At 66.8% G+C, this 113,826-nt stretch carries 95 protein-coding genes and 1 pseudogene (2 of these 96 only partly in view); 34 read left to right on the forward strand and 62 right to left on the reverse strand.

Annotated elements, in window-relative coordinates:
* A protein-coding gene (locus tag BLS66_RS12950; protein WP_074726026.1) for a hypothetical protein crosses the window boundary here: on the reverse strand, positions 1-538 show its 5' portion. The gene continues 197 nt to the left of window position 1, outside the view; only the first 538 of its 735 coding nucleotides appear in the window; the start codon lies at positions 536-538; its stop codon lies beyond the left edge, outside the window.
* Positions 539-1,225: 687 nt separating this feature from the next.
* On the opposite strand from BLS66_RS12950, the gene BLS66_RS12955 reads away from it, so the two are divergent.
* Complete coding sequence (locus tag BLS66_RS12955) at positions 1,226-1,801, forward strand: 5' nucleotidase, NT5C type (protein WP_074726027.1); 576 nt, start codon at positions 1,226-1,228, stop codon at positions 1,799-1,801.
* Between the two features lie 82 nt (positions 1,802-1,883).
* On the opposite strand, the gene BLS66_RS12960 is transcribed toward BLS66_RS12955, so the two are convergent.
* Positions 1,884-2,723 (reverse strand): type 1 glutamine amidotransferase domain-containing protein, encoded by an 840-nt coding sequence (locus tag BLS66_RS12960; protein WP_074726028.1) that lies wholly within the window; start codon positions 2,721-2,723, stop codon positions 1,884-1,886.
* Positions 2,724-2,821: 98 nt separating this feature from the next.
* Between BLS66_RS12960 and BLS66_RS12965 the strand changes: the two genes are divergently transcribed.
* Complete coding sequence (locus BLS66_RS12965; RefSeq protein ID WP_074726029.1) at positions 2,822-3,739, forward strand: LysR family transcriptional regulator; 918 nt, start codon at positions 2,822-2,824, stop codon at positions 3,737-3,739.
* A gap of 554 nt (positions 3,740-4,293) precedes the next feature.
* Positions 4,294-4,650 (forward strand): hypothetical protein, encoded by a 357-nt coding sequence (locus BLS66_RS12970; protein WP_074726030.1) that lies wholly within the window; start codon positions 4,294-4,296, stop codon positions 4,648-4,650.
* A 173-nt stretch (positions 4,651-4,823) separates the two neighbouring features.
* Here BLS66_RS12970 and BLS66_RS20585 read toward each other — a convergent pair whose 3' ends face one another.
* Together BLS66_RS20585 and BLS66_RS12975 are read right to left on the reverse strand one after the other, a co-directional pair.
* Entirely contained in the window at positions 4,824-5,723 is a 900-nt protein-coding gene (locus BLS66_RS20585) for a hypothetical protein (RefSeq protein ID WP_143025161.1), read from the reverse strand.
* Between the two features lie 69 nt (positions 5,724-5,792).
* On the reverse strand, positions 5,793-6,569 hold the full coding sequence (locus BLS66_RS12975) for a hypothetical protein (protein ID WP_143025162.1): 777 nt from the start codon (positions 6,567-6,569) through the stop codon (positions 5,793-5,795).
* 363 nt (positions 6,570-6,932) lie between these two features.
* Here BLS66_RS12975 and BLS66_RS12980 point away from each other — a divergent pair, with 363 nt between their 5' ends.
* Both BLS66_RS12980 and BLS66_RS20590 read left to right on the forward strand, forming a co-directional pair.
* On the forward strand, positions 6,933-7,847 hold the full coding sequence (locus BLS66_RS12980; RefSeq protein ID WP_074726032.1) for an SMEK domain-containing protein: 915 nt from the start codon (positions 6,933-6,935) through the stop codon (positions 7,845-7,847).
* A gap of 116 nt (positions 7,848-7,963) precedes the next feature.
* Positions 7,964-8,476 carry a hypothetical protein gene (locus tag BLS66_RS20590; protein WP_208596522.1) on the forward strand — a complete coding sequence of 171 codons (513 nt, stop codon included), beginning with the start codon at positions 7,964-7,966 and terminating at the stop codon, positions 8,474-8,476.
* 419 nt (positions 8,477-8,895) lie between these two features.
* Here BLS66_RS20590 and BLS66_RS12995 read toward each other — a convergent pair whose 3' ends face one another.
* The 13 genes from BLS66_RS12995 to ndk all read right to left on the reverse strand — a co-directional run bounded on the left by BLS66_RS12995 (position 8,896) and on the right by ndk (position 24,685).
* Positions 8,896-9,441, reverse strand: coding sequence for a restriction endonuclease (locus BLS66_RS12995; RefSeq protein WP_074726034.1), 546 nt, complete (start codon positions 9,439-9,441; stop codon positions 8,896-8,898).
* Between the two features lie 555 nt (positions 9,442-9,996).
* The gene (gene guaA / locus BLS66_RS13000) at positions 9,997-11,562 is read right to left on the reverse strand and encodes a glutamine-hydrolyzing GMP synthase (RefSeq protein ID WP_074726035.1); all 1,566 of its coding nucleotides are present in this window, start codon (positions 11,560-11,562) and stop codon (positions 9,997-9,999) included.
* A gap of 103 nt (positions 11,563-11,665) precedes the next feature.
* Positions 11,666-13,123 (reverse strand): IMP dehydrogenase, encoded by a 1,458-nt coding sequence (guaB, locus tag BLS66_RS13005; RefSeq protein WP_074726109.1) that lies wholly within the window; start codon positions 13,121-13,123, stop codon positions 11,666-11,668.
* 243 nt (positions 13,124-13,366) lie between these two features.
* Positions 13,367-14,245, reverse strand: a complete 879-nt coding sequence (gene folD, locus BLS66_RS13010; protein ID WP_074726036.1) for a bifunctional methylenetetrahydrofolate dehydrogenase/methenyltetrahydrofolate cyclohydrolase FolD — start codon at positions 14,243-14,245, stop codon at positions 13,367-13,369.
* Positions 14,246-14,725: 480 nt separating this feature from the next.
* Positions 14,726-16,558: a monovalent cation:proton antiporter-2 (CPA2) family protein gene (locus BLS66_RS13015; protein WP_074726037.1), complete on the reverse strand. Its 1,833-nt coding sequence runs from the start codon at positions 16,556-16,558 to the stop codon at positions 14,726-14,728.
* 187 nt (positions 16,559-16,745) lie between these two features.
* Entirely contained in the window at positions 16,746-17,882 is a 1,137-nt protein-coding gene (gene moeB / locus BLS66_RS13020; RefSeq protein ID WP_074726038.1) for a molybdopterin-synthase adenylyltransferase MoeB, read from the reverse strand.
* 174 nt (positions 17,883-18,056) lie between these two features.
* A complete protein-coding gene (der, locus tag BLS66_RS13025; protein WP_057494082.1) occupies positions 18,057-19,454 on the reverse strand; it encodes a ribosome biogenesis GTPase Der in 1,398 nt (465 codons plus the stop codon).
* A gap of 15 nt (positions 19,455-19,469) precedes the next feature.
* The gene (gene bamB, locus BLS66_RS13030; RefSeq protein WP_049464719.1) at positions 19,470-20,678 is read right to left on the reverse strand and encodes an outer membrane protein assembly factor BamB; all 1,209 of its coding nucleotides are present in this window, start codon (positions 20,676-20,678) and stop codon (positions 19,470-19,472) included.
* Positions 20,678-21,316, reverse strand: coding sequence for a YfgM family protein (locus BLS66_RS13035; RefSeq protein ID WP_014646859.1), 639 nt, complete (start codon positions 21,314-21,316; stop codon positions 20,678-20,680). The genes bamB and BLS66_RS13035 overlap by 1 nt, the downstream gene beginning before the upstream one ends.
* A gap of 64 nt (positions 21,317-21,380) precedes the next feature.
* Positions 21,381-22,253, reverse strand: coding sequence for a helix-turn-helix domain-containing protein (locus tag BLS66_RS13040; protein ID WP_049464717.1), 873 nt, complete (start codon positions 22,251-22,253; stop codon positions 21,381-21,383).
* A gap of 18 nt (positions 22,254-22,271) precedes the next feature.
* Complete coding sequence (pilW, locus tag BLS66_RS13045) at positions 22,272-23,057, reverse strand: type IV pilus biogenesis/stability protein PilW (RefSeq protein ID WP_074726039.1); 786 nt, start codon at positions 23,055-23,057, stop codon at positions 22,272-22,274.
* Entirely contained in the window at positions 23,044-24,249 is a 1,206-nt protein-coding gene (gene rlmN / locus BLS66_RS13050; protein WP_049464712.1) for a dual-specificity RNA methyltransferase RlmN, read from the reverse strand. Before rlmN ends, pilW begins: the two co-directional genes overlap by 14 nt.
* A gap of 10 nt (positions 24,250-24,259) precedes the next feature.
* Positions 24,260-24,685 (reverse strand): nucleoside-diphosphate kinase, encoded by a 426-nt coding sequence (gene ndk, locus BLS66_RS13055; protein ID WP_005409295.1) that lies wholly within the window; start codon positions 24,683-24,685, stop codon positions 24,260-24,262.
* Between the two features lie 314 nt (positions 24,686-24,999).
* Here ndk and BLS66_RS13060 point away from each other — a divergent pair, with 314 nt between their 5' ends.
* The 3 genes from BLS66_RS13060 (at position 25,000) to BLS66_RS13070 (ending at position 29,342) form a co-directional block, all read left to right on the forward strand.
* Positions 25,000-25,665 (forward strand): TetR/AcrR family transcriptional regulator, encoded by a 666-nt coding sequence (locus BLS66_RS13060; RefSeq protein WP_053463242.1) that lies wholly within the window; start codon positions 25,000-25,002, stop codon positions 25,663-25,665.
* Between the two features lie 26 nt (positions 25,666-25,691).
* Positions 25,692-28,064, forward strand: coding sequence for a 3-hydroxyacyl-CoA dehydrogenase/enoyl-CoA hydratase family protein (locus BLS66_RS13065; protein WP_049464708.1), 2,373 nt, complete (start codon positions 25,692-25,694; stop codon positions 28,062-28,064).
* A 69-nt stretch (positions 28,065-28,133) separates the two neighbouring features.
* The gene (locus BLS66_RS13070) at positions 28,134-29,342 is read left to right on the forward strand and encodes an acetyl-CoA C-acyltransferase (RefSeq protein WP_019661304.1); all 1,209 of its coding nucleotides are present in this window, start codon (positions 28,134-28,136) and stop codon (positions 29,340-29,342) included.
* A 475-nt stretch (positions 29,343-29,817) separates the two neighbouring features.
* On the opposite strand, the gene galU is transcribed toward BLS66_RS13070, so the two are convergent.
* The 8 genes from galU to cmk form a co-directional block, all read right to left on the reverse strand.
* Positions 29,818-30,696: a UTP--glucose-1-phosphate uridylyltransferase GalU gene (gene galU / locus BLS66_RS13075; RefSeq protein ID WP_074726040.1), complete on the reverse strand. Its 879-nt coding sequence runs from the start codon at positions 30,694-30,696 to the stop codon at positions 29,818-29,820.
* Entirely contained in the window at positions 30,693-32,606 is a 1,914-nt protein-coding gene (locus BLS66_RS13080) for a polysaccharide biosynthesis protein (RefSeq protein WP_049464485.1), read from the reverse strand. Before BLS66_RS13080 ends, galU begins: the two co-directional genes overlap by 4 nt.
* Before the next feature lie 3 nt (positions 32,607-32,609).
* Positions 32,610-33,599, reverse strand: coding sequence for an MraY family glycosyltransferase (locus tag BLS66_RS13085; RefSeq protein ID WP_049464484.1), 990 nt, complete (start codon positions 33,597-33,599; stop codon positions 32,610-32,612).
* A gap of 3 nt (positions 33,600-33,602) precedes the next feature.
* Positions 33,603-34,781: a lipopolysaccharide assembly protein LapB gene (lapB, locus tag BLS66_RS13090; protein WP_005416232.1), complete on the reverse strand. Its 1,179-nt coding sequence runs from the start codon at positions 34,779-34,781 to the stop codon at positions 33,603-33,605.
* Between the two features lie 6 nt (positions 34,782-34,787).
* The gene (locus BLS66_RS13095; protein ID WP_049464482.1) at positions 34,788-35,072 is read right to left on the reverse strand and encodes a lipopolysaccharide assembly protein LapA domain-containing protein; all 285 of its coding nucleotides are present in this window, start codon (positions 35,070-35,072) and stop codon (positions 34,788-34,790) included.
* Between the two features lie 77 nt (positions 35,073-35,149).
* Positions 35,150-35,455 (reverse strand): integration host factor subunit beta, encoded by a 306-nt coding sequence (locus tag BLS66_RS13100; protein WP_005409286.1) that lies wholly within the window; start codon positions 35,453-35,455, stop codon positions 35,150-35,152.
* An 88-nt stretch (positions 35,456-35,543) separates the two neighbouring features.
* A complete protein-coding gene (gene rpsA / locus BLS66_RS13105) occupies positions 35,544-37,229 on the reverse strand; it encodes a 30S ribosomal protein S1 (RefSeq protein ID WP_005409285.1) in 1,686 nt (561 codons plus the stop codon).
* 198 nt (positions 37,230-37,427) lie between these two features.
* Positions 37,428-38,105, reverse strand: coding sequence for a (d)CMP kinase (cmk, locus tag BLS66_RS13110; RefSeq protein WP_014036894.1), 678 nt, complete (start codon positions 38,103-38,105; stop codon positions 37,428-37,430).
* Between the two features lie 197 nt (positions 38,106-38,302).
* Between cmk and ykgO the strand changes: the two genes are divergently transcribed.
* The 6 genes from ykgO to BLS66_RS13140 all read left to right on the forward strand — a co-directional run bounded on the left by ykgO (position 38,303) and on the right by BLS66_RS13140 (position 42,800).
* On the forward strand, positions 38,303-38,428 hold the full coding sequence (ykgO, locus tag BLS66_RS13115; RefSeq protein WP_005409283.1) for a type B 50S ribosomal protein L36: 126 nt from the start codon (positions 38,303-38,305) through the stop codon (positions 38,426-38,428).
* Positions 38,429-38,603: 175 nt separating this feature from the next.
* The gene (locus BLS66_RS13120) at positions 38,604-38,903 is read left to right on the forward strand and encodes a hypothetical protein (protein WP_227837998.1); all 300 of its coding nucleotides are present in this window, start codon (positions 38,604-38,606) and stop codon (positions 38,901-38,903) included.
* Between the two features lie 39 nt (positions 38,904-38,942).
* Positions 38,943-39,980, forward strand: a complete 1,038-nt coding sequence (locus BLS66_RS13125; protein ID WP_049464476.1) for an agmatine deiminase family protein — start codon at positions 38,943-38,945, stop codon at positions 39,978-39,980.
* A gap of 162 nt (positions 39,981-40,142) precedes the next feature.
* Entirely contained in the window at positions 40,143-41,030 is an 888-nt protein-coding gene (locus BLS66_RS13130) for a carbon-nitrogen hydrolase (protein WP_014646847.1), read from the forward strand.
* A gap of 14 nt (positions 41,031-41,044) precedes the next feature.
* Positions 41,045-41,575, forward strand: coding sequence for a GNAT family N-acetyltransferase (locus tag BLS66_RS13135; protein WP_049464474.1), 531 nt, complete (start codon positions 41,045-41,047; stop codon positions 41,573-41,575).
* Positions 41,576-41,579: 4 nt separating this feature from the next.
* On the forward strand, positions 41,580-42,800 hold the full coding sequence (locus tag BLS66_RS13140; protein ID WP_088475994.1) for a TraB/GumN family protein: 1,221 nt from the start codon (positions 41,580-41,582) through the stop codon (positions 42,798-42,800).
* Between the two features lie 220 nt (positions 42,801-43,020).
* Here BLS66_RS13140 and BLS66_RS13145 read toward each other — a convergent pair whose 3' ends face one another.
* From BLS66_RS13145 to BLS66_RS13155, 3 genes are read right to left on the reverse strand one after another with little or no spacing between them, the layout of a single operon-like run.
* Positions 43,021-46,107 (reverse strand): efflux RND transporter permease subunit, encoded by a 3,087-nt coding sequence (locus BLS66_RS13145; protein ID WP_074726041.1) that lies wholly within the window; start codon positions 46,105-46,107, stop codon positions 43,021-43,023.
* The gene (locus BLS66_RS13150; protein ID WP_074726042.1) at positions 46,104-49,625 is read right to left on the reverse strand and encodes an efflux RND transporter permease subunit; all 3,522 of its coding nucleotides are present in this window, start codon (positions 49,623-49,625) and stop codon (positions 46,104-46,106) included. Before BLS66_RS13150 ends, BLS66_RS13145 begins: the two co-directional genes overlap by 4 nt.
* The gene (locus tag BLS66_RS13155) at positions 49,622-50,767 is read right to left on the reverse strand and encodes an efflux RND transporter periplasmic adaptor subunit (RefSeq protein WP_074726043.1); all 1,146 of its coding nucleotides are present in this window, start codon (positions 50,765-50,767) and stop codon (positions 49,622-49,624) included. The genes BLS66_RS13150 and BLS66_RS13155 overlap by 4 nt, the downstream gene beginning before the upstream one ends.
* Positions 50,768-50,972: 205 nt before the next feature.
* On the opposite strand from BLS66_RS13155, the gene BLS66_RS13160 reads away from it, so the two are divergent.
* Complete coding sequence (locus tag BLS66_RS13160; RefSeq protein ID WP_005413034.1) at positions 50,973-51,362, forward strand: c-type cytochrome; 390 nt, start codon at positions 50,973-50,975, stop codon at positions 51,360-51,362.
* A gap of 9 nt (positions 51,363-51,371) precedes the next feature.
* Positions 51,372-51,833, forward strand: a complete 462-nt coding sequence (locus BLS66_RS13165) for a c-type cytochrome (protein WP_049464462.1) — start codon at positions 51,372-51,374, stop codon at positions 51,831-51,833.
* Between the two features lie 158 nt (positions 51,834-51,991).
* Here the strand turns inward: BLS66_RS13165 and BLS66_RS13170 are convergent, their stop codons facing one another.
* On the reverse strand, positions 51,992-53,863 hold the full coding sequence (locus BLS66_RS13170) for an ATP-binding cassette domain-containing protein (RefSeq protein ID WP_074726044.1): 1,872 nt from the start codon (positions 53,861-53,863) through the stop codon (positions 51,992-51,994).
* A gap of 193 nt (positions 53,864-54,056) precedes the next feature.
* Entirely contained in the window at positions 54,057-54,932 is an 876-nt protein-coding gene (locus tag BLS66_RS13175; protein WP_049464458.1) for a LysR family transcriptional regulator, read from the reverse strand.
* Positions 54,933-55,033: 101 nt separating this feature from the next.
* Between BLS66_RS13175 and BLS66_RS13180 the strand changes: the two genes are divergently transcribed.
* Positions 55,034-56,113: a YeiH family protein gene (locus BLS66_RS13180; protein WP_074726045.1), complete on the forward strand. Its 1,080-nt coding sequence runs from the start codon at positions 55,034-55,036 to the stop codon at positions 56,111-56,113.
* Between the two features lie 111 nt (positions 56,114-56,224).
* Positions 56,225-57,601 carry an ATP-dependent RNA helicase DbpA gene (gene dbpA, locus BLS66_RS13185; protein WP_074726046.1) on the forward strand — a complete coding sequence of 459 codons (1,377 nt, stop codon included), beginning with the start codon at positions 56,225-56,227 and terminating at the stop codon, positions 57,599-57,601.
* Between the two features lie 92 nt (positions 57,602-57,693).
* Here dbpA and BLS66_RS13190 read toward each other — a convergent pair whose 3' ends face one another.
* The gene (locus tag BLS66_RS13190; RefSeq protein ID WP_049464452.1) at positions 57,694-58,233 is read right to left on the reverse strand and encodes an adenine phosphoribosyltransferase; all 540 of its coding nucleotides are present in this window, start codon (positions 58,231-58,233) and stop codon (positions 57,694-57,696) included.
* A 299-nt stretch (positions 58,234-58,532) separates the two neighbouring features.
* Here BLS66_RS13190 and BLS66_RS13195 point away from each other — a divergent pair, with 299 nt between their 5' ends.
* Together BLS66_RS13195 and BLS66_RS13200 are read left to right on the forward strand one after the other, a co-directional pair.
* The gene (locus BLS66_RS13195) at positions 58,533-60,944 is read left to right on the forward strand and encodes a membrane-bound PQQ-dependent dehydrogenase, glucose/quinate/shikimate family (protein ID WP_074726047.1); all 2,412 of its coding nucleotides are present in this window, start codon (positions 58,533-58,535) and stop codon (positions 60,942-60,944) included.
* A gap of 101 nt (positions 60,945-61,045) precedes the next feature.
* Positions 61,046-61,900 carry an IclR family transcriptional regulator domain-containing protein gene (locus tag BLS66_RS13200; protein WP_049464448.1) on the forward strand — a complete coding sequence of 285 codons (855 nt, stop codon included), beginning with the start codon at positions 61,046-61,048 and terminating at the stop codon, positions 61,898-61,900.
* 76 nt (positions 61,901-61,976) lie between these two features.
* Here BLS66_RS13200 and pcaC read toward each other — a convergent pair whose 3' ends face one another.
* The 15 genes from pcaC to BLS66_RS13275 form a co-directional block, all read right to left on the reverse strand.
* Positions 61,977-62,363, reverse strand: coding sequence for a 4-carboxymuconolactone decarboxylase (gene pcaC, locus BLS66_RS13205; protein WP_049464447.1), 387 nt, complete (start codon positions 62,361-62,363; stop codon positions 61,977-61,979).
* A gap of 24 nt (positions 62,364-62,387) precedes the next feature.
* On the reverse strand, positions 62,388-63,173 hold the full coding sequence (pcaD, locus tag BLS66_RS13210) for a 3-oxoadipate enol-lactonase (RefSeq protein ID WP_053463258.1): 786 nt from the start codon (positions 63,171-63,173) through the stop codon (positions 62,388-62,390).
* A gap of 26 nt (positions 63,174-63,199) precedes the next feature.
* Positions 63,200-64,543: a 3-carboxy-cis,cis-muconate cycloisomerase gene (locus tag BLS66_RS13215; RefSeq protein WP_074726048.1), complete on the reverse strand. Its 1,344-nt coding sequence runs from the start codon at positions 64,541-64,543 to the stop codon at positions 63,200-63,202.
* 90 nt (positions 64,544-64,633) lie between these two features.
* Positions 64,634-65,197 carry a protocatechuate 3,4-dioxygenase subunit alpha gene (gene pcaG, locus BLS66_RS13220; RefSeq protein WP_074726049.1) on the reverse strand — a complete coding sequence of 188 codons (564 nt, stop codon included), beginning with the start codon at positions 65,195-65,197 and terminating at the stop codon, positions 64,634-64,636.
* Positions 65,198-65,201: 4 nt separating this feature from the next.
* Positions 65,202-65,912 carry a protocatechuate 3,4-dioxygenase subunit beta gene (gene pcaH / locus BLS66_RS13225; protein WP_049464439.1) on the reverse strand — a complete coding sequence of 237 codons (711 nt, stop codon included), beginning with the start codon at positions 65,910-65,912 and terminating at the stop codon, positions 65,202-65,204.
* A gap of 69 nt (positions 65,913-65,981) precedes the next feature.
* On the reverse strand, positions 65,982-67,196 hold the full coding sequence (gene pcaF / locus BLS66_RS13230) for a 3-oxoadipyl-CoA thiolase (RefSeq protein ID WP_414608186.1): 1,215 nt from the start codon (positions 67,194-67,196) through the stop codon (positions 65,982-65,984).
* Between the two features lies 1 nt (position 67,197).
* The gene (locus BLS66_RS13235) at positions 67,198-67,845 is read right to left on the reverse strand and encodes a 3-oxoacid CoA-transferase subunit B (RefSeq protein ID WP_074726050.1); all 648 of its coding nucleotides are present in this window, start codon (positions 67,843-67,845) and stop codon (positions 67,198-67,200) included.
* On the reverse strand, positions 67,842-68,522 hold the full coding sequence (locus BLS66_RS13240; RefSeq protein ID WP_074726051.1) for a 3-oxoacid CoA-transferase subunit A: 681 nt from the start codon (positions 68,520-68,522) through the stop codon (positions 67,842-67,844). The genes BLS66_RS13235 and BLS66_RS13240 overlap by 4 nt, the downstream gene beginning before the upstream one ends.
* Before the next feature lie 172 nt (positions 68,523-68,694).
* Positions 68,695-70,014, reverse strand: coding sequence for an MFS transporter (locus BLS66_RS13245; RefSeq protein ID WP_074726052.1), 1,320 nt, complete (start codon positions 70,012-70,014; stop codon positions 68,695-68,697).
* Between the two features lie 53 nt (positions 70,015-70,067).
* The gene (aroD, locus tag BLS66_RS13250) at positions 70,068-70,919 is read right to left on the reverse strand and encodes a type I 3-dehydroquinate dehydratase (RefSeq protein ID WP_231353059.1); all 852 of its coding nucleotides are present in this window, start codon (positions 70,917-70,919) and stop codon (positions 70,068-70,070) included.
* 35 nt (positions 70,920-70,954) lie between these two features.
* A complete protein-coding gene (locus tag BLS66_RS13255; RefSeq protein WP_074726054.1) occupies positions 70,955-72,244 on the reverse strand; it encodes a carbohydrate porin in 1,290 nt (429 codons plus the stop codon).
* A 21-nt stretch (positions 72,245-72,265) separates the two neighbouring features.
* On the reverse strand, positions 72,266-73,777 hold the full coding sequence (locus BLS66_RS13260) for a right-handed parallel beta-helix repeat-containing protein (RefSeq protein WP_074726055.1): 1,512 nt from the start codon (positions 73,775-73,777) through the stop codon (positions 72,266-72,268).
* Between the two features lie 370 nt (positions 73,778-74,147).
* Positions 74,148-75,713 carry a protein adenylyltransferase SelO gene (locus BLS66_RS13265; protein WP_074726056.1) on the reverse strand — a complete coding sequence of 522 codons (1,566 nt, stop codon included), beginning with the start codon at positions 75,711-75,713 and terminating at the stop codon, positions 74,148-74,150.
* Positions 75,714-75,745: 32 nt separating this feature from the next.
* Complete coding sequence (locus tag BLS66_RS13270; protein ID WP_053463268.1) at positions 75,746-76,435, reverse strand: glutathione S-transferase family protein; 690 nt, start codon at positions 76,433-76,435, stop codon at positions 75,746-75,748.
* A gap of 185 nt (positions 76,436-76,620) precedes the next feature.
* Positions 76,621-76,830 carry a cold-shock protein gene (locus tag BLS66_RS13275; RefSeq protein ID WP_005416210.1) on the reverse strand — a complete coding sequence of 70 codons (210 nt, stop codon included), beginning with the start codon at positions 76,828-76,830 and terminating at the stop codon, positions 76,621-76,623.
* Between the two features lie 303 nt (positions 76,831-77,133).
* Between BLS66_RS13275 and BLS66_RS20935 the strand changes: the two genes are divergently transcribed.
* The gene (locus BLS66_RS20935) at positions 77,134-77,622 is read left to right on the forward strand and encodes a YaiI/YqxD family protein (RefSeq protein ID WP_074726057.1); all 489 of its coding nucleotides are present in this window, start codon (positions 77,134-77,136) and stop codon (positions 77,620-77,622) included.
* Positions 77,623-77,629: 7 nt separating this feature from the next.
* Here the strand turns inward: BLS66_RS20935 and BLS66_RS13285 are convergent.
* Positions 77,630-78,505: pseudogene (locus BLS66_RS13285) on the reverse strand (pseudouridine synthase); the annotation flags it as partial.
* A gap of 125 nt (positions 78,506-78,630) precedes the next feature.
* Here BLS66_RS13285 and BLS66_RS13290 point away from each other — a divergent pair.
* From BLS66_RS13290 to BLS66_RS13300, 3 genes are all read left to right on the forward strand, one after another.
* Entirely contained in the window at positions 78,631-79,179 is a 549-nt protein-coding gene (locus BLS66_RS13290) for a YaeQ family protein (RefSeq protein WP_049464421.1), read from the forward strand.
* Entirely contained in the window at positions 79,176-80,360 is a 1,185-nt protein-coding gene (locus tag BLS66_RS13295) for a BaiN/RdsA family NAD(P)/FAD-dependent oxidoreductase (RefSeq protein ID WP_049464420.1), read from the forward strand. Before BLS66_RS13290 ends, BLS66_RS13295 begins: the two co-directional genes overlap by 4 nt.
* Positions 80,361-80,451: 91 nt before the next feature.
* Entirely contained in the window at positions 80,452-82,521 is a 2,070-nt protein-coding gene (locus tag BLS66_RS13300) for an EAL domain-containing response regulator (protein WP_053463571.1), read from the forward strand.
* Positions 82,522-82,628: 107 nt separating this feature from the next.
* Here BLS66_RS13300 and fabV read toward each other — a convergent pair whose 3' ends face one another.
* From fabV to queA, 6 genes are all read right to left on the reverse strand, one after another.
* Positions 82,629-83,888 carry an enoyl-ACP reductase FabV gene (gene fabV, locus BLS66_RS13305; protein WP_074726058.1) on the reverse strand — a complete coding sequence of 420 codons (1,260 nt, stop codon included), beginning with the start codon at positions 83,886-83,888 and terminating at the stop codon, positions 82,629-82,631.
* Between the two features lie 210 nt (positions 83,889-84,098).
* The gene (secF, locus tag BLS66_RS13310) at positions 84,099-85,079 is read right to left on the reverse strand and encodes a protein translocase subunit SecF (protein ID WP_014646828.1); all 981 of its coding nucleotides are present in this window, start codon (positions 85,077-85,079) and stop codon (positions 84,099-84,101) included.
* A gap of 16 nt (positions 85,080-85,095) precedes the next feature.
* Positions 85,096-86,952: a protein translocase subunit SecD gene (secD, locus tag BLS66_RS13315; protein ID WP_014646827.1), complete on the reverse strand. Its 1,857-nt coding sequence runs from the start codon at positions 86,950-86,952 to the stop codon at positions 85,096-85,098.
* A gap of 61 nt (positions 86,953-87,013) precedes the next feature.
* Positions 87,014-87,358, reverse strand: a complete 345-nt coding sequence (gene yajC, locus BLS66_RS13320) for a preprotein translocase subunit YajC (RefSeq protein WP_005416201.1) — start codon at positions 87,356-87,358, stop codon at positions 87,014-87,016.
* Between the two features lie 133 nt (positions 87,359-87,491).
* On the reverse strand, positions 87,492-88,622 hold the full coding sequence (gene tgt / locus BLS66_RS13325) for a tRNA guanosine(34) transglycosylase Tgt (RefSeq protein WP_074726059.1): 1,131 nt from the start codon (positions 88,620-88,622) through the stop codon (positions 87,492-87,494).
* Positions 88,623-88,794: 172 nt separating this feature from the next.
* Positions 88,795-89,862, reverse strand: coding sequence for a tRNA preQ1(34) S-adenosylmethionine ribosyltransferase-isomerase QueA (queA, locus tag BLS66_RS13330; RefSeq protein WP_053506538.1), 1,068 nt, complete (start codon positions 89,860-89,862; stop codon positions 88,795-88,797).
* A 211-nt stretch (positions 89,863-90,073) separates the two neighbouring features.
* On the opposite strand from queA, the gene BLS66_RS13335 reads away from it, so the two are divergent.
* Both BLS66_RS13335 and BLS66_RS13340 read left to right on the forward strand, forming a co-directional pair.
* Positions 90,074-91,570, forward strand: a complete 1,497-nt coding sequence (locus BLS66_RS13335) for an aminotransferase class III-fold pyridoxal phosphate-dependent enzyme (RefSeq protein ID WP_074726060.1) — start codon at positions 90,074-90,076, stop codon at positions 91,568-91,570.
* Between the two features lie 253 nt (positions 91,571-91,823).
* Positions 91,824-92,417, forward strand: coding sequence for an LOG family protein (locus BLS66_RS13340; protein ID WP_049464410.1), 594 nt, complete (start codon positions 91,824-91,826; stop codon positions 92,415-92,417).
* A gap of 19 nt (positions 92,418-92,436) precedes the next feature.
* On the opposite strand, the gene BLS66_RS13345 is transcribed toward BLS66_RS13340, so the two are convergent.
* A complete protein-coding gene (locus tag BLS66_RS13345; RefSeq protein WP_074726061.1) occupies positions 92,437-95,277 on the reverse strand; it encodes a bifunctional diguanylate cyclase/phosphodiesterase in 2,841 nt (946 codons plus the stop codon).
* Between the two features lie 247 nt (positions 95,278-95,524).
* Here BLS66_RS13345 and BLS66_RS13350 point away from each other — a divergent pair, with 247 nt between their 5' ends.
* The 5 genes from BLS66_RS13350 (at position 95,525) to BLS66_RS13370 (ending at position 99,732) form a co-directional block, all read left to right on the forward strand.
* Positions 95,525-96,043 carry an RNA polymerase sigma factor gene (locus BLS66_RS13350; protein ID WP_231353173.1) on the forward strand — a complete coding sequence of 173 codons (519 nt, stop codon included), beginning with the start codon at positions 95,525-95,527 and terminating at the stop codon, positions 96,041-96,043.
* Positions 96,040-97,065 carry a hypothetical protein gene (locus BLS66_RS13355; RefSeq protein WP_074726062.1) on the forward strand — a complete coding sequence of 342 codons (1,026 nt, stop codon included), beginning with the start codon at positions 96,040-96,042 and terminating at the stop codon, positions 97,063-97,065. The genes BLS66_RS13350 and BLS66_RS13355 overlap by 4 nt, the downstream gene beginning before the upstream one ends.
* A gap of 40 nt (positions 97,066-97,105) precedes the next feature.
* Positions 97,106-97,702, forward strand: coding sequence for an IMPACT family protein (locus BLS66_RS13360; protein ID WP_057493792.1), 597 nt, complete (start codon positions 97,106-97,108; stop codon positions 97,700-97,702).
* Positions 97,695-99,467 (forward strand): ABC transporter transmembrane domain-containing protein, encoded by a 1,773-nt coding sequence (locus tag BLS66_RS13365; protein WP_057493793.1) that lies wholly within the window; start codon positions 97,695-97,697, stop codon positions 99,465-99,467. Before BLS66_RS13360 ends, BLS66_RS13365 begins: the two co-directional genes overlap by 8 nt.
* 70 nt (positions 99,468-99,537) lie before the next feature.
* Positions 99,538-99,732, forward strand: coding sequence for a hypothetical protein (locus tag BLS66_RS13370; RefSeq protein WP_049466425.1), 195 nt, complete (start codon positions 99,538-99,540; stop codon positions 99,730-99,732).
* Positions 99,733-99,974: 242 nt separating this feature from the next.
* Here the strand turns inward: BLS66_RS13370 and BLS66_RS13375 are convergent, their stop codons facing one another.
* From BLS66_RS13375 to BLS66_RS13385, 3 genes are all read right to left on the reverse strand, one after another.
* Positions 99,975-101,099, reverse strand: coding sequence for a prephenate dehydrogenase (locus BLS66_RS13375; protein WP_074726063.1), 1,125 nt, complete (start codon positions 101,097-101,099; stop codon positions 99,975-99,977).
* Positions 101,096-102,004 (reverse strand): pyridoxal kinase, encoded by a 909-nt coding sequence (pdxY, locus tag BLS66_RS13380; RefSeq protein ID WP_074726064.1) that lies wholly within the window; start codon positions 102,002-102,004, stop codon positions 101,096-101,098. Before pdxY ends, BLS66_RS13375 begins: the two co-directional genes overlap by 4 nt.
* A gap of 541 nt (positions 102,005-102,545) precedes the next feature.
* Positions 102,546-103,745, reverse strand: coding sequence for an MFS transporter (locus BLS66_RS13385; RefSeq protein WP_074726065.1), 1,200 nt, complete (start codon positions 103,743-103,745; stop codon positions 102,546-102,548).
* A gap of 72 nt (positions 103,746-103,817) precedes the next feature.
* On the opposite strand from BLS66_RS13385, the gene BLS66_RS13390 reads away from it, so the two are divergent.
* Complete coding sequence (locus tag BLS66_RS13390; protein ID WP_074726066.1) at positions 103,818-104,615, forward strand: AraC family transcriptional regulator; 798 nt, start codon at positions 103,818-103,820, stop codon at positions 104,613-104,615.
* A gap of 60 nt (positions 104,616-104,675) precedes the next feature.
* Here BLS66_RS13390 and dnaJ read toward each other — a convergent pair whose 3' ends face one another.
* From dnaJ to hrcA, 4 genes are all read right to left on the reverse strand, one after another.
* Positions 104,676-105,800, reverse strand: coding sequence for a molecular chaperone DnaJ (gene dnaJ, locus BLS66_RS13395; RefSeq protein WP_049470284.1), 1,125 nt, complete (start codon positions 105,798-105,800; stop codon positions 104,676-104,678).
* A gap of 154 nt (positions 105,801-105,954) precedes the next feature.
* Positions 105,955-107,877, reverse strand: a complete 1,923-nt coding sequence (dnaK, locus tag BLS66_RS13400; protein ID WP_049470287.1) for a molecular chaperone DnaK — start codon at positions 107,875-107,877, stop codon at positions 105,955-105,957.
* Between the two features lie 181 nt (positions 107,878-108,058).
* On the reverse strand, positions 108,059-108,574 hold the full coding sequence (gene grpE / locus BLS66_RS13405) for a nucleotide exchange factor GrpE (RefSeq protein WP_074726067.1): 516 nt from the start codon (positions 108,572-108,574) through the stop codon (positions 108,059-108,061).
* Positions 108,575-108,637: 63 nt separating this feature from the next.
* Positions 108,638-109,702, reverse strand: a complete 1,065-nt coding sequence (hrcA, locus tag BLS66_RS13410) for a heat-inducible transcriptional repressor HrcA (RefSeq protein WP_053463285.1) — start codon at positions 109,700-109,702, stop codon at positions 108,638-108,640.
* 115 nt (positions 109,703-109,817) lie between these two features.
* On the opposite strand from hrcA, the gene recN reads away from it, so the two are divergent.
* On the forward strand, positions 109,818-111,479 hold the full coding sequence (recN, locus tag BLS66_RS13415; protein ID WP_074726068.1) for a DNA repair protein RecN: 1,662 nt from the start codon (positions 109,818-109,820) through the stop codon (positions 111,477-111,479).
* 108 nt (positions 111,480-111,587) lie between these two features.
* On the opposite strand, the gene BLS66_RS13420 is transcribed toward recN, so the two are convergent.
* Positions 111,588-112,505 carry a LysR family transcriptional regulator gene (locus BLS66_RS13420; RefSeq protein ID WP_074726069.1) on the reverse strand — a complete coding sequence of 306 codons (918 nt, stop codon included), beginning with the start codon at positions 112,503-112,505 and terminating at the stop codon, positions 111,588-111,590.
* 97 nt (positions 112,506-112,602) lie between these two features.
* Between BLS66_RS13420 and BLS66_RS13425 the strand changes: the two genes are divergently transcribed.
* Positions 112,603-113,826: the 5' portion of an SGNH/GDSL hydrolase family protein gene (locus tag BLS66_RS13425; RefSeq protein WP_074726070.1), read on the forward strand. The gene runs 57 nt beyond the window's last position; the window shows 1,224 of its 1,281 coding nt (coding positions 1-1,224); the start codon lies at positions 112,603-112,605; the stop codon falls past the right edge of the window.

Genomic DNA, 113,826 nt, shown 5'->3' on the forward strand with positions numbered 1-113,826 from the left:
CGGGCAACTTCACCCGCTCGCCGTCGCCCTCGAACAGCGCGCTGTAGTAGCTGCCGCCCTTCCTTGAAAGATTGCAGGCGCGGTCAAACGCCAGCGCGTAGCGGGTCCGGTCCATCGGCAGGTAGTAGCGCGACCGCTCCTCCACTGCCTTGGCCTCACGCGGGGGGACCTCAATCCGCTCCAGCTTGAACCGCGCGGCCTGCTCTGCCGTTACCTGCTCCGGCCGCAGCAGCAGCGCATAGCTGCCATGCACCTTGGCCTTATTGGCCGGGTCGCGCCAATCCTCATGGAAGTACATCTGCGCGCAGGCCACGGCCTCGCGCAGCGGACTGTCCATCAGCGCCCGGTACTCGCGAAACGGCGCGACATTGAAGCGCATCGGCTCGTCATAGCGCGGCAGCAGGTACAGCTGGTCGTCGTCGGCGACGAACGCGCTGGTGATCTCGCGGGTAGAAGCGTGCTCCTCCGGGCCACTGGCACAGCCAGACAGCAGGCCAAGGCACAGGGCGGAGAAGGTGAAGAGGATGGACGTTCGCATGTCGTGTTGGTGGGCTTCCCTGGAAAAACGGCCCCGCCCGGAAGGACGAGGCCAGCCCATCATGGTGCCATGCCGGCCTTGCCCTGCCCAATCAAACGGCTGGAGATCGAGCGGGTTCAAGCCGCTGGCGCTGGTCAGCGTGATATATTGAGTGCGCCTGGACATCCATGTTCAGTGACGTTCCTGGATCAGCCTGGAACGAGCGCCACAGGCATATCCCCGTTCGGCCTTTCCGTAGCGCTTTGGGATTATCCAATCACCAGCGCGCCAGATTACTTGTTGGTTGGCGAAATGAGCCAGTTGCTGGGGCCATGCCTCTTGGCCAACGGCCAGAGCAGCCACTCGGCATGCCTTTGAAGAATCGCCGCGATGTATACCGCATTTCAAGCGTGCCGATTACGGCATCTGCCGTGAGGCGATGTCCATCTCAGTTTCAATTCTGGTTGGTGGTGCCCATATTGTGTTGTTACGGCGCGGTACACCGCCCCGCTGCAGCTGCGCCTGATGGACTCAGAAGGCACTCTGGCGTTCCGCATTGGCGGGGTTGCAGGCCATCACTCTTTCGCCCCGGACCGACGCCAGCGGCATCGCGATTGCTGCCATATCTGTCGCAATCACCAAGCACTTTGCCCCGCTACTGGGGAACCGATGAAGAAGAAAGCCCACTCTTGAAAGGAGAACGCGCAAATGAACGCTGATGATGTGAAGACCATGCCGGTGATGGCCCCGCTCGCCAACCAGCACATAGGTGGATCGAGTGCATCCAGACGCACCATCTACGTAGACCTTGATGGTGTCATGGCCGACTTCGACGCGGCATTTCCCGCCCTGTTTGGCCTCGACCACCGCGTGCTTGCCGACGATGAAATGTGGGGGCACATCAACAACCACCCGTCATTCTTCCGCGACCTTCCGCCGATGCAAGGTGCAGTGGAGTTTTTCCACAGCATCCACCACTTGAACCCGGTGATTCTCACAGCCTGCCCGAAATCGAACTATCCGCTCGCCGCGATGCAGAAGCGACAGTGGGTTCGCGAACACTTGTCAGCAACCTGCCTGGTGTTGCCTGTGCTCGGCGGCAGGCACAAGCCTCTTTTCATGCACCAGCCGGGCGATGTTCTGATCGATGACTTCAAAGAGAACTGTGATGCCTGGACAGCCGCCGGAGGCGTGGCGATCAGGCACGCCGGCGATTGGACCGCGACGCGTCACGCGCTTTCCCAGATTGAAGATCTGTCAGGAATAGCGCTCGCGAAGGGCTGATTCCCTCTCTGCCGCCCACAGACAGGCCGAGGCGCTGGCCCCTCGGCCCACAAGGCTGGCAGCCTGCGGTGCAGGCCCCGCCCTACTTCAACCGCTCCACCAACCGCTGCCCCACCTCCAGCGCCGACGCCGGGTTCTGCCCGGTAATCAGCTCGCGGTCCACCACCACATGCCCGGTCCACGGCGTGGTGTTGCTGCTGAACGTCGCACCCGCCCGCTGCAATGCAGTCTGCGGGTAGAACTTCATCTCACCGCCGCCCAGCAGCGGCTTGGCCTGCTCTTCTTCCTGGTTGCTGATCACCGTCATCTGGTAGCCGCTGTAGATCCACTTCGGCGTGGCCGGCATCGCACCCACCTCCAGCTTTGCCACGAAACCCGCCGCATCCGGCAACGCGGACAGCAGCGCGATCGGCCCGTGGCAGACCAGCGCGGTGGTCTTATTGCGCTGGTGGAAGTCGGCCAGCAGCCGGCCCAGCGCCGGGCTCTTCAGCAGGTCCTGCATCGGCGCGTGGCCACCGGGAATGTAGACCGCATCGAAACGCGCGTAGCCCTGCTGCTCGATGCGCGCCAGGCTGACCACCGGCGAGGCCGTCGGCGAGGTCAGCGCCAGTTTCTCCAGCAGATCCTTGTGCAGCGTCAGCTGCGCGGCATCGTTGCCGAAGTAGGCCGGCGTCACCGAGGACGCATCCACCGTGGGCGCCCGCCCCTGCGGCGTGGCGAAGGTCACCTCGTGGCCCGCGTCCAGCAACAGCTTGACCGGCTGCATCAGCTCGTTGAGATAGAAGCCGGTGGACAGCACCTTGCCGTCCTTCAGGTCCAGGTGGTTTTCATCGGACAGCACCACCAGCACGTTGGCGGCCTGCGTGCCGCTGGCGGCCAGGGTCAGGGCCAGCGCTGCGGCCAGCCGGGTCATCAGGTTCATGGGGGAGCTCCTAATCGGGGAATGGCGGCCACTTTATTCATCGCCCCAGCGGCGATAAATTGGCCCCATCGCAAAACATCTGTTCCCCGGAGAGCCAAATGAGCCGCAAGTTCGACTACCTGGGCGATGTGGAGGTGTTCCTGGCGGTGGTCGAGCACGGCTCGTTCACCGCCGGCGCGGTGGCGCTGTCCACCACGCCCTCGGTGCTGAGCCGCGCGGTCACCCGTCTGGAAGCGCGGTTGGGTCGGCAGCTGCTGCAGCGGACCACCCGCCGCGTGGGCCTGACCGATGCTGGGCGGCTCTATCTGGAACAGGTGCGCACCGCCTTTGGCCTGCTGGACGACGCCGAGCGCGACGTACTGGCCCAGGACGGTGCGCTGGCCGGCCGCGTGCGCCTGAGCGTGCCCACCACCTATGGCCACTACCGGCTGCCGCCCGTGCTGGCGCGCTTTGCGCAGCAGTACCCGCAGGTGCAGGTGGAACTGAACATCACCAACCGCAACGTGGACCTGGTGGCCGAAGGCTTCGACCTGGCCATCCGCCTGGGCCAGCTGCCGGACAGCGGGCTGGTAGGGCGGAAGCTGGAAGATGCCCCGCTGCTGCTGGTGGCCGCGCCGGACTACCTGCAGCGCCGCGGCACACCACAGACGCTGGACGATCTGCAGCAACACCTGTGCCTGCCCTTCGTGATGCCGCGCACCGGGCGGCTGGCGCCGTGGATCTTCCGCGACGGCGGGCGCGACGTGGACTGGCTGCCGCGTTCGTCCATCGAGACCTCCGACGATGTGCTGGGCGTGGTGTCGCTGGCCGAACAGGGCATCGGTATCTGCCAGAGCTATGAATTCATCGTGCGCGAGCGCTTGCAGCGTGGGCAGCTGGTGGAGGTGCTGCCGCAGTTGCGGGGAAGATCGCGGCCGTTTTCGGTGATCTATGCGCCGCATCGGCGGCAATCTGCGGCGGCGCGGGCGATGATTGAGTTGTTGGTGGGGAATGCGGCTGAGAATGGCGCCGGTTGAAGCCGGGGGCCTGTTAACGGTGTCGGGTTTGAACCGCTTTTCGGGATGTGCGGTCGGTCGCGCGCCGCTGCCTGCCGAAGCGGACTAAGAACTGTTGTAAAGAAGGCTGTCGCGCTATTTGCTTGTGGCGTGGGCGATTGCGCCACTTGATTTCGCTATAAGCAGAGCGGCTGCGCGAATGCGTCTGCTGGCGTCGCGTGCTGCACGAATGGTGCGTGCAACAATAGTTCTTCGCTTTCGGATTCAGCGATTCCTTCGCGAATTTCTATTGGCATTCGAAGCGCCCGCGTAAACACCATGGCTCGCCACCGAAAAAGGGTGGCAGCGGGCCTGCAAACCCGTGATGAGAGATGCACCTGTAGTTTGCGCTTGCCCGTCGGCACCGTCCTTAACCGGTGCCGGCGGGCAATCCGTCGGCCTTTCTGGCGGGCGGTGCGTGGGGGTCCTCGGGCCCACCGGTCTATGGTGCTATTTCATCCCGGTTTGCAGCCACGCATCGTCCGCCACCCCGCTACGCGGTGGCGCTGTTAAGCACAGCCACGGAAGCCGACGCCATGAACGAATCCGACACCTTCTCCTCGTACACCGTTGTTGAGCCCATCAACGACGACACTCCCCTGCCCGACCTGAACTCCCTACTCGGTATCCTCAAGCGCATGCGCGGCTGCGAAGGAGCTGATGGGCATCCTTGGCCGGAGAATGACGTATCACCCGGCCGGCGCGTGAGCCTGGCGAGGAGCGAGCGCGCGATGGTTGGGGCGCTCGCGGTGCTGGAGTTGCTGCACGCGGCAGACCGCTGCCGGGTGGCAGCGGAGCCGGAACGGCATTTGGATGAGGGGGTGGTCGATGGGTTGTTTCTGGCTTGCCGAGGGTTGGTTGAGTGGGCTTGTCGGGAGGTTAGGCCGGAGTGAATTGCTTGCCGGAGCATACTCACGGCAGATTTCGTCTAGCATCACACCGAGCAATGTCCGCTTCCGGCCAGAAGCGGACTTCGACCAACGCCTGAGTTAAGCTGACTATCTCAATGCGGACCGGTCGCGCGCGAAACCGCAAAGCAGGCTTAGCTTTAACGAATGGTTAGACATCACCTGCTTGACGCGAGGTCCACTGGCGCCAGAAGCCGAAGGACCGCAGCGCTAGATGCTACGACAAACACCGCAGTGGCCAATGAAGGGGCAACTGGGTCGGATGTTCCCTGGCCATGACGAAATAAGTGTATTCCATCAATAAGTTGGGCGAATCCATCCATGGACTTCTCCAGCATGGTGCGTTCTGTGTCGTTTACTGCAGCACCTAAGAGAAAGGGCTTGATCTTATTCTCAACCATCCAACGGTTAAGATTCTTGCTTGCTGGATCAATAAGGCGGGCGAGGATCTCAAGGCTCTCAAAAGATGATCTCACCGCAGCTTTCGTGTCGGGTGGACTGGAGTCCAAATACGCGTGCGATTGTTCGAAAGCTGTGCGTACGGCGGCATGCCGTGGATTGGCAAGGCAAGCGAGAGCTGATGCTCGATTGCGTTCGAACTCTTCATCAACAAAAAAGTGAACGCCGCCCTCAGAGTCCGAGATGTAGCCAACATTCTCTTCCCGCAGAGCGCGATTGACAAAGTCTCGCCAAGCTGTGGCTTTTGGGAAGATGTAGCCAGTACTCCCATCCGGCTTTGTTACCCGCTGCCTATCACTTGCCTTTAAATAGCGCCATATGAGAGTAATAGACGAGAGGACGTACTCGATGCGTGATTCTGTGAAGAACTGAGTGAAGTTGTAGTACGTGAGGTTGAACTTGTCTGAGTAGAACGTGCTGATGATTAGTCCGCCTTCTTGGCGAAGGTAAGACGCCAGCTTTGCATACTCAGAGTAATGATTACCCTGTAGGTAGGCATCCAATCTGTTCCGAAACATAATACTGTCTTGGCTAGGAGCGCCCCGGGCGATGTACTGCCGGGTAAAGAGTTCGCCGCACTTTGGTTCGAATTCACCCATGACCTTTCCTGAGATGCCTGACGTCTGAATTAAGCCGCATCGCGAAGCGTGGTCGGTTTGAACGAATAGTTAGGGTTCATCCCATGGATCCTGGCCTGAAATGTCATTGAGCACGGCGATGATCTGGGCCCCCAGCGCTAAGGCTTCTTCGGCTTGCTCCTCGGGTACGTGCTGAGCGTGAATCGCCGCGTTACAGATTTGGGTTACGTAGTCGAACGACCGCCGTAAGTAGGACATGTCGGGATGCTCACGCAAAAACAAGTCGAACAGCTGCCGCGCACCCATTAGCTTTGGCCGCTCGTACGGGTCGGTGATTGCGACTCGCTTCCCAAGGATCTTGCGAAGATGCCGCTCGATTTCAATACGGGTTCTGGCAAGCGCGAGAGTGCTGTCCTCGCTCTGCATCATGAGCTTCTTCTCTACTTCGCGAGCGTCATCCGTTGCTTGCGGCGCCTTTCTCTCAACGGCTTCGCGAGCATCACGCAGCTCCTGAAGCCCCGGAATGTTGACGGTGACATGGTTTGACATGTTGCCGATGGTGTTTACATTGGTGGAAAGAACCGAAAGGCTGTTGCGGATTTCAGCTTTGAACTCCCGCAGCTCTTCTTTAGCCTGCTCAACCTGCCGCTCAAGCTCTAAGAAGCTGCCGATCTTGATCTTGGAAAAGAACGGCAAGAAGAGGAAGAACAGCCATAGGATTACGTAGAGCGCATCGCCCATAAGAACCTTGCGACTGGGCGGAAAGCCCGAGTTCGCAACAAATCCCACAAGAAAATAGAAAGAGATCAGCCATGAAAGAGCCGGAAGCGCCCACGCGGGCATGCTGTGGTTCTTCTTGTCACCCATTTTGCCGCCTACTCTCCCATAAGCCCCAACTACGTCTTAGCCGCGTCACTGGTCCGGTTCTACGACCTATTCACAGCGCACAGTGTTGCGGGCTATCCCCCTGGATACGCCTCGATCTTACAGCGGCTCGGTCCGGCCAACAAGCCAACGTATGACTGGACCTAGCAGGGTGCAGAGGTTGCGCTCCGGCGGATGTCGGCTTTGGGTCGCATGACGCCCTGCGGCCAGTTCCTGCCGTTCGCGATGGCTGGCCTTCTGGTAGGCTAACCGAGCAGGAAGTGTTATTTGGCAATTACCGGCTGAGACTGCATGAAATCGCAGAAGCTTGCTCTTGAAGCCGACCATGACCGAAGGTGAACTAATTTGCTTGAAGCACTCATAAAGAATCTGAGCCAGGACATTGCCGTGATGCAGCGCCGCATCGAATTAGGCAAAGATGCTGGCTTCAACGATATGTCACGGCTATTAGAGGTTTTGACAATTCAGTTCTTTAAATCGCTTGGTATTGCCGATCTCGTGCGAACGGATCAACTCCGTACGAACTTTCCGGCGATTGATGCTGCCGATAGGATCAAGAATGGCGGCATCGCCGTACAGGTCACCTCGGTGGCGAACGCTAGCAAGGTAAAGAAGACGATCGAAGTATTTGAGAAGAAGGCCCCCAACGGAACATCCATCAAAGACAGCTTTGCCAAGCTTTACATCTTCGGCTTCTGCGAGCACACCAAGCGGGCGGCAGTGCCGACGTATTGCGAAGTGATTGGCCCTGGGTTTCTTCTCGACCGTTTGGTGGATCTCGGCGATGAAGCCCCCGTGCAAGAGATTCTGGATTCCATCCGCCGGCATCTTGATTACGGTTCGATTCACCCATACGACGACGTGGAGTGCCTGCGAATCGCGCTCGGATACATCAGTCGCAATGCGGTGAGGCACTTCATGTCCTGTGAGGGTGACGTCAACGATATGACCCGAGGCTTGAATGAGATCACTGAACTGATAGGCAAGGGCACGGTGAACCGTAAAGAAAAATCTAAGGCGCACCATGAGTTCCAAGATGACGTTATCGCATCCTTCCTCCGACTCGTGATGGATCGGATCGGCCAAATCACAGCGATCGTGAACCGTCGGCGGCTTCCCGGTCAGAATTTTGCATGCTTAGGGCATGAGGACATGCGGGCGATCGACAAACTTAAGCAGTCAATAGCATTGTCGGCTCAGACCATCGCCGCGAGCTATGGAATATTCGACATGCATCTGGGAATGCACGAGATCGACTAGCGAGCAGTTGCCCCTGTCGGCTTATAGTTAGCCCAATGCGAGAGATTGCAATAGACGCGAATCAGTTTTCGATGGATTGAGCAGCCTAACAAACAGTCCACGAAACTACCCCTTATATGGCAGACAACCAGATGAAGGCAGAAATCGAAACAAAGGCAATTCGAGATCTTACTCGTCTATCGCTACCAATCGACGATGGTTATATTTTTCGACTGGGAGTGTCGCTTTATTCATTCGCCTCGCTTAGCAGCTTCATGGCGGAAATCGCCAGTTATCTAGACCCCACGATTAACAAAGCCGAGCTGACGGGGAAGATGGGCGGCGAAATACTTAACGCATTCCGAAAATCTGTAAAAGCAGCGAAATTTCATAACCAAAAGATTGGCCCAATTGGTCAAGCAGCCGCAGACTTGTTCCAGACGTTGAATTCCGAGCGTTCTGACATCATTCATTCCTACCCTATCACAAACACATCCAAGGCTCAGATCCTTCTTCGTCGACTAGATGCAAAAGACAAGTATTTCGAGGTCACGAATGAGTTCTTGGATAGCTTCATATCAGGGCTTCACGATGTAAGCGATGAGCTTTACAAAATTCGAAAGATTGTGCGCCCAGATCTGGGGGATTAAGGCGCAACCAGCCGCGAACTCGAACGCCTCGGGACTCGTGGGACTCGGCCTTTAATTTTCGCTGCCTGGCGCTTAAGGACTAGTGGCGTAGTTGCCCGCTTTGGGTCGCATTACGACCTACTTCTCGGCGCAGGAGAAGCTTGACACCCCCTTCAACAGGAGTTGGACATGACTATTCTTCACGCATCTCAGCCCCGAGAACCCTGGAACAAGGGAAAGTTGATCGGCAAGAAGGCTCCGCTCAAGCTGAAAGGCATCTGGGCCATCCAAATCAGGATGCAACTGAGTCACAAAACCCCCGACTTGGCCCTGTTCAACCTGCGATAGACTCGAGGCGTCCACGTTTGGCCAAGAGAGGGCAGAGGGCGACACTCGAGTTAGGTGGTGCGCCGCGCGACGGTATCGGCTGAGTCGAATTGTTAGGCCTCATCCGGGGACAATCCGAGCGCGGCCCTTGTGTATTCGGCCCTGTCATCCGACATGAGCGACATTGAGCTTCCGTTGCACCACCACGCGATGTACTCAGGAATGTGCACGCAGGGCGGCGGCGGAGTTGGTGGACCGTCGCTCCTTGCAAACCAATTGCTCTTTCCTTCTACCAAGTAGCACAGGGCAATTCCGTGCTGCTCGGCAAATTGAATGGCACCCGCCTGAAAGCCGGCGGTTGAGAAGATCATGCCCTTTTGCGCGCCCAACGATTGAAGGCGCGAATGCAGGACTTGAACATCCTTCCGCTCTGTCTTTCGCTTGTGATGCTTGCATTCAATCAGCACAAGAAAGTTGGCACCGAGCGCCTTGAATCGAGCGGCGACATCGATCTCGTACTCTCCGTCTGATGACGTTAGACGCTCCAAGTGCTTCGACTCGTACTCGAAAAGCCCTTCGGCTGCCGCGTCGACGATTCCTTTGACGGCCAGCTCGAATTGCCGTGGACTCAGATTTATCGGATTGCCGAATCGCGGCATATGGGCCCCAGGTTCCGAGCAGGCAGACCCGTGGGTCCATACATCCGACACCACACTCCCTCGAGTGTCGCGTCCTTGCTCTAGTGGGAGATTACGGAACCTAGGTCCCCCTGACAAGCTGACGTATAAACGGACCCAGCCGGCCAGTCTGATACCCCCCCGGACGGCCGGCATCGGATCAAACTCCCTTATCGTGTCAGGTAAGACGGAGGCCGAGAAGCCAACCGTCGGCAGGGGCCGCAGCACCACCCCAGATGATTCACTCGGTCACTTGAAATCCGTCGAAGAGCGCCAGTCCACCACCAATGCCAGCGCCGCCCAACGTAGGCGAAGGTACATTCGCCCCCTGGCCGAATGTCCACAGCTGACATTGGATCTAACCGGTCGACGCATCGGCTTGTCGGCTGGACCGGAAGTGGGCCATGCTCGCTTGGTTGCTTTCGGCCACAGATGTTTGCTTCGGGAGAACAGCTGCCCCACTGCCAACTGTTTGCCTCGTGGATAGCGGACACGACAAACAACAAGGGCGCCTCTCGGCGCCCTCGTTCTTCCAACTCATTCCCACTCAATAGTAGCCGGCGGCTTCCCCGAGATGTCATAAACCACCCGCGACACCCCCCGCAACTCATTGATGATCCGGTTGCTCACCGTACCGAGGAACTCATACGGCAGATGCGCCCAATGCGCCGTCATGAAGTCAATCGTCTCGACAGCCCGCAGCGCAATCACCCACTCATAAGCGCGCGCATCGCCCACCACGCCCACCGACTTCACCGGCAGGAACACGGCAAACGCCTGGCTGGTCTTGTCGTACAGGTCGGCCTTGCGCAGCTCGTCGATGAAGATGGCATCGGCCTTGGCCAGCAGTTCGGCGTATTCGCGCTTCACTTCGCCCAGGATACGCACGCCCAGGCCCGGGCCCGGGAACGGATGGCGATAGACCATGGTGCGCGGCAGGCCCAGCTCGACGCCCAGGCGGCGCACTTCGTCCTTGAACAGCTCGCGCAGCGGCTCCACCAGGCCCAGCTTCATGTGCTCCGGCAGGCCGCCCACGTTGTGGTGGCTCTTGATCACATGCGCCTTGCCGGTCTTGCTGCCGGCCGACTCGATCACGTCCGGGTAGATGGTGCCCTGCGCCAGCCACTTGGCGTTCTTCAGCTTGTTCGACTCTTCGTCGAAGATCTCAACGAACAGGTTGCCGATGATCTTGCGCTTGGCTTCCGGGTCGCTCACGCCTTCCAGCGCCTTGAAGTAACGGTCGGCGGCATTCACGCGCACCACCTTCACGCCCATGTGCTCGGCAAACATCGCCATCACCTGGTCGCCTTCCTGCCAGCGCAGCAGGCCGGTATCCACGAACACGCAGGTCAGCTTGTCGCCGATGGCCTTGTGCAGCAGCGCAGCCACCACGGACGAATCGACGCCGCCGGACAGGCCCAGGATCACTTCGTCATCGCCGACCTGTTCGCGCACACGGGCGATCTGGTCGTCGATGATGTTGGCGGCGGTCCACAGGGTCTGGCAGCCGCACACGTCCACCACGAAGCGGCGCAGCAGCGCCTGGCCCTGCAGCGTGTGGGTCACTTCCGGGTGGAACTGCACGCCGTACCAGCGCTTTTCTTCGTTGGCCATGGCGGCCACCGGAATGCGGTCGGTGGTGGCGGTGATGGTGAAGCCCGGCGGTGCAACGGAGACGTGGTCGCCGTGGCTCATCCAGACATTCAGCTTCGGCTCGCCGCCGTGGTCGCTCAGGCCCTTGAACAGTGCATCGGGGTTGATGACGTTCACTTCGGCGTGGCCGAACTCGCGCTGGTCAGCGGCTTCGGTGGCACCGCCCAGCTGGGCAGCCAGGGTCTGCATGCCGTAGCAGATGCCGAAGATCGGCAGGCCGCTGTCGAACACTTCCTGCGGCGCGGCCGGGGCGCCCGGCAGCGTGGTCGATTCCGGGCCACCGGACAGGATGATGCCCTTGGCGCCAAACGCCGCGATCTCGGCCGGGTTGTGGTCCCACGCCCAGATTTCGCAGTAGACGCCCAGCTCGCGGATGCGGCGGGCGATCAGCTGCGTGTACTGCGCGCCGAAATCGAGGATGAGGATCTTGTCGTTATGGATGTTGGTCATGGCGCCCCGGCAATGCAGTAGGGAAAACGAAATCAGATTTACGGCGGCAGATGGAGAAAGAGGAACGGGAAGTGCTTCCCCGTTCCTCTTTGCTCGGCCCGCGTCAGGCGCGGTAGTTCGGCGGCTCTTTGGTGATCGTCACGTCGTGGACGTGGCTCTCACGCTGGCCGGCGCCGCTGATCTTCACGAACTTGGGCTTGCTGCGCATCTCGTCGACGGTGGCGCAGCCCACGTAGCCCATGGTGGCGCGCAGGCCGCCCATCAGCTGGTGGATGATGCCGCCCACCGGGCCGCGGTACGGCACGCGGCCTTCGATGCCTTCCGGCACCAGCTTGTCGGCGGTGGCGGCGTCCTGGAAGTAGCGGTCCTTCGACCCCTTCTCCATGGCAGCCAGCGAACCCATGCCGCGGTAGCTCTTGTACGAACGGCCCTGGTACAGCTCGGTCTCGCCCGGCGATTCCTCGGTACCGGCCAGCAGGCCGCCGACCATGATGGTCGAGGCACCGGCAGCCAGCGCCTTGCCGATGTCGCCCGAGTAGCGGATGCCACCGTCGGCGATCAGCGGGATGCGGTCCTGCAGGGCTTCGGCCACCAGATCAATGGCGGTGACCTGCGGCACGCCGACGCCGGCGACGACGCGGGTGGTGCAGATCGAACCCGGGCCGATGCCGACCTTGACCGCGTCCGCGCCGCTGTCCAGCAGCGCCAGTGCGGCTTCGCCGGTGCAGATGTTGCCACCGATGACCTGCACGTTCGGGAAGTTCTTCTTGACCCAGCTGACGCGGTCCAGCACGCCCTGCGAGTGGCCGTGCGCGGTATCGACCACGATCACGTCCACGCCGGCGGCGACCAGCGCTTCCACGCGGCGATCGGTATCGCCACCCACGCCGACGGCAGCGCCGACCAGCAGGCGGGTCGACAGATCCTTGGCAGCGTTCGGGAAGTCGGTGTTCTTCTGGATGTCCTTGACGGTGATCAGGCCACGCAGTTCGAACGAATCATTGACCACCAGCACCTTTTCGATGCGGTTGCGGTGCAGCAGCTGCAGCACTTCGTCAGACGCGGCGCCTTCCTTGACCGTGATCAGGCGATCCTTCTTGGTCATGATGTGGCGGACCGGATCGTCCAGCTCGGTCTCGAAGCGCATGTCGCGGTGGGTCACGATGCCGGCCAGCAGGCCGTCGCTGCCCACCACCGGCACGCCGGAGATGTTGTGTGCCTGGGTCAGGGCCAGCACGTCGCGGATGGTGGTTTCCGGGCCGACGGTGATCGGGTCGCGGATGACACCGGCCTCGAACTTCTTGACCTTGGCCACTTCCGCGGCCTGCTGTTCCAGGCTGAGATTCTTGTGGATGATGCCCATGCCGCCGAGCTGTGCCATCGCGATGGCCAGGCGGGCTTCGGTGACGGTATCCATGGCTGCGGACAGGATCGGAAGCTTCAGCTTCAGGTCTCGGGTCAACCGCGTTTCGAGGTTGACGTCCTTGGGCAGGATGGTCGAGTGGGCGGGGACGAGCGAGACGTCGTCGTAAGTGAGTGCTTCAGCCTGGATGCGCAGCATCGGCATACCCGAGATGTGGGGAAGCGCGACATTTTACCCTGTTTTCGCGCCGCGTGGCAGGGGGTAGATGCGACGCAGTGTCGCGCCGGCGGCGATTGGTTCAGGGGCCCGGCTACCGCTTTGGTGGGTGCCAACCTTGGTTGGCACCGGTACCCCAGATGGGCCGATGGCCCTGATGGATGTGTGCCAACCCAGGTTGGCACCTACCAGGAGCAGGCCAACGGTTGCCCCCACCCCAAAAGGTCAGCTCAGCGCTTCCGCCGCTTCCAAGGTGTTCTGCATCAGCGTGGCCACGGTCATCGGGCCCACGCCGCCCGGAACCGGGGTGATCCAGCTCGCCCGCTGGGCGGCGGCCTCAAACCCAACGTCACCCACCAGCCGGCCGTCGTCCAGGCGATTGATACCGACGTCGATCACCACCGCGCCCGGCTTCACCCACTCGCCCGGCACGATGCCGGGGCGGCCCACCGCCACCACCAGGATGTCGGCGTTGCGCACGGCATGTTCCAGCACGTCCTTGGGGGTGAACTTGTGGCAGCTGGTCACGGTGCAGCCGGCGATGAGCAGCTCCAGGCCCATCGGGCGGCCGACATGGTTGCTCACGCCGACGATGGTGGCGTTGCGGCCGCGCACCGGCTGGTCGGTGTGGCCCAGCAGCGTGGTGATGCCGCGCGGGGTGCACGGGCGCAGGCCGAACTCGCGCAGGGCCAGGTGGCCGACGTTTTCCGGGTGGAAGCCGTCCACGTCCTTGCGCGGGTCGATGCGCTGGATCAGCCGGCGCGCGTCGGGGATGCCCGGCAGCGGCAGCTGGATCAGGATGCCGTTGATCTTCGGATCGGCGTTGAGCTGGTCGATCAGGTCGAGCAGCTCGGCTTCGGTGGTACCGGCCGGCAGGTCGTAATCGTGTGCCTCGATGCCGACCTTCTCGGCGGCGCGGCGCTTGTTGCGCACGTACACCGTCGAGGCCGGGTCGCCACCGACCAGCACCACGGCCAGGCCCGGGCGGCTGCCACCGGCGGCCACGCGGGCGTCGACGCGCACCTTCAGGCTGTCGAGCAGATCCTCGGCGATGCGGCGGCCATCAAGGATGCGGGCAGGATGCGGGGCGGCGGAATCAGTCATCGGGGGCAGGCGTGGAGCGGCGGGGACGCTATTGTCCCTGATTCAGGCCCCCTCGCCCACCGCCGTGCGCCGACTCCGCGCACCGGTAGTGCCGGCCGCTGGCCGGCAACCCCATGACCTCGGAACGTTCGCGCATCTGCCGGCCAGCGGCCGGCACGACCAACCACCGGCTTCGGCAATTCCCAAGACGGTAGTGCCGGCCGCTGGCCGGCACCCCATGACGTCGGAACGTTTCCGCATCCGCCGGCCAGCGGCCGGCACGACCAACCACCGGCTTCGGCAATTCCCCACACGGTCGTGCCGGCCGCTGGCCGGCAACCTCATGACGCCGGAAGGTTTCCGCATCTGCCGGCCAGCGGCCGGCACGACCAACCACCGGCTTCGGCAATTCCCAACACGGTAGTGCCGGCCGCTGGCCGGCAACCTCATGACGTCGGAACGTTTCCGTATTTGCCGGCCAGCGGCCGGCACTACCGGGCTTTACTCTTCTTCTTCCGGCACGTCCTGCGGGTTCAACGTCTTGCTTGCCCGCTTCGGCGCGGTGAACGGCGTCGGCGTCGGCACGCCCTGGCCGGAGTTGCCGAACACCATCTTGGCGCCGGCATTCAAACCACCACCGGCAATTTCCAACTCGAAACGCTCGGCGTCGCGGCGGCGGATCTGCTCGGCAATCTCCACCGCGTCGTCCTCATCCGCGCCCAGCTCCACCAGCGCGGCCTGGCCAAACAGCACCGCCGATTCAAACGTCTCGCGGATCTGGAAATCGACACCGGCATGGATCAGCCGCAGCGAATGCTCGCGGTCGAACGAACGCACCATCAGCTTGGCCTGCGGGAACTCGTGCGACACCAGTTCGACGATGCGGTCGGCGGCCTCGGCCTTGTCCACGCACACCGCAATCGCACGTGCGGTGGCCGCGCCCGAGGCATGCAGCACGTCCAGTCGCGTACCGTCGCCGTAATAGATCTTGAAACCGAAGCGCGCGGCGCTCTGGATCATCTCCACATCGTTGTCGATGATGGTCACGTCCACGTCGCGCGCCAGCAGCGACTGGCTGGCGACCTGGCCGAAGCGGCCGAAGCCGATCAGCAGCACGCTGCCGGACAGGCCCTCGGCTTCGTCCACGCCGTCCATGTTCACCGTCGGCTTCGGCGCGATGCGCTTGTAGACCAGCACCACCAGCGGGGTCAGCGCCATCGACAGCACCACCACCGCGGTGAAGTTGGCATTGATCTCCAGGTTGATCACGCCGGCCGATGCGGCGGCAGAGAACAGCACGAAGGCGAACTCGCCGCCCTGTGCCATCAGCACGCCCCGGTCCAGCGCCTGCGCGTGGTCGCTGCCCATGATGCGCGCGACCACGTAGATGCACAGCGCCTTGGCTGCCATCAGCGCCAGCACCAGGCCGAGGATCAGCTGCCAGTTGCCGGCCACCACGCCCAGGTCCAGCGCCATGCCCACGCTGAGGAAGAACAGGCCCAGCAGGATGCCGCGGAACGGCTCGATGTCCGCTTCGATCTGATGGCGGAAGGTCGACTCGCTCAGCAGCACGCCGGCCAGGAACGCGCCCATCGCCATCGACAGGCCGGACAGCTGCATCAGCAGTGCCGCGCCCAGCACCACCAGCAGCGCGGCGGCGGTCATCACCTCGCGCGCCTTCGATTCGGCCAGCACGCGGAACAGCGGATTGAGCAGGAAGCGGCCGACCAGCACCAGGCCGACGATGGCGCCCACGCCGATGGCCACCGACAACCAGCGTGAACCCTCGCCATCGGCACTGCCCGCGCTCGGCGCCATCCATGCCACCAGCGCCAGCAACGGCACGATCAACAGGTCTTCGAACAGCAGGATCGAAACGATCTTCTGCCCCGACGGCAGCGCGATGTCGCCGCGCTCGGCCAGCAGCTGCATCACCACCGCGGTGGAAGTGAGCACGAAGCCGGTGGCGCCGATGAAGGCAATCTGCCAGGGGAAGCCGAACAGCTTGGCGATGCTGGTCAGCACCAGCGCACAGGTGACGATCTGCAGCGTGCCCAGCCCGAAGATTTCCTTGCGCAGGCTCCACAGGTGCGAGGGCCGCATTTCCAGGCCGATCACGAACAGGAACATCACCACGCCGAGTTCGGCGGTATGCAGGATCGCCTGCGGGTCGGAGAACCAGCCCAGGCCGAACGGTCCGATCGCCAGGCCAGCAGCGAAGTAGCCCAGCACCGAGCCCAGGCCGGCCCGGCGGAACAAGGGCACCATCACCACCGCCGCGCCCAGCAGGGCGACGACCTTGACCAGCTCGCTGGTCGCTGCTTCTACCGCCATGCGGTGTGTTCCCCAAGATCCAGAATCGGGTTCAACAATAGAGCAATGCCGATGACGGCAATAGCACGCATGTTGCGCCGGATTGTCTTGAAGGTGGAACGATGGTGGGTAACCGCCCCAGCATCATCCCGAAACCAATGCACGTCGCTGTAGATCCACGCCCTGCGTGGATGACGCCCGGCCGGACTCACCCGCCCCGGCAGAACGCGGCGTAATCGATATACCCCGGGAACGGCACACCCGCCGCACACACCGGGCACTTCGGGTCGGGCCGGATGCCTGTCTCACGAAATCGCATGCCCAGCGCATCGAAGCGCAGCAGCCGACCGACGAGTGGTTCACCGATGCCCAGCAGCAGCTTCAGCACCTCGGTCGCCTGCAGCACGCCGGCCAGGCCAGGCAGCACGCCCAGCACGCCGGCCTCGGAACAGTTCGGCGCGAACTCCGGCGGCGGCGGCTCCGGGAACAGGCAGCGGTAGCACGGCGCCACGCCACGCTGGCGGCCAGCGTCAAACACGCTTACCTGGCCGTCAAAGCGCTCGATGGCGGCGTAGACCAGCGGCTTGGCGTGCTTGATGCAGGCGTCGTTGAGCAGGTAGCGCAGCGGGAAGTTGTCCGACCCATCCAGCACCACGTCCATGCCCTCAAGCAGCGTATCCACGTTCTCGGAGGTGACCCGCTCCGGCACCGCCTCGACCTCGATCGACGGATTCAACGCCAGCAGCCGTTCGCGCGCCGAATCGACCTTGAGCTGGCCGACGCTGGCTTCGGTATGCACGATCTGGCGGTGCAGGTTGCTGCGCTCCACGCGGTCGTGGTCGGCAAAACGCAGGTGCCCTACCCCGGCTGCCGCCAGGTAAAAACCGGCCGGCGCGCCCAAACCGCCGGCACCCAGCACCAGCACGCGCGATTGCTGCAGCCGGCGCTGGCCCGCCTCGCCCACCTGCGGCAGCAGCAGGTGGCGCGAATAGCGATCAAAGAAATCACGCTCGGCGGCGCTGGCCAGCGGCTGCACCAGCGGCAGTGACTGCTCGCGCCAGGCCACGGTGCCGCCGCTCACGGAAGCCACATGGGTGTATCCAGCCTCCAGCAGGCACTGCGCGGCATCGGCCGAGCGCTTGCCGCTCTGGCAGATCAGCAGGATCTCCTGGTCGTGCCGCGGCAGATGCGCGGCCGGGTCGGCCTGCAGTTCGCCCTTGGACACGCCGCGCGCGCCCTCTGCCATGCCGCCGGCCCGTTCGTGCGCCTCGCGCACATCGATCAGCACGGCGCCATGGGCCAGGCGCTCGCGTGCCTGTGCGGGGGAAAGCTCTGGGATGCTCATGGGCGCATTATCACGCACGTGGCGGCAGGCCGCCTTGGCCGATACCTGCAAACATGGGGGACTGCCGGCTGCTGGCCGGCATGGCCATGAACGCACGGGATGACGCGGGGTTGCCGGCCAGCGGCCGGCACTACCACAAACAAGAAAGGCGGCCCTGCGGCCGCCTTCTGTGAATCACTTGCCCTTGACGTGCTTCATCAAGCGCCGCTTGGCCTTGATCTGCCGCTCGGTGAGGACGTTCTTCTTGCCCTCGTACGGGTTGGTACCCTCGCGGAAGATGAAGCTCACCGGCGTGCCGATCAGCTTGAAGCGCTTGCGGAAGAAGTTCTCCAGGTAGCGCTTGTACGACTCCTGCAGTTCCTTCAGGCGGGTGCCGTGCACGATGAAGGTCGGCGGGTTGGAACCGGCCGGGTGCACGTAGCGCAGCTTGGAGACATGGCCGCGGATGGTCGGCGGCGGGTTGGTCTCGTAGGCCACTTCCAGCGCTTTGTTCACTTCGCTGGTGGTGAAGGTCTTGTTCGCCGATTCGTGCGCGCGGTGCACCGCACGGAACAGCTCGCGCAGGCCCGAGCCATGCTTGGCCGAGATGCGCACCGACTCGGCCCACGGCACGAAGCCCAGCTTCAGCGACAGCATGGTTTCGGCCTGCTCGCGCTGGTACTCGGTCAGGCCATCCCACTTGTTGATGGCGATCACCAGCGCGCGGCCCGCATCGAGCACGGCACCGAGCACGGTGGCGTCCTGGTCGGTCACGCCTTCGGTGGCGTCGAGCATCAGCACGGCCACCTGGCACTGCTCGATCGACTGCATGGTCTTGACCACCGAGAACTTCTCGACGACCTCGTCCACGCGCGAGCGACGGCGCAGGCCGGCGGTATCGATCAGGCGATATTCGCGGCCATCACGCTCCAGGTCCACCGCGATCGAGTCACGGGTGGTGCCCGGCACGTCGGAGGCGATCATGCGCTCCTCGCCGAGGATGCGGTTGACCAGGGTCGACTTGCCCACGTTCGGGCGGCCGACGAAGGCGATGCGGATGCGGTTCGGATCGTTGTCCAGCTCTTCGCCGCTGCCTTCTTCCGGCAGGCGCTGGATCACTTCGTCCAGCAGGTCATCCAGGCCCTGGCGATGCGCGGCCGACACGGTCAGCATCTCGCCGAAACCGTAACGGGCGAACTCGGAGCGGACGCTGTCCTCGTCGGTACCGTCGATCTTGTTGATCAGCAGCAGCGTCGGGCGCGACAGCTTGCGCAGCCAGGACAGGATCTCGTCGTCCAGCGCCGAGGTGCCCTCGCGGGCATCGACGACGAACAGGATCAGGTCCGCTTCGGCGGCCGCCGCACGCGCCTGGCGGGTGGTGGCACCGGCCAGGCCTTCGTCCTCACCGGCGATACCGCCGGTATCCACGACCAGGAAATGGTTGTCCTCGTCGAGGCGGCAGACGCCGTAGTTGCGATCGCGGGTGACGCCGGGCTGGTCATGGACCAGGGCGTCACGCGTGCGGGTCAACGCATTGAAAATGGTCGACTTGCCGACATTCGGCCGTCCAACCAGGGCGACCAAAGGCAGCATCGCGATTACTCCGTATTAATTTGCCAACCGGAAGGCGGTCAGCTTGCCATCCACGTTCTGCACCAGCAGCACCCCGTCTGCGACGACCGGCTGGGCCAGCAGGGCATCACCACCGCTCTTTGCCCGTGCCGCCATCGCACCATCGGAGGTCTGCAACCAGTGCACGTATCCTTTGTAGTCGCCGACCACCACGTAGTCGCCCTGCAGCGCCGGGCCGGTCAGCGAACGACGGGCCAAGGCGGTCTGCGACCACATCGCTGCGCCGCTGGCCTTGTCCAGGCCGAACACGCCGCCCTTGTTGTCGGTGACGAACACATTGCCCGACGACACCGCCACGCCGCCCGCACCGCCATGGTCGCGCGCCCACAGCGGGCGACCGGTGGGGCCTTCGATGGCCATGGTCTGGTTCTTGAAGCTGCTCACGTAGAGGGTGTTGCCCTCCAGCACCGGCGCGCCGTCGACGTCGGCCATGCGCTCCAGCTCGGTACGGCCTTCGCCGTTGCCCAGGTTCTGCTCCCACAGGGTGCGGCCATCCTGCTGGGCCAGGGCAGCAACCGCGCCCTCGTCCTTGCCGATGAACAGCACGCCCGGACCGGTCACCACCGGCGCGTTGCCGCGCACGGTCAGCGCCGGCAGCTCGCTCGGGTTGAACCACTTCTGGGTGCCGTTGCCGGCATCGAAGGCGGTGACGCGGCCATCGTTGCTGCGCACGTAGACCAGGCCCTGGGCCACGGCCGGCGCGGCAATGACTTCACCCGGGACACGGGCGCGCCACTTCTCGCTGCCGTCGTTGATGTCCAGCGCGATGACCTGGCCGTCCAGCGTGCCGATCACGACCAGGTTCTCACCGACACCCGGGCCGCCGGACAGGCGCAGCTTGGCCTTCTTCTTTTCCTTCTTCGGCTCCCAGGTCCAGACCTTCTTGCCGGTCTGCAGGTCGATGGCGTGCACGCCACCGGTGATCGCCGCAGCGAACACGTGGCCGTTGGCGACCGCCGGGCCCTGGCGCACACCGATGCGGCGCTCGCCCTTGCCGAGGTTGACCGACCAGACCTTGCTGACCTTCACGGTCGGCTCGAACTTGACCAGCTCAGCCGGTTCCTGTGCCTTCTTCGCGGCCGCGTCCTTGCCGGCGAACCAGCCCTTCATGGTGCTGCAGCCGGTCAGGGCCATGCCCATCAGGAGCACGGTGGCGACGCGGGTGATCATGACCTTCTGACTCATCAAACCGACTCCGCAGGGGCGGCGACGGTGCCGCCGGCGTCCATAACCTTGGTTTCCAGCAGGCGCCGCTGCGGCGCTGCCACGTCCAGCGTCTTCAGCGCCTTCTCGTACTGTGCACGGGCTTCATCACGCTTGCCCTGCGCCATCAGCGCATCGCCATGGATTTCCAGGCTGCTGCTGTCGGTGGCGCTGCCCAGCAGCTTGATGGCCTCGTCGCTCTTGCCGGTGGCCACCAGCAGGCGGGCCACGCGCTGGTCAACCACGCGCTGCAGGTCGCCTTCGACCTTCACATTGCGCAGGGTCGCCAGCGCTTCTTCGTTCTTGCCAGCGTCGACCTGGGCCTTGGCCAGCTGCAGCGCCGCGAGGTCACCGTAGATGCTGGACGGGCCGGCTTCGAGCGCCTTGACCGCCTTGGCGGCGTCGTCAAGCTTGTTCTGCTGCAGGCCCTGCAGGGCCTTCTGGTACTCGACATTGGCCGAGGCCAGCTTGCCGCCCTGATCCTTCTGGTACCACTGCCAGCCGGCAATGGCACCGATGGCGATGACTACGCCACCGAGGATGCTGGCGCCATTCTTCCGCAGCCAGCTGCGGACGCGTTCACTTTGTTCGTGCTCGTCGAGCAGATCGTCGATCGCCATGCGTACTCTCGCCCCGCCCATCGGGAGGGACCATTGGGATTATCGAAGGTGGTGAAACCGCGCCTCAGTGCGAAACCGGGACCACGGAGCCTTCAGAGGATACCTGAAAGCGTGCCACGTTGGCTCGCTGGTAGGGGGTCAGATCGACGATAGCGCCGTTCTGCTGAACCTGGACCGCCGAGGCGTTGCCCAGGGTCACCCGGGTCACCTGGCCCGGCGTGAAGCTGCGGGTTTCGCCGGACCTGATCAGCGCCTTCTCGACGGTGCTGCCGTCCGGGCCGCCGATGTCGACCCAGCTGTCGCCGCTGAACTGCATTTCGAGCGTGTTGCCAGCCGCTGCCGGGGCCGGGGCCGGACGCGGCACCGGGGCCAGCGAGGCCACGTACGGGGTGGCGGCCGGCTTGCTGGCCGGGGCGGTGGCCGTGTCAGCCGGGGCCGCGGCGTCGGTACCGGCGGCGGCCGGGGTCACCGGCACGGCGGCCGGGATCGCATCCAGCGAGGCGGTGTTCGGCGACGGAGTGGCGCTGTCGTCGAAATGGCCACGGGTGGCGAACCACACCGGCACTGCCAGGACTGCGGTGATGCCGACATACAGCACGCGCCGGCCAAGGTTCTCGGCGATGCGGCGCGCACGCGGGGTATGGGTATGACTGACCAGGGTGGGCGGAACCACCGGGCCGACCTGGGCCTGTTCCAGCAGCTGGCCTACGTCCACGTCGAGCAGGCGCGCATAGCTGCGCAGCTGGCCACGCACGAACACCGGCGCCCCCAGCTTCTGCCATTGTTCCTCTTCCAGCGACTTGACCACCTGGACCGGCATGCGCAGGCGCGAGCCGACATCTTCGAGGGTCAGTCCGGCCGCTTCACGGGCCTGGCGCAGGCGGGTGCCGCAGCCGGCCGCAGTCTCGAGAGCGCTCACAGTCTGGTCATCAATCACAATGCATCAACCCTGGAGTTAGGAGCCCGCTTCCTGCGGAAATTCCTGTCGAATCCGCTGCAGATAACGATCAGATGCCGCCCGATCGCCCAGCTTCACTTCGATTTGAGACGCAAGTTGTAACACGGAACGCGTTGCGGGTGCAGCCGCAATCCTACGTTCGGCGAAGGCCCGGGCCTCCATGTAGCGGCCCTGGCGGTAGCTCAGCTGGGCCATCGACTCCAGCGCGACCGGGTTGGCCGGGGCCGCCACGAGCGCCGCACGCAGGTCGCGTTCGGCACGTTCAAGCTGGCCCGCATCCAGTGCGCAACTGCCGGCATTGGCCTGCGCTTCGCCCGGGGTGGGATAGCCCGGCGCCTGCAGCGCGCGGTCGAACCAGACCAGCGATTCGGCCGGCCGGCCCTGCTGGCACAGCCAGGCACCGTAGTTGTTGAGCACGTCGCCGCGCTGCGGCGCCAGTTCGGCGGCCTTGCGGAAGTTCTCGCCGGCCTGCCGGGTGCGGCCACGACGGTCGTCGATACCGGCCTGCAGCACCAGCGCGTCGGGGGCCTCGGGCGCAAGTTTCAGCGCGTCGCGCACCTTGCGCTCGGCAGCATCGAGGTTGCCGACCTGCAGATCGCGGGTCGCCAGCGTCAGCAGGTCGCGCCAGCGCACTTCGCGCCGGACGCTTTCCGGGTCACCGACCGAATAGACCGGGGCCTGGCTCGGGCCGAGCTTGGCCTTGGGATGGGATTTGCAGCCACCGACCGCGACGGCCAGCACGCCTGCGCACAGCACCAGCCAGAGGCGGTCAGGCTGCGGCATCGCTCCCCTTCCCCGCCTGCAGCGTCTTGTTGAACTCCGCCTGGCGGCGGGTGCGGTCCATCACCTGGCCCTTGAGCTGGCCACAGGCGGCGTCGATGTCGTCGCCACGGGTGCGGCGGACCATGGTCAGCACGTTGCTGTCGAGAAGGATCTTCTGGAAGGCGCGGATGTTGGCCTCCTCGGAACGCTCGTAGCGGGTGCCCGGGAACGGATTGAACGGGATCAGGTTGACCTTGCCCGAATCCTTGGCCTGCACCGCGTTGTCGAACTGGCGCATCAGGCGCGCCAGCTCGCGGGCATGCTCGGGCTTGTCGTTGATGCCCTTCATCAGCGTGTATTCGAAGGTGACCGATTCGCGGCGCTTGTTGGCGCGCAGGTAGCGCGCGCAGGAGGCCATCAGCTCGGCGATCGGGTACTTCTTGTTGAGCGGCACCAGGGTCTCGCGCAGCGCGTCGTTCGGCGCATGCAGCGACACCGCCAGCGACACGTCGCTCTCGGCGGACAGGCGGTCGATCTGCGGCACCAGGCCGGAGGTCGACAGGGTCACGCGCTTGTTGGCCAGGCCGTAGCCCAGGTCGTCGCGCATCACGCTCATGGCGCGCACGACGTTGTCGAAATTCATCAGCGGCTCGCCCATGCCCATCATCACCACGTTGGTGAGGCGGCGCATCTGGTGCGGCACGTTGCCCAGGTGGCGCGCGGCGACCCACACCTGGCCGATGATCTCGGCGGTGGTCAGGTTGCGGTTGAAGCCCTGGGTGGCGGTGGAGCAGAACGTGCAGTTCAGACCGCAGCCGACCTGCGAGGACACGCACAGCGTGCCGCGGGTCTTGTCCGGGATGTACACGGTCTCGATGGCGTTCTTGCCATCCACGCCCATCGCCAGCAGCCACTTGTGGGTGCCGTCGGCGGAGGGCTTGTCGAACACGATGTTGGGGACAACGACCTCGGCATGGGCCTGCAGCTTGGCGCGCAGGACCTTGCCGAGATCGGTCATTTCATCGAAGTCGGTGACGTAGCGATGGTGGATCCACTTCATCACCTGGTGGGCACGGAACTTCTTTTCGCCGAGAACCTCGACGAAAAACTTCTCCAGGCCCGCGCGATCGAGGTCGAGCAGGTTCTGCTTGCCAGCCGTGGGTGCCGACTTCGGCAGCGGCTGGATGGCGGGGGACTGTACGACCTCGTTCACGGCATTACTCTCAGCGCGAGACGACTTCGGTGGCGGCGAAGAAGTAGGCGATTTCAATCGCGGCATTCTCGACCGAGTCCGAGCCGTGGGCGGCGTTGGCATCGATGGATTCGGCGAAGTCGGCGCGGATGGTGCCCGGCGCGGCTTCCTTCGGGTTGGTGGCGCCCAGCAGGTCGCGGTGGGCCAAGACGGCGTTCTCGCCTTCCAGGGCCTGGATCATCACCGGGCCGGAGATCATGAACTCGACCAGCGCGTTGAAGAACGGACGCTCGCGGTGCACGGCGTAGAAGCCTTCGGCTTCACGGCGCGACAGCTGCTTGTACTTGGCGGCCACGACCTTCAGGCCGGCCTTCTCGAAGCGGGCGTAGATTTCGCCGATGACGTTCTTGGCAACGGCGTCCGGCTTGATGATCGAAAGGGTGCGCTCCAGCGCCATGGGATGTCTCCAATGGAATCGGGCCGCGGATGGCCCGAAGGGTAACATGAAAAAAACCCGCGTCGGGACGCGGGCTTAGCCTGATAAACGTAGGCGAATTGTAAAAGATAAAGCGCTGGCGTGGTAGTGCCGGCCGCTGGCCGGCATTGGGCGCCATTCAACCGCGGGGCTGCCGGCCAGCGGCCGGCACTACCCCCATTCACCCAGCTGAGTGGATTCTGACCGTCCGGGCCATTTTTGCTGCACTGCAAAATGCCATACGCTACCGTCTGGTCCTAGTATCAAACAATCGTTTGATTAAGGTCCGCCCGCCGATGGCCAAACCCGCCCACTTCTCGACCAAGGACCGGATCCTCGGCGCGGCCGAGGAGCTGTTCGCACAGCACGGCTTCGCCGGTACCTCGCTGCGCCAGGTGACCAGCCAGGCCGACGTCAACATCGCAGCGGTCAACTACCACTTCGGCTCCAAGGAAAACCTGGTCAACGAGGTATTCCGCCGCCGCATGGACGAGATGACCGGCGCCCGTCTGGCGCAGCTCGAGCGCGCCCGCAGCGAACACCCCGGGCAGCTGCGCCCGGTGCTGGCCGCCTTCGTCGAACCGGCACTGGCACTGGCCCAGGACCGCCAGAACGGCGGCGCTTTCGTGCGCGTGATCGCCCGCGCCTACGCCGAGAAGAACGACAACCTGCGCAAGTTCCTGTCCGACCACTACGGCCACGTGCTGCGTGCGTTCGGCAAGGCCATCGGCGAGTGCGTGCCCGGCCTGAGCAAGGAAGAGCTGTACTGGCGCCTGGACTTCCTGGCCGGTTCGCTCACCTATGCCATGGCCGACTTCGGGCTGATCAAGCGTCCCGCCGGTGTCACCGAAGCGGCGCATCGTGCCCATGCCGCCCACGAACTGATCCATTTCGCCGAAGCCGGGTTCCGCGCCGCCGCACGCGCCAGCGCCCTGCCCGCTTCCCTTGATTCCACCCAGTAACTGCTGACCAACAAAGGCCTTACACCATGTCCAATTCCCTGCTAGTCCGCCGCGCCGCCGTGCTGGGTGCCGGCGTCATGGGTGCCCAGATCGCCGCCCACCTCACCAACGCGGGCGTCGACACCGTGCTGTTCGACCTGCCTGCGAAGGAAGGCCCGGCCGACGGCATCGTGCTGAAGGCGATCGCCAACCTGGGCAAGCTGAGCCCGGCGCCGCTGGCCAGCAAGTCGCTGGCCGAAGCCATCACCCCGGCCAACTACGACTCCGGCCTGGAGCAGCTGAAGGACTGCGACCTGATCATCGAGGCCATCGCCGAGCGCATGGACTGGAAGCAGGACCTGTACAAGAAGATCGCGCCGTTCGTGGCCGACCACGCGGTGCTGGCCTCCAACACCTCCGGCCTGGGCATCAACAAGCTGGCCGACGTGCTGCCCGAGCAGCTGCGGCACCGCTTCTGCGGCGTGCACTTCTTCAACCCGCCGCGCTACATGCACCTGGCCGAGCTGATTCCGGCCACCACCACCGATGCCGCCGTGCTGGAAGGCCTGGAAGAATTCCTGGTCACCACCCTGGGCAAGGGCGTGGTGTACGCCAAGGACACCCCGAACTTCATCGGCAACCGCATCGGCGTGTTCTCGATCCTGTCGACCATCCACCACACCCAGCAGTTCGGCCTGGGCTTCGATGAAGTGGACGGCCTGACCGGTCCGCTGGTCGGCCGCCCGAAGTCGGCCACCTACCGCACCTCCGACGTGGTCGGCCTGGACACCATGGCCCACGTCATCAAGACCATGGGCGACACCCTGCCGAACGACCCGTGGCATGCATTCTTCAAGTCGCCGAAGTGGCTGGACGCGCTGATCGCCAAGGGCGCGCTGGGCCAGAAGACCGGTGCCGGCATCTTCCGCAAGGTCGGCAAGGACATCGTCGTGCTGGACCTGGAGAAGCAGGACTACCGCCCGGCCGATCGCACCGCCGCCCCGGAAGTGGTCGAGATCCTGAAGATCAAGAATCCGGCCGAGAAGTTCGCCAAGCTGCGCGAAAGCCAGCACCCGCAGGCGCAGTTCCTGTGGGCGACCTTCCGCGACCTGTTCCACTACAGCGCCTACCATCTGGCCGACATCGCCGAGACCGCGCGCGACGTCGACCTGGCCATCCGCTGGGGCTACGGCTGGTCGCTGGGCCCGTTCGAAACCTGGCAGGCCGCCGGCTGGAAGCAGGTGGCACAGTGGATCGCCGATGACATCGTCGCCGGCAAGAGCATGAGCAATGCGCCGCTGCCGGACTGGGTGTTCGATGGCCGCGACGGCGTGCATGCCGCCGAAGGCAGCTACAGCCCGTCGCGCAACGCCAAGCTGCCGCGCTCGTCGCTGCCGGTGTACCAGCGCCAGCGCTTCCCGGACCCGCTGCTGGGCGAGACCTTCGCGCCGGGCGAGACCGTGTTCGAGAACGACGGCCTGCGCATGTGGCATGACGGCGATGGCATCGCCGTGGTCAGCTTCAAGACCAAGATGAACACCGTGTCCGACCAGGTGCTGGACGGCCTGCAGGAATGCGTGAGCCGCGCCGAGAAGGACTTCCAGGGCCTGGTGATCTGGCAGCAGAAGGAGCCCTTCTCCGCCGGTGCCGACCTGGCCGGCGCGCTCGGCCTGCTGCAGGCCGGCAAGGTCGACCAGTTCGAAGAAATGGTCGCCAACTTCCAGCGCACCAGCCAGCGCATCAAGTACTCGCTGGTGCCGGTGGTGGCCGCCGTGCGTGGCCTGGCCCTGGGTGGCGGCTGCGAGTTCCAGATGCACAGCGCCAAGACCGTGGCCTTCCTGGAAAGCTACATCGGCCTGGTCGAGGCCGGCGTCGGCCTGCTGCCGGCGGGTGGCGGCCTGAAGGAACTGGCCGTGCGCGCCTCCCAGGCCGCCGGCCCGGGTGGCGACGTGTTCGCCGAACTGAAGAAGACCTTCGAGACCGTGGCGATGGCCAAGGTGTCCAACTCGGCGGTCAACGCCAAGGAACTGGGCCTGCTGCGCAGCACCGACAAGGTGGTGTTCAACAGCTACGAGGCCCTGCACATCGCCAAGGCCGAAGCACGCGCCCTGGCCGAAGCGGGCTACCGCCCGCCGCTGCCGGCACGCCGCATCCAGGTGGCCGGTGACGTCGGCATCGCCACCTTCAAGATGATGCTGGTCAACATGCTGGAAGGCCGCTTCATCAGCCCGTACGACTACGAGATCGCCGAGCGCATCGCCACCGTGCTGTGCGGCGGCAAGGTCGATCGCGGCACCCTGGTCGACGAAGAGTGGCTGCTGACCCTGGAGCGCAAGCACTTCGTCGAACTGGCCCAGCAGGAAAAGACCCAGGCCCGCATCGCGCACATGCTGAAGACCGGCAAGCCGCTGCGGAACTGACGGAAGACATCGGTAGTGCCGGCCGCTGGCCGGCAACCTCTTCCAACCCCTATTCAAGAGATCATTGCAATGACCAAGCAAATCCAGGACGCCTACATCGTCGCCGCCACCCGCACTCCGGTTGGCAAGGCGCCCAAGGGCATGTTCCGCAACACCCGCCCCGACGACATGCTTGCGCACGTGCTGCGCAGCGTCGTCGCCCAGGCCCCGGGCGTGGACGTCAACCGCATCGATGACGCGATCATCGGCTGCGCCATGCCCGAAGCCGAGCAGGGCATGAACGTGGCGCGCATCGGCGTGCTGCTGGCCGGCCTGCCCAACACCATCGCCGCGCAGACCGTGAACCGCTTCTGCTCCTCCGGCCTGCAGGCCGTGGCGCAGGCCGCCGACGCGATCCGCCTGGGCAACGCCGACCTGATGCTGGCCGGCGGCACCGAGTCGATGTCGATGGTGCCGATGATGGGCAACAAGATCGCGATGGCACCGAGCGTGTTCGACAACGACCACGTGGCCATCGCCTACGGCATGGGCATCACCGCCGAAAAGGTGGCCGAAGAGTGGAAGGTCTCGCGCGAAGACCAGGACGCCTTCGCCCTGGCCTCGCACCAGAAGGCCATGGCCGCGATCCAGAACGGCGAATTCAAGGACGAGATCAGCCCGTACGAGATCGTCTCGCACCTGCCGGACCTGGCCGATGGACAGCGCATCATCACCCGCAACAAGATCGCCGACACCGACGAAGGCCCGCGCCCGGATTCCTCGGCCGAAGGCCTGGCCAAGCTGCGCCCGGTGTTCCGCAACGGCCAGTTCGGCGGCACCGTCACCGCTGGCAACTCGTCGCAGATGAGCGACGGCGCCGGCGCCGTGCTGCTGGCCTCGGAGCAGGCGATCAAGGATTACGGCCTGACCCCGCTGGCGCGTTTCGTCAGCTTCTCGGTGGCCGGCGTGCGCCCGGAAGTGATGGGCATCGGCCCGATCGCCGCGATCCCGAAGGCACTGAAGCAGGCCGGCCTGACCCAGGACCAGCTGGACTGGATCGAGCTCAACGAAGCCTTCGCCGCGCAGTCGCTGGCGGTGATCCGCGACTGCGGCTTGGACCCGGCCAAGGTCAACCCGCTGGGCGGCGCGATCGCCCTGGGCCACCCGCTGGGCGCGACCGGCGCGATCCGCACCGCGACCCTGCTGCACGGCCTGCGTCGTCGCCAGCAGAAGTACGGCATGGTGACGATGTGCATCGGCACCGGCATGGGCGCGGCGGGTATTTTCGAGGCGCTGTAAGGTTCAAGGCGTTGCCTCGATGGGCTTCATGGCGTGGGCCGGGTTGGCAGGGCTGCCCGGGACACGCCGTGAACCCTTCCACGGGGGCTCGATGGCGCCATCCATGGCGCCAACGGTCCCGGGCAGCCCTGCCAACCCGGCCCTTCCAGCCTCCCCGCGGCGGAGGGATGAGCAAAGGCAGGGTCAAAGGCCGGGGTCAGATCCCTTGCTGCGCAAAGGGATCTGATCCCAACCCACGAAAAAAGGCAGCCAGTGGCTGCCTTTTTGCTTTTGCTCTTGCCCTTGATTCCGCCCTTCCCGTCCGCGCCCGCAGGAAAACTGACAGGCGGGACGGGTGGGCCGTTGCAGGACCGTTGGCGCCATGGATGGCGCCATCGAGCCCCCATGGACGGGTTTACGGCGTGTCCTGCAACGGCCCACCCGTCCCGCCCATCACGTATCAATCAAAGCGCTGACGGAGCGCTTGATAAACCCCTTATTCCGTCAGCATCGCCGCCAGCTTCTCCCGCGCCGGGCCGGCCAGCTTCGGGTTGTCCAGCGCGAAGCGGATCGTCGCCTCCACCAGGCCCAGATGCGTGCCGCAGTCGAAGCGGGTGCCCTCGAAACGATAGGCGTCGACCTCTTCGGTCTTCAACAGCTCGGCAATCGCATCGGTCAGCTGGATCTCGCCGCCGGCACCGGTCTGGGTCTGTTCAAGCAGCTCGAAGATCTTCGGGCTCAGTACATAACGGCCGACCACCGCCAGGTCGCTCGGCGCGTCCTCCGGCTTCGGCTTCTCGACGATCTGCGAAATGCGGCCCTTGCGGCCATCGAACGCCTCGGTGGCGACGATGCCGTAGCTGGCGGTCTTCTCGTGCGGCACGTCTTCCACCGCAATCACGCTGGCACCGCTGGCCTCATTGAGGTCGGCCATCTGCTTCAGCGCACCGGCACCGCGGTTCCAGATCAGATCGTCGGGCAGCAGCACCGCGAACGGCTCGTCGCCGATCACGGCCTTGGCACACAACACCGCATGCCCCAGGCCCAGCGCCTCGGCCTGGGTCACGAAAATCGCGCGCACGCCATTGGGCAGCACGTGCCGGATCAGCTCCAGTTGTTCCTGCTTGCCGGCACGCTCGAGCTTCTGCTCCAGCTCGTAGGCCTTGTCGAAATAGTCGGCCACCGCGTGCTTGTAGCGGTTGGTGATGAACACCAGGGTGTCGCAGCCGGCCTCGATGGCTTCATCCACGGCGTACTGGATCAGCGGCCGATCAATGATCGGCAGCATCTCCTTCGGCACAGTCTTGGTTGCTGGCAGAAAACGCGTCCCCAGGCCTGCCACCGGGAATACTGCCTTGCGAATTCGCTTGCTCATTGGTGCCTGTTCGCCTCACGTGCCGGAAAGGGCACGACTTTAGCGGATGAAATGTAAGCATCCTGTTCGATTGGCGAGAATTCCGGCATCGTCGCAAACAGGATTTCCTGGATGCTGGCCGTGTCGTAGCTGGCAATCGCCTCACGCAGGCGCGGCACGTTGCCCAGCACCAGGTCGCGCGAGAACGCACGCACGCCAGCCTCGAGAATCTTGGGATGCGCGGTCGAGCGGTAGTCCTCGTCCGAATAGAACAGCGTCTCGTGCAGTTTCTCGCCCGGACGCAGGCCGGTATAGATGATCGGGATGTCCTTGTACGGCTGCTTGCCGGTCAGGCGGATCATCTGTTCGGCCAGCACGCGGATCGGCACCGGCTCGCCCATGTCGAGCGTGTAGATCGCGCCATGCGACGCGGAGGCGGCCGCCTGCAGGATCAGCTGGCAGGCCTCGGGAATGGTCATGAAGTAACGGCTGACTTCCGGATCGGTGACCGTGACCGGGCCACCGCGCAGGATCTGCTCGCGGAACAGCGGCACCACGCTGCCGGCCGACGCCAGCACGTTGCCGAAGCGCACCGTGACAAAACGGGTATGCGTGGACTTCTGGTCCAGGCTCTGGCAGATCATCTCGGCGTAGCGCTTGCTCGCGCCCAGCGCATTGACCGGGTCGACCGCCTTGTCGGTGGAGATGAACACGAAATGCTCCACGCGGGCTTCCAGGCAGGCGCGGGCCACGTTCTCGGTCGCCAGGATGTTGTTGCGCACCGCTTCGCGCAGCTGGCGCTCCAGCACCGGAACGTGCTTGTAGGCGGCGGCATGGAAGGCGGTATCGACCGGGTGCAGCGACAGCGCGTGGCGGATCACCGCCGGGTCACCGCAGTCGCCCAGCACCGCCTCGATCTCGACATCGGGGAAGCTGCGACGCAGCTCGCCCTCGATGGTCAGCAGCAGCAGCTCGCTGATCTCCAGCAGGATGATGCGACCGGCACCATGCCGCGCGCACTGGCGGCACAGCTCCGAGCCGATCGAACCACCGGCGCCGGTCACCATCACGGTGCGCCCACCCAACCAGCCGCGGATCAGGTTCCAGTCCGGCATGATCGGCTTGCGCCCCAGCAGGTCCTCGATCGCCACTTCCTTCAGCTGCCCAGGCAGCGACTGGCCCTGCAGGATGTCACTCAGCTTGGGCACGGTACGGAACGGCACGCCGGTGCTTTCGCAGATCGCCACCACGCGCTGCATGCCCGCAGCATCCAACGAGGGCATGGCGATGACCAGCAGCTTGGCGGCAGTCTCGCGGACCACCGTCGGTGCGTCGTCCAGGGTGCCGAGGATCGGCAGGCCCTGCAGCTTGGCGCCACGCAGGTGCGGTGCATCGTCGAGCAGGCCGACCGGCTCGAAGTTGCCGGAACGGCGCAGGTCACGCACCAGGGTCTCGGCCGCCTGGCCGGCACCCAGGATCAGCACGCGGCGGGCGCTGGAATCGGACTGCAGCGCCTGGTAGTCCTTCCAGGCCCGGTACAGCAGGCGCGGCGCGCCCAGCAGGGCCGACAGCGCGAACGGATAGATCACCAGCACCGACATCGGCACGCCGTCGAAGCGCTTCCACATCAGCACCAGCACGATGGCCACCATGCCGATGAAGCTGGCCTTGAAGATGTTCAGCAGGTCGCTGACGCTGGCGAACCGCCACAGGCCGCGATACAGGCCCACGCGCCAGAACACCAGGCCCTGCAGCAGCAGCACCAGGGTGGTATCGACGTTCCACAGGGGCAGCGCCGGGGCGTTGGGGAGGATCGAGTAGCGCCCCGCATGGAGCAGCTGCCAGCATGCCCAGACCATGAAAAGGTCGTGGCAGACGATGGCCGAACGCGGCATCAGGCCGAGGATTCTGTCCCGCCAGGGTGAAGCCATAAGTCAGGTATTTCCTTGTCGGTAGCGCATTCCATTGCGCAGGAGGAGCCAGAGGACGCTCAGCGCGGTGAACCACGCGATCGCCACGGCAGCCTCCCACCTCGGCTGCAGATTGGAGCAGACATTGAACACTGTAATGCTGAACAGGCCCAAAGCAAAGTACATCCCTGTCACCTGGGGGTGACTGGCTCCTGCCTGCACCGCGCGCTGGTAGACGTGCTGGGTATGGGGTTCCATCCAGCGTTGTCCTGAAATGATGCGCGCCAGCAGTGTGAAGCCCGCGTCCACGAGGAACGGCGAAACCGGTACCAGCAGCAGGATCCAGTTGATATCGGTGCGCACGCTGGCGAGCGCCAGCACGGCCGCGACCGCGTATCCCAGCGCTCCACTTCCGACATCGCCCATGAAGATCCGGGCCCGCGGGAAGTTGAACGGCAGGAATCCCAGGCAGGCCAGGCCCAGCGCCACCGCAGCCAGCGAGTACGGCCAGGGCAGCACCGGCGCCAGCCCCAGCATCGCTACGACGGCCTGGCTGGCGGCGATGCCGTTGATGCCGTCCATGAAATTCCAGATGTTGATCAGCGAGGCAGTGAACAGCAGCACCAGCGTGGCCAACAGCCAGCTTCCGCCGTTCACCTTGACCAGGCCGGCCAGCAGCGCCGCAGCGATGAAGTGCACCAGCAGGCGACGCATCGCCGGCAGGGGCTTGTGGTCGTCCCACCAGCCGATGCCGGCCACCAGCACCAGCCCAAGGCTGGCCACCAGCAAACTGGGAGTCGCTTCGGGCCAGGCCCACATGGCCACGCCAGCAGTCACCAGCAGGCTGATGACAATGGCGATGCCGCCACCGCGCGGGGTGGCAACGCTATGGCTGCGGCGTTCGCCGGGCTGGTCCATCAACTGCCGGCGCAGTGCGTAGCCGCGTGCCGCCCACGTCAGCAGCGCGCTCAGCAGGGCGAGCGCCAGCAGCGCGCCCATCACAAGCCAGGGCATGGATCAGAGCACCGCGTAATTCAGCAGCGGCTTGACCGTCCCCCACTCCTTGCAGCTCGGGCACTGCCAGTGGTGGGTGCGCGCGCCGAAGCCGCAGCGGGTGCAGCGATAGGCCGGGTTGCGCACCAGCAGCTGGTCGGTGATGTGCTTGAGGTCGTGCAGGGTGGCCGTGGAATCGGCGCCCTCGGCCAGGGTCAGGTCGATCAGCGCGGACTCGCCACGCACCGACGGACGATCCTTGAGCTGGCGGCCCAGGTAGGCACGCGCCGGCGCCACGCCCTCCTGCTCTTCCATCAGGCGCGTCAGCGCCAGTACCGGGGCGATGCCGCGGTAATGCTCGGTCATCTCCGACAGGAACGCGCGTGCGCCTGCCAGGTCGCCAACCTTGCGGTAGTTCTGCATCAAGGCCGGCAGCAGTTCCGGCAGGTATTCGGGATCGTTGCGCGCGGCGCGCTCGAAGGCGCGTACGGCCGCCTCCGGGTTGCCGGCGTCGGTCTCCAGGCGGCCCTCGATGATGCCGGCGCGCACCGACATCGCGTCGGCCTGGTAGGCCCGCGCAATCGCTGCCCTCGCCTCTTCCAGCTTGCCGGCGCCACGGAACCGCTCGGCCAGTTCGCATTCGAACTGCCCGATCAGCTTGCCCATCGGCTCGCCGGTGACATCCTCGAAACGGGTGGCGTTGTCGATCGCCTTTTCCCAGTCACGCTCGGCCTGGTAGATACCGATCAGGTGCTTGAGCGCCTGGGGGGCGCGCTGGTCCAGCTGCGCCAGCTCGGTGAACACGGTCTCGGCACGATCCAGCAGGCCGGACTTCATGTAGTCCTCGCCCAGCGCCAGCAGAGCCTGCACGCGCTGTGCATCACTGAGGTCGTGACGGTTGACCAGGCCCTGGTGCAGGCGGATGGCACGGTCGACTTCGCCGCGGCGGCGGAACAGGTGGCCCAGCGCGACCTGGGTCTCGAAGGTTTCCTTGTCCAGCTCGGCAATGTGCAGGAACAGCTCGATGGCCTTGTCCGGCTGCTCGTTGAGCAGGTAGTTCAGGCCCCGGAAATAGGTGCTCGACAGGCGGCTGACCTGGCTGTCACCGTGGCGTTGGCCGCCGCGACGTCCGATCACCCACCCGGCCAGTGCGGCCAGCGGAACGAACAGGAAAAACCAGAACCACTCGGTGACGAAATCCATCTTCGATCAACGTCCATCAAAAGATTGGTTGGAAGCGACCGGTGCCGGCGAAGCGACAGCGGACTTGTTGGCGCGGCGCAGCTGGCCGTAGAGCGGAATGACCACGCTCACCAGCACCAGCCCGGCACCGACCACCACACCGACCAGCAGCGCGGCGATCAGGGCCACGCCCACCGAGGTGTGCAGTTGGGTAAACAGCAGGTTGATCGACATCGCGGTCATGTTGACCGCACCAATGATCAACCCAAGGATCAGCACCGCCAGCAGGACCAGCAGACGAAAAACCTTCATGCGACAGCTCCAGTGGCAGGAGTCCGTAGCTTATCCGACTCGCGGCTGGATTCGCACGCGGTGGCGCGACGGCAGGCTCAGGCCGGATCGGCGTCCAGCGGCAGCACGCTGCTGACCCGCTCGCGCAGTTCCTTGCCCGGCTTGAAATGGGGGACATGCTTGCCCGGCAGGGCAACCGATTCGCCGGTCTTCGGGTTGCGGCCCAGGCGCGGCGGACGATAGTGCAGCGAGAAGCTGCCAAAACCACGGATTTCGATGCGATCCCCGGCGGACAGCGATCCGCCCATCATTTCCAGCAACGACTTCACCGCCAGATCGACATCATCGGCCTTCAGGTGCGCCTGCCGGCGCGCAAGGATTTCGATCAGTTCGGATTTGGTCATCACCGGCTCACATCAGGGGCATCTCAGCCTGAAACGGCCCGGGCAGAAGCCCGGGCCGTCCAGGAAACAACAAACAGCCTAAGGCCGATTACTCGGACTTGTTGCCGTTCAGCTGCGCACGCAGCAGCGCGCCCAGCTGGGTGGTGCCGCTGGAAGCCGAAGAGGACTGGTATTCCTCCAGCACTTCGCGCATTTCCGCGTCGTCCTTGGCCTTGATCGACAGCTGCAGGGTACGGCCCTTGCGGTCCATGCCCACGAACTTGGCTTCGATCTTGTCGCCGACCTTCAGGTGCTGGGTGGCGTCGTCAACGCGCTCGTTGGCGATGTCGCGGGCCGAGACGTAACCTTCGATGCCGTCAGCCAGCTCGATGATCGCGCCCTTGGCGTCGACTTCCTTCACCACGCCTTCGACCTTGGAGCCCTTCGGATTGGCGGCCATGTACTGGCCGAACGGATCCTGCTCCAGCTGCTTCACGCCCAGGGAGATGCGCTCGCGCTCCGGATCGACAGCCAGGACGACGGCATCCAGGGTATCGCCCTTCTTGAAGTTGCGAACGACGTCTTCGCCGGTGGTGTTCCAGCTGATGTCGGACAGGTGGACCAGGCCGTCGATGCCGCCGTCCAGGCCGATGAAGATGCCGAAGTCGGTGATCGACTTGATCTGGCCCGACACCTTGTCACCCTTCTTGTGGGTGGCAGCGAAGGTTTCCCACGGATTGGCGGCAACCTGCTTCATGCCCAGCGAGATACGGCGACGCTCTTCATCGACGTCCAGCACCATCACTTCGACTTCGTCACCCACCTGCACAACCTTGGACGGGTTGACGTTCTTGTTGGTCCAGTCCATCTCGGAGACGTGCACCAGGCCTTCGACGCCCGGCTCGATCTCAACGAACGCACCGTAATCGGTGACGTTGGAGACCTTGCCGAAGACGCGGCTGTTGGCCGGGTAACGACGGCCGATGTTGTCCCACGGATCCTCGCCCAGCTGCTTCAGGCCCAGCGAAACGCGGTTGCGCTCGCGGTCGAACTTCAGCACGCGGACGTCCAGCTCGTCGCCGACGTTCACGACTTCCGACGGGTGACGCACGCGCTTCCACGCCATGTCGGTGATGTGCAGCAGGCCGTCGATACCGCCCAGGTCCACGAACGCGCCGTAATCGGTCAGGTTCTTGACGACACCCTTCAGGATCGCGCCTTCCTGCAGCTTGTCCATCAGCTGCTCGCGCTCTTCCGAGTGCTCGCTTTCGACGACAGCGCGGCGCGAGACCACGACGTTGTTACGCTTGCGGTCCAGCTTGATGAGCTTGAACTCGAGTTCCTTGCCTTCCAGGTAGGCCGGATCGCGCACCGGGCGCACATCGACCAGGGAACCCGGCAGGAAGGCGCGGACATCCTTGATGTCCACGGTGAAACCACCCTTGACTTTGCCGCTGATGCGGCCGGTGATGGTTTCGTTCTTTTCCAACGCTTCTTCCAGCTCGTCCCACACCATCGCGCGCTTGGCCTTCTCGCGCGACAGGACGGTTTCGCCGAAGCCGTTCTCGATCGAGTCGAGGGCGACCTTGACGATGTCGCCTTCGGCGACGTCGATTTCGCCAGCGTCGTTACGGAACTGTTCGATCGGCACGATGCCTTCGGACTTCAGGCCAGCGTTGATCACCACGACGTCGCCGCGGACTTCAACAACGGTACCGCTGACGATGGCGCCCGGCTTCAGCTTGGCCAGGTTGGCCTGGCTGGCTTCAAACAGTTCGGCAAATGATTCGGTCATTAGATTTACTCTGTTGGACACATGGGTCGGTGGCGTCCCCTTCAGGGGAATGGCGACCGCCCGCCTGTTGGTCGACCCCGGAAACGCAGGTCGTGTGTAGTAGGAAAACCGCCACGCATCATTGCGCGACGGAGCGGGTACAGCATTGCTATGCGCGACCACCGCCGATGCTGCTGGCAGTGCTCCCGCGCGAACGGATCAGGCAGCCGGAACCGGAAGCAGATCCATCACTCGGGCAACGACATCATCGATGCCGATGCCTGTGGTGTCGATGAGGACAGCATCGTCTGCCGGCTTCAGGGGCGCCACGGTACGCTGGGCATCACGGGCGTCGCGGGCCATGATCTCGCGCAGGAGGTCATCAAAGTTAACAGAAACCCCCTTGTCTTTCAACTGCTTATGCCGGCGCTCGGCGCGCTCCTCGGCACTGGCGGTCAGGAAGACCTTGTAGGAGGCGTCCGGGAAGATCACCGTGCCCATGTCACGGCCGTCGGCGACCAGGCCGGGCAGCTCCCTGAATGCGCGCTGGCGCTCCTTCAGGGCGGCCCGGACCTCCGGAATGGCCGCAATCGCCGAGGCCAGCGCGCCGGTGGTCTCCAGGCGCAGCTCGTCGGTGGCGTCGGTGCCATTGACCATGACCCGCATGGCATCGCCCTGCTCGACAAACTGGACGTGGGTGTCGAAGGTGCAGCGGACCAGCGCCGAGGCATCGGAGGTGTCGATGTCGGCCCAGCTCGCGGCCACGCCCACCGCCCGGTACAGCGCGCCCGAATCCAGGTAATGCCAGCCCATCCTGCGCGCGATGATGCGGCTGATGGTACCCTTGCCGGCCCCGGATGGGCCGTCGATGGTCAGGACGGGAGCGAGTGGATTCATGGGGGTCCCAGAGCGTGTGAAGAGGCCATTCTAGCCCCTGCCAGACGCCCCGAGCGGGATCTTTTGTGCAACCACTTGAAACCATGAGGAAAAGCCCGGTAGAATGGCGGGCTTGAACGAGCGTCAACTGCCGATTGTCTTTCGCATATCGCGGCCACGCTCCACCCGAACAACTACTGTTTACGCCGAGGTATGCCATGAAAGTCCTGTCCTCCCTGAAGTCGGCGAAGGCCCGTCACCGTGACTGCAAGGTCGTGCGTCGTCGTGGCAAGATCTTCGTCATCTGCAAGTCGAACCCGCGTTTCAAGGCGCGTCAGCGCTAAGCCTCACAGCCTCCTGGCTGCGGCGGGCCCTACGCGGGGCCGACCCGATGCAAGAAACCGCCTTCGGGCGGTTTTTTGTTTATGCGGCTTTTTCCTGCCGTTTTTGCTGTAATCGCCTTTCTTGACCACTGGGGAGTAGATCGAGATGAAGCGTTACCTGTCCGCCCTGGCCGTGATGGCCACCCTGGCCGCCGCCACACCGGCACTGGCCGATACCCTGCTTGTCGACCGTGCCCGCGAGAAGCCGGCCGGCGCCCTGCCCGTGCGCGGCCAGAGCATGCAGCAGGTGCAGGCGCAGTTCGGCGCGCCCAGCGAGCAGCTGCAGCCGCGCGGCGGGCAGAAGCGGCAATGGCCGACCATCAACCGCTGGGTGTACCCGCAGTTCACCGTCTACTTCGAGAAGCAGAAGGTGATCGACGTGGTGGCCAACCAGGCGGACCCGAACGAAATCGGCCCGAAACCGCCGATCCGTTGATCCCCTTACCCGCCGTGGGCGGGCCTGTGTAGCGAGACCATGAACCAGACCCTTCGTTTTCCTGCCGAGTGGGAAGCCCAGAGCGGCGTCCTGATTGCCTGGCCCACCGCCGACACCGACTGGGCCGACCGCCTGGGCCAGGTGGAAGAGACCTACATCGCCCTGGTCGCGGCCATCACCCGCTTCCAGCCGGTGCTGATCTGCGTGGCCGACGACGATGTGGAGACCTATGCCGAAATGCGGCTGCGTTCCAACCGCATCGACATGGACAAGGTCCACTTCACCACGGCCGCCTACGACGATACCTGGCTGCGCGACTCCGGCCCGATCACCCTGCGCCGCGCCGACGGCGGTTTCCAGCTGCTGGACTTCCGCTTCACCGGCTGGGGCGGCAAGTTCGACGCCACCCTGGATGACCAGCTGGTGGGCGTACTCGACCAGGCCGGCGTGTTCAACGATGCGCCGGTGCGCAGCATTCCGTTCGCGCTGGAAGGCGGCGGCATCGAGACCGACGGCGAAGGCACCTTGCTGACCACCTGGAAGTGCCTGCACGAACGCCACCCGGACCGTGACCGCGCCAGCCTGAGCGCCGACCTCGCCGACTGGCTGCAGCAGGACCGCGTGCTGTGGCTGGACCACGGCTACCTGGAAGGCGACGACACCGACGCGCACATCGACACCCTCGCCCGCTTCGCCTCGACCGACAGCATCGTCTACCAGGCCTGCGACGACGAGAGCGACTCGCACTACGCCGAACTGCAGGCGATGGGCAACGAGCTGGCTGCACTGCGTACCAAGGATGGCCAGCCATACCGCCTGTTCCCGCTGCCGTGGGCCCGGCCGGTGATCGACGAAGGCCGTCGCCTGGCGGCATCGTACGCCAACTACCTGATCGTCAATGGCGCGGTACTGATGCCGGCCTATGGCGACCCGGCCGACGACCTGGCCCGCGACGTGCTGGCGCAGGCCTACCCGGGCCGCGAGATCGTGCAGGTGCCCTGCCGCTCGCTGATCTGGCAGAACGGCAGCCTGCACTGCATCACCATGCAGCTGCCGGAAGGGCTGTTGAAGGCCTGAGAAAAGGTCGTGCCGGCCGCTGGCCGGCAATCAGGCAATGCCTGATGGATTGACGGGGATGCCGGCCAGCGGCCGGCACGACCATCACCCATTCAGCGCGCGACACGCCGCCGCCGCCCATCCGCGCTAACATGCAGGTTTTCCCCCGCAGGAACGCCCCGCATGAACTCGCGCAGCCCCCTTACCGTCGCCCTGATCCAGGAGCGCAACCACGGTGACGCCGCCGCCAACCTGGCGGTGATCGAAGCACGCGTGGCCGAGGCGGCTGCGCAGGGTGCCAAGCTGGTGCTGCTGCAGGAACTGCACAACGGTCCGTACTTCTGCCAGCACGAGTCGGTGGATGAGTTCGACCTGGCCGAGCCGATTCCGGGCCCGAGCACCGAGCGCCTGGGCGCGCTGGCGAAGAAGCATGGCGTGGTGCTGGTCGGCTCGCTGTTCGAGCGCCGCGCTGCCGGCCTGTACCACAACACCGCCGTGGTGTTCGAGAAGGACGGTACGCTGCTTGGCAAGTACCGCAAGATGCATATCCCGGACGACCCGGGCTTCTACGAGAAGTTCTACTTCACCCCGGGCGACATCGGCTTCAAGCCGATCGATACCTCGGTGGGCCGCCTGGGCGTGCTGGTGTGCTGGGACCAGTGGTACCCGGAAGCAGCGCGGCTGATGGCGCTGGCCGGCGCCGAGCTGCTGCTGTACCCGACTGCGATCGGCTGGGACCCGGACGATGTGCAGGACGAGAAGACCCGCCAGCGCGACGCCTGGGTACTGAGCCACCGCGGCCATGCCGTGGCCAATGGCCTGCCGGTGCTGAGCTGCAACCGCGTCGGCCATGAGGCTTCGCCGCTGGGTGCTTCGGGCATCCAGTTCTGGGGCAACAGCCACGTGCTGGGCCCGCAGGGCGAATTCCTGGCCGAGGCCGGTACCGAGGCCACCGTACTGCTGTGCGACGTCGACCTGCAGCGCAGCGAGCACGTGCGCCGCATCTGGCCGTTCCTGCGTGATCGCCGCATCGATGCCTACGGCGACCTGCTCAAGCGCTACATCGACTGAGCCGGAGCCCGCGCATGGCCGTCCTCATCCGTGATGCCGGCCCTGCCGACATCAATGCGATCACCGCGATCTACGCGGTGGAAGTGACCGACTTCGTCAACACCTACGAGTACGAGATCCCGGACGCGACCGAGATGCTGCGCCGCATGCGCGACATCGTCGATCGCGGCTTCCCCTACCTGGTCGCCGAGATCGATGGCCAGGTGGCCGGCTATGCCTACGCCAATACCTACCGCACCCGCGTGGCCTACCAGTGGACCGTGGAGAACTCGGTCTACGTCGATGCCCGCTTCCAGGGCAAGGGCGTCGGCACCGGCCTGCTGCAGGCGCTGATCGATGCCTGCGTGGCGCGTGGCTACCGGCAGATGGTGGCGGTGATCGGCGAACCGACCAACACCGCTTCAATCAAGCTGCACGAACGCTTCGGCTTCGAGCTGGTGGGCGTGTTCCGTGGCCTCGGCCGCAAGCATGGCCGCTGGCTGGATACCGTGCAGATGCAGCGCGCGCTCGGCGACGGCGCCGACACCGCACCTTCCAATGAATGAACCCATGACCGAAACCCTTCCCGAGACCGGTGACGACCTGTTCGCCGGCCAGCCGGTGCGCGTTGTCGAACGCGACGGCGTGCGTTACACCCTGCTGGGCACCGCCCACGTTTCACGCGCCAGCGTCGAGGCCGTGGAAAAAGCCATCGACAGCGGCCGCTTCGATGCAGTGGCTGTCGAGCTGGACCCGCAGCGCCTGCAGGCGCTGAGCGACCCGGACACGCTGGCCAAGCTTGATCTGGTCGAAGTGATCCGCAAGGGCCGCGTGGCCCTGTTTGCGGCCAACCTGGCGCTGTCCGCCTACCAGCGCCGCCTGGCCGAACAGCTCGACATCGAACCCGGTGCCGAGCTGAAGCGTGCGGTGGAGCTGGCCCGCGAGCGCAACCTGCCGGTGCACCTGATCGACCGCGAGGTCGGCCTGACCTTCCGTCGTGCGTCGCAACGGCTGGGCTTCTTCGGCAAGCTGAAGCTGGTTGCCGGGCTGGGCGCGGGCCTGTTCTCGTCGGAAGAAGTGGGCGAGAACGAGATCGAGAAGCTCAAGCAGGGCGACATGCTGGAGTCGAGCTTTGGTGAGTTCGCCAGCGAGAGCCCGGCGCTGTACGAAACCATCATCGGCGAGCGCGACCGCTACATGGCCACGCGCCTGCGCGAGGAACACACCCCGCAGCAGCGTGAAGTGCTGGCGGTGGTCGGTGCCGGCCATCTTGCGGGTCTCGCGCGCTACCTGGAAACCGACACCGAGGCCCCGGCACCGCTGCGCGCCGAGCTGGAGGCGGTGCCGAAGAAGCGCAACATTCCGTGGTTCACGCTCGGCATCCTGGCCATCGTGGCGACCGGCATCGGCGTGGGCTTCTACCGCGGCGGCCTGGGCGTGGGCACCGAACTGCTGGCGACCTGGGCGATGTACACCGGCGGCCTGGCGGGCCTGGGCTGCCTGCTGGCCGGCGGCCATCCGCTGAGCATCCTCACCGCGATCGCGGTGGCCCCGTTCAAGCCGTTCCGCCTGAGCATCCCGACCGGCGCCTTCTCGGCGCTGGTGGAAGCACGGCTGCGCAAGCCGGCCTACGAGGACTTCCTGAAGCTGCGCGACGATGCGCAGAGCCTGAAGGGCTGGTACCGCAACCGCGTCACCCGCGTGGTCCTGACCTTCATGCTGACCAACATCGGCAGCATGCTCGGCCTGTGGCTGACCACGTTCAAGGTGTGGGGCAAGGTGGCAGGCTGATGGTTCCGCCGGGCATGGCCCGGCGCTACCGGTAGGTGCCAACCTTGGTTGGCACTGTGCTTCAGGTCGCGAAGATCAGCCGGGCTTTGCTATGCCTTAACCCCTGCTCGGCCGACGCCGCGATGCAGTGATGGGTAACGCCGCGCCATGCCCGGCAAAAAAAGGGGGAGGCCGCCCCACTACGACCGGCCTCCCCCACACCACAACACGTTGTCGCGCATTACAGCCGGGCAGCGCCCGGCTCTACCCTCTCCAGGCCACGCGCACGGCGGATCAGCCGTGTCACAGCAGTGCGCAGGTCATCGAGCACCGCGTAGATCGTCGGCAGGAACAGCAGGCTGACCACCGTCGAGAACGCCAGGCCGCCGGCAATCGCGCGCGCCATCGGCGAATACTCCGGGCCGTTGCCAAACATCTGCGTATCGGTCAGCGAGATCGGGATCATCGCCAGGATCGCCGTGCCCATCGTCATCATGATCGGGCGCAGGCGTTCGCGTGAGCCTTCCACCAGCGCCTGGGTGCGGCCCATGCCGCTGCGCCGCAGGTTGTTGATGTGCTCGATCATCACGATGCCGTTGTTCACCACCACGCCCATCAGCACCAGGATGCCGATGAAGGACATGATCCCGAACGAAGTGCCGGTGATCCAGAACAGCCAGAACACGCCGAAGATCGAGAACAGCACGCCACTCATGATCGCTGCCGGGAACAGCAGCGACTCGAACACCGCGGCCATCACCACGTAGATCATCACCAGCGCGATCAGCAGGTTGAACACCATCTGCTGCATGGCTTCGTCGTCGTTGCCGTAGTCGCCACCGTCGAAGGTGAAGCCATAGCCGGCCGGGAAGTTCATCGGCTTGAGCACGGCTTCGATCGCCTTGCGCCCGTCCGGCGCGGTGACCTTCTCGGCCAGGTTGGCCCTGATGGTCAACGTCGTCTGACGGTTGGTACGGCCGATCTGGGTGGCCGATGAACCGACGTCCACGGTGACCAGGCTCAGCAGCGGCACGCTGCGCCCATCGCCGGTGCGCACGCTGAAACCGGCCAGGTCTTCCGGGCTGCTCTGCTCGGCGCCGGCAAAGCGCACCCACACCGGGACTTCATTGTCACCGCGGCGGAACTCGCGCATCGGGGCACCGCGCAGCGCCAGGCCGACGAAGCTGGCCACCTGTTCGGCGTTGAAGCCGAACGCTGCGGCACGCTCACGGTCGACGCGCACCTTCAGCTCGCCGCCCTTCTCGCCGTTGTCGATGCGCACGTCACGCAGCTCGGCACGCTGCGCCAGCAACGGCACCACTTCCTGGCCAATCTCCTGCAGCATTGAACTGGAGTCGCCCACCAGCTGCACCTGCACGCCCTGGTTGCCGCCACCACCGCCATCGCCCCCCTGGTTGCCGACGAAATAGTCGGTGCGGGCGGACTTCGGCAGGCCCTTGCGCAACTCTTCCTGCAGCGCCTTGATGTCCTTGGCGTACTTCTCGTCCAGGGTGACCACCGTGGAGCTGCCCTCCTGCTCGCTGTACCAGGAGTACACCTGTTTCACGTGCAGGCGCTCGCGGTTCTGGTCGATCCAGTTCTCCACCCGCGCCACTTCCTCGGACATCTGCCGGTAGGTGTAGGCGCCCTTCCACATGTAGCCGATGAAGATGTCCTTGCCGCCCTCGCCCCCGAACATGTCGACCTTGGTCAGCTTCATCGGCACCAGGCTGACCAGTACCACCAGCAGGATGCCGAGCAGGCTCCAGCCGCGGTGGTGCAGCGACCAGTCCAGCAGCCGGGCGTAGCGGCGCTGCAGGCGCGCGATCAGGCCGGTCTGCGAGTGCACCAGCTTGGGCGTGGCCATGCGCGCGGACAGCATCGGGATCAGGCTGACCGCGACCAGCCACGAGGCCAGCAGCGAGACCGAGATGGTGATCGCGATCTGTGCCATGAAGATGCTGATGTTGTTGGTCTCGCCGAACAGGTTCGGCACGAACACGATGCAGTGGCACAGCGTGCCAGCGCTGAGCGCGATGGCCACATTGCGGGTGCCGATGATCGAGGCCAGCCGCGGCTGCCCCGGCATGCGCTCGCGCTCCTGGTAGATGCTCTCGACCACCACCACCGCATTGTCGACCAGCATGCCGACGGCCAGCAGCAGGCCCATCATGGTCAGGATGTTGAGTGTCACCCCGACGAAGTACATGAAGCCCAGGGTGATGGTGAAGCAGATCGGAATGGCCAGGGTCACCATCAGCGTCGACGGCCAGTGGCGCAGGAAGAAGAACAGCACGGTGACCGACAGGATCAGGCCGACCGCGCCGGCTTCGGCCAGTTCCAGCAGCGAGGACGTCACTGCCTTGCCCTGGTTGTCGATCACCTTGATCTGCACGTCACGCATCGACGGCTGCGCGCGGATCGCCTCGACCTCGGCCAGCGCCGCACGCGAGACGTCCACCAGGTTGGCGCTGCGCTCCTTGAAGATGTCCAGGCCGACGGCCGGGTTGCCGTCCAGGCGGCGCCCGTAGTTCATCCGCGCCGGCTTCAGGCGGACGTCGGCGATATCACCCAGGCGCAGGCCCTTGGCGTTGATCACCAGGTCGCGCATTTCCTGCAGGTCGGTGATCTCGCCCACCGGCTGCACGCGCACGCGCTGGCCGTTGTCGTCGATCTGCCCGGCCGAGATCGAGAAGTTCAGCGTGCGCAGGCGCTCGCTCAGCTCGTTGATGCTCAACCCATGCGCGTTGAGCCGGTTCGGGTCGATGGCGATCTCCACCTCGTTCGGCGGCGCACCGGTGATATCGACGCGGGCCACGCCCGGGATGCGCTCGATGCGCCGCTTGAACTCACGGTCGAGCATGTCATAGGCAGTGGTGAGATCGGTGGTGCTGGCCAGCCGCACCTTCAGCACGGGCTGGTCGCTGCTGGACCACTTGAACACGTTGTAGCGCTGCAGGTCGTCGGGCAGGTCACTGCGGATCGCGTCGATACGCTCGCGCGCGTCGGACGCGGCAATGGCGATGTCGCGGTCCCAGTCGCTGAACTCGATGTAGATCAGTGCCGCCTCGGACGTCGCCGACGAACGCATCCGCTTGATGCCGGTCATCGTCGCCAGTGACTCCTCGACCGGACGGATGATGGTCCGTTCCACTTCCTCTGGGGTCGAGCCGGTATACGGAATCTGCACGAACAGGAAGGGCGCGGAGATGTCCGGCAGCGCCTCCAGCGGCAGCCGGAACGAAGCGATCAGGCCGATCACCACCAGCGACACGAAGCACATGATGGTGGTGACCGGGCGGCGGATGGAGAACTCGGCAACACTCATGCCGGCTCCTCCACGCCTGCCGCGCCGCCCTCAGCGCCGTGCAGCCCTGCGCCGGCATGCTTGCGGCCGCGCTCACGGTAGTACGCATCGCCACGACGATCCATCAGGTCGTACACCACCGGGATCACCAGCAGGGTCAACAGGGTCGACACCAGCAGGCCACCGATCACGGTGATCGCCATCGGCGCGCGCACCTCAGCACCCTCGCCCATCGCCACCGCCAGCGGCAGGAAGCCGAACAGCGTGCACAGCGTGGTCATGATGATCGGCCGCAGGCGCGAGCGCGCACCTTCCACCAGCGCCTCTTGCTTGGCCACGCCGGCCTCGCGCAGCTGGTTGACCTTGTCGATCAGGATGATCGCGTTCTTGGTGACCAGGCCGACCAGCAGGATCAGGCCGATGAACACCACCACCGAGATGGGCTTTCCGGTCAGCATCAGCGCCAGGATCGCACCGACCAGCGCCAGCGGGATGGTGAACAGGATCACGAACGGATGCAGCAGCGACTCGAACTGCGAGGCCATCACCAGGTAGACCAGGAAGATCGCCAGGCCGAAGGCGAAGATCAGCGACTTCGCCGCCTGCGCCAGCTCCTCGCCCTGGCCACCGATGTGCAGGCCCACGCCCGCGCCCAGCGGCTGCTCGGACACCATCTGCTGCACTTCGCGCATGGCCGCGCCGAGGTCGATGTCGCGCAGGTTGGCCGACACCACCGCGACCCGCGTCTGGTCGGCACGATGGATCTCGCTGGGGCCGGTGGTGGCGACCACGTCGGCCACCGCGTCCAGGGTCACCGGGCGGGTGCTGCCCGGATTGACGATCAGCCGACGGATGCTGTCCACGCTGGCGCGGTCACCTTCCTGCGCACGCACCAGCACGTCGATCTTGCGGTCACGGAAGCTGTAGCGGGTGGCGACGTCGCCACGCACCTTCTTCACCACCACGTCGGCGATCTGGCGGGTGGTCAGGCCCAGCGCACCGGCGCGCTCCTGGTCGAAGCGGATCTGGATTTCCGGGAAGCCCTCCTCCACCGTCGACTTCACGTCGGCGTAGTGGGCGTTGCCGCGCAGCATCGCCGCCAGGCGCTGGCCGGCCACTTCCAGGGTCGCCATGTCCTGCCCGCGCAGCTCGATTTCCAGCGGCGTGGAGAAGCTGAACAACGCCGGCCGCGCGAAGTCGACCTGCGCGCCCGGATGCTGGCTCATGGTGCCGCGCAGGCGCTCGGTGATTGCCGCCTCGGTCTGGGCATTGCCACCACCGGCCATCACCACGGTCAGCTTGCCGATGTTCTCGCCGCTCTCGGTGGGGCTGGCGTCCAGGCGGGTGCCGCTGCCGCTGACACCGTACAGCGAAGCCACGCCCTCCCCCTTGCCATGCGCCAGTTGCAGCTCACGCACCAGCGCGTCGGTCTGCTTCAGCGGCGTGCCGGCCGGCAGCTTCACGGTCATCTCGAACCGGTCCTGCGCCAGCTGCGGGATCAGGTCGGCGCCGAGCATCGGTACCAGCGCCATGGTCGCCACGAAGATGATCGTGGCCACGCCCAGCACCTTGCCCGGATGTGCCAATGCGCTCGGCAGCAGGCGCAGATAGCCGCGCTCGGCACCGGCGTAGGGCTTCATCGCCAGATCACTGGCCTTGCGCATCACCGGCCCGACCACCGCCACCACGCCACGCCACAGGCGCACCACCAGCCAGGCCAGCGCATAGAAGCCCCAGCGCACGCTGGCGACCACGCCACAGCGACCCAGCGCGACCGGCTTCTGCCAGCGCTTCTGCGGCTGCCACGCTGCGTTCGGTGCCTCTTCCGGGAACGCCAGCGGCGGCCGTCCCTTCAGCGAGCTCAGCATCGGGATCAGGGTCATCGACACCAGCAGCGAGATCGCGATGGCGATCGCCACGGTCAGCGCCTGGTCGCGGAACAGCTGCCCGGCGATGCCGTCGACGAACACCAGCGGCAGGAACACCGCGATGGTGGTCAGTGTCGAGGCGACCACCGCCATGCTCACTTCACGGGTGCCGGCGATCGCCGCCTGCAGGATGCCCAGGCCACGCTCACGGGCCTTGGCGATGCTCTCCAGCACCACGATCGAGTCATCCACCACCAGGCCGGTGGCCAATGCCAGGCCACCCAGCGACATCACGTTCAGGCTCAGCCCGAGCTGGCCCATGAAGAAGAACGTGGCAATGATCGAGACCGGCAAGGACAGGCTGATCACGAACGTGCTCCAGCCATCGCGCAGGAACAGGAAGATGATCAGGATCGCCAGCAGGCCACCGATCACGGCATCCTTCTTGACGTCGGCGATGGCGTGCTCGATGAAGCGCGACTGGTCCTCGATGGTGGTCAGCTCGACGTCCGACGGGAACGTGCCCTTGATCTGCTCCAGCCGCTTGCGCAGCGCTTCGGCGGTGGACACGGTGTTGGCGTCACCTTCCTTGTAGATGGCCAGCTCGACCGCCTCCTTGCCGCCCAGGCGGATGATCGCTTCGCGCTCCTTGTAGCCCTGACGCACGGTGGCGACGTCCTTCAGGCGCACCGGCACGCCGTTGGCGACGACGCTGGAGCCCGCACCTGACGATGCGCTCTGCGCCGCCGACGCCGCGGCGATGGCCGCTGCCGAACCGGTCGACGCGGCGATGTTGAACATCTGCTGCAATGCCGAGTCGGCCGCGCTGCCGTTCGAGCCCTGGGTGGTCACCAGCAGGTTGCGGATCTCCTCCAGGTCGGCGAACTGGTTGACGGTACGCACCAGGAAGCGCTGCGAGCCCTCCTCCAGGCGGCCGCCGGAGATGTTGATGTTCTCGTCTTTCAGGCGCTTGATGACGGTGTCGATCGGCAGGTTCAGCTGCGCCAGCTTCTGCTGGTCGATGTCGACCTGGATCTCGTCCTCCAGTCCACCGCCGACCTTCACTGCCGCCACGCCGGTAACCGGCTCGAGCTTCTTCTTCAGGTCTTCATCGGCATAGCGGCGCAGGCCGGTCAGCTCGCGGACCGCGTCGGCATCGCTGGCCGGCGCGACCTTGTTGGACAGCACCAGGCGCATGATCGGCTCGGTGGACGGATTGAAGCGCAGCAGCACCGGGGCCTTGGCCTCCAGTGGCAGGTTCAGCGCTTCCATCTTGTCGCGCACCTCCAAGCTGGCCTGGTCCATGTTGGTGCCCCAGGCGAATTCCAGCACCACGTCGCTCTGGCCGGTGCGCGAGACCGACTTCAGCTTGCGCAGGTTCTTGACCACGCCGACCGCTTCCTCGACCGGCTGGGTGATCAGGGTTTCGATTTCAGTCGGCGCCGCACCGGTGTATTCGGTGCGCACGGTCAGCGTCGGGTAGCTCAGGTCCGGCAGCAGGTTGACCTTGAGGTTGCCCAGCGCGATCAGGCCGAACAGCAGCAGGGTGACCGTGCACATGGCGATGGTCACGCGGCGGCGGGTGGCAAATTCCACCAGGCCGCCGCGCATGCCGGCGGCGGCGCCGTCGCTCGCCGGCGAGGCACCGTGGTCGTGGCCCGGGGCGGTCATTGCGTGCTCCCGGCCTTGGCTGCCGGCTTGGCGGCCGTTGCGACCGTCTTCGCCTTCGGGTCGGCAATCACCTGCACCGCGGTGCCGTCGCGCAGGGCGACCTTGCCGGCGGTGACCACCTGATCACCGGCCGCCAGGCCATCACGGATCTCCACCCACGGGCCCTCGGCGTAACCCAGTTTGACCGGAACGCGTGCGACCTTGCCTTCGCGCACGCGGAACACCGCCGGCTCACCGTCGTCGAGCAACGCCAGGCGCGGCACCACCAGCGCATCGGCACGCTGGTCGTAATCGATGCGGATGCGCCCGAACATGCCGGGCTGCAGCGCGTGTGCCGCGCCGTCGAAGGCGCTGACCACGCGAAACGTGCCACTGCCCGAGTCCACCACCGGCGCAATGCGGTCAACGGTGCCGGTGAAGCTCTGCCCAGGCAGCGCGTCGGCCGCCAGGGTCACCGGCTGGCCGGCGCGCAGGGTGGCCAGCTCGCGTTCGGGCACGTTGAGCGTCGCCTCCAGTCGCGAGTTGTCGACGATGCGGAAGATCGGCGTATTGATCTGCACGAAGTTGCCGGTCTTGATCGAGCGCGAGGCGATCACGCCGGAAATCGGTGCGACCACGGTGGTGTAGGACAGTTCCAGCGTCGCCAGGCGGTACTGCGCGCGGACGTTTTCCAGATCGAAACGCAGCTGGTCGACATCGGCGGCGCTGACCATCTGCTGGCCGACCAGCTTCTGTGCGCGCTGGTAGTTGTTTTCCAGCTTGCGCATCTGCGCTTCGCTCTGTGCCACCGCCAGGCGCGCGCGGTCCGGGTCCAGCCGCACCAGCGGCTGGCCGGCGGTGACCCGCTGACCTTCCTCGACCAGCACCGCCAGTGCCACGCCGGAGGTCTTGGCGACCACCTGCGATTCGGCGCGTGGCTCCAGTGCGGCGGTACCGGTGTAACTGGCCGCGACCGCGCGATGGCTGGCCACCGCCACCTCGACCGGGACCGCATCGACCTTCTTTTCCTCCTTGGTCTCGGCGGCCTTGGCTTCAGAATTGGGCCCTGCGGCGCAACCGCCCAGCAGCAGGGAGGTGGAGATCAGCAGTGCGGCAGCGCAGATTCCGCTGCGACGGCCGGACAGGAAGGTTGGGTGCGACATCGTCAGGTCCCTGGAGGATGCGTGGACAGGTGTGGTAGCAAAGTAATGCACCACTTCACGGCAACACCATATCCCAAAGGTCATGGTGCCTTCACGCCGCCGGTCGGCCCGACCCCATTTCAGCTAGATGAAACCTGAGGCTATACTCGGGTCGTTCCGTACCCCACGCCGGAACGACCAGACCCGAATCCCCGGAAACGACACCATGCGCCCGCAGCCGCTCGCCGCTTGTCTCGCTCTGGCCGTCCTCCTGCCCCTTGGGGCCGCCGCACAGCCCGCTCCTGCTCCCGCCACGCCTGCCCCGGCCCCGGCTCCCGCTGCGGCGCCTGCGCCTGCCGCGCCCACCGGCAACTTCGACAATGGGCGCGTCCTGGCCTACACGTGCCAGGGCTGCCATGGCATTACCGGCTACAAGAACGCCTATCCCAGTTACCGGGTGCCGAAGATCGGCGGCCAGACCCAGCAGTACCTGGCCCAGGCCCTGACCGAGTACCGCCAGGGCAAGCGCCGGCATCCGACGATGCAGGCGCAGTCGATGAGTTTCAGCGAACAGGAGATCGCCGATCTCTCTGTTTACCTGTCCACCGTCAAGTAAGGCCCGCCCATGTCGAAAGCCGCGCATCCGATGCGTCACGCCATCGCCCTGTCCGTTGCCCTGCTGCTGGCGGCCTGTTCACAGTCGCAGGTGGAAAACAGCGAGACCTCCGCCGCCGACCCGGGTCATGCCAGCGGCGAGCACGGTTCTTCGTCCTCGGCCGGCCTGCCGACCGGCCGCGAGGCCGCCGGCGAAGCCCGCGCCAAGGTGAAGGGCAAGGCCACCAACCAGAGCTGCATCGACTGCCATGGCGCCGACGGCAACGCACCGATCGACCCGACCTACCCCAAGCTGGGTGGGCAGTACGGTGACTACCTGGCACACGCGCTGCAGGCCTACCGCGCCGGTGATCGCCAGCATGCGCTGATGACGCCGCAGGCGAAGGACCTGAGTGATCAGGACATCGCCGATCTGGCGGCGTACTTCGGCAGCCGGCCGAGCCAGCTGCGGGATCTGCACGGGGTCAAATGACCGCCGGCCCCCCAAGTGGGGGCGGACCTTGGTCCGCACGGACCGTTGATTGGTGGGTGCGGACCGTTGGTCCGCACAGATCCGGATATCCACGCATGGCGTGGATCTACTGATTCTCCATCCGATCAATCGGCGCAGCCGCTGGCGCCGGTCAACGCTCAGCCTTCCAGCTCTTCCCAGCGCGCGTAGGCGGCATCCAGCTCGGCCTGCACCTTGGCCAGCTGCTGGGTGTGCGCCGTCACTTCGGCGCTGCTGCGGGTATAGAACGCCGGATCGTTCATCGCCGAGGTCAGACCTTCGACGTCGCTTTCCAGCTTCTCGATGGTCTTCGGCAACTGTTCCAGTTCGCGCGCTTCCTTGTAGGCCAGCTTGCGCTTGGGCGCGGCCGGAGTCGCAGCCGGTGCAGCGGCCGCCGGCTTGGCGGCCGTAGCCGCCGCAGGCGCCGCCACGCTGGCCGCATAGCGCTGCCAGTCGCTGTAGCCACCGACGTACTCGCCGATCACGCCGTCGCCTTCCATCACCAGCGTGGAGGTCACCACGTTGTCGATGAAGTCACGGTCGTGGCTGACCAGCAGCAGCGTACCGGTGTACTCGCCCAGCAGCTCTTCCAGCAGCTCCAGGGTTTCCACGTCCAGGTCGTTGGTCGGTTCGTCCATCACCAGCAGGTTGGACGGCTGCGCGAACAGCTTGGCCAGCAGCAGGCGGTTGCGCTCGCCACCGGACAGGCGGGTGATCGGCGCACGCGCGCGCTCGGGGGTGAACATGAAGTCCTGCAGGTAGGCATGCACGTGCTTGCGCTTGCCGTTGAACTCGAGGAAATCGCGGCCTTCGGCCACGTTCTCGATCGCGCTCCAGTCTTCGCGCAGCACCGCGCGGTACTGGTCGAAATAGGCGATCTGCAGGTTGGTGCCGGCGTTGACTTCGCCCTTGGCCGGCTGCAGTTCGCCCAGCAGCAGCTTCAGCAGCGTGGTCTTGCCGCTGCCATTGGGGCCGATCAGGCCGATGCGGTCGCCGCGCATGATGGTGGTGGTGAAGTCGCGGACCATGGTGCGCTCGCCGAAGGCGAACGAAATGTCCTTGACGTCGATGACCTTCTTGCCGGAGCTGATGCCCTGCGCGGCTTCCATCTTGACGTTGCCGCTGAGATCGCGGCGCTGCGAACGCTCCACGCGCATCGCCTTCAGGCGGCGCACGCGGCCCTCGTCGCGGGTGCGGCGCGCCTTGATGCCCTGCCGGATCCAGACTTCTTCCTGCGCCAGCAGCTTGTCGAAGCGCGCGTTTTCCTGCGCCTGCGCATTGAGCCGTTCCTCGCGGCGGCGCTCGTAGTTGGCCCAGTCGCCGGGCCAGCTGGTGACCTGCCCGCGATCGATCTCGACGATGCGGGTGGCCAGTGCACGCAGGAAGCGGCGGTCGTGGGTGACGAACACCACGCTGCCACTCCAGCCCTTCAGGAACGCTTCGAGCCAGTCGATGGCTTCGATGTCCAGGTGGTTGGTCGGTTCGTCCAGCAGCAGCACGTCCGGGCTGGAGACCAGCGCACGGGCCAGCAGCACGCGGCGCTTCATGCCGCCGGACAGGCGGCCGAACTCGGCCTCGCCGTCCAGGTCGAGCTTGGTCAGCGTTTCGCTGACGCGCTGGTCCAGGCCCCATCCGTTGGCGGCGTCGATCTTGGCCTGCACGTTGCCCAGGGCTTCGCCATCGAACACCTCGGCATGGCTGAGATGGTGGAACTCGGCCAGCCACTGGCCCAGTTCGCCCAGGCCATCGGCAACGACGTCGAACACCGAGCCGGCCGCGCCGTGTGGCACTTCCTGCTCGAGGCGGGTGACGCGCACGCCCTGCTGCACGCGCACTTCGCCGTCATCGGGCTTGTGGTCGCCGGAGAGCAGCTTGAGCAGAGTGGATTTGCCGGCGCCGTTGCGGCCGATCAGGGCGATGCGTTCGCCCGGCTCGATCGACAGTTCGGCCTTTTCCAGCAACAACGGGCCGCCGACGCTGAAGTCGACGTTCTGTAGGGTAATCAGAGGCATCCGGACATTGTACGGGTTGGGGCCCCGGCCGGGTTGCACACCCGGCACCCGCGGTGGTGCCGGCCGCTGGCCGGCAACCTCGACGGCACCGTCAAACGCTGGTTTGCTGTGGGACGGCGGGGGTCGGATCCCGTTGGTCGGCAACGGGCTCTGACCCCGTCGTGGAATGCGCGCAGTGTAAGAGCGATCCCGGCTACCCCACCTCCCCCAGCAACGCCTGCAACCCCGGCAGCCAGTGCTTGCCCGGGTGGCGTACCAGCCAGAGCGTGCGCTGCAGGGGCGGCAGCGGAGTCTCGAGTACGCGCAGGCGGCCGAGGGCCAGCGGCTCTTCCAGCGCATGGCGCGAGAGACAGGCCAGGCCGAGGCCGGCGATGGCGGCCTGCTTGATCGCTTCGGTGTTGCCCAGCTGCAGGGTCTGCGCGAAGCCGCGCAGGTGCGGCAGCAACGCCTGTTCGACCGCTTCGCGGGTGCCGGAACCCGGTTCGCGCAACAGCCAGCGTGCGCGGCGCAGTTCATCCAGCGACCAGCGTGCGCGGGCATCGGCGGCGGCCACGATCACCAGCGGGTCCTGCTGCCAGGCCGTCACCTGCAGGCCACGCTCGTGGCAGGGGCCTTCGATCAGGCCCGCGTCCACATCCAGGCGCTGCACGGCGGCGACCACCCCGGCACTGTTGTCGATGCGAAGGTCGACCTCGGCCTGCGGGGCATGCCGCAGCAGCTCGGCGATGCGCGGCGGCAGCAGGTAATTGCCGATGGTGGTGCTGGCGGCCAGTACCAGCCGCAGCGGTGCCCCCTGCGACGGGTCGCCACCGGCGGCCAGCTGCCGCTCCAGGTCGGCGGCATTGACCAGCAGGCTGCGCGCCGGCTCCAGCAGTGCGCGGCCATGCCCGTTCAGGGCCAGGCGACGACCGATGCGGTCAAACAGCGGAGTACCGAAATGCGCCTCCAGTTCCTGCAGGGCGGCACTGCTGGCCGATTGCGAGAGCGCGATGGCCTGGCCCGCAGCCGTGGTACTGCCGTGATCGGCGATGGCGACGAAGACTTGGAGCTGGCGCAACGTCAGGCGCATGGCACTTACCTTCTGGACAGGTAGATTTCACCCATATTATTCGTTTTACAGGTCAACGGCTCGGGCGCACGCTTGCCCCATCACTCCAGCCCTGCCCTGCCATGAACGCCCCCGCTCTCTCCTCCTGGTCCCTGCCCGCCCTGCGCCAACGCTGGCAGCCGCGCCTGCCCGGCCTGCTGCTGGTGGGCCTGATCGCGGCGGCGTCGCTGTACCTGGCCGAGCTTCCCTGGCTCCAGGCGCATGGCCTGAGCGCGCTGACCGTGGCCATCGTCGCCGGCATCGTGGTCGGCAACACCGTCTACCCGCGGTTGGCACCGGGCAGCGCGGCCGGTGTCGGCTTCTCCAAGCACTGGCTGCTGCGCGCCGGCATCGTGCTGTACGGCCTGCGCCTGACCTTCCAGGACATCGGCCACGTTGGCTTTGGCGGTGTGCTGATGGACGTGCTGGTGGTCGCCAGCACCTTCGGGCTGGCCTGCTGGCTCGGCATGCGTGTGTTCAGGATGGAACGCGAAGCGGCGATGCTGATCGGCGCCGGCAGCGCGATCTGCGGCGCGGCGGCGGTAATGGCCGCCGAGCCGGTGGTGCGCGGCCGCGCGGCGCAGGTCACGGTGGCGGTGTCGACGGTGGTGGTGTTCGGCACGCTGGCAATGTTCCTGTACCCGGCGCTGTATGCGCTGGTGCAGTCGCACGGCTGGCTGACGATGGACGCACGGCAGTACGGCCTGTTCACCGGCGCGACGGTGCATGAAGTGGCACAGGTGGTGGCGGCGGGCCGCGCGGTCAACGAAGCAGCGGCCGACACCGCGGTGATCACCAAGATGGTGCGGGTGATGCTGCTGGCGCCGTTCCTGGTCGCGCTGTCGCTGTGGCTGGCGCGTGGCGGCAAGGCCAGCGCCGACGGCAGCAAAGCGCCCATCGTGGTGCCGTGGTTCGCGTTCGGTTTCGTGGCGGTGGCCGGTCTCAACTCGCTGCATCTGCTGCCGGCCGGCCTGCAGGCCGGGCTGGTGCAGCTGGATACCGTGCTGCTGGCGATGGCGATGGCCGCGCTGGGCCTGACCACCCACGTCTCGGCGCTGCGCCAGGCGGGCCTGAAGCCGCTGCTGCTGGCGCTGATCCTGTTCGCCTGGCTGCTGTTCGGTGGCCTGGCGATCCACCAGGGTGTGCTGGCGGTGCTGGGCTGAGCGGGCGCGTGCCGACCCGGGCCGGCATCGCGCCGGAGATCCACGCCATGCGTGGATGCCGCCCCCCACCCCATCAGGCGGGACGGGCCACGCAGGCAGGTACAATGCGCCATGACTGACTTTTCGACCCTGCCGCTGAGCCCGGCCCTGCAGCCTGGCCTGGACGCCCTCGGCTACACCACTCTCACCCCCGTGCAGGCGCAGAGCCTGCCGGCCATCCTGGACGGCCGCGATGTAATCGCGCAGGCGCCGACCGGCAGCGGCAAGACCGCCGCCTTCGGCCTGGGCCTGCTGCAGGCCATCGACCCCAGCATGATCCGCGTGCAGGCACTGGTCCTGTGCCCGACCCGCGAACTGGCCGACCAGGTCGGCAAGCAGATCCGCAAGCTGGCCACCGGCATTCCGAATCTGAAGCTGTTGCTGCTGGTCGGTGGCGTGCCGCTGGGCCCGCAGCTGGCCTCGCTGGAGGGCCACGACCCGCACGTGGTGGTCGGTACGCCCGGCCGTGTGCAGGAACTGGCGCGCAAGCGCGCGCTGAATCTGGGCGCGGTGCGCACGCTGGTGCTGGACGAGGCCGACCGCATGCTCGACATGGGCTTCGAGGAGCCCATCCGCGAGATCGCCGGCCGCACCCACAGGGATCGCCAGAGCCTGCTGTTCTCCGCCACCTTCCCCGACAGCATCCGCGCCATGGCACGTGACCTGCTGCGCGAGGCGGTGGAAGTGACTGTGGAAGGCGCCGACCAGGCCCCCGCCATCCGCCATCTGTTCTGCGAGGTTGAGCCGGCGCACCGCCAGAAGGCGCTGGCCGGCCTGCTGCTGAAGTACGCGCCGGAATCGGCGGTGGTGTTCTGCAACACCCGCAAGGACGTGGACGAAGTGGCCAACTCGCTGCAGCAGTTCGGCTTCTCCGCACTGGCCCTGCACGGTGACATGGAACAGCGCGACCGCGAGGAGGTGCTGCTGCTGCTGGCCAACCGCAGCTGCAACGTGCTGGTGGCCAGCGACGTGGCCGCACGCGGCCTGGACGTGGAAGCGCTGGCCGCAGTGATCAACTACGAACTGCCGACCGACGTGGAGAGCTACCAGCACCGCGTGGGCCGTACCGGCCGTGCCGGTGCCAGCGGCCTGGCGATCAGCCTGGTGGCCGGACGCGAGAAGACCCGCGCCGAAGCGATTGAAGCGCAGATGGGGCAGCCGCTGGACTGGCAGAAGACGCCGCTGGCGACCTCGCGCCCGGCCGAACTGCCGCAGGCCGCGATGCGCACCCTGCGGATCGACGGTGGCAAGACCGACAAGCTGCGCCCGGGTGACATCCTCGGCGCGCTGACCGGCGACGCCGGCCTGTCAGCCAAGTTCATCGGCAAGATCGCGATCTTCCCGACCCGCTCCTATGTGGCGATCGCGCGCGAGCAGGCCAACAAGGCCGTGGCCCGGCTGGAGGCCGGCAAGATCAAGGGCCGTCGCTTCCGCGTGCGGATGATGTGATTGAAGCCGCGTTGCCAACCACGGTTGGCAACGACCGGCTCCCGGCCATTCGCCAGGGTGGATGCCAACCCCGGTTGGCACCCAGCCCCTGATCAGAACACCAGTTCGGTGTGCAGCGGCAGGCCCGCTTCCCAGCGCGCGCGGCCACCCAGGCCGTCCAGCTCGACCAGCACGCCGGCACCGACCACATCCACACCCAGGCGGCGCACCAGCGACAGTGCGGCGACCAGCGTACCGCCGGTGGCCAGCACATCGTCGATGATCGCCACGCGCGCGCCGGCCGGCAGCGCATCGGCATGCACCTCGATGCAGTCGCTGCGGTATTCGAGCGTGTATTCCTCGCGCAGCACCTGGCCGGGCAGCTTGCCCGGCTTGCGCACCGGCACGAAGCCCACCCCCAGTTCCAGCGCCATCGCGGCGCCGAGGATGAAACCGCGCGATTCGATGCCCACCACGGCATCCAGCTTCTGGTCGCGCCAGCGATCGGCCATCGCAGTGATCGCGCCGCGGAAATCCTCGCCGTGGGCGAGCAGCGGCATGATGTCCTTGAACAGGATGCCGGGCTTGGGGAAGTCGGCGATGTCGCGCAGGCGGGAGGACCAGGCGGAGACGGCCATGGTGGCGTCGGTCATTGCAGCTACCAGCGTGTATGGCGGCATAGGGTAACCGGTTCGCTCGCGCGCTGCCCGTTCCCGGTACCTGCGCGCCAATGCGTTCCATCAATGGCCACGTGCCGTCACGCCAAAAATCGCACACGCGTGCGATAATCGCCCTAACCGGTCATTCACCCAGCCTGCGCCATAAGCAGGCCGACGCCTGCCCGCCTTCATCGGCCCGCAGCCGCCCGGGATGCCGATGGTCCCCGCCACGCTCTGCGCGCGCGGGCCTTTCCCCGCCTGCGCGCGGGTTACTGCAATGAGGTTCATGCAACGTGGACGAGACGACGAAGGTTCCGGCCCTGTGCCGTGTGCTGGTGGTCCTGCTCGGCATCCTGGTGACGCTGTTCGGCCTGGCGCTGCTGGTCGGCGGGGTTCGCCTGGTACAGCTGGGGGGCAGTTGGTATTTCCTGCTGATGGGCGCGGTGTCGGCGGTGGCCGGCCTGCTGCTGGTGCTGCGCCGGCCGAGCGGTGCGCTGCTGTATGGCCTGGCCTTCCTGGCCACGCTGCCGTGGGCACTGGTCGATGCGGGCTGGAATTTCTGGCCGCTGGTATCGCGGCTGGTGATGCCGGCGGTGCTGGCCCTTCTGGTCGCGCTGGCGTGGCCGGTGCTGCGTCGCAGCCGCGGCCAGGTGGCCGGCCGCGGCGCCTATGGCGTTGCCGCCGTGCTGCTCGTCGGCCTGCTGGGCACGGCGCTGTCGGCGTTCCAACCCCGACCGCTGCAGACTGCGCAGGGTGCGACGCCGCCGGTGGTACCGGTGGCCAAGGGTGCCGAGCAGCGCGACTGGATGCACTGGGGCAACACCACGGCAGGTACCCGCTTTGCCGCGCTGGACCAGATCACCCCGGCCAATGTGAAGGAGCTGCAGGTCGCCTGGACCGCGCGCACCGGTGACGTGCCGGAAAGCAACGGCTTCGGCGCCGAAGACCAGAACACCCCGCTGCAGATCGGCGACACCCTGTACCTGTGCACCCCGCACAACCAGGTGATCGCCATCGATGCCGACTCCGGCAAGCAGCGCTGGGCCTTCGACCCCAAGGCCACTGCACCGAACTGGCAGCGCTGCCGCGGCCTGGGCTATTTCGATGCGACCACCGCGCCAGCCGTTGCCGCGACCCCGGCACCGCTGCCGGCCCCCGCCACGACCGGCACCGGCGCGGCGCTGTGCGAACAGCGCATCCTGATGACCTCCATCGATGCGCGCCTGTTCGCGCTGGATGCGAAGACCGGTGCGCTGTGCCCGGACTTCGGCAGCAACGGCGTGGTTGACCTGAAGACCGGCATGGGCGAGATCAAGCCGGGCTTCTACACATTGACCGCTGCGCCGCTGGTCGCCGGCGAGCTGATCGTGGTCGGCGGCCGGGTGGCTGACAACATTGAAGTGGGCGAGCCGTCCGGTGTGGTGCGTGCCTACAACGTGCGCAGCGGCGCGCTGGCCTGGGTCTGGGATCTGTCGCGGGAAACCCCGGACGTGCCGCTGGATCCGTCCATCCACTACACGCGCGCCACGCCCAACGTATGGACCTCGATGGCCTACGACCCGCAACTGGGCCTGGTCTACCTGCCCACCGGCAATACCACCCCGGACCAGTGGGCGGGCGAGCGCACGCCGCAGGATGACAAGTACAGCTCGGCCGTGGTCGCGCTGGACGTGGCCACCGGCAAGGAGCGCTGGGTCTATCAGACCGTCCACCACGACCTGTGGGACTACGATCTGCCCGCACAGCCGACCCTGGTCGACGTGCCCGACGGCAAGGGCGGCACGTTGCCGGCACTGCTGCAGGTCACCAAGGCGGGCCAGATCTTCATGCTCAACCGGCAGACGGGCGTACCGATCAGCGAAGTACGCGACATTCCGGCGCCGCAGGGCAACGCCGAAGGCGAGCGCTACGCCGCCACCCAGCCGCTGTCGGTTGGCCTGCCGCAGATCGGCGCCGAAACGCTGACCGAGTCGGACATGTGGGGGGCTACCCCGATCGACCAGATGCTGTGCCGCATCCAGTTCAAGCAGTTCCGCTACGACGGCATGTACACGCCGCCGGGCGAGGATCTGGCGCTGCAGTGGCCGGGCTCGCTGGGAGGCATGAACTGGGGCAGCGCTTCGGTCGACCCGACCACGGGCTACCTGTTCGTCAACGACATGCGCCTGGGCCTGTGGACCCGACTGATCCCCCGCGCGCAGATGACCAGCGGTGCCGGCGGCGTGGAAATGGGCGCGGCCTCGCAGACCGGTACGCCGTACGGCTCGCTGCGCGACCGCTTCCTGTCCAAGCTGGGCATTCCCTGCCAGAAGCCGCCGTTCGGCACGATGTCGGCGATCAACCTGGCTACCCGGCAGCTGGTCTGGCAGGTGCCGGTGGGCACGGTGAAGGACACCGGGCCGATGGGCATCAAGATGCGCCTGCCGATCCCGATCGGCATGCCGACGCTGGGCGGGTCGCTGGCTACGCAGTCGGGCCTGCTGTTCTTCGCCGGCACCCAGGACTACTACCTGCGCGCCTTCGACAGCCGAACCGGGGAAGAAGTGTGGAAGGCCCGCATGCCTGTGGGCAGCCAGGGCACACCGATGACCTACGTCTCGCCGAAGACGGGCCGCCAGTACGTGGTGATTTCCGCCGGCGGCGCGCGCCAGTCGCCAGACCGTGGCGACTACGTGATCGCCTACGCGCTGCCGAAGCGCACGTAGCCCCTGCCACGGGGCGCGGCCTGCCTGGCCGCGCCCCGTGGGTACCGGTTGCGGGTTCGAGCGCTTACCATTCAAGGTCGAACCTGATGAAAGCTGCTGCCATGCCTGCCGTTCCTCCCAGCCGTAGCACCAAGCGCCCCCCTGCGCCACCGCGGGATCGCGGCCTGGCCCATGAGCTGATGCAGCAGATCCAGGAAAACCAGGGGGACCCGGATTTCATGACCTCGCTCGGCCGCGGCCTGGCCGTGCTGAGCGTTTTCTCGCAGCATCCGCGCGAAGTCACCATGTCGCAGATCAGCAGTGACACCGGCATCTCGCGCGCAGCGGTGCGACGCGTCCTGTACACGCTGGAAAAGCTCGGCTATGTGGGTGAGCAGGGACGTGGCTATGTGCTGCTGCCGCGTGTGCTGGGCATGGGGGGCGCCTACGTTGCGTCGTCCTCGATGACCGCTGCGGCGCAGCCGGTACTCGATGCGCTGCGCGATGACGTGCACGAATCGTGCTCGCTGGGCGTGCTCGATGGCGATGACATCCTCTATGTCGCCCGCGCGGAGACGGTGCGCATCATGTCCATCGGCCTGCGTGCGGGCAGCCGCCTGCCCGCGTATTGCACTTCGATGGGCCGGGTGCTGCTGGCCGCACTGCCGCGCGACACGCTCGAAGGCTACCTGGAGCGCACTCCCTTGCGGCCGCGCACCGAACGCACGGTCACGCGCATGGAGGACTTCCTCGACCTGCTGGAGAAGGTGCGACGCGAAGGCGTTTCGCTGGTCGACCAGGAACTGGAGATCGGCCTGCGCTCGATCGCGGTACCGGTGCGTTCGCGCAGCGGCGAAGTGGTCGCCGCGCTGAACATCGGCACCCAGGCCGGCCGCATTGGCCTGGGCGTGATGCAGACCCAGCTGCTGCCCCGCCTGCGCGAAGCCGCGCAACGCCTCGGTACGCTGTTGAATTGAACTGCACTGAATCTGGTAGTGCCGGCCAGCGGCCGCCCTTGCCGATGTGCAGGAGGTTGCCGGCCAGCGGCCGGCACTACCGTTCCGAAGCCTGCTCTTCCAGGATCGGCCTGGCCAGCGCGAAGGCGTGGTTGGCCGCAGGCACACCGCAGTAGATCGCAGCCTGCAGCAGCGCTTCCTTGATCTGCTCCGGCGTCACGCCGTTGTTGCGGGCCGCGCGGATGTGCAGCTTGAACTCCTCGTCATGGCCCAGCGCCACCATCATCACGATGGTCAGCAACGAGCGCGTGTGCCGCGGCAGGCCCTCGCGCGTCCATACCGTGCCCCATGCGGTGCGGGTGATGAATTCCTGGAATTCGGCGGTGAAGTCGGTGCGGGCTTCCAGCGAGCGCTCCACATGGGCCTCGCCCAGCACCTGGCGGCGTACCGCAAGGCCAGCTTCGTAACGTTCCTGTTCGTCCATCGGGGTCTACCTGTTGAGCGAAGGTCAGTGCTGCACGGAAAGATGCGCGGCCAGTGCATCGGTGAAGGCCCGCGGCGATTCCACGTTGCAGAGGTGGCGGCCAGGCACCTGCGCATAGTGGCCATGGGCCACGCCGTGGGCGATCGCCTGCAGCTCGGCGGGGACGCACACCGGATCCTCGTCGCCGGCAATGGCCAGCAGCGGCACGCTGATGCGCCCCAGCGCCTCCCGGAAGTCGGCCGTGCCGACCGCGTTGCAGCAGCCCACATAGCCGGCGACGCGGGTAGCGAGGAAGCGCTGCAGAATGTCTTCAACCTGGCTGGCGTGGGTCTGTGCAAAGGCAGCCGTGAACCAACGCTCGCGGGTGCCATCGACCAGCGGCAGCAGTCCATCGTGCTGGACCTGGGCGATACGGGCCTGCCAGCCCTCCAGCGTGCCGATCTTCGCCGCGGTGGCCGCCACGGTGAGCGTGCGCAGCCGGTTACCGGCGTGCACGCCCAGCCACTGCCCGGTCAGGCCACCGATCGACAGCCCGCAGAAGTGACTGCGCTCGATGCCCAGGTGATCCCACAGGGCCAGCACGTCCGCGCCCAGTTCGGCCACCGTGTACAGGCCCGGCGGTGCACTGGACTGGCCGTGGCCGCGGCGGTCGTAGCGCAGGATGCGGTAGTGGGCGGCCAATGCCTCGACCTGCGGCTGCCACATGCCCAGGTCGGTGCCCAGCGAATTGCAGAACGTCAGCCATGGCCCGTCGGCTCGGCCTTCGGTCCGGTAGTGCAGGCGATGCTGGGGGAGATCGAGGAAGGGCATGCGTGCTCCAGCGGTCAACGTGACGGTCAGCCGCGCGCGAGCACGCGGTCGATCCAGGTATCGGCCATGCCACGCCAGCTGTCGGCAGCGAACAGGGCATCCAGTTGCGCAGCAGACAGCTGCGCGGACACGTCCGGCATCTGCCCCAGCACCTCGCGCAGATGCTGCGATTGTGCCAGCGCCTGCTTGGCCGCGCGTTCCACCAGGGCGTGCGCGGCCTGCTTGCCGATGCGCTCGCCCAGGGTGACCGCCACCGCCTCGGCATAGAGCAGGCCACCATGGCTGTCCAGGTGCTGGCGCATGCGCGCGCGGTCCAGCTGCAGGCCCTGTATCACCACGGACACCTGGGCCAGGCTGCCGGCACACAGCCGCACGATTTCCGGCACGGTGTCCCACTCCGCGTGCCATTGCCCCGCCGCGCGCTCGTGCGGCTGTGGCATCGCGCTGAACAGCGTGGACAGCAGGCCCGGCACGCGCGTGGCGGCGGCGATGGCCGCCACGCAGCCGACAGGATTGCGCTTGTGCGGCATCGCCGACGATCCGCCCTTGCCCTCGCCCGCCGGCTCAAACGCTTCGGCCACCTCGGACTGCATCAGCAGCACGATGTCGGTAGCGATCTTGCCGAGGCTGCCGGCCAGCAGCGCGAACACGCTGCCGAGCTCGGCCAGGCGATCGCGCGAGGTGTGCCAGGGCAGCGCCGGCAGCGGCAACTGCAGCTCATCGGCCAGCGCTTCGCCCACGTCCAGTCCTCGTGATTGCAGCGAGGCCAGCGTGCCGGCTGCACCGCCGAACTGCAGCACCAGGGTATCGTCGGCAAGTCCCTCCAGGCGACGCTGGCTGCGTTGCAGGGCATCCAGCCAACCCGCCGCCTTCAGCCCGAACGTCACCGGCACTGCCTGCTGCAGCAGCGTACGCCCGGGCAGACCGGTACCGCGCTCGGCCTGGGCCAGCCGCGCCAGCGCGGTGCACAGGACCTGCAGGCGCGCCCGCACGTGGCCGACGGCCGCGCGCAGCTGCAGCATCGCGCCGGTATCGATGATGTCCTGGCTGGTGGCGCCCCAGTGCACCCAGCGCGCGGCTTCGGCGTCGCGCGCCGCGACCTGCGCGGTGAGCGCCTTCACCAGGGGAATGGCCGGGTTGCCGGCCAGGGCCGTCGCTGCCGACAGCGCCGGCAGCGGGTACAGGTCCGCGCTGCAGGCTGCTTCGATCGGGGCGAGCGCCGCAGCGGGAATCACCCCGCATTGCACCTGCGCACGGGCCAGCGCGCGTTCAACATCCAGCATCGCCTGCAGGCGCGCCTCGTCGGTGAACGCAGCGTCGACGGCGGGGTCGCCGAACAGACCGCCCAGCAGCGTTGGGGAGTGACTCATCGGTGCAGTCCATCATGGGTGGCCACAGCTTACCCGCGCCCGCCGAACGCGGGCGTGGAGTGGCCGGAAGGCGCGTCGAGGGCGCCGTGATCAATAGGAAAAGAACACCGTCTCGTGCGGGCCCTGCATGTGCACGTCCCAGCGGTACAGGCCGCTGCCCTGCGCCTGCGCGACCAGGGTGTGGCGGCGCTCTGCAGGTACCAGCGCCAGGATGCCGTCCTCGCCGTTGCTGGTCTCGTCACTGAAGTAGATACGGCCACGGGCGGCCTGCAGCAGGCCGCGCATGAACACCAGCACGATCAGATGCGGCGCCTGCGGCGCGCCGCGCAGGCCCGGCACGCGCCCCGGCTTGACGGTACTGAAGGCGAAGCGACCCTGCTCGTCGGTGGGCACCCGGCCCCAGCCATCGAACGCCGGGTCGTGGTCGTCACTACGCGGGTCCTCGGCATGGGCATAGATGCCCTGCGCATCCGCCTGCCAGATTTCCAGTACTGCATCGGACACGGGCACGCCATTGCCATCGAACACCTGGCCCTGCACTTCCACGCGCTCACCGCGCGCGGCAGCCGGGGCGATGTCGGTGCGGTACAGCGGCTCCAGGCCCAGGCGGTAGTATGGGCCCACGGTCTGCCACGGAGTGGATTGGAAACTCATGGTCTTACTCCCAGACGGTCATCTTGCGACCGCGCAACACGATGTCGAAGCGGTAGCCCAGCGCGAATTCGTTGGCGGTGTTTTCCCAATCGAACGAGGACACCATGCGCTCGCGCGCATTGGCATCGTCCACGCAGTTGTAGATCGGATCGAACGCGAGCAACGGGTCGTTGGGGAAATACATCTGCGTGACCAGGCGCTGGCCGATGCCATCGCCATGCAGTGAGAAATGGATGTGCGCCGGCCGCCAGGCGTTGTAGTGGTTGCGCCACGGGTACGCACCGGGCTTGATGGTGGTGAACCGGTAGCGGCCTTCGCTGTCGGTCAGGACCTGGCCGGTGCCCTTGAAGTTCGGGTCCAGCGGCGCGTCGTGCTGGTCGCCCTTGTGCAGGTAGCGGCCGGCGGCGTTGCACTGCCACACCTCGACCACGGTATTGCGCACTGGACGGCCATTCTCGTCCAGCACGCGGCCACTGACGATGATGCGTTCGCCCTGGGGCTGCCCGGCGAAGCCTGCGGTCAGGTCGGCGGCATGCGCCCCGAGGGTGATCCGGTCCAGGCGCGGGCCGGTCACTTCCGAGAGCGTCACCGGGATGGCGATTGGGTCGGTGCCCGGCCCGCGCAGCGCAGTGGAGGCATAGGGCAGATGGATGCGCGGCGGCTGGCTGCCGGGATACGGCTTGCGGTAGCCGCGCAGTTCGGTGGGATCGCTCATGGCGTGCTCCTGTTGGCGAGCGGCCCGCAGGCCGCAGCTGTCGTGCAGATTACGGGGTCGCGGGGTGACTCACACGCGTTCAAGGGCCAGGGCCACGCCCTGCCCCACGCCAATGCACATCGTGGCCAGGCCGCGCCGTCCACCGCTGGATTCCAGCTGGCGCAGCAGGGTCAGCGCCAGGCGCGCACCGCTCATGCCCAGTGGATGACCCAGGGCGATGGCACCGCCATTGGGGTTCACGTGCGCGGCATCATCGGGCAGGCCCAGCTCGCGCATGCAGGCAAGGCCCTGCGAGGCAAATGCTTCGTTCAGTTCGATGGCATCGAAATCGGTGATGGACAGGCCCAGGCGGGCCATCAGCTTGCGGCTGGCCGGCACCGGGCCCATGCCCATGATGGCCGGCTCCACGCCGGCGCTGGCAAAGCCGAGGACGCGTGCGCGCGGGGACAGGCCCAGCGCCTTCACCTGCGCACCGGACGCCAGCAGCAGTGCGGCGGCGCCGTCGTTGATGCCCGAAGCGTTGCCGGCGGTGACCGTGCCCGGCTGACGGAACAGCGGTTTCAGCCTGGCCAGCGCTTCCATCGTGGTATCGCCGCGCGGGTGCTCATCGCGGTCGACGGTCACGGTTTCGCCGCGCTTGCGCCCCGGCACGTCCACCGCCACGATCTCGCCGTCGAAGAAGCCACGCGCCTGCGCGGCCGCTGTCCGCTGCTGGCTCCGCAGGGCGAACGCATCCTGGTCCTCGCGGCTGATGCCCTGCCGCTCGGCCACGTTCTCGGCGGTCTGGCCCATCGTCTCCACGCCATGCAGTTCGCGCAGGCGCGGATTGATGAAACGCCAGCCCATGGTGGTGTCTTCCATCTGCTGGTCACGGGCGAATGGGGAGGTCGCCTTGCCCATCACGAACGGCGCGCGCGACATTGATTCGACACCGCCAGCGATGGCCAGGCCGAGTTCGCCTGCGGCGATGCCACGGGCCACGGTGCCGATCGCATCCAGCCCCGAACCGCACAGCCGGTTGACCGTGCTGCCCGGTACCGTCACCGGCAGGCCGGCCAGCAGCAGGCTCATGCGGGCGACGTTGCGATTGTCTTCACCGGCCTGGTTGGCGCAGCCCAGGTAGACATCCTCGACCAGCGCCGGGTCCAGCTGCGGATGGCGTGCCAGCAGTGCCTTCAGCGCCATCGCCGCGAGGTCGTCGGCACGCACGCCGGACAGCGCGCCGCCGTAACGACCGATCGGGGTGCGGATGCCATCAACGATGTAGGTCTCGTGCAGGCTCATCTCAGGCTCCCTCGGGCAGTGCCAGCGGCAGGCCAGTCAGTTCACGCAGCTGTTCGATGTCCATGCCGTCCACCATTTCCAGCACGGTCGCGCCATCGGCACCGAGGTCGAACACCGCCACATCGGTATACACCCGCGACACGCAGCGCAGCCCGGTCAGCGGGTAACTGCATTCGGACACCAGCTTGCTTTCACCGTGCTTGGTGAACAGATCCATCATCACGAAGACCTGCTTGGCGCCGATGGCCAGGTCCATGGCACCGCCCACGGCGGGGATCGCGTCGGCAGCACCGGTACTCCAGTTGGCCAGATCGCCGTGTGCCGACACCTGGAAAGCACCGAGGACGCAGATGTCCAGGTGACCACCGCGCATCATCGCGAACGAGTCGGCATGGTGGAAATAGCAGCCGCCGGTCAGCAGGGTGACCGGCTGCTTGCCGGCGTTGATCAGGTCCGGATCTTCGTGGCCCGGGGCCGGCGCCGGCCCCATGCCCAGCAGGCCATTCTCCGACTGCAGGAAGATCTCCTTGTCGGCCGGCAGGAAGTTGGCCACCGTGGTCGGCAGGCCGATGCCCAGGTTGACGTAGGCACCTTCGGGAATGTCACGCGCCACGCGCGCGGCCATCTGTTCGCGGCTGAGCCTGTTCATGCCTGCACTCCTTCGGCTGCAACCTGCACCACGCGCTGCACGAAGATGCCGGGGGTCGCCACCGCCTCCGGGTCCAGTTCGCCCAGCGCCACCACATCACGCACCTGCGCGATGGCGCAGCGTGCGGCCATCGCCATCAGCGGGCCGAAGTTGCGCGCCGTCTTGCGATACACCAGGTTGCCCCAGCGGTCACCGCGGTCAGCCTTGATCAGCGCGAAGTCCGCGTGCAGCGGGTATTCCAGCACGTACTGGCGGCCATCGATCTCGCGCGTCTCCTTGCCCTGGGCCAGCTCGGTGCCATAGCCGGTGGGGGTGAAGATCGCGCCCAGGCCGGAACCGGCGGCGTGGATGCGCGCGGCCAGGTTGCCCTGCGGCACCAGTTCCAGTTCGATCTCGCCGGCGCGGTAAGCGGCGTCGAAGTGCTGCGAGTCCGCCTGGCGCGGGAACGAGCAGACGATGCGGCGCACGCGCTTGTGCTTGATCAATGCCGCCAGCCCGGTATCGCCGTTGCCAGCATTGTTGTTGATGATCGTCAGTTCGCGCGCGCCCTGTGTGATCAACGCATCGATCAGCGCGTCGGGCATGCCGGCGGTCCCGAAGCCACCGATCATCACCGTGGCACCATCATGGATATCGGCCACCGCTGCTTCCACGCTGGCCAGAGTCTTGTCGATCACTGCATTGCTCCTTGCCCACGCGGCCGGCGACCATCACCGGCGTGCTGCGGGGACACTGCGAAGGGAAAACACAACCCGGCCATGGTCGCCATGTCACCTCGCCCGGTCAATGCGATATTCGGCCATGTGATTCGATAATCGCACATTGCATGACATGCGTAGCGCATGGGGTTCAGCGCCTTTTCTGTCCCACGCCTACGCGCAGGCCCAGGCACGCCCAGGCCGCGAGCAGCAGTGGCAGCGCGCACAGCACATACAGCGCCGCAGGCTGCCACTGGCGGTCGACCAGCACGCCTACGGTCAGCGGCGAGAGAATCGCGCCGACGCGGCCGATGCCGATCGCCCAGCCCAGGCCGGTCGTCCGCACGTCGGCGGCGAACACCACCGGCGCGGCCGCATACAGGCCAGCCATCGCCGCGAACAGCGCCGCGCCAATCACAAAGGCCAACGGGAAGGCCACGCCCAGCCGCGTGTTGAAGGCAGCGAAGCCCAGCATCGACACCATGGCCAGCAGCAGCGCGCCTGCGGTCAGCTTCGACAGCGACCAGCGCGAAGCGAGCCAGCCGAACAGGCTGCCGCCGACGATGCCGCCCAGGTTCAGCAGCACGCCACCGGTGATGCCCTGCTGTGCCGACACCCCGGCCGAGACCAGCAGTTTCGGGGTCCAGCTCAGCACGAAATAGAATGCGAACATGTGCAGGAAGAAGGCCAGTGCGATCAGCAGCGCGACCCGGCGCAGATCACCCACGAACAGCGCCGCATAGCCCTGCCGCTGCCCCGTACGCACGGCGGCAGGCGGCAGGGCCGGCAGTTCCGGCATGCGCATGCGCGCGCGCAGTGCATTCAACCGTGGCAGCGCGTTGGGCGGGCGACGCGCAACCAGGAAGTCCAGCGATTCGGGCAGGCACGTGAGCACCAGCGGAATGCACAGCAGCGATGCCGCGGCACCGATCAGGAACACGCTGTGCCAGGACCAGTGCTCCAGCATCCACGCCGCCAGCAGGCCACCGGCGGTGGCCCCGATCGGATAGCCGGTGGCCTGCAATGCGACCGCCGTGCTGCGCCACTTGGCGTTGGCGTATTCGGCGGTGATCACGCCCACGCCGGCCAGCATGCCGCCGATGCCGATGCCGGTGTACACGCGCAGCGCGCCCAGCTGCCACGCATTGGCCGCCAGCGCCGACAGCGCCATGCCGCTGGTCAGGATCAGCAGGCAGCAGATGATCATCGGCCGCCGGCCCCAGCGGTCGGCCAGCGGCGCCAACAGGAACGATCCCAATGCCATGCCGACCAGTCCGGCACTGAGCATCAGCCCCAGCACCTTGCCCGACAGCGCCCAGTCCGCCGACACATGTGGCGCGGTGAAGGCCATGACCATCACATCGAAGCCATCGAGCATGTTCAGCAGCACGCAGATGGCGATGGCGGTCCACTGGAAAGGACTCATCCGTTCCAGGATGAGCGAGGGTGCAGCGGTGGGGGCATGGCTCATGGCGCGGTTTCCTGCAACAGCATGGTGCGGTGGAACGTCTGGCGGGGAAGGTCTCAGTGACCGGCCTGGCTGGAGGCGTGGATGACCTGCAGAACGTCCTGCAGGCGATCAACCTCGACCTGGCCAGGCGCCGAGGCGGTGCCGATCATGCCGAAGGTCAGCGCCTGCCCGAAGGTCTCGCCGGCCAGCCGCGAGACCACCCCGGTGCCGCCCATCGACATGGTCAGCAATGGCCTGTCGCTCTGCTGGCGCACCTGCCAGGTGGCGTCGAGCAGGGCCAGCACGTCGCCGGCATCGCGCGGCATCACCGCGATCTTCAGCACGTCCGCACCCAGTGCCTGCTGCTTCAGCAGCCGTGCGACGATCTCCTCGCGCGGTGGCGTGGCGTGGAAGTCATGGCTGGACATCACCACCTTCACCCCGGCCTTGTGCGCCTGCGCTACCAGCGCCTTTACCACCGTCGGGTCGCGGAACATCTCCACGTCGATCAGCTGGGCCACGCCTGCACGCAGCAGCGTGGCGTACAGCGCGCCGTAGTCGGCATCGCTGATCGGCCTTGCGCCGCCCTCGGCCTTGGTACGGAAGGTCACGATGACCGGCTTGCCCGCCAGCGTCTGCTGGATCCGCTTGCCCAGCGCCACCAGCGCCTGGCCATCGGTGGCGATGTCCAGGTAGTCGATGCGCCATTCGGCGATGTCGGTGGCCTTGCTGGCGGCGATGGCGGCCGCCTGCTGCAGGGCGAGGTCTGCGGTGGCACCGGTGATCGGCACGATGGTGCGGGGGCTGCCTTCGCCGATGCGCAGCGAACCCACCTGCAGTACCGCCGGCGGGGGCGCGGCCAGGGCCGGTACGGACCCGGCGCACAGCGCACCGGCGAGGACGACCGAGGCAAACGGAATCTTCATGGCAGATACCCAAGCGGGAATGGAGCGCGCGACCATCAGAAGGTCACCTTGGCCTGGACGCCCACGGCCCAGGCGTTGTCGGTACCGCTGTAGTTGAACGTGCCCGGGTTGACGATGTACTGCACGTCCGGGCGGATCATCAGCCACGGATTCACCTGGATGCTGTAGGACAGTTCGAACAGCTCCTCGGCCTGGCTGAGGTGGTACAGCGGTGAATCGATGGGCACGCCACCGTCGGCCAACGCGGCCCGTCGCGCATCGACCAGCCGGTTGTTGATGTCGGCGCCCACGTAGCCCAGGGCGATGCTGTCCTGCGCGCGCCGACCGATGCCCTGGTAGACGCCGCCCAGCGCATACCAGCGCTTGATCTGCGCCGTCTGCCGGTCCGACACCATGTACTGCGCGAACGCGGTCAGGCCACGGGAAGGGTCGGCCGACTCCTGCGTAAGGCGCTGCTCGGCCAGGAGGTAGGCACCATGGCGACCGGTGGTCGGCGAGGTGTCCAGCCCACGCTGGGCCACGCGCGAGGTGTCGTAGTATCCGCCGAACTTGTAGACGCCGGCGTAGCGGCTGCCCTTGGCAGGCGTCCAGGTCACTTCGACCGGGAACAGCGAACCGGTGGTGCCCGAGGCGAACGGACGGAAGGCATTGCGTTCGATGTTGCCGCCCAGGTTCGGATTGACCTGGAACCAGCCGGCGCGAACGTTCACTGCCGGGCTGACCTGCTGGGCAAACTCTCCGCCCCAGCGCGCCACCGGGTAGTTGTACCAGCCACTGTTGCCGGACATCGCCAACGGGTGCGCACAGAACGCGGCGTTGACGAAATGGGTCAGCAGGCTGTGCAGGCCGAACTGGTTGCCCATCGCGTAGTAGCCGAGCTTGTAGTACGACTGGCCGGCGTTGAAGGTCTGGTCGTAGCTCAGTTCGGTCAGCCGCGTGTACTGGCCACCGTAGGCTTCCTGGATCGGGAAGCGGTTGCCGACGAGGTCGGCCGACGTACTGCGGCCGCGACGGTCGTTGAGGGTGAAGTGGAACGCCCCACCGCTCCAGCCGGCCAACCGGCCCATGTCCAGGTCCATGCCCACGCGCACCTGCTGCGCGTAGCGCGCGCCGGTTTCGCCATAGCCGCCATCGACCACGCCCATGGCTTCGCCCACGTAGTCGCCGCGGAAGGCGACGCCACGCTCGAACAGGTCGGTGCGGGTGCCGCCCCAATCGCCGGTCAGGGTGCTGCCTTCGTAACGGTTGCTCGATTGCGCGCAGGCCAGCGCCGGCAGCAGCGCAGTGGCCAGGATACCCAGGGCAACGGATGTGGGACGTGTCATGATCGCAGTCTCGTAGAGGGATCAGCGCAGCGACAGCGGCGCGCTCAGGGGGGAGGTGGCGCCCTGCGCCGAGGTGACCGTGGCGGTCACGCTGCCGGCCAGGGCAGCATCCACGGCTGCAGCGAGCGGGAAGGTGAAGCGGCCCTGCCCCTGCGCGTCGGTACGCACTTCCACGCTGCCCAGCATCCATTCGGCCTCGCTGCCGCCGGCGGCGCGGTTGCCGAACACTTCCACCTGGTAGCGGGTGTCGGGCACGCCATGGAAACGACCGCTCAACTGGCGCTGCGCGCCCTCGCCGCGCACGTCGACCCACGTCGGCGCGGCCTGTCCCAGGTTCGGCAAGGGCTGGCAGTCGGCCTGGCCGGCAGCCGTGCAGATGCGCGCGCGCCGGGCGGGATCGCTGTCGACGCCGCGACCGCGTGAACCGACGAAGCTGGCATGTTCCAGCCCCGGCACGCCGAACACGATGGCCCCCCGCGGCTGGCCCTTCACGCAGGCACCGCCGGCTTCGCAGCGCTCGATCGGCAGGCCGTTGCCGTAGATGCGGTTGGCGGTGAAGCGGTTCGGCGCACTGACCGGTTGTGGGCGCACGCCGATTCCAATGCCGTTGCCGGTGATGGTGTTGCCGTCAACCACGTTGCCGCTGCCGGTGATGCTCAGGCCCAGCGAGTTCCCGGTGAAGGTATTGGCCGCGATGTAGTTGCGGTTGCCCCAGTTGATCTGCAGGCCGTCGGAGTAGTCCACGAAGCGGTTGTGAACCACGGTGTTGTCGTTGCCCCACAGGATCTCGATGCCCTGCGAGGGTTCCGGGTTGGCCGCAGTGGACTGGAACAGGTTGTCGGCCACCAGGTTCCAGGCCGCGCCACGGGTCAGCTCCAGGCCATCGCCATTGTCGAGGAACACATTGCGCACGATGCGGTTGTGCACCGTGGTGGTCGCGGTGGACTGGCCCTTGCCGTCATCGCCGGTGAGCATGATGCCGGCACCGCCCTTGTTGGCGACGATGCGGTTGTCATGGATCTCGTTCTGGCTGGAGCGGTTGACCAGCACGCCGATGCAGAAATTGCGGATTTCCAGGCCTGCCAGCTCCACGCCCTGGGTATCCCGCAGGACCAGGCCCGGCAGCGTGGTTGTGCGCACATTGGTGCCGGACTGCCCTGGCTCGGCGCCGGGGCAGGCATCGGTACCGCTGCCGGTGACGTAGGCCGAGCCATCGATGGCGATGTACTGGCCGTCGCGCGCCCAGGACGTACCGATGATCTGCACCGGACCCTTGACCTCCGGCAGCGGCGAGGCCGGCCTGATGACGTAGGGCGCAACGCCGACGGCGTCGATCTCGATGCGGTAGCGGCCCGGATCGGCATTGGCGGTGGTGATCGCCCAACGCAGCGAGCCGGCGTTGGCGTCGTCGGCGTAGCGATCCACGCGGAGCACCTGCAGCGGCGCGCGCGATGGCTCGGCCTGGTAGGCCAGCGCCAGCGTCGGCAACACGGCAAGCAGGGACAGGGCAACAACGGACAGACAACGGGACATGCGAACACTCCGCACAGGTGAAGGGGCATCCGGCGGCCTTCCCCTGCACCTGGCTTCAGCACCGGACCGGCTGCTGCCCTCGCCCCGCCAGGGGTGGATCGCTTGGACTGCTACGAAACTGTGGAGTGAAATTAGGTTTATCGCACTGCACCATTCAAGTGCGATAATCGACTATGCGTGCGAATATCGAACTTAACGGGTACGACCATCGTTGTAGGCGGGCCGCGCAGCGACGCCGTCGACTGCGGTGCCGGCCAGCAGATGCGCGCCTTGCGCGGATGAAATCTGCCTGCGATCGCAACAGATCACGAACGCCCGTCGAAGGCCTGTTGTTGTTTCTGCGGGTGCCGGCCGGCGCGCGGCCGAACGCTCACGAACTGCAGGACAGCATCGAGCAGCCGGCGCGGTGGTCGGCCCACCCCGGCCGCTTGCCGGCAAAGTGCTCCAGGCCGGTGCGTTCGGTGTATGGATCGCGCAGCACGTCCTGCAGTGCGTGGACACCGCCGAGGTCGCCCTGCTCGGCGCGATCGATGGCCTCCTGGGCCAGCCAGTTGCGCAGCACGTACAGCGGGTTGGCCGCTGTCATCTTCGCCAGGCGTTCGCTGGCCGACAGTGGATCGCTGCGCAGGCGCGCCGCGTAGTCCTGCAGCCACTGCTGCAACGGCGCCTGCACCGCCTGCTGGCGCGCCTGGTCGTAGTAGACGGCGTTGAGCAACGCTGCCTCCGGTGCCACCGGATCGAGCCGCATCAATGCGCGCCAGGCCAGGGTCATGTCCATGGCGCCCTCCTGCATCAGCTGCTGCCAGCGCTGGTAGAGCTGCAGGTCGTCATCGTCGGCGGCGGCCAGCCCCAGCTTCGCTGCGGCATCGCGGCGCGTGCAGGCCAAGAAGGTGGACGCATAGGCCGCCAGGCCCGCCTGCAACGGCGCCACATCGGCAAACAGCGGCGACAGCGCCTGCGCCAGCCGGCTCAGGTTCCAGTACGCCACCTGCGCCTGCGTGCCGAAGCGGTAGCGCCGGCCCTGCGCATCGGTGGTGTTGGGCGTCCAGTCCGGATCGAAGTCCTCGACCCAGCCGTAGGGGCCGTAGTCCAACGTCAGGCCGAGCACGGACAGGTTGTCGGTGTTCATCACGCCATGGACGAAGCCGACGCGCATCCAGTGCGCGATCATCTCGGCGGTCCGCACTGCGATCTGCGCGAACCACGCGCCGTAACGCGCCTCGCCCTGCCCTTCAATCTCGGGGAAGTCGCGCGCGATGCAGGCATCGACCAGCTGCTGCAGCAGCGTGGTTTCACCACGCGACGCCGGCAGTTCGAACGAACCGAAGCGCAGGAACGACGGCGACACCCGGCAAACGATGGCACCGGGCTCCGCACGCGGGTGGCCGTCATAGAACATGTCGCGCACCACGTCCTCGCCGGTGCCGACCAGTGACAACGCACGCGTGGTCGGCACGCCCAGGTGGTGCATCGCCTCGCTGCACAGGAATTCGCGGATCGACGAACGCAGCACGGCCCGCCCGTCGGCGCCACGCGAATAGGGCGTGGGGCCTGCCCCCTTCAGCTGCAGTTCCCAGTGGCGCCCGTCCGGTGCAACCAGTTCGCCCAGCGAAATCGCGCGGCCATCGCCCAGCTGGCCGGCCCAGTGACCGAACTGGTGGCCACCGTAGTTGGCAGCCCACGGCTGCATGCCGGCGTACAGGGCATTGCCACCGAACACACGCGCAAAGCCTTCCCTCTGGACTTCGGCGGCGGGCAGGCCGAGCATCGCGGCCACGTCAGCCGACCAGGCCAACAGCGTGGGCGCCGCCACCGGCGTCGGCATCACCGGCGACCACGCCGCGCCCAGCACCTCGCGGCGGCGTGGGCCGGATTCGGCGTCGCCCGGCAGGGTGCGCAGCAGGCGGTTGTCGAAACGAAGGCTGTCGGTATCCATGGCGTTGAAGATGGGGGCGACGGCCGCCCGCCTCAATTCCCGCTGAGCGCCTGCAGGTGGCCGCCGTGGGCCTCGGCCCGCTGGTAGGCCGGGCGCTCACCGATGCGCTTGAGGAAGCCGCGCAGCCCCGGCTTGTCGTCGAGGCCACCGCCTCGCGCGGCAGCGGCCTGGATCGGGAAGCTCATCTGGATGTCGGCCGCACTGAAGCGCTCGCCCGCGAACCAGGGGCTTTCGGCGAGGCGGCGCTCCATCCAGTCCAGGTGCAGGCGCCGCTGCGGACCCATGAAGCCGCGCTCGGCCTTGTCGGCGATGCTGCGCGCGATCGGGCGGGCGAAGAACGGCATCGGCGCGTTGCGGATGCGCCCCATCACCAGGGTCAGCAACAGCGGTGGCATTGCCGAGCCTTCGGCGTAGTGCAGCCAGTAGCGATAGGCCAAGCGCTCGGCCCCGTCGGCCGGCATCGGCGATGGCGACAGCTGGCGCTGGGTGTCGTAACGGTCCGCAAGGTAGTCCAGGATCGCGCCAGACTCGGCCAGCACCAGGTCGCCATCCTGCAGGACCGGCGACTTGCCGAGCGGATGCACCCTGCGCAGCTCCGGCGGTGCCAGCAGTGTCTTCGGATCGCGTGGATAGCGGCGCAGCTCGTAGTCCAGCCCCAGCTCCTCCAGCATCCACAGCACGCGCAGTGAGCGGGAGTTTTCAAGATGGTGGACGATGCGCATGGGGATGATCCTTGGGAAGGGCCACATCGTACCGCGCGCAGTGCATGCCCTTTGTAGAGTCGAGCCATGCTCGACTGGCGTTGAGAACACTCAGGCGCGGCTCGACGCCGCAAGGACAGCGGGCAATAAAAAACGCCGGAAGCTTTCGCTTCCGGCGTTCTGGCTACCCAACGGTAGCAGACGGATTAGACCGCCTGCACCTGGTCAGCCTGCATGCCCTTCTGACCCTGGACGGCGATGAAGGTAACCTTCTGGCCTTCCTGCAGGGTCTTGAAGCCGGTGCCCTGGATCGCGCGGAAGTGCACGAACAGGTCCGGGCCGCTTTCCGGGGTGATGAAGCCGAAGCCCTTGGCGTCGTTGAACCACTTGACGGTACCGGTCTGACGTTCAGACATTTTTACTAACTCCTGAAACACATGTTGAAAAAAATCGCAGCCACCGGGTATCGGGGCCGAGACTGAGTTGCAGGCGTTGGTAAAGCGGATCGATGAGCGGATCGTGAGATCAACTGCACCAGGCCACGATTCACGGTGACCCTAGCAAACACAGTGGGTCGCACGATACGCGTGTTTTCTGCAAAAAGCGATAGCCCCGGCGTTCATCGGAACACCTCGCCCGCTAGGCGTGGCAAGGGCTGGCAGCCTTTCGCGGCTAACCCCGAGTCCCCATTCAGGTTTTTCCTACCCTACACTGGGTAAATGACTGAAGCTGAAATGCCCGCTGAACACGCGTCTTCCCGCATCTGGGTGGACGCAGACGCCTGCCCCACCGTCATTCGCGACATCCTGTTCCGGGCCGCCGAACGGGTCGGGATCGAACTGACCCTGGTCGCCAACCAGTGGATCCGCACCCCGCCGTCGCGCTGGCTGCGCTCGATCCAGGTATCGCAGGGGCTGGATGTGGCCGACAGCGCCATCGTCGAGCGGGTCGGCGCCGGTGACCTGGTGGTCACCCAGGACATCCCGCTGGCCGCACTGGTGCTGGAAAAGAAGGCCGTGGCGCTCAACCCGCGCGGCCAGCTCTACACGCCGAACAACATGGCCGAGCGGCTCTCGATGCGCAATTTCATGGAGGAACTGCGCGGCGCCGGGGTACAGACCGGCGGACCGCCGCCGCTGGGGCCGCGTGACCGGCAGCTGTTCGCCGCCGAACTGGACCGCTGGCTGGCGCGTCGCCCCGGTCGCTGAGCGCCTGGCCGCCCTCGGGCGGCAAGCGCAGGCGGCGCCCGCTGCTGAAGACCCGCCGCGCCCCGTCCAACGGGTCATCGAAGGCCAGGCCCTGCGCCAGCAGTTGCAGCGGCGCCTCGGCCGCGTCCGCAGCGCGTTGACGAAGCTGCGGGTACAGGTCGTCGCCCACGATCGGGGCGCCCAGCATCGCCATGTGCACGCGCAACTGATGCTTGCGGCCGGTTTCCGGCAGCAGGCGGTACCGCCAGATCGGGCCGTCGGCCTCGATCAGCTCGATTCGGCTGCGCGCGTTGGGTTCGCCGGGCCCTTCGGCCATGCGGAAGAAGGGCTCGCCCGGTACCAGCCGGCTGTCGCGCTGCAACGGAAACGCGACCCCTGGCAGCGCCGGCGCCAGGGCCTCATAGGCCTTTTCGATGCGTCGCTCGCGGAACAGCCGCTGGTAGGCATCGCGCGACGCCCGCTGGGTCGAGAACAGCACCAGCCCGGCCGTCAGCCGATCCAGCCGATGCAGCGGCACCAGATCGGTGTTGCCGGTGCGGGCCACCAGTCGCGCCAGCAGGGTCTCGCGCACATGCGCGCCGGCCGGCGTCACCGGCAGGAAGTGCGGCTTGTCGGCCACCAGCAGGTGCGCGTCCAGATGCACGATGGTCTCGGCGAAGGGAATCGACGGCTCGTCGGCCACCTCGCGGAAGTACTGGATCTCAAGGCCTACCTTCCACGGCGTATCCGGCGCAAGCACCCTGCCCTGCGCGTCCAGCACGCGGCCGCGCGCGAAGCGATCCTGCCATTGCGCGCGCGCGATGCGCGGGAAACGCGCGCACAGGCCCTCCAGCAGGGTGGCCCAGGGGCCAGGCGGCAGCTGCAACCGGCTGGGCAAGCACATGGCATCCACTCCGGCCACGGGGAAAGAGCACCAGAGTGCCACCGTTGACGGCCTGCAGACAGCCCAGCCACGGACACCCCTGCGGCAAACCTCTATCATTGTCGTCTTTAGTCCACGGATCACCCATGGCTCTTACCGCCACCATCCGCAAGGCCGAACTGCAGATCAGCGACATGGATCGCGGCTATTACGCGACCCACAACCTGACCCTGGCCCAGCATCCGTCCGAAACCGACGAGCGCCTGATGGTGCGCCTGCTCGCCTTCGCGCTGAACGCCGGCGACCGCCTGGAATTCGGTCGCGGCCTGAGCACCGACGATGAGCCGGATCTGTGGGAACACGACTACACCGGCGACATCCTGCAGTGGATCGACCTGGGCCATCCGGACGAATCGCGCATCCGCAAGGCCAGCAACCGCAGCCGCCAGGTGCAGGTGGTCAACTACGGCGGCAATGCTTCGGAGATCTGGTGGAACAAGCAGGGCAAGGGCCTGGCACGTTTCGACAATCTCTCGGTGGTCGATCTGGACGGTGACTTCGTCGAGCGCTGGGGCCAGCAGATCCAGCGCGCCATGCGCTGGAGCGTGCTGATCCAGGACGGCGAGGTGCAGCTGCTGAACGATCAGAACCAGTTCGACGTGATCCCCAACTGGCGCAAGCGCGCCCAGGCATGAGTACGATCCGTTGCGACGTGGTGGTCATCGGTGCCGGCGCCGCCGGGCTGATGACCGCGATCACCGCCGGCCAGCGCGGCCGCCAGGTGCAGGTGATCGACCATGCCAACAAGGTCGGCAAGAAGATCCTGATGTCCGGCGGTGGTCGCTGCAACTTCACCAACACCGGCACCACGCCGGCCAATTTCCTGTCGGCCAACCCGCACTTCTGCAAGTCGGCGCTGGCACGCTACACGCCCTGGCACTTCATCGAGCTGGTGCACAAGCACGGCATTGCCTATCACGAAAAGGAACTGGGGCAGCTGTTCTGCGATGTCTCGTCCAAGCAGATCGTGAAGATGCTGGTCGACGAATGCCAGGCGGCCGGCGTACAGATCCGGACCGACTGCAGCGTGCAGCGCATCGAGCACGGCAGCGATGGTTTCCGCGTGCACACCACGCAGGGCCTGTTCCACTGCGCCTCGCTGGTGGTTGCCACCGGCGGCCTGTCGATTCCCAGCATGGGCGCTACCGGCTTTGGCTATGAGGTGGCCCGCCAGTTCGGCCACCAGGTGCTGCCGACCCGCGCCGGGCTGGTCCCGCTGACGCTGAGCGGCAAGCACCAGGAGCGGCTGGCCGACCTCAGCGGCGTCGCACTGCCGGTCGAGGCGCGCTGCAACGGAAAGAGTTTCCAGAACTTCATGCTGCTGACCCACCGCGGCGTGAGCGGCCCGGCCATCCTGCAGATTTCGTCGTTCTGGCAGCCCGGCGATGCGCTGGAGCTGGACCTGTTGCCGGGCCAGGATGCGGGCGAGTGGCTGCGCCAGATGAAGCGCGAGCGGCCCGCCGCCGAGCTGCGCACCGTGCTGGGCGACGTGATGCCCAAGCGGCTGGCGCAGCGCCTGTGCGAGCACTGGCTGCCGGACCGCCCGGTGCGTCAGCTGGACGAGCCGGTGCTGCGCCAGGCTGCGCAGCTGCTGGGCGCGTTCCCGCTGGTGGCCAGCGGCACCGAAGGCTACCGCACTGCCGAAGTCACCCTGGGCGGCGTGGACACGGCCGAAGTGTCATCCTCGACCCTGGAGTCCAAGCGCGTGCCCGGCCTGCACTTCGTCGGCGAGGTGCTGGACGTGACCGGCTGGCTGGGCGGCTACAACTTCCAGTGGGCCTGGGCCAGCGGCCACGCTGCCGGCAGCGTGGTGTGAACCACATCGCCGTTCGATGCGTGCCGGGGGCGCGCGCATGGACGGTTCGCCGCGCATGGTGTATCTAGATTTGCAGATTGGGGAGCAGTGCATGCAGAACGCGAACGACATCACCATCCGCCTGCTGATTGTCGATGACAGCGGCGAAAACGCCGAAGCCATCGTCAGCACCCTGCGCAACAGCGGCATCGCGGTACGCCCGTGGCGCCCGCAGGATGCGGCAGAGCTGGCCCAGGTGCTGGCCAGCCAGGCCATCGACCTGGTGCTGGCCTCGCCGTCCCAGGGCATCCCGCTGCAGCTGGCCGCCCAGCACATCGCCGCCAGCGGCAAGGACATTCCACTGGTGCTGCTGGCCGAGCGCATCGACGAGGACGAGCTGGTGCAGGCCAGCAGCCACGGCATCCGCGCCCTGGCCCTGCGCCAGCGCCCCGAGCACCTGCTCGCCGTGGTCCGCGACCAATGGGTCGATCTGCAGGCGCGTCGCGGCCTGCGCCGGATCGAGGCGCAGATGCGCGAGACCGAGCGCCGCTGCGACGCACTGATCGCCTCCTCGCGCGACCCGATCGCCTACGTGCATGAAGGCATGCACATCCGTGCCAACGACGCTTACCTGGAGATGTTCGGTTACGAGCACTTCGACGACATCGAGGGCATCTCGCTGCTGGACATGGTCGCGGCCCAGCACGTGGAGGGCTTCAAGCAGCTGCTGAAGGGCCTCAGCCGTGGCGAGGCGCCGCCGCCGCAGTACCAGCTCGACGCGCGCCACCAGGATGGCAGTGCGTTCCCGGCGACGATGGAATTTGCCGCGGCCACCTACGAGGGCGAGTCCTGCCTGCAGGTGGTGCTCCGCCGCCGCATGGAGTTCGACCCCGAGCTGGCGCGCGAGGTCGAGGACCTGCGCCAGCGCGACCAGGTCACCGGCCTGCTCAATCGCCCGACCTTCATGCTGCAGCTGGAAAGCGCAGTGGCCCAGGCCGGGCGCAGCGAAGGCCAGTTCGGCCTGCTGCTGATCGAGCCGGACCACTACGCACGCCTGCTGCCGGACATCGGCCTGGCCTCGGCCGACACTCTGATCGGCGCCCTTGCCGGGCTGCTGGCCGACGTGGTCGGCGAGGACGCGCAGCTGGCCCGCTTCGGTGAACACAATTTTGCCGTGCTGCAGGCCGGGCCCTACGCGCAGACCGTGGCGCTGGCCGAGCGCATCCGCGAGGCCTACGCCGCGCATGTCTTCAGCATCGGCGCACGTTCGGCCACGGTAACGGTCAGCATCGGTGGCGTGCAGGTCGGCGAGAAGATCGCCAGCATCGGCCAGGTGCTGGCGCGCGCCAGCGAATGCACGCAGGCCGCCGCCGAGCTGGGCAATACCTGCCGCATCTTCGATCCGGCCGCTGCCGACCGGGTCGAGGAAGAGCGCGTGCTGCGCTGGGTCGCCCGCATCCGCGAGGCACTGGCCGGCGACGGCTTCCAGCTGCACTACCAGCCGGTGCTGAATCTGCAGGGCGAGCCGCTGGAGCTGTACGAGGCCTACCTGCGCCTGGAAAACAACGGCGAGCTGCTGAGCCCGACCGCGTTCCTGGGCATCGCCGAGGAACACGGGCTGCTGGCCGACATCAACCGCTGGGTGGTCTCGCAGGCGATCGCAGTGCTGGGTGAGCGCGCACGCGCGGGTCATGCGACCCAGGTGCTGGTGAAGGTCACGCCGGAATCGTTCGATGACCCGCAGATGATCGCCACCCTGCGCCGCGAGCTGCAGGCGCAGGGCGTGCCGGGCGAACGGCTGTGGCTGCATGCGCCGGAAGCCAAAGTATTCACCCACCTGCGCAGTGCGCAGCAGTTCCTCGCTGAAGTGGCGCCACTGGGCTGCCGCATCGGCCTGGAGCAGTTCGGTTCGGGCCTGGACTCGTTCCAGCTGCTGGCCCACTTCCAGCCGCAGTTCCTCAAGCTGGACCGCGGCTTCACCAGCGATCTGGCCGCCACCCGCGAGAACATCGACCGCGTCAGCCAGATCACCGCGCGCGCACAGGAAGCGGGCATCCGCACCATTGCCGAGTTCGTCAGCGATGCCAACTCGATGACCCTGTTGTTCAGTGCCGGCGTGGATTACGTGCAGGGCGACTTCGTCGGCCCGGCACTGCCGGAGATGGGCTTCGAGTTCGGGTGACCGAGGTAGCGCCGGCCGCTGGCCGGCAGCCTTTGGTACCCAGGGTTGCCGGCCAGCGGCCGGCACTACCCAAAGAAAAGGCCGGCGTTCGCCGGCCTTTTCGCTGATCAGGTCATGTCGACCAGGTTGTCGATCTTCACGTCCGGATCGACGTCGGCCTCGTAGTCGACGCCGTCCACGCCAAAGCCGAACAGGCGCAGGAAGTCGGCCTTGTAGCCGGCCAGGTCGCTGATCTCGTACAGGTTCTCGTTGGTCACCTGCGGCCACAGCGCAACCACCTTGCCCTGCACGTCCGCGGCCATTTCCTTGTAATCGGCGCGCAGGCGGCCCTCGTCATCGACCAGCGCAACGGTGTGGCCGTCGCCATCGACCAGGTCGTGGCGCAGGCGTTCGACCGCCGTGCCATCGGCCTTGCCGCCGTAAAGGATGTCGTACAGCACGTCGAGCTGCTCGATGCAGCCTTCGTGGGTGCCCTTCTCCTTCATCACCTTGAACAGCAGCGACAGGTACAGCGGCATCGTCGGAATCGCCGAGCTGGCCTGGGTCACCACGGCCTTCAGGACCGACACGCGCGCATCGCCACCGATTTTCGCCAGCTTCTCGCGCAGGCCCAGCACCTTCGTATCCAGGTCCTTCTTGGCGGCGCCGATCGAGCCGTTCCAGTAGATCGCCTGGGTGATCTCTTCGCCCACGTAGGTGAAGGCCGTGGTGGTGCAGCCATTGGCCAGCACGCCCGCATCGGCGAGTGCGTCGATCCACATCTGCCAGTCCTCGCCGCCCATCACTGCGACGGTGCCGGCGATTTCTTCCGGAGTCGCCGGCTGCAGGGTGGTTTCGGTGATCACTTCCTTGTCGGTATCCAGGCCACGCAGGGTGATCGGTTCGCCGATCGGCTTCAGCGTGGAACTGATGATCTCGCCGGTCTTGGGGTGCTTGCGGCGAGGTGCGGCCAGGCTGTAAACGACCTGGTCGACCTGGCCCAGGTCGGCCTTGATCATCTCGATGGCCTTGGCCTTGACCTCATCGGAGAAGGCGTCGCCGTTGATGCTCTTGGCGTACAGGCCGGCTTCGTCAGCGTACTTGTGGAACGCGGCCGAGTTGTACCAGCCCGCAGTGCCCGGCTTGGTTTCGGTGCCCGGACGTTCGAAGAAGATACCCAGCGTGGCGGCGCCGCTGCCGAACGCGGCAGTGATCCGTGCGGCCAGGCCATAGCCGGTGGAGGCACCGATCACCAGCACCCGCTTCGGGCCGTTCTGGATCGGCGGACGCGCGCGGATGTAGTCGATCTGCTGCTTGACCGCGGCCTCGCAGCCGGTCGGGTGGGTGGTGACGCAGATGAAGCCGCGGACGCGCGGTTTGATGACCATGGATACCTCGGGTTGGCAGATGCGGCGCACGGGGCGCTCAGCAGGAATACGGGCGCGCCTGCGCGCGCGAACCGCAGGATCGTAGTGCGCGGGGGACGATTGCACAACCGACGCTGGCGTAGGGTGGGGTTTGCTTTGCAGCGCTGCAAGCCCCGCACACAAAAAACCCCGCGTGCGCGGGGTTCTCTGTGTGCCGCATGCAGCAGATGCTTACGGGCGACGGGCCAGGGCCTCGACGTCCTTCGCCTTCGGCAGCAGGTCCTGCTTGCTGACGCGCAGGAAGCCGATCGTCAGCATCGGCACCGCGACCAGGATCGAGGACAGCACCACGATCACCGCGCCGATCATGTGCGTCTCGGCCAGGCCTTCCATCGACGCACCGCCGTACAGGTACAGGGCAAGCGCCGACAGGAAGAACATCACCGCGGTGATCACCGTACGCGACAGCGTCTGGTTGATCGAACGGTTCAGCACCTCCATCGAGTCCACGCGCAGGCTGCGGAAGTTCTCGCGGACGCGGTCGAACACCACGATGATGTCGTTGATCGCAAAGCCCATCACCGACAGCAGGCCGGCCAGCACGGTCAGGTCGAACTCACGGCCCAGCAGGGACACGTAGGCGACCGTCACGATCAGGTCGAACATCGCCACGATGCTGGCGGTGACCGCGAACTTCCATTCGAAGCGCACCGCGATGTAGATCAGGAAGCCGGCCAGCATGAAGATGGTGGCGTACAGGCCGTTCTTCGCCAGGTCCTTGCCGATCTGCGGGCCGACGAATGCGGTACTCATCACCGTGGCCTGGTTGTCGGCGCTGGACAGCACCTTCACCACGGCCGCGGCGGTGGCCTTGTCCTCGGCAGCGGCATCACCGGTGCCCGGCGCATGTTCGCCATGCGGCGCCAGGCGGATCAGCAGGTCGGTGTTGCCACCGACGCTCTGCACCTGGGCACCGTCGAAGCCGTTCTGCTCCAGCTTGGCGCGGACCTGCTCGACGTCCACGGCCTTCTCGAAACGCGTTTCGATCAGGGTGCCGCCGGTGAAGTCCAGTGCGTAGTTGAAGCCCTTGATGCCGATGATGGCGACCGAGGCCAGGAACACCACGATGGTGACTGCCATGGCGACATGGCGCCAGCGCATGAAGTCGATCTTGGTGTCGTTCGGGAGGATGTGCAGCGGAAACAGTTTCATTGTGCGTGTCGTCCCGTCAGATGGCCACGTTCTGGAGCTTCTTGCGACGGCCGTAGATCAGCGTCGCCAGCGCACGCGACACGGTGATCGCAGTGAACATGGAGGCGAAAATACCGATGATCATGGTCAGCGCGAAGCCCTTCAGCGGACCGGTACCGAATGCGAACAGCGCCACACCGACGATCAGGCCGGTCAGGTTGGCGTCGAGGATGGTGCCCGAGGCACGCTCGTAACCGGTCACGATCGCGGTCTTGCCCGGCACGCCGGCGCGCAGTTCTTCACGGATACGCTCGTTGATCAGCACGTTGGCGTCCACCGACAGGCCCACCGACAACGCCAGGCCGGCGAAGCCCGGCAGGGTCATGGTCGCGCCGAACAGCGACATCACCGCCACCACGATCAGCAGGTTGAACAGCATCGCCGCCGAGGTGATCACACCGAACATGCGGTAGTAGATGCTGAAGAACACCAGGGTGAACAGGAACGCGAACACCACCGCGCGCATGCCGTTCTTGACGTTCTCGGCGCCCAGGCTCGGGCCGACCACGCGCTCTTCGACGAAGTCCATCGGCGCGGCCAGCGAGCCGGACTTCAGCAGCTTGGCCAGGTCCTCGGCTTCCTTCTTCTGCAGGCCGGTGGTCTGGAAGTTCTTGCCGAACACGCCGTTGATGTTGGCCACCGAGATCACCTCCTCGTTGACCTTGAAGCCACGCACTTCCTGGCCGTCGACGACGGTCACGGTCGGCACGCGTTCGGTATAGACCACCGCCATCGGCTTGTTCACGTTGGCGCTGGTGAAGTCGAACATGCGCTGGCCACCGACATTGTTCAGCGTCACGCTGACGGCCGGGGAGCCACTGTTCGAATCGGTCACCGCCTGCGCGCCGACCATCTGGTCACCGGTGACGATCACGCGCTTGTTCAGCAGGATCGGGCCGCGGCCGTCACGCTGCTGGTAGACCTTCGCTTCCGGCGGGATGCGGCCGGAATTGATGGCGTCCTGCGCATTGCCCTCGACCACCGCGCGGTACTCCAGGGTGGCGGTGGCGCCGATCATGCGCTTGGCTTCGGCGGTGTCCTGCACGCCCGGCAGCTGCACGACCACACGGTCGGCACCCTGGCGCTGGATGATCGGCTCGGCCACGCCGAGCTGGTTCACGCGGTTGCGCAGGGTGTTGATGTTCTGCTCGATGGCGCCGTTGGCGATCTGCGTGATCTCGGTCTCCGGCACGGTGACCGTGATGCGGTTGCCGCTGACGTCATAGCCGAGCGTCGGCTGTGCCTTGACCAGGGCGGCACGGGCACGCTGCGCGGCGTCGTCACCGGCGGACGGGCTCAGGTTGGCCACGATGCTGTTGTCCGCACGGCGCTCCACCGACTGGTAGGCGATGCGGGCGTCACGCAGGGTGCTGCGCACGTCTTCGGTGTAGGCATCCAGGCGCTTGTCGAGGGCGGCCTTCTGGTCGACCTGCAGCACGAAGTGCACGCCACCCTGAAGGTCCAGGCCGAGCACCATCGGGCGACCGCCCAGCCGGGCCAGCCAGTCCGGCACGGTCGAGGCCAGGTTCAGGGCCACCGTGTACTTCTCGCCGACGGTGTCGCGCAGGGCATCGCTGGCCGCGGACTGCGACTTCAGGTCCGGCAGGCGGACGATCAGGCTTTCCCCTTCCTTTTCGGCACCGATGGCAGTGACCCCGGCCTTCTTCAGGTCGGCCAGCACACGGTCGCGCAGCGCATCGTCGATCTGCCCGCCACGGTTGGCGGTGATCTGGATGGCCGGGTCCTTCTGGTAGATGTTGGGCAGCGCGTACAGCGCACTGAGCGCCAGTACGATCAGGATGACGACGTACTTCCAGCGTGGAAATTCGAGCATTGCTTGGGTCCCGCGCGGCGCCATCCCCGGCGCCGCGGTTGTGCTTCGGAAAGGGAGTGGCTTACTTGGCCGAATCCAGGGTGCCGGTCGGCAGCACGCTGCCGACAGCGCCCTTCTGCACGCGGATGCGCACGTTGTCGGCCACTTCGACGGTGATGAAGTGGTCGCCGATGTCGGTGACCTTGCCGGCGATGCCGCCGTTGGTCAGCACTTCGTCGCCGCGCTTGATCTTTTCCAGCATCGCCTTGTGCTCCTTCTGCCGCTTCATCTGCGGGCGGATCATCAGGAAGTACATGATGGCGATCAGGATGATCGGGAACAGCAGCGTGGTCAGGCCCATGCCCTGCGGTTGGCCGCCGGCGGCCTGGGCGTGGGCGGCGGGAATCAGGAAAGCAAGCAGGTTCATCGTTGGTCCTTTGGTTGGGCGGCGCCCCGGCACCATCAGGTGCCACGGTCGCGACCGCGGATCTGGGTCAGCCTTGAAGTATGCCACGGCCCCGGGCGTTCGTCCTTGGGCCGTTTGGCAGGGGGCGTCCGGGTTACAGCGGCGGGGCCACTGCCCCGCGTGCCGCGTAGAAGGACTCGCGGAAGGCCAGGAAGGTTCCCGCCTCGATCGCGGCCCGGATGTCGGCCATGAGCTTTTCGTAATAGAACAGGTTGTGCAGGGTGCCCAGCATCGGCGCCAGCATCTCGTTGCAACGGTCCAGGTGGCGCAGGTAGGACCGGGTGTAGCCGCCGGTGCAGGCCACGCAGCCGCAGCCCGGCTCGATCGGGTCCATGTCGCGCGCGTACTGCGAGTTGCGGATGCGGACGGTGCCGAACGAGGTGAAATAGTGGCCGTTGCGGGCGTTGCGGGTCGGCATCACGCAGTCGAACATGTCCACGCCGCGGGCCACGCCTTCCACCAGGTCCTCCGGCCGGCCCACGCCCATCAGGTAGCGCGGGCGGTCGCCCGGCAGCTCCGGGTCCAGGTGGTCGAGCATGGCGTTGCGCTCGTGCTCCGGCTCGCCCACGGCCAGGCCGCCGATGGCGTAGCCGTCGAAGCCGATCGCCTGCAGGGCATCGGCCGAGCGGCTGCGCAGGTCGGTGTGCACGCCGCCCTGGACGATGCCGAACAGGGCTGCGTCGTTGCCCAGCTCGTCATGCGCGTTGCGGCTGCGCTGGGCCCAGCGCAGGCTCAGCTCCATCGAGCGGCGGGCGACGTCCTCGGTGGCCGGGTACGGGGTGCACTCGTCGAAGATCATCACGATGTCCGAATCGAGCACCTTCTGGATCTTCATGCTCTCTTCCGGCCCCAGGAACACGCGGGCGCCGTCGGTCGGCGAGGCGAAGGTCACGCCCTGCTCGGTGATCTTGCGGCAGTGGGCCAGCGAGAACACCTGGAAGCCGCCGGAATCGGTCAGGATCGGGCCATCCCAGCGGCAGAAGCCGTGCAGCCCGCCGTGGTCGGCGATGATGTCCAGGCCCGGGCGCAGGTACAGGTGGAAGGTGTTGCCGAGGATGATCTCGGCGCCCAGCGCGCGCACCTGGTCCGGCAGGATGCCCTTGACCGAGCCATAGGTCCCCACCGGCATGAACGCCGGCGTTTCCACCGTGCCACGCGGGAAGGTCAGGCGGCCACGGCGGGCACGGCCGTCGCGGGTCTTGAGCTGGAACTGCAGTCGGGACATGGAGCGGTCGTTCAGGCAAATAGTCGCCCATTGTCTCCCAAAACCGGGGCGGCCGCCCATTCAGGCCTGAACGGACCGGCTGTGGAGCCACGCCGTGCGTGGCTCTCCTCCCGGGTTCCGGCAGGTACGCACCCACCGTGCGCACCCACCACAGGCAGATGCCGCAGGCACCCTACCCCGCCTGCGGGAACAGCAGCATCGCGTCGCCGTAGCTGAAGAAGCGGTAGCGCTGCTCGATCGCGTGCCGGTAAGCCTCGAACACGCGCTCCTTGCCGGCGAACGCGGAAATCATCATCAGCAGCGTGCTTTCCGGCAGGTGGAAGTTGGTCACCATCGCGTCGACGCTGCGGATGCGGTAACCCGGGGTGATGAAGATCTGCGTTTCACCCGCGAACGGCAGCAGCTCGCCATCGCGCATCGCGCTTTCCAGCGCGCGCACCACGGTGGTGCCGACGCCGATCACGCGGCCGCCGGCGGCGCGCGTGCGCCGCACCTGCTGGACCAGTTCGGCGCCGACGTTCAGCCACTCGCGGTGCATCACGTGGTCTTTCAGGTCATCAGCGCGCACCGGCTGGAAGGTGCCCGCGCCGACGTGCAGGGTGACGTGGCCGAACTCCACGCCCTTGTCCTTCAGTGCGGCCAACAGCGGTTCATCGAAGTGCAGGCCGGCGGTCGGTGCCGCCACAGCGCCGACTTCGCGCGCGAACACGGTCTGGTAGCGCTCGCGGTCGTCCACGCCCGGCTCGCGCTGGATGTACGGCGGCAGCGGCAGCCGGCCGGCGTGCAGCAGCCACTGCTCCAGGGATTCGGGCACATGGAACTGCAGCACATAGAACTCGCCGTCGCGGCCCAGTACTTCGGCTTCGCCACCGGCATCGAGCGCGATGCGGCTGCCGGCCTTGGGCGACTTGCTGGCACCGACCTGTGCACGCGCCTGCTGGCCGCCGAGCAGGCGTTCGATCAGGATTTCCACGCGGCCACCGCTGGCCTTCTGCCCGAACAGGCGCGCCGGGATCACCCGGGTGTCGTTGAACACCAGCAGGTCGCCCGGCTGCAGCAGCGACGGCAGGTCACGCACCTGCAGATCGGTGAAGGCCGCAGGGGCCGGCGGCACCAGCAGCAGGCGGCTGGCGGAACGTTCGGCCAGGGGAGCCTGCGCGATCAGCTCGGCCGGCAGGTCGTAGTGGAAATCGGACTTCTTCAAGGCAGTGGGCGGCAACAGGTCGACAATGGCGCGCATTGTACGTGCAGCGTCCGCGAGCCGGCGTGCTTCACGGCGAACGTCGCGCAAAATGCTGCTATGCAGCAGGTTTCTGCGGGGTTATCGCGCAAAAAAACAAGTGCTAGCATCGAGTTGGAAGTCCGCTGCACGAGCCTGCCCCCAAGCGCGCGTGATGACGCGCGTTTTGCTTTTGAAGACCCGTGCGACCCATCGTTTCAGGAGATCTGCAATGAGCTTCATCGAACGCCTCGCCCCCCTGCGCGACCAGCCCGGCACCCGCCTTACCACCGGCCTGGACGACGCGACCCTGACTGCCTTGTCCGCCCGCCACCCGCAGCTGGTCGCCGCAGTGGACGCCGCCGCCGAGGAATTCGCACGCGTGCAGGCCGACCTGGGGCCGCTGCTGGCACAGGACGAACAGGCGCAGGTCGATGCGATGCAGGACGGCTTCGTCAACTTCTATGCCGACGATGCGGTGACCCCGTACGTGGCGCTGGCCGCGCGCGGCCCGTGGGTGGTCACCCTGAAGGGTGCCGTGCTTTACGACGCCGGCGGCTACGGCATGCTCGGCTTCGGGCATACCCCGGACGCCGTGCTGGAGGCGATGGCGCGCCCGCAGGTGATGGCCAACATCATGACCCCCAGCCTGTCGCAGCAGCGTTTCATCACCGCGCTGCGCTCCGAGATCGGCCACCGCCGAGGCGGCTGCCCGTTCGCCCGCTTCATGTGCCTGAACTCCGGTTCCGAAGCAGTTGGCCTGGCCGCGCGCATCGCCGACGTCAATGCCAAGCTGCAGACCGACCCGGGCGCCCGGCATGCCGGCGCGACGATCAAGCGCGTGGTGGTCAAGGGCAGCTTCCATGGCCGCACCGACCGCCCGGCGCTGTACTCCGATTCCAGCCGCAAGAGCTACATGCAGCACCTGGCCAGCTACCGCGGCGAGGACTCGGTGATCACCGTGGCGCCGTACGATGAGGCCGGCCTGCGCAAGGTGTTCGAGGACGCTGCACGCAACCAGTGGTTCATCGAGGCGGTGTTCCTGGAGCCGGTGATGGGCGAAGGCGACCCGGGCCGTTCGGTGCCGCCGGCGTTCTATGCCGTGGCCCGCGAACTGACCCGTGCGCATGGCAGCCTGCTGCTGCTGGACTCGATCCAGGCCGGCCTGCGTGCGCATGGCGTGCTCTCGGTGGTCGATTACCCAGGCTTCGAAGGCCTGGACCCGCCGGACATGGAGACCTACTCCAAGGCGCTCAACGCCGCGCAGTACCCGCTGTCGGTACTGGCGGTGACCGAACATGCCGCGCAGCTCTACCGCAAGGGCATCTATGGCAACACCATGACCAGCAACCCGCGTGCGCTGGACGTGGCCTGCGCCACCCTGGCGCAGCTGACCCCGCAGGTGCGCGCCAACATCGCCGAACGTGGCGCCGAGGCCGTGCGCAAGCTGGAGCAGCTGAAGGCCGAACTGGGCGGGCTGATCACCAAGGTGCAGGGCACCGGCCTGCTGTTCTCCTGCGAGCTGGCGCCGCAGTTCAAGTGCTACGGCGCCAACTCCACCGAGGAATGGCTGCGCCAGCACGGCATCAACGTGATCCACGGTGGCGAGAATTCGCTGCGCTTCACCCCGCACTTCGGCATGGACAGCGAGGAGCTGGACCTGCTGGTGGGCATGGTCGGCCGCGCCCTGCGTGAAGGCCCGCGCCGCGAGCAGGCCGCTGCCGCGTAAGCGCCCACTTGCGTGGAGCCGAAGGCAGCGGCAGGAGCCGCTGCCAACGTCGCTGGCGACGGCCCGAAGGGTGCCGGTCAGGACGACCGGCATAGCCATGCTCGACTCAGCCTTTGCCGCGATCTGAACGAAGCGCAGCCGAGCATGGCTCGGCTCTACAGAAGGGCCCATAATCCAAGGACACCCCGTCCCTGGCCGCTCTGCGGTCGGCGACGGGGCGTTTTCGTTTCCGCACCAAGAGACAAGAACCCCCATGAAGTCGATCTGCGTCTACTGTGGTTCCAACGCTGGCAGCAAGCCGGCCTACACCGAACGCGCCATTGCCCTGGGCGATCGCATTGCCCGCGACGGCATGCGCCTGGTGTATGGCGGGGGCAACGTCGGCCTGATGGGCACCGTGGCCAATGCCGTGCTCGCCGCCGGCGGCGAGGTGACCGGCGTCATTCCGCGCCAGCTGGCCGATTGGGAAGTGGCCCATCGCGGCCTGACCGAACTGGAGATTGTCGGTTCGATGCATGAGCGCAAGTCGCGCATGTTCGATCTTGCCGACGGTTTCGTCGCCCTGCCCGGCGGCTTCGGCACCATGGAAGAAATCTTCGAGATGCTGACCTGGCGGCAGCTGGGCATCGGCAACAAGCCATGCGCATTCCTCGATGTGGAGGGCTTCTACGCCCCGCTGATCGGCATGATCGATCGCATGGTGGAAGAGCGCTTCCTGCATCCGGACCAGCGCCAGGACCTGTGGTACGGCTCGGACATCGAGGACATGCTGGCGTGGATGCAGAACTACCAGCCGGCCCAGGCCTCGAAGTGGATCGACGAGAAGCGTCGCTCCGCCCTGCGTTGAAGCAACGCCGCGCGGCGGCTCAGGCCACCGCGCGCGCCTTCGGTGCCGGGCGGCCCAACAGGTAGCCCTGGCCATAGTCGCAGCCGAGCTCGCGCAGCGTCTGCCGCTGCGCCTCGGTTTCGATGCCTTCGCCGATGGTTTCAATGCCCAGCGTGCGTGCCAGCGACAGCACGCCTTCGACCAGCGCACGCGTGCTCTGCACTTCCGGCCCATGCAGGCCGGCAATGAAACTCTGGTCGATCTTCAGCGTGCTGATCGGGAAACGGTGCAGGTAGGACAGCGCCGAGAAGCCGGTGCCGAAGTCGTCCAACTGCACCTGGATGCCGCGCTCGCGAAGGCCCTGCAGGATGCGCAGCGTGTGCGGACCATCGTCCAGCAGCGCCACCTCGGTGATCTCCAAGCGCAGGCGACGCGGATCGGCACCACATGCGTCGAGCAGGCCGAACAGGCGGCCGCTGAACTCGGCCGAGCGGAAGTGGCGGGGTGATACGTTCACCGAGACATAGCTCTGCCCGCCTTCGGCCAGGCCGGCGATGACCTGCTCATAGATGAGCCAGTCAACCTGTTCGATCAGGCCGCTTTCCTCGCCCAGCTCAAGGAATGCGCCCGGCAGCAGCAGGCCGCGGCGCTCATGCTGCCAGCGCAGCAGTGCCTCATGGCCCACCACTTCGCCATCGGACAGGCGCACGATCGGCTGATAGAACGGCACGAAATCGCGGTTGTTGATCGCACGGCGCAGGTCGGCTTCCAGGTCGAGGCTGCGCATGGCCTGCTCACGCATGTCCTCGTCGAAGATCGCGCAGCGGTCATGGCCCTGCGCCTTGGCCCGGTACATCGCCGCATCGGCGTCGCGCAGCAGTTCCTCGCCGGTGCGGTAACGCGGATTCCACAGCGCGATGCCCAGGCTGCCGGACGGGAACAGCTCGCGCCCGGCGATCCATATCGATTCCTGCAATGCCAGCAACAAGCGCTGGCCGAAATCCAGCGCCTGCGCCAACCCTTGCGGACAGTGCAGCAGCACCGCGAACTCGTCGCCCCCCAGCCGCGCGACCACGTCCTCCGGGCCGGCCATCGATACGATGCGCTTGGCCACTTCCACCAGCATGCGGTCGCCGGCAGCGTGGCCAATGCTGTCGTTGACCAGCTTGAAGCGGTCCAGGTCGAGGAACAGCACGGCGAACACCGGCCCTCCCTCACGCTTGGCCAGCGCCAGCGCATCCTGCAGGCGATCAAGCAGGTGCAGGCGGTTGGGCAGGCCGGTCAGCGCATCGTGCATGGCCTGATGGGTCAGGCGCTGCTCGGCCCGCAGGCGCTCGCCGATCTGCCCGAGCAGCTTTTCGTTGACCTCGGCCAGCTCGCGGGTACGTTCCTCCACGCGCTTTTCCAGCTCGGCATGCGCCGATCGCAGCCGCTGCTGGTCGCGCTGGCGCGCCAGGCCGGTTCCGATGTTCTGCGCGACGAAGGTCAGCAGGCGCTGGTCGTGCACGCTGAAGACGCTGTTCTCGCTGTAGCTCTGCACAACGATCGCGCCGACCACCTCGTCATCGCGCAGCAGCGGCACGCCCAGCCAGCAGTGCGAACGTGCACCGGACTCGCGCACCTCGCCGCTGGCCAGCAGCGCATCGATCTGCGCGCGCGAAGCCAGCAGGGGCCGCCGGTTGCGCACGACGTACTCGGTCAGGCCGCGGCTGAAGGACCGCGGTGCACGGCTGGCGTTGTGCTCATCCACCGAATAGACGAAGTCCAGGCCGTTGCCGGCTTCGTTCACCAGCGCGATGTAGAAGTTGCGCGCATCCAGCAGGCGCCCGACCACACCGTGTACCTGCCCGTAGAACTGGGCCAGGCTGTCGGCCGACATCGCCATCTCGGCGATGTTGTACAGCGCAGTCTGCAGCTGCTCGGCGCGACGGCGCTCGGCCACTTCCTCCTGCAGGCTGTGGTTGGCGCGCTGCAGCTCCAGCGTGCGCCGCTCCACCTGCTGTTCCAGCCGGACCTGCGCCTGGCGCCGATCCATCGCGGTCTGCACGTGCTGGGCAACAAAGCCCAGCAGTGCCCGCTCGGCCTCGCCATAGCGGGCCGCAAGCTCATAGCTCTGCACGACGATGGCGCCGCATACCCGGCCATCGCGCAGCATCGGCACGCCCAGCCAGTCCAGGCTCTCCGGGCCGCGCTGCGGATCGTGCTCCTGCTCGACCACGCGCGCCAGCAGCTCGCGCGAGGGGCCGCTGAGCGGCTTGCCGTGACGCAGCAGGGCCACGGTCAGGCTGCGCGGCATTTCGTCGGCAGCATGGCTCTGCGCAGGATCGGCGACGAAGTCGTCGACCTGGTCGGCGAAGTACAGGAAGCGGATCTGGTCGCGGACATCGTCGTATTCGACGATGTAGCAGTTTTCCGCGTACATCAGCGTGCCAAGCACGCCGTGCACGTGGCGCAGCATCTCCGACATTTCCAGGTCGGCGCCGGCCAGATCGGCAATCTGGAACAGCGCCTGCTGCAACCGTTCGGCCTCTTCCAGCGCCTTGATCTGCCCGGCCTGGCGGCCACGCTGCAGGGCCAGTTCAATGGCCTGCCGGGCCAGCCCCCACCAGGCCGCCGATGGCACGGCACCTTCCACCGACAACTGCAGGCGGGCGCCGTCATAGTCCCAGCCATGGCAGCCGTCACCGACGCCGGGCGAAGCGAACGCGCCGGCCGCCACGACCGCCGGCCAGCCCCCCTGGCCGCGCCCCAGCTGCGGGTCGTCCCAGCCAACGCGGACCACGGCCGAATCCGGCAGCAGCGCATGCAATGCGCGCACCAGCGCCGTGCTCAGCACGGCCTCGTGTGGTGGCTCTTCCGCCGGTTCAACGTGCGTGGACAAATGACAATCTCTTGGCGCCGTCTGTGCGTCGCCTCCCCTGAGCCGCCGAGCATAGCGCGCCACCCGGGGGGCAATGGAAGCCCGTAAACCCCGAATCGTGCGCCCGTACGTTTTTCATGCTGTCCGCAGCCGCTTCCACGCCATGAACCTCGCCCTGCCCGCCCCCGTCACCGGCTATGCGCCACCGCCCGCAGGCCTTACCCTGTACGCCGTGGAAGCCAGCGCACTGCCAACCGATGAAGCCTTGATGCTGGCCTGGGCCGGTGGTGACCTGCGCGCGTTCGAAAGCCTGTACGCCCGCCATCGCAAGCGCCTGTTCGGCTTCCTGCTGCGGCAGCTACGCGACACCGCGCTGGCCGAGGAGATCTTCCAGGACGTCTGGCAGCGGGTGATCAGCGCGCGCGCCGGCTGGCAGCCTGAAGCCGCATTCAGCACCTGGCTGTTCCGCATCGCCCACAACCGGCTGAACGACCATTGGCGCGCGGCGCGCCATCGCCCTGCCGCACCGGCCGACGCCGACCTGCGCCTGGCCGCGATCGAGGATGGACAGACGCCGGAAGCAGAGCTTTCCGAATTCGAACAACGTCGCCGCATCCAGCGGGCGATGGAGCAATTGCCGCCCGAGCAGCGCGAAGTGCTGCAGCTGCGGCTGGATCAGGAACTGAGCCTGGAGGAGATCGGCCAGATCACCGGCGTAGGCCGGGAAACCGTGAAATCGCGGCTGCGCTATGCGATGGACAAGCTGCGTGCGGGATTGAACGCATGAACCGAGACGAACCGCTGACGCCGGAAGAACGCGAGCTGGCGCGCCTGCTCGGCCGCCGCGCCGAACAGGGCCCACCGGCCGCGCTGGACGCGGCGATCCTGGCCGCCGCACGCGCTGCCGTGGACGCGCCGCCCGCCGATGCTGTTGCCTCGCCGGAGGCGCCACGCGCGCCGCGCCCGCGTCCGCGCTGGCCAGCCGTATTCGGCATCGCCGCCTCGATGGTCTTTGCCATCGGCATCGCCTGGCAGCTGCGCCCGGAGCCCCCGCCGGTTCCTGCGGCTGAAGCCGGGATCGCAGCACCCCGTGTGGCAGCCGATGACGCGGCCGCGACGCAGCGCGCGGACAGCCGTGCCGCCGATCAATCCACCGCTGCCGCTGTGGAACCCGCACCGGCGCAGGCAGCCCCGATGGCCGCGCCGACTGCTGCACCGGCACCCGCAACGCCGGCCGTCACGCACGCGCCAGAACCTGCACCGGCCCAGGCCGCCGACGCTCCAGCACCGCCCGCGCAACCAGCAGCGCGAGCCAAGGCGGCGGACGTCGCTGCCGATACCTCGTTTGCCGCGCTGCCTCACGCACCGGCTCCCGCGCCTGCGCCGGCAGCGGCACCGCCCGCACCTGCCGCACCGGCGGCTTACCTGGTGCCTGCGCCGGTGTTGGCCCCAGCGCCGGAGGGCGCGCTGAAAGCTCTCAGCGCCGAAGCGGCTGCGGCCAGCGCTGCCGATGCCGAACGGGCCCAGTCACTGGATCGGGTCGAGGTTACCTCGATGAAGCGGCCGGCCCCGAGCCGCTCCGCACCGGGCATCATGCGCCGCGGCAGCGACGCCGGACTCACTGCCGATGCCGTGCAGGCCGAAGTGGACGCCGATGCCAGGCTGCCCCGGCGGCAGTGGCTGCAGAAGATCCGCGCGCGCCGCGACGACGGCCAGCGCGACCTGGCCCGCGCCAGCCTGGAGCGCTATGTGCAGCAGTATCCGGAGGCCCGCCTGCCGCGCGACCTGCGTCCACTGCTGGACGACTGAAACGGGCGGGCACCTGCGGCAACCCCGTAGAATGGCGGGAATGCTCGATACCCTTGCCCAGCCGGTCAGCCACACGCTGGAAGTCAAACACAGCCGTTTCATTGCACACGCCGCGCCGATCGACGGTGCTGCGGCGGCACTGGCGTTCCTGCAGCAGGTGGCGGTCGCCGATGCGACCCACAACTGCTGGGCCTACCGCCACGGCCAGGACTACCGCTCCAGTGATGATGGTGAGCCCGCCGGTACGGCCGGGCGTCCGATCCTGGCCGCGATTGACGGCCAGGGCTTTGACCGGGTGATGGTGGTGGTGACGCGCTGGTTCGGCGGTATCAAGCTCGGCGCCGGCGGACTGGTGCGCGCCTACGGCGGCGCCGCTGCGGAGTGCCTGCGCATCGCGCCGCGCCTGCCGCTGGTGGCGATGGCCCGGCTGCAGCTGCTGGCCGGGTTCGAGGAGCTGGGGACCCTGCATGCCACCCTGCCCGCCTTCGGCGCCGAAAAGCGCGATGAACGGTTCGATGCCAATGGCGTGTGCCTGCGGATTGAATTGCCGGCAGATCAGGTCGACGCATTGAAAATCCGACTGCGCGACGCCACCCGTGACCGTATCCGCATACAGGACGACCACCAGGATGACTGACAAGGACGACGCCGCCGCCTCGCCCCCGCCGCTGCGCCGCCTTGGCAGCCTGCGGACGCTGTGGCCGTTCGTGCGCCGCCACAGTGGACTGTTCACTGCCTGGCTGCTGGCCCTGGCGGTGTCGTCGGCGGCCACGCTGAGCCTGCCCCCCGCCGTGAAGCAGATGATCGACCATGGCTTCAGCAGCGGGGGCCAGATCAACCGTGCCTTCGCCCTGCTGATGCTGGTGGCGGTCGTGCTGGCACTGGCAACGGCCGCGCGGTTCTACTTCGTATCGCTGCTGGGCGAAAAGGTCGTCGCCGACCTGCGCAGCCGCCTGTACGCACACCTGATCCAGCTCGGCGCAGGCTTCCATGACCGCAGCCGCAGCGGCGAGCTGGTCTCGCGCCTGACCGCCGACAGCGAGCTGCTGCGCAGCGTGGTCGGCTCGACCATGTCGGTGGCCCTGCGCAGCAGCGTGACCGTGGTCGGCAGCCTGGCGATGCTGTTCGTCACCAGCCCGCGGCTGGCCGCGTGGTCACTTCTCGGCATCCCGCTGGCGGTGCTGCCGATCATCATCGGCGCGCGCAAGCTGCGCGCGGTTGCGCGCAGCAGCCAGGACCGCATCGCCGATGCCAACAGCCTGGCCAGCGAGACGCTGGGCGCGGTCCGCACGGTGCAGGCGCACGCACGCGAGCCCTACGAGCGCGGCCGCTTCGACAAGGCGCTGGGCGATGCCATCGGTGCCGCGCGCCGCCGCATCGGTGCGCAGTCGCTGGTCACCGCCAGCGCCATCCTGCTGGTGTTTGGCGCCATCGTCGGCGTGCTGTGGCTGGGCGCGCACGATGTCATCGACGGGCGCCTCAGCGCCGGTACGCTGGGCCAGTTCGTGCTGTACGCGCTGATCGGCGGCGGCTCGGTCGGCGCCCTGGCTGAAGTGTGGAACGAGCTGCAGCGTGCGGCCGGTGGCATGGGCCGCATCGGCGAACTGCTGCAGGAAGACATCGAGATCCGTGCGCCGGCGCAGCCGCTTGCGCTGCCGCAACCGCTCCGGGGTGAAATCCGCTTCGACGAGGTGGTGTTCCACTATCCGCAGCGCCCGGACCAGGCCGCGCTGGACCACTTCAACCTGCATGTCCGCCCGGGTGAGACCGTGGCCCTGGTCGGCCCGTCGGGCGCCGGCAAGAGCACGGTGCTGTCGATGCTGCTGCGCTTCCACGACCCGGCCAGCGGCCGCATCTGCGTGGATGGCATCGACGTGCGCCAGGTCGACCCGGCCGAACTGCGCGCGCAGCTGGCGCTGGTGCCGCAGCAGCCGACGCTGTTCGCGGCCAGCGCACGCGACAACATCCGATACGGCCGCCTGCAGGCCAGCGACGCCGAGGTCGAGGCGGCCGCACGTGCGGCCGAGGCCGATGGTTTCCTGCGCGCATTGCCGCAGGGCTACGACAGTGAACTGGGTGAGCGCGGTGCCCGCCTGTCCGGCGGCCAGCAGCAACGCGTGGCAATTGCCCGCGCGCTGCTGAAGGATGCGCCGATCCTGTTGCTGGACGAGGCCACCAGTGCACTGGATGCGCAGAGCGAGCATGGCGTGCAACAGGCACTGGAGCGCCTGATGGCTGGCCGCACCACGCTGGTCATCGCCCATCGCCTGGCCACCGTGTTGAAGGCCGACCGCATCGTGGTGATGGACCAGGGCCGCATCGTGGCCGAAGGCACCCATTCGCAGCTGCTGGCCCAAGGCGGACTGTACGCTGAACTGGCACGCCTGCAGTTCATCGATTGATGACGGCCGGCTAACATCGGCCGGACCAAGCTGGCCTCGCATCAGCAGCATCCGCTGAAGGAGGTCCACGATGTCGTTCCGTCAGTTCCCTGCCGTCGACAGCAATGGCGAAAGCCACATCATCATCGAGTTCAAGCCCGAGGCGAATGGCAGCGGGCACCATTCCGAAGCCACGCCGCGCTATGAACTGGATGATGGCCGTCATCTGGTGCGAAATGGCCGCGAGTTCACCACCAGCGGTGGTGAGCTGAGGCTGACGATCTAGCACTGCCACCCCGCCTGGTGGGTGCCCACCTTGGTGGGCACTGGCTCTATCGCCCCTCTCTGGCTAGGTGTCGCCCCTGGTCGACACGCTTTTTGCCAAGGGCAGTCGAGCATGACTCGACCCTGCAAAAAGCGTGATCAATTTTTGACCAACCATCTTGACAGCCTTGCCCGCCAAGGGCCGCACGCGGTTATCCACATGTTTGCTCAGCATCCATCCACACCGCCTGTGGATGAATGTGGTCAGCCCAACACGCGCCCGATGCCGCTGGCGTCCACCTCGGCGGCCGCGCGGGTGATCGCCCCCGGATCGCTGCCGGCCACGAACCCGAGGCGGAAGTGCACCTCGCCACCGGGCGTGCGCGAGGAATGGATCGACGCCAGGCTGACGCCATGCTGCTCGAACACGTTCAGCAGCGCACGCAGCGAGCCGGGCCGGTCTTCCGGCAGGTGCACCGACAGCGCGTTGCGCTCGGTCAGGTCAGCCAGCAGATACCCCACGCGTTCGAAGGTGTAGTTGCCGTCAGCCAGCGCCTGCTCGCCGAAGGCACTGCGATTGGCCGACAGCAGCTGCTCGCGGAATCCAGCCCGCGCGCTGTCATCGCCCTGCGCAACCTGCGCCCGCAGCGCCTGCAGCTGGCCGACCAGCCGTTCCAGCATCGGCGCCACGTAGGGATTGCCGAACTGGATGTCTTCGTAGATCGCCGGATTGAGCGACAGGATGCGCGCGATGATCGCGGTATCCAGTTCGAACGACGCCGACCGGTACGGCATCATCGCGGCCAGGTCGCCCAGCTGCGGCTGGTACTGCCGCAGCACGCCGGCCTGGGCCAGATGGGTGGCATGCACCATCGCCTGCACCAGCGCCATCATCTGGTCGTGGTGCTGCGGCGTGGCCCGCACGCACTCGGCCTGCAGCGCCGCGCACAGCGTGTCGACCCAGGGCTGCCAATGCTGAAGCCGGGCTTCGCAGACCACCATCACCCGGCCCTTCAGCGTCGGTGCTTTCGGCGGCGCGGTCATCGGATGCAGGCCGACCACTTCGGCCTGCGAGTCCAGCATCGCCTGTACCGGTGCTTCCTTCACCGAGGTCACGTCCAGCCACAGCCTGCCCTGCTCGCGGCCGGCCGACTGCCGCACGTACTCGGCGATCAATGCCGGCGTGTGCCGGATCGGTGCCGAGAACACCAGCACATCGGCCTGCGCCAGCAGGTGTTCCGGCGTGTGCGAGCCCGGGTCCGCGGGATCATGGCCGATCACCTGCAGCTGCATGTGCTGCTGGAAGAAGCGGGTCAGCCAGCGCCCGTAGGCGCCAGCGCTGCCGATGATGCCGACCGTGCGCGGCGTGCGGGGATCCAGGCCGCTCATGCCACGCGTTCGGCGCGGAAGCGCGTTCCTTCGGCCAGCGCCGCCGGCGCGGCGGCGACCACGTCGAATTCCTCGAAGCCGTTGTCCAGGGTCGCCTCCAGCGCCGCGTGGGTGCCGGCGATCGCCCGCGAGATCGCCAGCTGCATCGATTCGCCGCGCAGCAGGAAGGACACCACCAGCGACATCAGCACATCCCCCGTACCGGCCACGTCCACCGGCAGCAGTGGCGAGGTCCAGCGCCAGGTCTCCTCGCGGCCAACGGCCAGGGTCACCAGTTCACCCGGGTTGCCGCCCACGCTGTGCGCGATCACCCAGTGCGGGCCACGATCCAGCAGCGTGCGCGCGGCGGCGATGGCATCGGTCTCGGCCAGCGCCGGCATGCCGGTCAGGCGATTCAGTTCGAAGGCGTTCGGGGTCACCAGCCAGGCATGCGGCAGCAGGCGTTCGGCGAAGACCGCTTCCAGGCCCGGTTCCACATAGGGCCCGGTGTGGGTGTCGCCGATCACCGGATCCAGGCAGTAGCGCAGCTGCGGGCAGGCCGGCAGGATCCGGTCCAGCCAGTCGGCGAATGTCGCGCCGTTGGCGGTACTGCCGAAATAGCCGGACACCAGCATCTTGGCGCGCTGCGGCAGGCCACGCTCGTGGGTACCGAGGAGCAGGTCGGCGAACCAGTCGACGGGCAGCACGCGGCCCCGCGTAGTGTCGTAGAACGGGGCATTGCTCAGCAGCACGGTCGGGATTTCCGCCACACGCACGCCGAGTGCGCGCATCGGCGGTACAGCCGCGCTGTTGCCGGCATGGCCGTAGACAAGTTGCGACTGGACCGAGATGACATCGATCGGCGACGGCCCATCCGGCCGCTGGCGGCGGCCGTGGACCAGATGGTTATCAAGGGATTCGCTCATGGCCGCATTCTACGCCCAAGGGGGTTTTCGGCAGGGCTTGCAGCCCTGCACCTGCCGAAGGCGAAGCCGAAGCAAGATCAGGAGCCGCATTCCGTGGGATGGCGGGGCGGTGTGGGTGGTCAGGACACGCCGTAAACCCATCCATGGGGGCTCGATGGCGCCATCCATGGCACCAACGGTCCTGCCCACCCACACCGCCCCGCCTCTGACAGATTCGCGCGACTGTTGCTGGGTGCCGACCGTTGGTCGGCACATCTGTGGGATACCGAAATAAATCGGGGTCAGATCCGTTTTTCTTCGGAAAACGGATCTGACCCCACGAGCTGTTCCGACAGATCGCGGAAAACTGTCGAAGGCGGGGTGGGTCCGGTTGCGGGGGCGTGAGCCGCATGGATGCGGCGACCGAGCCTACATGGACGTATTTACGGCGTCCCCCGTAACCGCACCCACCCCGCCAACCCACGGATAGCCAGCTTCTGCTGTTGACGTTGACGTTGCTTCGGCAGGTGCAGGGCTGCAAGCCCTGCAAAACCCAAACTCCTCAGTGAGCAGCAGGCCGCGACGGCGGCAGCCACGCCGCGACGATGCCCAGCAGCGGCAGGAACGCGGTCAGCTGATAGACGTACTCGATGTTGGTCTTGTCCGCCAGCAGGCCGAGCACGGCCGCGCCCAGCCCGCCCATGCCGAACGCAAAGCCGAAGAACAGGCCGGACACCATGCCGACACGGTGCGGCATCATTTCCTGCGCGTACACCACGATGGCCGAGAATGCCGAGGACAACACGAAGCCGATCAGTACCGCCAGCACCGTGGTCCACAGCAGATCGGCATGCGGCAGCATCAGCGCAAATGGCGCCACGCCCAGGATCGAGGTCCAGATGATCGGCTTGCGGCCGATGCGATCACCCAGCGGGCCACCCAGGAAGCCGCCGGCCGCAGACGCCACCAGGAACGCGAACAGGTGCAGCTGCGCCTGTGCCACCGGAATGCCGAAGTGGTGGATCAGGTAGAAGGTGAAGTAGCTGCCGATGCTGGCCATGTAGAAGTACTTGCTGAAGATCAGCACCAGCAGGATCGCCAGCACCTTGGCCACGGTGCGCGGCGGATGGCGCGGGGCCATCGAGGCGGTGCTGGCCGGGCGCGGGGTGCCCAGGTGCAGCGCGTACCAGCGGCCGACATAGGTCAGCAGCGCGATGCCGATCAGCGCGGCGCCGGCAAACCACGATGCGGCATGCTGGCCATACGGCACGATCACTGCGGCCGCAATCAGCGGGCCCAGTGCGGTACCGAAGTTGCCACCCACCTGGAACACCGACTGCGCGAAACCGTGCCGGCCACCCGAGGCCAGCCGGGCGATGCGCGAGGCCTCCGGGTGGAAGATCGCCGAGCCGATGCCGACCATGGCCGCGGCCATCAGCACCACCGCGTAGTTCGGTGCGAAACCGAGCAGCAGCATGCCGCACAGGGTCGAGGCCATGCCGATCGGCAGCGAGTACGGTGCCGGGCGGCGATCAGTGGCCATGCCGATCAACGGCTGGAAGATCGAAGCGGTGAGCTGATAGGTCAGCGTGATCAGGCCGATCTGGGTGAAGCTGAGGTTGAAGCCGCCCTTGATCACCGGATAGATGGCCAGGATCAGCGACTGCATCATGTCGTTGACGACATGCGAGGTGGAGATGGCGGCCAGCACGCCGGGAGCTACCGGGCGCGAGGTCGTTGCGGGAGAAGCCAGGGTCGACATGGACGCAGTCAGGTTGGGGGCGAGCCCCGCATGCTACGGTTGCCCTCCCCTCCCTTCTGCCGCGTTCAGGTCATGCCCTATCGCAAAAAGGACATCGCCGGCGACGTCGATCCGGCCGCGCCCTGGCGGGAGGTTCCCCTGCACCGTCCGGTCACCTATCGGGTCACCCAGTACCCGGTGGGCACCCACATTCCCGGGCACAAGCACCAGCGCCACCAGCTGGTCTACGCCCTCTCCGGCCTGATGGTGGTGCGATCGGAAGTCGGCCGCTGGGTGGTGCCCTCGAACCGCGCGATCTGGATGCCGGCCGGGATGGTGCACGCGGTGGACTGCATCGCCGCCGTGCACATGCGCAGCCTGTACATCGACCCGTCGTTCGCCCCGCACCTGCCGACCGAGCCGTTCGCGGTGCAGGTGTCGCCCTTGCTGCGCGAGCTGCTGCAGGCCGCCACGCTGGTCAAGGGCGAGCACATCGAGGACAGCCGCGATGGCCGCGTGGTGCGCCTGCTGCTGGACGAACTGCACCGCATGGACGTGCTGCCGCTGCACCTGCCTGCGCCGAGCGACCCGCGCCTGCTGCGGATCTGCCAACACCTGCAGAAGCACCCCGGCGATGAAGCCACGCTGCAGGACTGGGCGCAGGCGCTGGAGGTTGACGTGAAAACCATCCAGCGCCACTTCGCCAGCGAGCTGGGCATGACCTTCGGGCAGTGGCGGCAGCAGGCGCGGCTGCTGGCTGCCCTGGAACGATTGGCGGTGGGCGACAAGGTCATCGATGTGGCGCTGGCGATGGGTTACGACAGCCCCAGCGCGTTCAGCAGCATGTTCAAGCGCCAGCTGGGGCAGACGCCTGCGGCATTTTTCCGATGATCGCAAACGAAAACGCCGGGCATGGCCCGGCGCTACCGCCCAACGCTTCCGTTGAAAAACTCAGGACGTCATCCGGTCCCAGAAGCCCTTCACGCCATCCATGAACGTCGCCGACTTCGGCGAATGCTTGCGTGCTTCCTCGCCGACGAAGGTGGCTTCGAACTGCTCCAGCAGCTTGCGCTGTTCGTTGGTGAGGTTGACCGGGGTCTCCACCACCACGCGGCAGTACAGGTCACCTTCGCTGCGGCTGCGCACCGAACGCACGCCCTTGCCGCGCAGGCGGAACAGCTTGCCGGTCTGGGTCTCGGCCGGGATGCGGATCTCCGCTTCGCCGCCGAGGGTAGCCACGCGCACGGTGTCGCCCAGTGCCGCCTGCGAGATGCGGATCGGCACTTCGCAGTGCAGGTCGTCGCCATCGCGCTGGAAGATCGCATGCTCGCGCACCCGCACTTCCACGTACAGGTCACCCGGCGGCGTTCCTGCCGGGCCGGCTTCGCCTTCGCCCTGCAGGCGGATGCGGTCGCCGGTATCGACGCCGGCCGGCACCTTCACCGACAGCACCTTGTCTTCCTCGACGCGGCCGTTGCCATGGCAGGTCTTGCAGGGCTTGGCGATGATCTGGCCACGGCCGCCGCAGTTGTGGCAGGCCTGCTGCATGGCGAAGATGCCGCGCTGGATGCGCACCTGGCCGCGGCCATGGCACACGTTGCAGGTCTCGACCTTGCCGTCCTCGGAGCCACTGCCATCGCAGTCGCCGCACTCGGCCAGGGTCGGAATCTCGATCCGGCGCTCGACGCCGCGCACGGCTTCTTCCAGGTCCAGTTCCATCACGTAGCCAATGTCGGCACCGCGACGGGCCTGGCGCGGACCACCGCCGCCACCGCCGAAGATGTTGCCGAAGATATCGCCGAAGATATCGTTCATGTCCGGGCCACCCGGACCGCCGCCGCCCATGCCGTGCTCGAACGCGGCGTGGCCGTGGCTGTCGTACATGCGGCGCTTGTTGCCGTCGGACAGCACTTCGTAGGCTTCCTTGCACTCCTTGAAGGAGGCCTCGGCCGCCGCATCACCCGGGTTGCGGTCCGGATGGAACTTCATCGCGCAGCGACGGTAGGCCTTCTTCAGCTCTTCGTCGGTGGCGGTGCGGGCAACGCCCAGCACTTCGTAGTAATCGCGCTTGCTCATATCGTGAATCGGGTTCCGGAACGTCGGGATTCGTCAAAGCGGAAGAGCGGAACCAGGTCCGCTCTTGCGTCGGGCGCCCCGACACGCCGGTGGGCGGTCAGGACCCTGATGCGACAACGGGACGCTGGCTGGCAGCGTCCCGCGTCGGTCCGGATCAGGACTTCTTGTCGTCCTTGACTTCGGTGAACTCGGCGTCGACCACGTCATCGTTGCCCTTGCCGGCATTGCCGGCATCGGCACCCGGGGCACCGCCCTGGTCGGCCGAAGCCGCAGCGAACAGCGACTGGCCGGCTTCTTCCAGCGCCTTCGACTTGGCTTCGATCTGCGCCTTGTCGTCACCCTTCATCGCGGTCTCCAGGTCGGCCAGGGCCGCCTCGACCTTGCCGATGACATCGCCGCCGACCTTGCTGCCGTGCTCGGTGATGGCGCTGCGGGTGCCGTGGATCAGGGCGTCGGCCTGGTTGCGGGCCTGCACCAGTTCCTGGAACTTCTTGTCTTCCTCGCGGTTGGCTTCCGCGTCGGCGACCATGCGCGCGATCTCTTCCTCGGACAGGCCCGAACCGGCCTTGATCTCGACCTTCTGTTCCTTGTTGGTCTTCTTGTCCTTGGCCGACACGTGCAGGATGCCGTTGGCGTCGATGTCGAAGGACACTTCCACCTGCGGCAGGCCGCGCGGAGCCGGCTCGATGCCGGACAGGTCGAACTTGGCCAGCGACTTGTTGAAGCGGGCCTGTTCGCGCTCACCCTGCAGCACGTGCACGGTCACGGCCGACTGGTTGTCCTCGGCGGTGGAGAACACCTGCGAGGCCTTGGTCGGGATGGTGGTGTTCTTCTCGATGATCTTGGTGAACACGCCGCCCATGGTCTCGATGCCCAGCGACAGCGGGGTCACGTCCAGCAGCAGCACGTCCTTGACGTCGCCGCCCAGCACGCCGCCCTGGATCGCCGCACCCAGTGCCACGGCTTCGTCCGGGTTGACGTCCTTGCGCGGTTCCTTGCCGAAGAACTCGGTCACCGCCTGCTGCACCTTCGGCATGCGGGTCTGGCCGCCGACCAGGATCACCTCGCTGATGTCGCTCGAACGCAGGCCGGCATCGTTCAGGGCGACGCGGCACGGCTCGATCGACTTCTTGATCAGGTCGTCCACCAGTGCTTCCAGCTTGGCGCGGGTCAGCTTGATGTTCAGGTGCTTCGGACCCGAGGCGTCAGCGGTGACGTACGGCAGGTTCACTTCGGTCTGCTGGGCGCTGGACAGCTCGATCTTGGCGCGCTCGGCAGCGTCCTTCAGGCGCTGCAGGGCCAGCGGATCCTTGCGCAGGTCGATGCCCTGGTCCTTGTTGAACTCTTCAACCAGGTACTCGATGACGCGGTTGTCGAAGTCTTCGCCACCCAGGAAGGTGTCGCCGTTGGTGGCCAGCACTTCGAACTGCTTCTCGCCGTCGACGTTGGCGATCTCGATCACCGACACGTCGAAGGTGCCGCCGCCCAGGTCGTACACCACGATCTTGCGATCCTTGTTGTCGCCCTTGTCCAGGCCATAGGCCAGCGCGGCCGCGGTCGGCTCGTTGATGATGCGCTTGACGTCCAGGCCGGCGATGCGGCCGGCGTCCTTGGTGGCCTGGCGCTGGCTGTCGTTGAAGTAGGCCGGCACGGTGATGACCGCTTCGGTGACCTTCTCACCGAGGAAGTCCTCGGCGGTCTTCTTCATCTTTTCCAGCACCTTGGCCGAGATTTCCTGCGGCGCCATCTTCTTGCCGTCGCTGGTGGCCACCCAGGCATCGCCGTTGTCATGGGCCAGGATGCTGTACGGGACGTGGGCGATGTCCTTCTGCACCTCGCCGTCGGTGAACTTGCGGCCGATCAGGCGCTTCACCGCGTAGAAGGTGTTCTTCGGGTTGGTCACGGCCTGGCGCTTGGCCGAGGCACCGACCAGGACTTCGCCGTCCTTGGTGTAGGCGACGATCGACGGGGTGGTGCGATCGCCTTCCGAATTCTCGATGACGCGGGCCTTGCCGCCGTCCATGATCGCCACGCACGAGTTGGTGGTGCCGAGGTCGATACCAATGATCTTGCCCATGGGGGAGACTCCTGAGGATGCTAGTTGGGGTCAGTCCGGCCGTTCGGCCGGTGGATGAATACGATGTGGGGGAGGCTCGTGGAACATTCAAGCCATCCTCCGAACGCTGTGTTTCCGGTCATCCGGCGCGTTCAGCGTCGGGTCGGGTGGCGGTCTCTGTCCGCCGCCCGGCCCCGCGGGATCACTCGGCGGCCACCACCACCAGCGCCGGCCGCAGCAGGCGCTCGTTGAGCAGGTAGCCCTTCTGGAACACGGTCACCACGCTGCTCGGGGCGGCACCCGGGGTCGGGGCCTGGCTGATCGCCTGGTGGTGTTCCGGGTTGAACGGCTGGCCGATCGGGTCCAGCAGGACCAGGCCGTTGTCGGCAGCGACCTTGAGCAGCTGCTTGTAGGTCAGCTCCAGGCCTTCGCGCAGAGGGTGCGGGTCGTCGCCGGCGGCCTTCAGGCCGGCATCCAGGCTGTCGAACACGGGGAGCAGATCGCCCAGCAGCTTCTCGTTGGCGAACTTGCGGGCCTGTTCGATGTCACGGGCAACGCGCTTGCGCTGGTTCTCCAGGTCGGCGCGCTCACGCAGGGCATCGGCCTTGACCTGTTCGATTTCGGCGCGCAGGCGCTCGACTTCGTCGTTGACGCCGGCGGTGGCGGCCGCATCGGCGGCACTCTGCTGGGATTCGATATCTGGCTGTTCGTGGTTCATGTCTGGGTCCCTGGCGGTCAAACTCCGCCTCCAACCACCCTAGTGTGGGCGGGATGCTGCGTTTCAAGCGTCGGATGTTCCCGGCGTGCGCCCGGCCGGTGAAAAGGCCGCGCCGAGCACATCGGCCGTGGCCTGGACCAGCGGGATCACGCGGTCGTAGGCCATCCGCTTGGGACCGATCACCCCCAGCACGCCCAGCACCTGGCCGTTGGCGGTATAGGGGGCGGTCACCAGCGAGACGCCTTGGAGCGGCATCATCCCGGTCTCCTCGCCGATGAAGATGCGCACGCCCGGGGCCTGGATGGTCCGTTCCAGCAACTGCAGGATCTCGCGCTTGCTGGAGAACAGCTCGAACAGTTCACGCAGGCGCTCCAGGTCGGACAGGTCCTGCACCCCCATCAGCCGGGTCTGCCCGGCCACCAGCATGTCGTCAGCCGCCGGCTGCAGGGCCTGCTCGGCCAGTTCGATGCTGTGCGCCAGCAGCTGCTCCAGTTCGGAACGGGCGTCGTGCAGCTCCAGCAGCAGGCGGGTGCGGATCTCGGCCATCGGCAGGCCGGCGAAATGCGCATTGAGGTAGTTGGCGACCTGTTCCAGCTGGCCCGGCGCAAACTCCTGGCGGGTCTCGATGACCCGGTTCTGTACCTCGTTGTCGGCGAACACCAGGATCGCCAGCACCCGCCGTCCGTCCAGCGGCACGAAATCGATCTGGCGGAAGGCGAACTGCTCCCGCCGCGGCGCGCTGACCACGCCGACGAAGTGGCTCATCGCCGACAACAGTTCCGAAGCGCTGCCGAGCAGGGCCTGGGTACTGCCGCCACCGGCCAGTTCCTGGCGCAGGCGGGCCAGTTCGCCCTCGCCCGGCGGCTGCATCTGCAGCAGGCTGTCGACGAACACCCGGTAGCCATGCGCGGTCGGGACGCGCCCGGCCGACGTGTGCGGCGAAGCCAGCAGGCCCAGGTCTTCCAGGTCGCCGAGGATGTTGCGGATGGTCGCCGGGCTGACCTCCAGGCCGGCCACGCGCGCCAGCGTCTGCGAGCCGACCGGCTCACCGTCCTGGATGTAACGCGCGATCAGCGTGCGCAGCAGATGGCGCGCACGCGGGGCAAGCTGGTCGGGAGAACCGTGCATGGAATCAACCTGTGAGACACGGACACTAGATAATGGCGGCGCATCACCTTGGCAAGTCATTGGACCTCCCGCGCCCGCGTGCTAGCGTTGCGCGGCTGCTGATACCCCCTTACCCATGCTCAGACATCTTTCGATCAAGGATTTTGCCGTCGTCCGCGCCACCGAACTGGAGTTCGGGCCAGGCATGACCGTGGTTTCAGGCGAGACCGGCGCCGGCAAGTCGCTGATGGTCGACGCGCTGGGCTTCCTGTCCGGCCTGCGCGCCGACAGCGGCGTGGTCCGCCACGGCGCCGCACGCGCCGAGCTGTCGGCCGAGTTCGTGCTGGACCAGCTGCAGGCCGCGCGCCAGTGGCTGGCCGACAACGAGCTGGACGACGAGGACCAATGCCAGCTGCGCCGCGTGATCCGCGCAGACGGTGGCTCGCGGGCCTGGATCAACGGCCGCCCGGTGACCCTGGCACAGCTGGCCGACCTGGCCTCGCGGCTGGTGGAAATCCACGGCCAGCATGAACAGCAGGCCCTGCTGGCACGCCCGTCGCAGCTGGCCCTGCTCGACGCCTACGCCGGCAACGAGGAAGAACGCCGCCAGGTGCGCCGCGCCGCCGCCGCCTGGCAGGCACTGGTCGATGAATCGCTGGCGCTGTCACAACAGGGCGACGTCAGTGACCGGATCGGCTTCCTCGAGCACCAGCTGCGCGAACTCGACCGCGAGGACCTGGAACCGGAATCGATTGCCGCGCTGGGCGCCAGCCACCGCCGCCAGGCGCATGCCAGCGCCCTGCTGAGCGCCTGCCAGGCCGCCAGCAACCAGCTCAACGGCGATGACGGCAGTTCCGCCCTGGACCTGCTGCAGCAGGTGCGCCACGAGCTGTCGCGCCTGATCGAACACGACCCGCGGCTGGGCGAGGTGGACGGCCTGATCGAGAACGCCTCGATCCAGTTGCACGAGGCCCTCTCGCTGCTGGACCGCGTGCGTGACGATCTCGACGCCGACCCGGAGCAGTTCGAGGAGAACGAGCGCCGCCTTGGCCGCCTGCACGACCTGGCCCGCAAGCACCGCGTGCCGATGGACGAGCTGGGCGCGCAGCGCGAGCGCATGCATGCCGAAGTGGAGCAGCTGCGCGGCGCCGACGAGCGCCTGCAGCGCCTGGCCGGCGAGATCGACAAGGCCGCCGCCGCCTGGCGCGCGCAGGCCGAACGGCTGACGGCCAGCCGCCGCAGTGCCGCCGCCGAGCTGTCGGCCACCACCACCGGCATCATCGCCGAGCTGGGCATGGGCGGCGGCCAGTTCCTGATCGAACTGGAGCCGCAGGATGCCGGCAAGCCCGATCCGCAGGGCGCCGAGCGCGTGGAATTCCTGGTGGCGGCCAACGCCGGCCAGCCGCCCCGAGCCCTGCGCAAGGTGGCCTCCGGTGGCGAACTGTCGCGCATCTCGCTGGCCATCGAAGTGGCCGCGCTCGACCTGGACGCGGTGCCGACGATGGTGTTCGACGAAGTGGACTCCGGCATCGGTGGCGCGGTGGCGGACATCGTCGGCCAGAAGCTGCGCGCCCTTGGCGAGAAGCGCCAGGTCCTGTGCGTGACCCACCTGCCGCAGGTCGCCTCCAAGGGCCACGCCCACTACCGGGTCAGCAAGGCACCGGTGGAGGGCATGACCCAGAGCGCAGTGGAAAAGCTGGACAGCAAGGCCCGCGAGGAAGAACTGGCGCGCATGCTGGGTGGCGTGGAAGTGAGCAAGGAAGCGCGCGCCGCCGCACGCAAGCTGCTGCAGGTGTAACGCCGCCCGAGCCGGGCATAGGCCAGGCTTCCGCGCGGTAGTGCCGGCCGCTGGCCGGCAACCGATGCGAGGGGCGAAGATCGGGAGGTTGCCGGCCAGCGGCCGGCATTACCCCCGTGGCTGTGTCAGGTCGACGTTTTCCACCAGAAAATCGAGGAAGGCGCGCACCCGCAGCGGCAGGTAGCCCCCCTGCCCCAGGAACACCGCGTGCACCTCTTCCAGGTCACCCGGATTGGCCTCTTCCAGCACCGGCAGCAGGCGCCCGGCGGCGATGTTGTCCTGCACCTGGAACGCGGCCAGGCGGGCCATGCCCAGCCCGCCCAGCACCAGCTGGCGCAGCGCGTCGCCGTTGCTGGCACGGGCATTGCCACTGGGCAGCACCATCCGCTCGCGCCCGTCCTGCAGCAGCGGCCAGCCCTGCATCGCGCGCGCATGACCGATGTCCAGCCGGTTGTGGGACTGCAGTTCCTCGGCGTTGCGCGGCATCCCATGCCGCTGCAGGTACGCCGGCGCGGCCACGATCATCATCCGCGTCGCGCCCAGCCGACGCGCGACCAGGCTGGAGCTTTTCAGCGGACCGGCCCTTACCGCCACGTCGGTGCGCTGCTCCAGCAGGTCGATCACTTCATCATTGAGAGTCAGGTCCACCCCCACCTGCGGGTTGCGCGCCAGGAACGCCGGCAGCAGCGGCAACAGGAAATGCTGGCCGAACGGCACGTTGGAGTTGACCCGCAGCCGCCCGCGCGGCTCGGCATGGGCGCTGGCGCAGCGCTCGGCTTCCTCGAGGTCAGCCAGCACGCGCAGGCCACGCTCGTAGAACGCGCAGCCTTCCGGGGTCAGCTGCAGCTGGCGGGTGGAGCGCTGCAGCAGGCGCGTGCCGAGCCGCTGCTCCAGCCGTGCCACCAGCTTGCTTACCGCCGAGGGCGTCATGTCCAGGCTGCGGGCGGCGGCAGAAAAGCCACCGGTCTCGATCACCCGCACGAACACTTCCAGTTCGCCGGATCGGTTGATGTCGGGTCGCGCCATGGCGATGAATCCAGTTCACAGATGATTGTCCATGCGCAGTCTAGTTCACAGGTGAACCCGGAATCACCATGGCCGTCCCTTTCCTCCGGACCGACCGATGACCCGTTTGCGCCAGCTCACTGCCACCGTCCTGCTCGCCCTGTCCGGCGCGGCCGGCGCCTCGCCCACTGCGCACTGGGTCGCCAGCTGGCAGGCCAGCCCGCAACCGGTCTGGCGCGCGGATTTCCTGTTCCCGACGCTGGTCCCGACCACGCTGCACGACCAGACGTTCCGCCAGACCGCGCGCATCAGCCTGGGCGGTGCACGGTTGCGGGTGCGCCTGAGCAATGCCTACGGTACGCAGCCGCTGCGGATCGGCGCCGCCAGCGTCTCCGCACGCATGGACGGCGCCCCTCGGCCACTCAGCTTCGATGGCCAACCCGGCGTGCTGATCGGCCCCGGCCAGGAACGGCTGAGCGACCCGCTGGCGCTTGCCACCGACGACCGCCAGGCACTGCAGGTCAGTGTCTTCGTGCCGGGGCCAGCAGCGGTCCAGACGTTCCATTGGGACGGTCGCCAGACCAGCTGGATCGCCGCTGGCGACCAGAGCCGGGCCCAGATGCTGCGCGCTGCCAGCAGCACCACCGCGCGCCTGCTCCTGGCCGGTATCGAGGTCGAGGCCAACGCCAGCGCGCGCAGCGTGGTGGTGATCGGCGACTCGATCACCGATGGCGCCACGGCCAGCCTCGACCAGGACCAGCGCTGGACCGACCACCTGGCCGCGCGGCTGGCCCCGCGCGGGGTGGCGGTGGTCAATGCGGGCATTTCCGGCAATCGGCTGCTGAGCGACGGCATGGGTGAGTCCGCCCTGGCCCGCTTCCAGCGCGATGCACTGGATCAACCCGGGGTAGCCAGCGTCATCGTGCTGATCGGCATCAACGACATCAGCTGGCCCGGCACCGCGTTCGCCCGGGGCCAGGCCCGACCGACGCTGGCCGAACTGCAGGCGGGCTATCGCACCCTGGCCGAACGTGCGCGCCACCGGGGCGTGCGTATCGTCGGCGCCACGTTGCCGCCGTTTGCCGGCGCCCTGCCCGGCACGCCACTGGACGATTACTACCATCCGGACAAGGATGCCCTGCGCCAGCAGCTCAACGCCTGGCTGCGCTCGGACAGCCCGTTCGACGCGGTGATCGACCTGGACGCGGCGCTGCGCGACCCGGCCGACCCGTCGCGGATGGCCGCCCCCTACGACTCCGGCGACCACCTCCACCCGGGGGATGCCGGCAACCGGGCGATGGCCGAGGCGGTGGACCTTGAGGTCCTGCTGGGTTGCAAGGGG

Source organism: Stenotrophomonas pavanii (assembly GCF_900101175.1).
Lineage (GTDB): Bacteria > Pseudomonadota > Gammaproteobacteria > Xanthomonadales > Xanthomonadaceae > Stenotrophomonas > Stenotrophomonas pavanii.

What these genes read in the sequence shown, in the direction of transcription:
- BLS66_RS12955 (WP_074726027.1), top strand. Translation starts at nt 1,226, where the DNA reads ATGAACGCTGATGATGTGAAGACCATGCCGGTGATGGCCCCGCTCGCC.
- BLS66_RS12960 (WP_074726028.1), bottom strand. Translation starts at nt 2,723, where the DNA reads ATGAACCTGATGACCCGGCTGGCCGCAGCGCTGGCCCTGACCCTGGCC.
- BLS66_RS12965 (WP_074726029.1), top strand. Translation starts at nt 2,822, where the DNA reads ATGAGCCGCAAGTTCGACTACCTGGGCGATGTGGAGGTGTTCCTGGCG.
- BLS66_RS12970 (WP_074726030.1), top strand. Translation starts at nt 4,294, where the DNA reads ATGAACGAATCCGACACCTTCTCCTCGTACACCGTTGTTGAGCCCATC.
- BLS66_RS20585 (WP_143025161.1), bottom strand. Translation starts at nt 5,723, where the DNA reads ATGGGTGAATTCGAACCAAAGTGCGGCGAACTCTTTACCCGGCAGTAC.
- BLS66_RS12975 (WP_143025162.1), bottom strand. Translation starts at nt 6,569, where the DNA reads ATGGGTGACAAGAAGAACCACAGCATGCCCGCGTGGGCGCTTCCGGCT.
- BLS66_RS20590 (WP_208596522.1), top strand. Translation starts at nt 7,964, where the DNA reads ATGGCAGACAACCAGATGAAGGCAGAAATCGAAACAAAGGCAATTCGA.
- BLS66_RS12995 (WP_074726034.1), bottom strand. Translation starts at nt 9,441, where the DNA reads ATGCCGCGATTCGGCAATCCGATAAATCTGAGTCCACGGCAATTCGAG.
- guaA (WP_074726035.1), bottom strand. Translation starts at nt 11,562, where the DNA reads ATGACCAACATCCATAACGACAAGATCCTCATCCTCGATTTCGGCGCG.
- guaB (WP_074726109.1), bottom strand. Translation starts at nt 13,123, where the DNA reads ATGCTGCGCATCCAGGCTGAAGCACTCACTTACGACGACGTCTCGCTC.
- folD (WP_074726036.1), bottom strand. Translation starts at nt 14,245, where the DNA reads ATGACTGATTCCGCCGCCCCGCATCCTGCCCGCATCCTTGATGGCCGC.
- BLS66_RS13015 (WP_074726037.1), bottom strand. Translation starts at nt 16,558, where the DNA reads ATGGCGGTAGAAGCAGCGACCAGCGAGCTGGTCAAGGTCGTCGCCCTG.
- moeB (WP_074726038.1), bottom strand. Translation starts at nt 17,882, where the DNA reads ATGAGCATCCCAGAGCTTTCCCCCGCACAGGCACGCGAGCGCCTGGCC.
- der (WP_057494082.1), bottom strand. Translation starts at nt 19,454, where the DNA reads ATGCTGCCTTTGGTCGCCCTGGTTGGACGGCCGAATGTCGGCAAGTCG.
- bamB (WP_049464719.1), bottom strand. Translation starts at nt 20,678, where the DNA reads ATGAGTCAGAAGGTCATGATCACCCGCGTCGCCACCGTGCTCCTGATG.
- BLS66_RS13035 (WP_014646859.1), bottom strand. Translation starts at nt 21,316, where the DNA reads ATGGCGATCGACGATCTGCTCGACGAGCACGAACAAAGTGAACGCGTC.
- pilW (WP_074726039.1), bottom strand. Translation starts at nt 23,057, where the DNA reads ATGCCGCAGCCTGACCGCCTCTGGCTGGTGCTGTGCGCAGGCGTGCTG.
- ndk (WP_005409295.1), bottom strand. Translation starts at nt 24,685, where the DNA reads ATGGCGCTGGAGCGCACCCTTTCGATCATCAAGCCGGACGCCGTTGCC.
- BLS66_RS13060 (WP_053463242.1), top strand. Translation starts at nt 25,000, where the DNA reads ATGGCCAAACCCGCCCACTTCTCGACCAAGGACCGGATCCTCGGCGCG.
- BLS66_RS13065 (WP_049464708.1), top strand. Translation starts at nt 25,692, where the DNA reads ATGTCCAATTCCCTGCTAGTCCGCCGCGCCGCCGTGCTGGGTGCCGGC.
- BLS66_RS13070 (WP_019661304.1), top strand. Translation starts at nt 28,134, where the DNA reads ATGACCAAGCAAATCCAGGACGCCTACATCGTCGCCGCCACCCGCACT.
- galU (WP_074726040.1), bottom strand. Translation starts at nt 30,696, where the DNA reads ATGAGCAAGCGAATTCGCAAGGCAGTATTCCCGGTGGCAGGCCTGGGG.
- BLS66_RS13080 (WP_049464485.1), bottom strand. Translation starts at nt 32,606, where the DNA reads ATGGCTTCACCCTGGCGGGACAGAATCCTCGGCCTGATGCCGCGTTCG.
- BLS66_RS13085 (WP_049464484.1), bottom strand. Translation starts at nt 33,599, where the DNA reads ATGCCCTGGCTTGTGATGGGCGCGCTGCTGGCGCTCGCCCTGCTGAGC.
- lapB (WP_005416232.1), bottom strand. Translation starts at nt 34,781, where the DNA reads ATGGATTTCGTCACCGAGTGGTTCTGGTTTTTCCTGTTCGTTCCGCTG.
- BLS66_RS13095 (WP_049464482.1), bottom strand. Translation starts at nt 35,072, where the DNA reads ATGAAGGTTTTTCGTCTGCTGGTCCTGCTGGCGGTGCTGATCCTTGGG.
- BLS66_RS13100 (WP_005409286.1), bottom strand. Translation starts at nt 35,455, where the DNA reads ATGACCAAATCCGAACTGATCGAAATCCTTGCGCGCCGGCAGGCGCAC.
- rpsA (WP_005409285.1), bottom strand. Translation starts at nt 37,229, where the DNA reads ATGACCGAATCATTTGCCGAACTGTTTGAAGCCAGCCAGGCCAACCTG.
- cmk (WP_014036894.1), bottom strand. Translation starts at nt 38,105, where the DNA reads ATGAATCCACTCGCTCCCGTCCTGACCATCGACGGCCCATCCGGGGCC.
- ykgO (WP_005409283.1), top strand. Translation starts at nt 38,303, where the DNA reads ATGAAAGTCCTGTCCTCCCTGAAGTCGGCGAAGGCCCGTCACCGTGAC.
- BLS66_RS13120 (WP_227837998.1), top strand. Translation starts at nt 38,604, where the DNA reads ATGGCCACCCTGGCCGCCGCCACACCGGCACTGGCCGATACCCTGCTT.
- BLS66_RS13125 (WP_049464476.1), top strand. Translation starts at nt 38,943, where the DNA reads ATGAACCAGACCCTTCGTTTTCCTGCCGAGTGGGAAGCCCAGAGCGGC.
- BLS66_RS13130 (WP_014646847.1), top strand. Translation starts at nt 40,143, where the DNA reads ATGAACTCGCGCAGCCCCCTTACCGTCGCCCTGATCCAGGAGCGCAAC.
- BLS66_RS13135 (WP_049464474.1), top strand. Translation starts at nt 41,045, where the DNA reads ATGGCCGTCCTCATCCGTGATGCCGGCCCTGCCGACATCAATGCGATC.
- BLS66_RS13140 (WP_088475994.1), top strand. Translation starts at nt 41,580, where the DNA reads ATGACCGAAACCCTTCCCGAGACCGGTGACGACCTGTTCGCCGGCCAG.
- BLS66_RS13145 (WP_074726041.1), bottom strand. Translation starts at nt 46,107, where the DNA reads ATGAGTGTTGCCGAGTTCTCCATCCGCCGCCCGGTCACCACCATCATG.
- BLS66_RS13150 (WP_074726042.1), bottom strand. Translation starts at nt 49,625, where the DNA reads ATGACCGCCCCGGGCCACGACCACGGTGCCTCGCCGGCGAGCGACGGC.
- BLS66_RS13155 (WP_074726043.1), bottom strand. Translation starts at nt 50,767, where the DNA reads ATGTCGCACCCAACCTTCCTGTCCGGCCGTCGCAGCGGAATCTGCGCT.
- BLS66_RS13160 (WP_005413034.1), top strand. Translation starts at nt 50,973, where the DNA reads ATGCGCCCGCAGCCGCTCGCCGCTTGTCTCGCTCTGGCCGTCCTCCTG.
- BLS66_RS13165 (WP_049464462.1), top strand. Translation starts at nt 51,372, where the DNA reads ATGTCGAAAGCCGCGCATCCGATGCGTCACGCCATCGCCCTGTCCGTT.
- BLS66_RS13170 (WP_074726044.1), bottom strand. Translation starts at nt 53,863, where the DNA reads ATGCCTCTGATTACCCTACAGAACGTCGACTTCAGCGTCGGCGGCCCG.
- BLS66_RS13175 (WP_049464458.1), bottom strand. Translation starts at nt 54,932, where the DNA reads ATGCGCCTGACGTTGCGCCAGCTCCAAGTCTTCGTCGCCATCGCCGAT.
- BLS66_RS13180 (WP_074726045.1), top strand. Translation starts at nt 55,034, where the DNA reads ATGAACGCCCCCGCTCTCTCCTCCTGGTCCCTGCCCGCCCTGCGCCAA.
- dbpA (WP_074726046.1), top strand. Translation starts at nt 56,225, where the DNA reads ATGACTGACTTTTCGACCCTGCCGCTGAGCCCGGCCCTGCAGCCTGGC.
- BLS66_RS13190 (WP_049464452.1), bottom strand. Translation starts at nt 58,233, where the DNA reads ATGACCGACGCCACCATGGCCGTCTCCGCCTGGTCCTCCCGCCTGCGC.
- BLS66_RS13200 (WP_049464448.1), top strand. Translation starts at nt 61,046, where the DNA reads ATGCCTGCCGTTCCTCCCAGCCGTAGCACCAAGCGCCCCCCTGCGCCA.
- pcaC (WP_049464447.1), bottom strand. Translation starts at nt 62,363, where the DNA reads ATGGACGAACAGGAACGTTACGAAGCTGGCCTTGCGGTACGCCGCCAG.
- pcaD (WP_053463258.1), bottom strand. Translation starts at nt 63,173, where the DNA reads ATGCCCTTCCTCGATCTCCCCCAGCATCGCCTGCACTACCGGACCGAA.
- BLS66_RS13215 (WP_074726048.1), bottom strand. Translation starts at nt 64,543, where the DNA reads ATGAGTCACTCCCCAACGCTGCTGGGCGGTCTGTTCGGCGACCCCGCC.
- pcaG (WP_074726049.1), bottom strand. Translation starts at nt 65,197, where the DNA reads ATGAGTTTCCAATCCACTCCGTGGCAGACCGTGGGCCCATACTACCGC.
- pcaH (WP_049464439.1), bottom strand. Translation starts at nt 65,912, where the DNA reads ATGAGCGATCCCACCGAACTGCGCGGCTACCGCAAGCCGTATCCCGGC.
- pcaF (WP_414608186.1), bottom strand. Translation starts at nt 67,196, where the DNA reads ATGAGCCTGCACGAGACCTACATCGTTGATGGCATCCGCACCCCGATC.
- BLS66_RS13235 (WP_074726050.1), bottom strand. Translation starts at nt 67,845, where the DNA reads ATGAACAGGCTCAGCCGCGAACAGATGGCCGCGCGCGTGGCGCGTGAC.
- BLS66_RS13245 (WP_074726052.1), bottom strand. Translation starts at nt 70,014, where the DNA reads ATGAGCCATGCCCCCACCGCTGCACCCTCGCTCATCCTGGAACGGATG.
- aroD (WP_231353059.1), bottom strand. Translation starts at nt 70,919, where the DNA reads ATGAAGATTCCGTTTGCCTCGGTCGTCCTCGCCGGTGCGCTGTGCGCC.
- BLS66_RS13255 (WP_074726054.1), bottom strand. Translation starts at nt 72,244, where the DNA reads ATGACACGTCCCACATCCGTTGCCCTGGGTATCCTGGCCACTGCGCTG.
- BLS66_RS13260 (WP_074726055.1), bottom strand. Translation starts at nt 73,777, where the DNA reads ATGTCCCGTTGTCTGTCCGTTGTTGCCCTGTCCCTGCTTGCCGTGTTG.
- BLS66_RS13265 (WP_074726056.1), bottom strand. Translation starts at nt 75,713, where the DNA reads ATGGATACCGACAGCCTTCGTTTCGACAACCGCCTGCTGCGCACCCTG.
- BLS66_RS13270 (WP_053463268.1), bottom strand. Translation starts at nt 76,435, where the DNA reads ATGCGCATCGTCCACCATCTTGAAAACTCCCGCTCACTGCGCGTGCTG.
- BLS66_RS13275 (WP_005416210.1), bottom strand. Translation starts at nt 76,830, where the DNA reads ATGTCTGAACGTCAGACCGGTACCGTCAAGTGGTTCAACGACGCCAAG.
- BLS66_RS20935 (WP_074726057.1), top strand. Translation starts at nt 77,134, where the DNA reads ATGACTGAAGCTGAAATGCCCGCTGAACACGCGTCTTCCCGCATCTGG.
- BLS66_RS13290 (WP_049464421.1), top strand. Translation starts at nt 78,631, where the DNA reads ATGGCTCTTACCGCCACCATCCGCAAGGCCGAACTGCAGATCAGCGAC.
- BLS66_RS13295 (WP_049464420.1), top strand. Translation starts at nt 79,176, where the DNA reads ATGAGTACGATCCGTTGCGACGTGGTGGTCATCGGTGCCGGCGCCGCC.
- BLS66_RS13300 (WP_053463571.1), top strand. Translation starts at nt 80,452, where the DNA reads ATGCAGAACGCGAACGACATCACCATCCGCCTGCTGATTGTCGATGAC.
- fabV (WP_074726058.1), bottom strand. Translation starts at nt 83,888, where the DNA reads ATGGTCATCAAACCGCGCGTCCGCGGCTTCATCTGCGTCACCACCCAC.
- secF (WP_014646828.1), bottom strand. Translation starts at nt 85,079, where the DNA reads ATGAAACTGTTTCCGCTGCACATCCTCCCGAACGACACCAAGATCGAC.
- secD (WP_014646827.1), bottom strand. Translation starts at nt 86,952, where the DNA reads ATGCTCGAATTTCCACGCTGGAAGTACGTCGTCATCCTGATCGTACTG.
- yajC (WP_005416201.1), bottom strand. Translation starts at nt 87,358, where the DNA reads ATGAACCTGCTTGCTTTCCTGATTCCCGCCGCCCACGCCCAGGCCGCC.
- tgt (WP_074726059.1), bottom strand. Translation starts at nt 88,622, where the DNA reads ATGTCCCGACTGCAGTTCCAGCTCAAGACCCGCGACGGCCGTGCCCGC.
- queA (WP_053506538.1), bottom strand. Translation starts at nt 89,862, where the DNA reads ATGCGCGCCATTGTCGACCTGTTGCCGCCCACTGCCTTGAAGAAGTCC.
- BLS66_RS13335 (WP_074726060.1), top strand. Translation starts at nt 90,074, where the DNA reads ATGAGCTTCATCGAACGCCTCGCCCCCCTGCGCGACCAGCCCGGCACC.
- BLS66_RS13340 (WP_049464410.1), top strand. Translation starts at nt 91,824, where the DNA reads ATGAAGTCGATCTGCGTCTACTGTGGTTCCAACGCTGGCAGCAAGCCG.
- BLS66_RS13350 (WP_231353173.1), top strand. Translation starts at nt 95,525, where the DNA reads ATGCTGGCCTGGGCCGGTGGTGACCTGCGCGCGTTCGAAAGCCTGTAC.
- BLS66_RS13355 (WP_074726062.1), top strand. Translation starts at nt 96,040, where the DNA reads ATGAACCGAGACGAACCGCTGACGCCGGAAGAACGCGAGCTGGCGCGC.
- BLS66_RS13360 (WP_057493792.1), top strand. Translation starts at nt 97,106, where the DNA reads ATGCTCGATACCCTTGCCCAGCCGGTCAGCCACACGCTGGAAGTCAAA.
- BLS66_RS13365 (WP_057493793.1), top strand. Translation starts at nt 97,695, where the DNA reads ATGACTGACAAGGACGACGCCGCCGCCTCGCCCCCGCCGCTGCGCCGC.
- BLS66_RS13370 (WP_049466425.1), top strand. Translation starts at nt 99,538, where the DNA reads ATGTCGTTCCGTCAGTTCCCTGCCGTCGACAGCAATGGCGAAAGCCAC.
- BLS66_RS13375 (WP_074726063.1), bottom strand. Translation starts at nt 101,099, where the DNA reads ATGAGCGGCCTGGATCCCCGCACGCCGCGCACGGTCGGCATCATCGGC.
- pdxY (WP_074726064.1), bottom strand. Translation starts at nt 102,004, where the DNA reads ATGAGCGAATCCCTTGATAACCATCTGGTCCACGGCCGCCGCCAGCGG.
- BLS66_RS13385 (WP_074726065.1), bottom strand. Translation starts at nt 103,745, where the DNA reads ATGTCGACCCTGGCTTCTCCCGCAACGACCTCGCGCCCGGTAGCTCCC.
- BLS66_RS13390 (WP_074726066.1), top strand. Translation starts at nt 103,818, where the DNA reads ATGCCCTATCGCAAAAAGGACATCGCCGGCGACGTCGATCCGGCCGCG.
- dnaJ (WP_049470284.1), bottom strand. Translation starts at nt 105,800, where the DNA reads ATGAGCAAGCGCGATTACTACGAAGTGCTGGGCGTTGCCCGCACCGCC.
- dnaK (WP_049470287.1), bottom strand. Translation starts at nt 107,877, where the DNA reads ATGGGCAAGATCATTGGTATCGACCTCGGCACCACCAACTCGTGCGTG.
- grpE (WP_074726067.1), bottom strand. Translation starts at nt 108,574, where the DNA reads ATGAACCACGAACAGCCAGATATCGAATCCCAGCAGAGTGCCGCCGAT.
- hrcA (WP_053463285.1), bottom strand. Translation starts at nt 109,702, where the DNA reads ATGCACGGTTCTCCCGACCAGCTTGCCCCGCGTGCGCGCCATCTGCTG.
- recN (WP_074726068.1), top strand. Translation starts at nt 109,818, where the DNA reads ATGCTCAGACATCTTTCGATCAAGGATTTTGCCGTCGTCCGCGCCACC.
- BLS66_RS13420 (WP_074726069.1), bottom strand. Translation starts at nt 112,505, where the DNA reads ATGGCGCGACCCGACATCAACCGATCCGGCGAACTGGAAGTGTTCGTG.